The organism is Micromonospora sp. WMMD1120 (assembly GCF_029626235.1).
Lineage (GTDB): Bacteria > Actinomycetota > Actinomycetes > Mycobacteriales > Micromonosporaceae > Micromonospora.
The window spans coordinates 6,101,985-6,217,327 of sequence record NZ_JARUBO010000005.1; the positions used below are offsets into that span (position 1 = coordinate 6,101,985).

General features: G+C 72.2%; 97 protein-coding genes (2 of these 97 cut by a window edge). 47 read left to right on the forward strand and 50 right to left on the reverse strand.

Annotated elements, in window-relative coordinates; translation table 11 throughout:
• Positions 1-747, forward strand: partial view of an AraC family transcriptional regulator gene (locus O7634_RS28130; RefSeq protein ID WP_278153144.1) — the 3' portion only. 216 nt of this gene lie to the left of the window's left edge; 747 of the gene's 963 nt are visible here — the last part of the coding sequence; its start codon lies off the left edge, out of view; the stop codon is at positions 745-747.
• Between the two features lie 254 nt (positions 748-1,001).
• Positions 1,002-1,997, forward strand: a complete 996-nt coding sequence (locus O7634_RS28135; RefSeq protein ID WP_278153145.1) for a glycoside hydrolase family protein — start codon at positions 1,002-1,004, stop codon at positions 1,995-1,997.
• Between the two features lie 7 nt (positions 1,998-2,004).
• Here the strand turns inward: O7634_RS28135 and O7634_RS28140 are convergent, their stop codons facing one another.
• Positions 2,005-2,889, reverse strand: a complete 885-nt coding sequence (locus O7634_RS28140; protein ID WP_278153146.1) for an NAD(P)-dependent oxidoreductase — start codon at positions 2,887-2,889, stop codon at positions 2,005-2,007.
• 216 nt (positions 2,890-3,105) lie between these two features.
• On the opposite strand from O7634_RS28140, the gene O7634_RS28145 reads away from it, so the two are divergent.
• Entirely contained in the window at positions 3,106-3,525 is a 420-nt protein-coding gene (locus O7634_RS28145) for a PPOX class F420-dependent oxidoreductase (protein ID WP_278153147.1), read from the forward strand.
• Between the two features lie 56 nt (positions 3,526-3,581).
• Here O7634_RS28145 and O7634_RS28150 read toward each other — a convergent pair whose 3' ends face one another.
• Complete coding sequence (locus O7634_RS28150; protein WP_278153148.1) at positions 3,582-4,466, reverse strand: bile acid:sodium symporter family protein; 885 nt, start codon at positions 4,464-4,466, stop codon at positions 3,582-3,584.
• 145 nt (positions 4,467-4,611) lie between these two features.
• Here O7634_RS28150 and O7634_RS28155 point away from each other — a divergent pair, with 145 nt between their 5' ends.
• Positions 4,612-5,937 (forward strand): glycoside hydrolase family 18 protein, encoded by a 1,326-nt coding sequence (locus tag O7634_RS28155; protein WP_278153149.1) that lies wholly within the window; start codon positions 4,612-4,614, stop codon positions 5,935-5,937.
• 50 nt (positions 5,938-5,987) lie between these two features.
• On the opposite strand, the gene O7634_RS28160 is transcribed toward O7634_RS28155, so the two are convergent.
• A complete protein-coding gene (locus tag O7634_RS28160; protein ID WP_278153150.1) occupies positions 5,988-6,371 on the reverse strand; it encodes a hypothetical protein in 384 nt (127 codons plus the stop codon).
• Positions 6,372-6,535: 164 nt separating this feature from the next.
• Here O7634_RS28160 and O7634_RS28165 point away from each other — a divergent pair, with 164 nt between their 5' ends.
• A complete protein-coding gene (locus O7634_RS28165; protein ID WP_278153151.1) occupies positions 6,536-9,340 on the forward strand; it encodes a M14 family zinc carboxypeptidase in 2,805 nt (934 codons plus the stop codon).
• 229 nt (positions 9,341-9,569) lie between these two features.
• On the opposite strand, the gene O7634_RS28170 is transcribed toward O7634_RS28165, so the two are convergent.
• Both O7634_RS28170 and O7634_RS28175 read right to left on the reverse strand, forming a co-directional pair.
• Positions 9,570-9,761 carry a DUF397 domain-containing protein gene (locus tag O7634_RS28170; RefSeq protein ID WP_278153152.1) on the reverse strand — a complete coding sequence of 64 codons (192 nt, stop codon included), beginning with the start codon at positions 9,759-9,761 and terminating at the stop codon, positions 9,570-9,572.
• Complete coding sequence (locus tag O7634_RS28175) at positions 9,752-10,552, reverse strand: helix-turn-helix transcriptional regulator (RefSeq protein ID WP_278153153.1); 801 nt, start codon at positions 10,550-10,552, stop codon at positions 9,752-9,754. Before O7634_RS28175 ends, O7634_RS28170 begins: the two co-directional genes overlap by 10 nt.
• A 693-nt stretch (positions 10,553-11,245) precedes the next feature.
• Between O7634_RS28175 and O7634_RS28180 the strand changes: the two genes are divergently transcribed.
• The 4 genes from O7634_RS28180 (at position 11,246) to O7634_RS28195 (ending at position 16,779) form a co-directional block, all read left to right on the forward strand.
• Positions 11,246-12,220: a hypothetical protein gene (locus O7634_RS28180; protein ID WP_278153154.1), complete on the forward strand. Its 975-nt coding sequence runs from the start codon at positions 11,246-11,248 to the stop codon at positions 12,218-12,220.
• A 147-nt stretch (positions 12,221-12,367) separates the two neighbouring features.
• Positions 12,368-12,967 (forward strand): hypothetical protein, encoded by a 600-nt coding sequence (locus tag O7634_RS28185; protein ID WP_278153155.1) that lies wholly within the window; start codon positions 12,368-12,370, stop codon positions 12,965-12,967.
• Positions 12,964-15,318, forward strand: a complete 2,355-nt coding sequence (locus tag O7634_RS28190) for a VWD domain-containing protein (RefSeq protein WP_278153156.1) — start codon at positions 12,964-12,966, stop codon at positions 15,316-15,318. Before O7634_RS28185 ends, O7634_RS28190 begins: the two co-directional genes overlap by 4 nt.
• Positions 15,319-15,444: 126 nt before the next feature.
• Positions 15,445-16,779, forward strand: coding sequence for a PHB depolymerase family esterase (locus tag O7634_RS28195; protein WP_278153157.1), 1,335 nt, complete (start codon positions 15,445-15,447; stop codon positions 16,777-16,779).
• A 38-nt stretch (positions 16,780-16,817) separates the two neighbouring features.
• Here O7634_RS28195 and O7634_RS28200 read toward each other — a convergent pair whose 3' ends face one another.
• From O7634_RS28200 to O7634_RS28235, 8 genes are all read right to left on the reverse strand, one after another.
• Positions 16,818-18,110, reverse strand: coding sequence for a M50 family metallopeptidase (locus O7634_RS28200; protein WP_278153158.1), 1,293 nt, complete (start codon positions 18,108-18,110; stop codon positions 16,818-16,820).
• Positions 18,107-19,153 (reverse strand): thiopeptide-type bacteriocin biosynthesis protein, encoded by a 1,047-nt coding sequence (locus O7634_RS28205; RefSeq protein ID WP_278153159.1) that lies wholly within the window; start codon positions 19,151-19,153, stop codon positions 18,107-18,109. The genes O7634_RS28200 and O7634_RS28205 overlap by 4 nt, the downstream gene beginning before the upstream one ends.
• Positions 19,146-21,899 (reverse strand): lantibiotic dehydratase, encoded by a 2,754-nt coding sequence (locus tag O7634_RS28210; protein WP_278153160.1) that lies wholly within the window; start codon positions 21,897-21,899, stop codon positions 19,146-19,148. Before O7634_RS28210 ends, O7634_RS28205 begins: the two co-directional genes overlap by 8 nt.
• A gap of 29 nt (positions 21,900-21,928) precedes the next feature.
• Complete coding sequence (locus O7634_RS28215) at positions 21,929-23,605, reverse strand: nitroreductase family protein (RefSeq protein ID WP_278153161.1); 1,677 nt, start codon at positions 23,603-23,605, stop codon at positions 21,929-21,931.
• 11 nt (positions 23,606-23,616) lie between these two features.
• Positions 23,617-25,572 (reverse strand): TOMM precursor leader peptide-binding protein, encoded by a 1,956-nt coding sequence (locus O7634_RS28220; RefSeq protein ID WP_278153162.1) that lies wholly within the window; start codon positions 25,570-25,572, stop codon positions 23,617-23,619.
• A 92-nt stretch (positions 25,573-25,664) separates the two neighbouring features.
• Positions 25,665-25,850, reverse strand: coding sequence for a thiazolylpeptide-type bacteriocin (locus O7634_RS28225; protein ID WP_089021435.1), 186 nt, complete (start codon positions 25,848-25,850; stop codon positions 25,665-25,667).
• Positions 25,851-26,199: 349 nt separating this feature from the next.
• Entirely contained in the window at positions 26,200-26,382 is a 183-nt protein-coding gene (locus O7634_RS28230) for a hypothetical protein (RefSeq protein ID WP_278153163.1), read from the reverse strand.
• A gap of 54 nt (positions 26,383-26,436) precedes the next feature.
• Positions 26,437-28,575: a TOMM precursor leader peptide-binding protein gene (locus tag O7634_RS28235; protein WP_278153164.1), complete on the reverse strand. Its 2,139-nt coding sequence runs from the start codon at positions 28,573-28,575 to the stop codon at positions 26,437-26,439.
• Positions 28,576-29,037: 462 nt separating this feature from the next.
• Here O7634_RS28235 and O7634_RS28240 point away from each other — a divergent pair, with 462 nt between their 5' ends.
• The 3 genes from O7634_RS28240 to O7634_RS28250 are packed head-to-tail and all read left to right on the forward strand — an operon-like array spanning position 29,038 to position 31,003.
• On the forward strand, positions 29,038-29,925 hold the full coding sequence (locus tag O7634_RS28240) for an ABC transporter ATP-binding protein (RefSeq protein WP_278153165.1): 888 nt from the start codon (positions 29,038-29,040) through the stop codon (positions 29,923-29,925).
• Entirely contained in the window at positions 29,922-30,764 is an 843-nt protein-coding gene (locus O7634_RS28245) for an ABC transporter permease subunit (RefSeq protein ID WP_278153166.1), read from the forward strand. Before O7634_RS28240 ends, O7634_RS28245 begins: the two co-directional genes overlap by 4 nt.
• Before the next feature lie 17 nt (positions 30,765-30,781).
• The gene (locus O7634_RS28250) at positions 30,782-31,003 is read left to right on the forward strand and encodes a hypothetical protein (RefSeq protein WP_278153167.1); all 222 of its coding nucleotides are present in this window, start codon (positions 30,782-30,784) and stop codon (positions 31,001-31,003) included.
• Between the two features lie 71 nt (positions 31,004-31,074).
• Here the strand turns inward: O7634_RS28250 and O7634_RS28255 are convergent, their stop codons facing one another.
• Genes O7634_RS28255 through O7634_RS28270 form a run of 4 tightly spaced genes read right to left on the reverse strand, consistent with a single transcriptional unit; the run spans position 31,075 to position 35,326 of the window.
• Positions 31,075-32,094 carry a LacI family DNA-binding transcriptional regulator gene (locus tag O7634_RS28255; protein WP_278153168.1) on the reverse strand — a complete coding sequence of 340 codons (1,020 nt, stop codon included), beginning with the start codon at positions 32,092-32,094 and terminating at the stop codon, positions 31,075-31,077.
• A 52-nt stretch (positions 32,095-32,146) separates the two neighbouring features.
• Positions 32,147-32,983 carry a carbohydrate ABC transporter permease gene (locus tag O7634_RS28260; protein WP_278153169.1) on the reverse strand — a complete coding sequence of 279 codons (837 nt, stop codon included), beginning with the start codon at positions 32,981-32,983 and terminating at the stop codon, positions 32,147-32,149.
• Positions 32,980-33,978 (reverse strand): sugar ABC transporter permease, encoded by a 999-nt coding sequence (locus tag O7634_RS28265; protein WP_278153170.1) that lies wholly within the window; start codon positions 33,976-33,978, stop codon positions 32,980-32,982. Before O7634_RS28265 ends, O7634_RS28260 begins: the two co-directional genes overlap by 4 nt.
• A 52-nt stretch (positions 33,979-34,030) precedes the next feature.
• Positions 34,031-35,326 carry an extracellular solute-binding protein gene (locus O7634_RS28270; RefSeq protein ID WP_278153171.1) on the reverse strand — a complete coding sequence of 432 codons (1,296 nt, stop codon included), beginning with the start codon at positions 35,324-35,326 and terminating at the stop codon, positions 34,031-34,033.
• Positions 35,327-35,579: 253 nt separating this feature from the next.
• Here O7634_RS28270 and O7634_RS28275 point away from each other — a divergent pair, with 253 nt between their 5' ends.
• Together O7634_RS28275 and O7634_RS28280 are read left to right on the forward strand one after the other, a co-directional pair.
• Positions 35,580-37,205 (forward strand): glycoside hydrolase family 43 protein, encoded by a 1,626-nt coding sequence (locus tag O7634_RS28275; protein ID WP_278153172.1) that lies wholly within the window; start codon positions 35,580-35,582, stop codon positions 37,203-37,205.
• Between the two features lie 224 nt (positions 37,206-37,429).
• Positions 37,430-38,515: a chitosanase gene (locus O7634_RS28280; protein WP_278153173.1), complete on the forward strand. Its 1,086-nt coding sequence runs from the start codon at positions 37,430-37,432 to the stop codon at positions 38,513-38,515.
• A 140-nt stretch (positions 38,516-38,655) separates the two neighbouring features.
• On the opposite strand, the gene O7634_RS28285 is transcribed toward O7634_RS28280, so the two are convergent.
• Positions 38,656-39,066: an NUDIX domain-containing protein gene (locus O7634_RS28285; protein WP_278153174.1), complete on the reverse strand. Its 411-nt coding sequence runs from the start codon at positions 39,064-39,066 to the stop codon at positions 38,656-38,658.
• 809 nt (positions 39,067-39,875) lie between these two features.
• On the opposite strand from O7634_RS28285, the gene O7634_RS28295 reads away from it, so the two are divergent.
• Positions 39,876-41,768 carry an ABC transporter ATP-binding protein gene (locus O7634_RS28295; protein ID WP_278153175.1) on the forward strand — a complete coding sequence of 631 codons (1,893 nt, stop codon included), beginning with the start codon at positions 39,876-39,878 and terminating at the stop codon, positions 41,766-41,768.
• Positions 41,769-41,916: 148 nt separating this feature from the next.
• On the opposite strand, the gene O7634_RS28300 is transcribed toward O7634_RS28295, so the two are convergent.
• Positions 41,917-42,465: a PepSY domain-containing protein gene (locus O7634_RS28300; RefSeq protein ID WP_278153176.1), complete on the reverse strand. Its 549-nt coding sequence runs from the start codon at positions 42,463-42,465 to the stop codon at positions 41,917-41,919.
• Positions 42,466-42,603: 138 nt separating this feature from the next.
• On the reverse strand, positions 42,604-43,083 hold the full coding sequence (locus tag O7634_RS28305; RefSeq protein ID WP_347404293.1) for a GNAT family N-acetyltransferase: 480 nt from the start codon (positions 43,081-43,083) through the stop codon (positions 42,604-42,606).
• Positions 43,084-43,153: 70 nt separating this feature from the next.
• On the opposite strand from O7634_RS28305, the gene O7634_RS28310 reads away from it, so the two are divergent.
• On the forward strand, positions 43,154-44,035 hold the full coding sequence (locus O7634_RS28310) for a LysR substrate-binding domain-containing protein (protein WP_278153177.1): 882 nt from the start codon (positions 43,154-43,156) through the stop codon (positions 44,033-44,035).
• A 105-nt stretch (positions 44,036-44,140) separates the two neighbouring features.
• Here O7634_RS28310 and O7634_RS28315 read toward each other — a convergent pair whose 3' ends face one another.
• From O7634_RS28315 to O7634_RS28325, 3 genes are all read right to left on the reverse strand, one after another.
• Entirely contained in the window at positions 44,141-44,695 is a 555-nt protein-coding gene (locus O7634_RS28315; protein ID WP_278153178.1) for a DUF5872 domain-containing protein, read from the reverse strand.
• Positions 44,696-44,756: 61 nt separating this feature from the next.
• Positions 44,757-46,046, reverse strand: coding sequence for a HAMP domain-containing sensor histidine kinase (locus tag O7634_RS28320; protein WP_278153179.1), 1,290 nt, complete (start codon positions 46,044-46,046; stop codon positions 44,757-44,759).
• The gene (locus O7634_RS28325; RefSeq protein ID WP_278153180.1) at positions 46,043-46,738 is read right to left on the reverse strand and encodes a response regulator transcription factor; all 696 of its coding nucleotides are present in this window, start codon (positions 46,736-46,738) and stop codon (positions 46,043-46,045) included. The genes O7634_RS28320 and O7634_RS28325 overlap by 4 nt, the downstream gene beginning before the upstream one ends.
• Before the next feature lie 102 nt (positions 46,739-46,840).
• Here O7634_RS28325 and O7634_RS28330 point away from each other — a divergent pair, with 102 nt between their 5' ends.
• Complete coding sequence (locus O7634_RS28330) at positions 46,841-47,311, forward strand: septum formation initiator (protein WP_278153181.1); 471 nt, start codon at positions 46,841-46,843, stop codon at positions 47,309-47,311.
• Between the two features lie 96 nt (positions 47,312-47,407).
• Positions 47,408-47,818 carry a hypothetical protein gene (locus tag O7634_RS28335; RefSeq protein WP_278153182.1) on the forward strand — a complete coding sequence of 137 codons (411 nt, stop codon included), beginning with the start codon at positions 47,408-47,410 and terminating at the stop codon, positions 47,816-47,818.
• Between the two features lie 53 nt (positions 47,819-47,871).
• Here the strand turns inward: O7634_RS28335 and O7634_RS28340 are convergent, their stop codons facing one another.
• Positions 47,872-51,813 (reverse strand): ThuA domain-containing protein, encoded by a 3,942-nt coding sequence (locus O7634_RS28340; protein ID WP_278153183.1) that lies wholly within the window; start codon positions 51,811-51,813, stop codon positions 47,872-47,874.
• A gap of 329 nt (positions 51,814-52,142) precedes the next feature.
• Here O7634_RS28340 and O7634_RS28345 point away from each other — a divergent pair, with 329 nt between their 5' ends.
• On the forward strand, positions 52,143-52,433 hold the full coding sequence (locus tag O7634_RS28345; protein ID WP_278153184.1) for a DUF1540 domain-containing protein: 291 nt from the start codon (positions 52,143-52,145) through the stop codon (positions 52,431-52,433).
• A 42-nt stretch (positions 52,434-52,475) separates the two neighbouring features.
• Here O7634_RS28345 and O7634_RS28350 read toward each other — a convergent pair whose 3' ends face one another.
• From O7634_RS28350 to O7634_RS28360, 3 genes are all read right to left on the reverse strand, one after another.
• Complete coding sequence (locus O7634_RS28350; protein ID WP_278153185.1) at positions 52,476-53,936, reverse strand: hypothetical protein; 1,461 nt, start codon at positions 53,934-53,936, stop codon at positions 52,476-52,478.
• Entirely contained in the window at positions 53,933-55,783 is a 1,851-nt protein-coding gene (locus tag O7634_RS28355) for a dynamin family protein (RefSeq protein WP_278153186.1), read from the reverse strand. Before O7634_RS28355 ends, O7634_RS28350 begins: the two co-directional genes overlap by 4 nt.
• Before the next feature lie 115 nt (positions 55,784-55,898).
• Positions 55,899-56,789, reverse strand: coding sequence for an IniB N-terminal domain-containing protein (locus O7634_RS28360; RefSeq protein ID WP_278153187.1), 891 nt, complete (start codon positions 56,787-56,789; stop codon positions 55,899-55,901).
• Between the two features lie 291 nt (positions 56,790-57,080).
• Here O7634_RS28360 and O7634_RS28365 point away from each other — a divergent pair, with 291 nt between their 5' ends.
• The 9 genes from O7634_RS28365 to O7634_RS28405 all read left to right on the forward strand — a co-directional run bounded on the left by O7634_RS28365 (position 57,081) and on the right by O7634_RS28405 (position 69,989).
• Positions 57,081-58,346, forward strand: coding sequence for an Hsp70 family protein (locus O7634_RS28365; protein WP_278153188.1), 1,266 nt, complete (start codon positions 57,081-57,083; stop codon positions 58,344-58,346).
• A gap of 5 nt (positions 58,347-58,351) precedes the next feature.
• Positions 58,352-60,916 (forward strand): LuxR C-terminal-related transcriptional regulator, encoded by a 2,565-nt coding sequence (locus O7634_RS28370; protein ID WP_278153189.1) that lies wholly within the window; start codon positions 58,352-58,354, stop codon positions 60,914-60,916.
• Entirely contained in the window at positions 60,913-62,817 is a 1,905-nt protein-coding gene (locus O7634_RS28375) for a nitrate- and nitrite sensing domain-containing protein (protein ID WP_278153190.1), read from the forward strand. Before O7634_RS28370 ends, O7634_RS28375 begins: the two co-directional genes overlap by 4 nt.
• Positions 62,814-63,263: a roadblock/LC7 domain-containing protein gene (locus tag O7634_RS28380; protein ID WP_278153191.1), complete on the forward strand. Its 450-nt coding sequence runs from the start codon at positions 62,814-62,816 to the stop codon at positions 63,261-63,263. The genes O7634_RS28375 and O7634_RS28380 overlap by 4 nt, the downstream gene beginning before the upstream one ends.
• Complete coding sequence (locus O7634_RS28385; RefSeq protein ID WP_278153192.1) at positions 63,241-63,621, forward strand: DUF742 domain-containing protein; 381 nt, start codon at positions 63,241-63,243, stop codon at positions 63,619-63,621. Before O7634_RS28380 ends, O7634_RS28385 begins: the two co-directional genes overlap by 23 nt.
• Before the next feature lie 85 nt (positions 63,622-63,706).
• Positions 63,707-64,405 (forward strand): cellulose binding domain-containing protein, encoded by a 699-nt coding sequence (locus tag O7634_RS28390; protein WP_278153193.1) that lies wholly within the window; start codon positions 63,707-63,709, stop codon positions 64,403-64,405.
• A 49-nt stretch (positions 64,406-64,454) separates the two neighbouring features.
• Entirely contained in the window at positions 64,455-64,835 is a 381-nt protein-coding gene (locus tag O7634_RS28395; protein ID WP_278153194.1) for a YccF domain-containing protein, read from the forward strand.
• A gap of 162 nt (positions 64,836-64,997) precedes the next feature.
• Positions 64,998-67,142, forward strand: coding sequence for an RNA polymerase recycling motor ATPase HelR (gene helR / locus O7634_RS28400; RefSeq protein ID WP_278154102.1), 2,145 nt, complete (start codon positions 64,998-65,000; stop codon positions 67,140-67,142).
• A gap of 60 nt (positions 67,143-67,202) precedes the next feature.
• A complete protein-coding gene (locus O7634_RS28405) occupies positions 67,203-69,989 on the forward strand; it encodes a BTAD domain-containing putative transcriptional regulator (protein WP_278153195.1) in 2,787 nt (928 codons plus the stop codon).
• Positions 69,990-70,242: 253 nt separating this feature from the next.
• On the opposite strand, the gene O7634_RS28410 is transcribed toward O7634_RS28405, so the two are convergent.
• The gene (locus tag O7634_RS28410; RefSeq protein ID WP_278153196.1) at positions 70,243-70,971 is read right to left on the reverse strand and encodes a cellulose binding domain-containing protein; all 729 of its coding nucleotides are present in this window, start codon (positions 70,969-70,971) and stop codon (positions 70,243-70,245) included.
• A gap of 314 nt (positions 70,972-71,285) precedes the next feature.
• On the opposite strand from O7634_RS28410, the gene O7634_RS28415 reads away from it, so the two are divergent.
• The gene (locus O7634_RS28415) at positions 71,286-72,359 is read left to right on the forward strand and encodes a hypothetical protein (RefSeq protein WP_278153197.1); all 1,074 of its coding nucleotides are present in this window, start codon (positions 71,286-71,288) and stop codon (positions 72,357-72,359) included.
• A 36-nt stretch (positions 72,360-72,395) separates the two neighbouring features.
• Here the strand turns inward: O7634_RS28415 and O7634_RS28420 are convergent, their stop codons facing one another.
• Positions 72,396-73,193, reverse strand: a complete 798-nt coding sequence (locus O7634_RS28420) for a winged helix DNA-binding domain-containing protein (protein ID WP_278153198.1) — start codon at positions 73,191-73,193, stop codon at positions 72,396-72,398.
• A 217-nt stretch (positions 73,194-73,410) separates the two neighbouring features.
• Here O7634_RS28420 and O7634_RS28425 point away from each other — a divergent pair, with 217 nt between their 5' ends.
• Positions 73,411-78,876, forward strand: a complete 5,466-nt coding sequence (locus O7634_RS28425; protein ID WP_278153199.1) for a carboxyl transferase domain-containing protein — start codon at positions 73,411-73,413, stop codon at positions 78,874-78,876.
• A gap of 157 nt (positions 78,877-79,033) precedes the next feature.
• On the opposite strand, the gene O7634_RS28430 is transcribed toward O7634_RS28425, so the two are convergent.
• From O7634_RS28430 to O7634_RS28455, 6 genes are all read right to left on the reverse strand, one after another.
• Positions 79,034-79,612, reverse strand: a complete 579-nt coding sequence (locus tag O7634_RS28430) for a sigma-70 family RNA polymerase sigma factor (protein ID WP_278153200.1) — start codon at positions 79,610-79,612, stop codon at positions 79,034-79,036.
• 221 nt (positions 79,613-79,833) lie between these two features.
• Positions 79,834-81,063: a D-mannonate dehydratase ManD gene (manD, locus tag O7634_RS28435; RefSeq protein WP_278153201.1), complete on the reverse strand. Its 1,230-nt coding sequence runs from the start codon at positions 81,061-81,063 to the stop codon at positions 79,834-79,836.
• A 37-nt stretch (positions 81,064-81,100) separates the two neighbouring features.
• On the reverse strand, positions 81,101-82,240 hold the full coding sequence (dgoD, locus tag O7634_RS28440) for a galactonate dehydratase (protein WP_347404319.1): 1,140 nt from the start codon (positions 82,238-82,240) through the stop codon (positions 81,101-81,103).
• Between the two features lie 15 nt (positions 82,241-82,255).
• On the reverse strand, positions 82,256-83,071 hold the full coding sequence (locus O7634_RS28445) for a carbohydrate ABC transporter permease (protein ID WP_278153203.1): 816 nt from the start codon (positions 83,069-83,071) through the stop codon (positions 82,256-82,258).
• Complete coding sequence (locus tag O7634_RS28450; protein ID WP_278153204.1) at positions 83,068-84,018, reverse strand: sugar ABC transporter permease; 951 nt, start codon at positions 84,016-84,018, stop codon at positions 83,068-83,070. The genes O7634_RS28445 and O7634_RS28450 overlap by 4 nt, the downstream gene beginning before the upstream one ends.
• Positions 84,019-84,094: 76 nt before the next feature.
• A complete protein-coding gene (locus O7634_RS28455; RefSeq protein WP_278153205.1) occupies positions 84,095-85,333 on the reverse strand; it encodes a sugar ABC transporter substrate-binding protein in 1,239 nt (412 codons plus the stop codon).
• A gap of 183 nt (positions 85,334-85,516) precedes the next feature.
• On the opposite strand from O7634_RS28455, the gene O7634_RS28460 reads away from it, so the two are divergent.
• The gene (locus O7634_RS28460) at positions 85,517-86,278 is read left to right on the forward strand and encodes an FCD domain-containing protein (protein ID WP_278153206.1); all 762 of its coding nucleotides are present in this window, start codon (positions 85,517-85,519) and stop codon (positions 86,276-86,278) included.
• Between the two features lie 322 nt (positions 86,279-86,600).
• Positions 86,601-87,203 carry a hypothetical protein gene (locus tag O7634_RS28465; protein ID WP_278153207.1) on the forward strand — a complete coding sequence of 201 codons (603 nt, stop codon included), beginning with the start codon at positions 86,601-86,603 and terminating at the stop codon, positions 87,201-87,203.
• A 93-nt stretch (positions 87,204-87,296) separates the two neighbouring features.
• Here the strand turns inward: O7634_RS28465 and O7634_RS28470 are convergent, their stop codons facing one another.
• Both O7634_RS28470 and O7634_RS28475 read right to left on the reverse strand, forming a co-directional pair.
• Positions 87,297-88,907: a hypothetical protein gene (locus tag O7634_RS28470; RefSeq protein WP_278153208.1), complete on the reverse strand. Its 1,611-nt coding sequence runs from the start codon at positions 88,905-88,907 to the stop codon at positions 87,297-87,299.
• Between the two features lie 173 nt (positions 88,908-89,080).
• The gene (locus O7634_RS28475; RefSeq protein WP_278153209.1) at positions 89,081-89,533 is read right to left on the reverse strand and encodes an ArsI/CadI family heavy metal resistance metalloenzyme; all 453 of its coding nucleotides are present in this window, start codon (positions 89,531-89,533) and stop codon (positions 89,081-89,083) included.
• 97 nt (positions 89,534-89,630) lie between these two features.
• Here O7634_RS28475 and O7634_RS28480 point away from each other — a divergent pair, with 97 nt between their 5' ends.
• Genes O7634_RS28480 through O7634_RS28490 form a run of 3 tightly spaced genes read left to right on the forward strand, consistent with a single transcriptional unit; the run spans position 89,631 to position 91,164 of the window.
• Positions 89,631-90,002, forward strand: coding sequence for a metalloregulator ArsR/SmtB family transcription factor (locus O7634_RS28480; protein WP_278153210.1), 372 nt, complete (start codon positions 89,631-89,633; stop codon positions 90,000-90,002).
• Positions 89,999-90,736 (forward strand): MIP/aquaporin family protein, encoded by a 738-nt coding sequence (locus tag O7634_RS28485; RefSeq protein ID WP_278153211.1) that lies wholly within the window; start codon positions 89,999-90,001, stop codon positions 90,734-90,736. The genes O7634_RS28480 and O7634_RS28485 overlap by 4 nt, the downstream gene beginning before the upstream one ends.
• Entirely contained in the window at positions 90,733-91,164 is a 432-nt protein-coding gene (locus O7634_RS28490) for an arsenate reductase ArsC (protein WP_278153212.1), read from the forward strand. Before O7634_RS28485 ends, O7634_RS28490 begins: the two co-directional genes overlap by 4 nt.
• 56 nt (positions 91,165-91,220) lie before the next feature.
• Here O7634_RS28490 and O7634_RS28495 read toward each other — a convergent pair whose 3' ends face one another.
• Both O7634_RS28495 and O7634_RS28500 read right to left on the reverse strand, forming a co-directional pair.
• Positions 91,221-91,994 (reverse strand): SDR family oxidoreductase, encoded by a 774-nt coding sequence (locus O7634_RS28495; protein WP_278153213.1) that lies wholly within the window; start codon positions 91,992-91,994, stop codon positions 91,221-91,223.
• 30 nt (positions 91,995-92,024) lie between these two features.
• Positions 92,025-92,864, reverse strand: coding sequence for a fumarylacetoacetate hydrolase family protein (locus O7634_RS28500; protein ID WP_278153214.1), 840 nt, complete (start codon positions 92,862-92,864; stop codon positions 92,025-92,027).
• A gap of 107 nt (positions 92,865-92,971) precedes the next feature.
• Between O7634_RS28500 and O7634_RS28505 the strand changes: the two genes are divergently transcribed.
• The 4 genes from O7634_RS28505 to O7634_RS28520 are packed head-to-tail and all read left to right on the forward strand — an operon-like array spanning position 92,972 to position 96,465.
• Positions 92,972-93,685, forward strand: a complete 714-nt coding sequence (locus O7634_RS28505) for a GntR family transcriptional regulator (protein ID WP_278153215.1) — start codon at positions 92,972-92,974, stop codon at positions 93,683-93,685.
• A 28-nt stretch (positions 93,686-93,713) separates the two neighbouring features.
• Positions 93,714-94,421, forward strand: coding sequence for a (Fe-S)-binding protein (locus O7634_RS28510; RefSeq protein ID WP_278153216.1), 708 nt, complete (start codon positions 93,714-93,716; stop codon positions 94,419-94,421).
• Positions 94,421-95,866 (forward strand): LutB/LldF family L-lactate oxidation iron-sulfur protein, encoded by a 1,446-nt coding sequence (locus O7634_RS28515; protein ID WP_278153217.1) that lies wholly within the window; start codon positions 94,421-94,423, stop codon positions 95,864-95,866. Before O7634_RS28510 ends, O7634_RS28515 begins: the two co-directional genes overlap by 1 nt.
• Positions 95,863-96,465, forward strand: coding sequence for an LUD domain-containing protein (locus O7634_RS28520; RefSeq protein ID WP_278153218.1), 603 nt, complete (start codon positions 95,863-95,865; stop codon positions 96,463-96,465). The genes O7634_RS28515 and O7634_RS28520 overlap by 4 nt, the downstream gene beginning before the upstream one ends.
• On the opposite strand, the gene lspA is transcribed toward O7634_RS28520, so the two are convergent.
• A complete protein-coding gene (lspA, locus tag O7634_RS28525; protein ID WP_278153219.1) occupies positions 96,454-96,954 on the reverse strand; it encodes a signal peptidase II in 501 nt (166 codons plus the stop codon). The two genes, O7634_RS28520 and lspA, sit on opposite strands and share 12 nt — an antisense overlap.
• A gap of 165 nt (positions 96,955-97,119) precedes the next feature.
• Between lspA and O7634_RS28530 the strand changes: the two genes are divergently transcribed.
• From O7634_RS28530 to O7634_RS28550, 5 genes are read left to right on the forward strand one after another with little or no spacing between them, the layout of a single operon-like run.
• Positions 97,120-98,718 carry an ABC transporter substrate-binding protein gene (locus O7634_RS28530; protein ID WP_278153220.1) on the forward strand — a complete coding sequence of 533 codons (1,599 nt, stop codon included), beginning with the start codon at positions 97,120-97,122 and terminating at the stop codon, positions 98,716-98,718.
• Positions 98,688-99,707: an ABC transporter permease gene (locus O7634_RS28535; protein WP_278153221.1), complete on the forward strand. Its 1,020-nt coding sequence runs from the start codon at positions 98,688-98,690 to the stop codon at positions 99,705-99,707. The genes O7634_RS28530 and O7634_RS28535 overlap by 31 nt, the downstream gene beginning before the upstream one ends.
• Positions 99,700-100,584, forward strand: coding sequence for an ABC transporter permease (locus tag O7634_RS28540; protein ID WP_278153222.1), 885 nt, complete (start codon positions 99,700-99,702; stop codon positions 100,582-100,584). The genes O7634_RS28535 and O7634_RS28540 overlap by 8 nt, the downstream gene beginning before the upstream one ends.
• Positions 100,581-101,585 (forward strand): ABC transporter ATP-binding protein, encoded by a 1,005-nt coding sequence (locus tag O7634_RS28545; protein ID WP_278153223.1) that lies wholly within the window; start codon positions 100,581-100,583, stop codon positions 101,583-101,585. The genes O7634_RS28540 and O7634_RS28545 overlap by 4 nt, the downstream gene beginning before the upstream one ends.
• Complete coding sequence (locus tag O7634_RS28550) at positions 101,582-102,259, forward strand: ATP-binding cassette domain-containing protein (RefSeq protein ID WP_278153224.1); 678 nt, start codon at positions 101,582-101,584, stop codon at positions 102,257-102,259. Before O7634_RS28545 ends, O7634_RS28550 begins: the two co-directional genes overlap by 4 nt.
• 120 nt (positions 102,260-102,379) lie before the next feature.
• Here O7634_RS28550 and O7634_RS28555 read toward each other — a convergent pair whose 3' ends face one another.
• Positions 102,380-103,513 carry a cupin domain-containing protein gene (locus tag O7634_RS28555; RefSeq protein ID WP_278153225.1) on the reverse strand — a complete coding sequence of 378 codons (1,134 nt, stop codon included), beginning with the start codon at positions 103,511-103,513 and terminating at the stop codon, positions 102,380-102,382.
• 13 nt (positions 103,514-103,526) lie between these two features.
• The gene (locus O7634_RS28560) at positions 103,527-103,781 is read right to left on the reverse strand and encodes a hypothetical protein (protein WP_278153226.1); all 255 of its coding nucleotides are present in this window, start codon (positions 103,779-103,781) and stop codon (positions 103,527-103,529) included.
• Positions 103,782-103,980: 199 nt separating this feature from the next.
• Here O7634_RS28560 and O7634_RS28565 point away from each other — a divergent pair, with 199 nt between their 5' ends.
• Together O7634_RS28565 and O7634_RS28570 are read left to right on the forward strand one after the other, a co-directional pair.
• Positions 103,981-105,567 carry a helix-turn-helix transcriptional regulator gene (locus tag O7634_RS28565; protein WP_278153227.1) on the forward strand — a complete coding sequence of 529 codons (1,587 nt, stop codon included), beginning with the start codon at positions 103,981-103,983 and terminating at the stop codon, positions 105,565-105,567.
• Between the two features lie 7 nt (positions 105,568-105,574).
• On the forward strand, positions 105,575-106,402 hold the full coding sequence (locus O7634_RS28570; RefSeq protein WP_278153228.1) for a hypothetical protein: 828 nt from the start codon (positions 105,575-105,577) through the stop codon (positions 106,400-106,402).
• A gap of 16 nt (positions 106,403-106,418) precedes the next feature.
• On the opposite strand, the gene O7634_RS28575 is transcribed toward O7634_RS28570, so the two are convergent.
• The 3 genes from O7634_RS28575 to O7634_RS28585 form a co-directional block, all read right to left on the reverse strand.
• Entirely contained in the window at positions 106,419-107,045 is a 627-nt protein-coding gene (locus O7634_RS28575; protein WP_278153229.1) for a VOC family protein, read from the reverse strand.
• Between the two features lie 61 nt (positions 107,046-107,106).
• Complete coding sequence (locus O7634_RS28580; RefSeq protein WP_278153230.1) at positions 107,107-108,297, reverse strand: MFS transporter; 1,191 nt, start codon at positions 108,295-108,297, stop codon at positions 107,107-107,109.
• Positions 108,298-108,384: 87 nt separating this feature from the next.
• Positions 108,385-108,852, reverse strand: coding sequence for a MarR family transcriptional regulator (locus O7634_RS28585; protein ID WP_278153231.1), 468 nt, complete (start codon positions 108,850-108,852; stop codon positions 108,385-108,387).
• A gap of 98 nt (positions 108,853-108,950) precedes the next feature.
• Here O7634_RS28585 and O7634_RS28590 point away from each other — a divergent pair, with 98 nt between their 5' ends.
• Positions 108,951-109,796: an SDR family oxidoreductase gene (locus tag O7634_RS28590; protein WP_278153232.1), complete on the forward strand. Its 846-nt coding sequence runs from the start codon at positions 108,951-108,953 to the stop codon at positions 109,794-109,796.
• Positions 109,797-109,893: 97 nt separating this feature from the next.
• Here the strand turns inward: O7634_RS28590 and O7634_RS28595 are convergent, their stop codons facing one another.
• From O7634_RS28595 to O7634_RS28615, 5 genes are all read right to left on the reverse strand, one after another.
• Positions 109,894-110,433, reverse strand: a complete 540-nt coding sequence (locus O7634_RS28595; protein ID WP_278153233.1) for a hypothetical protein — start codon at positions 110,431-110,433, stop codon at positions 109,894-109,896.
• Positions 110,434-110,542: 109 nt separating this feature from the next.
• Complete coding sequence (locus O7634_RS28600; RefSeq protein WP_278153234.1) at positions 110,543-111,370, reverse strand: SAM-dependent methyltransferase; 828 nt, start codon at positions 111,368-111,370, stop codon at positions 110,543-110,545.
• Positions 111,371-111,592: 222 nt separating this feature from the next.
• Positions 111,593-112,612 (reverse strand): LacI family DNA-binding transcriptional regulator, encoded by a 1,020-nt coding sequence (locus O7634_RS28605; protein WP_278153235.1) that lies wholly within the window; start codon positions 112,610-112,612, stop codon positions 111,593-111,595.
• A gap of 74 nt (positions 112,613-112,686) precedes the next feature.
• A complete protein-coding gene (locus O7634_RS28610) occupies positions 112,687-114,414 on the reverse strand; it encodes an IlvD/Edd family dehydratase (RefSeq protein WP_278153236.1) in 1,728 nt (575 codons plus the stop codon).
• A gap of 81 nt (positions 114,415-114,495) precedes the next feature.
• Positions 114,496-115,343, reverse strand: the 3' portion of a protein-coding gene (locus O7634_RS28615; RefSeq protein ID WP_278153237.1) for a carbohydrate ABC transporter permease. Its footprint extends 37 nt past the window's final position; 848 of the gene's 885 nt are visible here — the last part of the coding sequence; its start codon lies off the right edge, out of view; it ends in the stop codon at positions 114,496-114,498.

Below are 115,343 nucleotides of genomic sequence, written 5' to 3' on the forward strand. Positions count from 1 at the left end.
CAGGTCCCCACCGCCGGCAGCACAGTGGTCCGGCACGCCGGTCAGACGGTGACCTCGACGCCCGACCTCGCCTCGGTGCTGTCCCCGTACGACTCCTCGGACATGCGGTGGTCGGCGGGGTCGCCGCACCGGATCTTCTACGCCGACCGGCGGGCCGTCGACCGGGAACTCGCCCGTCTCCTGGGCCGTCCGGTGGACGAGCCGGTCCGCCTCGACGTCGGCATGGTGACGACCACTCCCTCCGCTCGGGCGTGGGCGCGCGGGGTGGCGTTCCTCGCCGACGAGTTGTCGCAGCCGGCGGAGGCGTCCCTGTTCGACGATCCGCAGGTCGCCGACCGCCTCGCCCAGGGGCTCATCGGCCACCTGCTGCTCGCCCACCGGCACAGCCACTCCGACCTGCTCGTCGAGCCGGGCCACCAGCCCCACCCCGGGCGCCTCGTCCGCCGGGCCTGCGCCCTCATCTCCGACCACCACGGCGAGGCCCTGACGGTCGGCGACATCGCCGAGGCGCTGCGGGTGAGCGTACGCAGCCTGCAGGACTGCTTCCGCCGGGAGCTGCACACCACCCCGACGGCGTACCTGCGGGCCTGCCGCCTCGACGCGGCGCACCGGACGCTCCGCTCGGCCGCGCCGGGAACGTCGGTGACCACCGTCGCCCTCCAGCACGGTTTCCTGCACCTCGGCCGGTTCGCGACCGAGTACCGGAACCGCTTCGGCGAGGCGCCGTCGGCGACACTGCGTCGCTGACGAGCGCACCGACGCCCGCGGCACCGCCGGCGAAACTGTTATCCCGGCGGGGCCGGCGAGTCTCCTGAGGGGAGGCGGGTGACGGGGTTCGTCGGTCACCGCCGCAGGACGTAGCGATGTGACCACGCGAAGGAGTCGAGACGATGCGCGTAACCGGCCAGGGTCCAGCGGACACCGCGAGGGGAGCCCGGGGCCTCCACGCGGACCCCCGACGCGGGCTGCTCGGCCGCCTTCCGACGAGCGCGAAGCGTCTGTTGTGGCCCCTCGCCGTCGCGGCCCTGGTGGCCGTACTCGTGACCGGTGTGGTCGTCGTGATCCAGCCGACCGGGCCGACGCCCGCCCCGGCGGCGACGCAGGCGGTCGACGCGGCGCCGTCCGCGAGCCCGCTGCCCGGCACACCCGCCGCGACCGCACCCCCCACCGCCACGGCGGGCCCGACCGGGACGAGCCCGACGCCGACGCCGACGGCGAGGCCGACGAGCAGCCGTCCGGTGGCCCCGGCGGCCCCCGCCGTGACGTCCCGGCGTAAGGGTGTCGGCGTGTGGACGTTCGACGGCGTCAACCAGGCGCTGGCCAACTCCGGGGCGAGTTGGTACTACACCTGGGACGTGAAGCACCAGGGTGTCACCAGCCCGTCGGGCACCGAGTTCGTCCCGATGATCTGGGGGGCGAAGAGCGTCACCGCGAGCAACCTGCGAGAGGCCAGGCAGAACGGCCGCTACCTGCTCGGCTTCAACGAGCCGGACATGACCGGCCAGGCCGAGATGACGGTGGAGCAGGCGTTGGAGCTGTGGCCGCAGCTGGAGGCCACCGGCCTACCGCTGGGCAGCCCGGCGGTGGCCTGGGGCGGGGACCGGCCGGGCGAGTGGCTCGACCGTTTCATGAGCGGCGCGAAGCAGCGCGGCTACCGGGTCGACTTCATCGCCCTGCACTGGTACGGCGGCGACTTCACCACCGCCAACGCGGTCAACCAGCTCAGGTCGTACCTCCAGGCCGTGCACGACCGTTACCGGCTGCCGATCTGGCTCACCGAGTTCGCCCTGATCGACTTCTCCGACGGCGTGCGCTTCCCGACCCAGGCGCAGCAGGCCGCGTTCCTCACCGCGGCGACGAGGATGCTCGGCGGCCTGTCCTGGCTGCACCGCTACGCGTGGTTCGGCCTGCCCGCCACGGACAAGGACCAGACCGGGCTCTTCCGCACCGGCGGCACGGCGACCGCCGTCGGCCGCGCCTACCAGGCGGCCCGCTGACCACCGGCTACACGTGGTCCCGCCAGGAGTGACGTGGTGCGTAGCCGAGCAGCCGGCGCGCCTTGTCGATGCTCAGCAACGTCTCGTGCTCGCCCAACTCCCCGCGCACCTCGACACCCCGGTAGACCTCGGCCATCAGGCTGGCGCTGGACCTGCTCATCACGGTGTCGGCGTTGGCGATGATGAACACGTCGGCGCCGGGCCGGTCGTACGCGAGCGCGCGCTCGACCGCCTGGGCGCCGTCGCGGGCGTCGATGTAGCCCCACAGGTTCCACCGGCGCAGCATCGGGTCGGCGTCGAAGGACGGGAACGCGGCATAGTCCTCGACGTCCATCACGTTGGAGAAGCGCAGCCCCACCATGACCAGCTCCGGGTCCCAGCGGCAGAAGTGCCGCGCCATCTCCTCCTCCAGCGCCTTGTTCAACGAGTACGTCGACTCCGGCCGCGGCGCGTACTCCTCGTCCACCGGCGCGTACGGCGGTGGGGTGTCGAACGGCAGCCCGAGCACCGTCTCGCTGGACGCCCAGACGACCCGCTTGATGCCGGCCGCCCGCGCGGCGGCGAACACGTTGTACGTGGCGGCGGAGTTGTTGGCGAAGGTGGTCGCGTTGGACACCAGCCCGGGGGCGGGGATCGCCGCCAGGTGCACGACCGCCTCGACCCCGCCCGGGTGTTCGTCGACGCCCCCGGTGAACGCCTCCACCACCTGCCCGTAGTCGGTCAGGTCGGCCAGCAGGAACTCGCCGTCGACGTCGCGCGGATCGCGACCGCCCGCGCGGTCCACGGCCAGCACGTCGACCCCCACCGCGCGCAGGTGGGTGACCACGGCGCGGCCGAGCTTGCCGGTGGCACCGGTGACGACGACGCGCCTGGGCAGTGCGGAACTGGTCATGACCACATCTTCGCCGTCGGCGTTCGGAAACCCGTACGCGGGTCGGCCCTACCCCTAACCGGCAACCTGGTCCGCGTCCAGGAGCTTCGCTGAGCCGTCCGGTCCTCGACGTACGCCGGGACTGCTGACCGGGCGACGCACCCGCGCGTACCTCCGTGATCGGGCCCGCGGGTGCGTAACGTGCAGGGGCAAACGTTGTCGCGACGAGGAGACCTCATGTCCAAGCCACCGCTTCCCGACGCCGCGGTCGAGATGCTGCGCAAGCCGAACCCGGCCGTCATGACCACCCTTCGCAACGGTGGTCAGCCGGTCTCGGCCGCCACCTGGTACCTGTGGGAGGACGGCCGGATCCTGGTGAACATGGACGAGAGCCGCCGTCGGCTGGAGCACATCCGCAACGACCCCCGGGTGTCCCTCACCGTGCTCGACGAGGCGGGGTGGTACACGCACGTCAGCATCATCGGGCACGTCGCCGAGCTGCGCGTGGACGAGGGTCTGGCCGACATCGACCGGCTGTCGAAGCACTACACCGGCAACGCCTACCCCCGGCGGGAGCGCGGTCGGGTGAGCGCCCTTATCGAGATCGACAGGTGGCACGGCTGGGGTTCGCAGAAGGACAACAACCAGGTGGGTTGAGCGGCGGTCCGGTCGCCGGAGACGGCGGCCGGGCGCACCACCGCGTCGGCCGTGGGTCAGGGGGTCCGGGTCGCGGTCGAGCGGACGCCGACGCGGGTCACCAGGTAGCCGAAGGCCGCCGCGGTGAAGAACATGACGATGCCGTAGACGGCCCCCGGGATCGCCATCCGGGTGCTGTCCAGCAGCGCCGGGCTGAGCGCGATGGTGATGGCCAGGGTGCTGTTGTGGATGCCGATCTCGAACCCGGCGGCCGTCGCGGCGGCGCGGTCGACCCCGGCGAGGCGCGGCACCCCGTACCCGATGGCGAGGCTCAGCAGGTTGAAGGCGAGCACGGCCAGCCCGACCGAGACGAAGTAGTCGGCGAGGTTCTCCCGCTCGCCGAGCACGGCGCCGGCGATCACCGCGACGAGGACGACGACGGACAGCACCCGGACCGGGCGGCGCAACCGCTCGGCGACGTGCGGCAACCGGGCCCGGACCAGCATGCCGAGCGCGACCGGGACGAGCACGATGGCGAAGACCTGGAGCACCTTGTCGAACTGGAGGCCGATGCTCCTTCCGTCCGGCAGGAAGTACGCGGCCGACAGGTTCACCAGGATCGGCAGTGTGAACACGGCGAGCACCGAGTTGACGGCGGTCAACGTGATGTTCAGGGCCACGTGCCCGCCGAACAGGTGACTGTAGAGGTTGGCGGTCGTGCCGCCCGGTGAGGCGGCCAGCAGCATCATGCCGACGGCCAGCTCGGGCGCGAGGTCGAACGCGAGGACGAGGCAGAAGCAGAGCGCCGGCAGCAGGAGCACCTGGCACACCAGGGCGATGACGGCGGCTCGCGGGTGCTGGGCCACCCGGCGGAAGTCCGCCATGGTCAGTCCGAGACCCAGACCGAGCATGATGATGCCGAGGGCGATGGGCAGTCCGATCAGGGTGACGGCGGAGTCCATGGCACATGGTTACCGTCGGGTAATGCCGTCACCATCCCCCGTCTGGCTGATCGACTATTGACCCCGGACGGTGACCGCCTTAACTTCATCAATCAGATAAGTGTCTTTACTAATTCTGTTCTGATTGTCTCGTGGGAGTGTGCCGATGCGACCATTGCGCCACCGCCGACTCACCGCCGTCGTCGCCCTGACGACCCTGCTGATCACCGCCGCCCCTCCGACCGCCGCGAGCGCCGCCGACAACCAGCGTCGCGCCGGCTACCACCGGGTCGGCTACTTCACCCAGTGGGGCATCTACGGCCGGGCCTTCCCGGTCAAGAAGCTCGACACCTCCGGCGCGGCGAGCCGCCTCACCCACGTCAACTACGCCTTCGGCAACATCAGCGAGGACGGCCGCTGCTACGTCGACGGCGGGCCCGGTGAGGGCGACGCCTGGGCCGACTACCAGCGCCCGGTCCCCGCCGAGGAGAGCGTGGACGGCGTCGCGGACGCCCCGGGCCAGGCGCTCAACGGCAACTTCCACCAGCTCGCCAAGCTCAAGGCCAAGCACCCCGACCTGAAGGTGCTCATCTCGCTGGGCGGCTGGAGTTGGTCGACCTATTTCTCGAACGCGGCCCGCACCGACGCCTCCCGCAAGGCGTTCGTCGCGTCCTGCATCGACCTCTACCTGAAGGGCAACCTGCCGGGCAGCACGCCGGGCGCCGGCGCCGGGGTCTTCGACGGCATCGACCTCGACTGGGAGTGGCCCAACTCAGACGGTGAGCCGGGCAACGTGATCCGCCCGGAGGACCGGGAGAACTTCACCAAGCTGCTCGCCGAGTTCCGCCGGCAGCTCGACGCGTACGGACGCACGACCCGCGCGCACCACCCGCTGACCGCGTTCCTGCCGGCCAACCCGGCCGCCATGGACGCCGGCTACGAGGGTCGCAAGATATTCAGGTACCTCGACTTCGCCACCGTGCAGGGCTACGACTTCCACGGCGGCTGGGACGCGGTGGCCAACCAGCAGTCCGCGCTGCGGGTGCCGACCGGCTCGCCGGACAACCCGGACTTCTCGGTGGAGGTGGCCGTCGACGGCTGGATCGCCCGGGGCGCGCCGCGCGCCAAGCTCGTCCTCGGCATCCCCTACTACGGTCGCGGCTGGACCGGCATCACCGGCGGCGGAAACGGCCTCTTCCAACCGGCGACCGGGCCCGCGCCGGCCACCTTCGAGGCCGGCTACGAGGACTACAAGAAGCTCAAGACGCTGGCCGGCAACGGGTTCGCCGTGCACCGCGACCTGCGCGCCGGGCACGCCTGGCTGTTCGACGGCACGACCCTGTGGACGTACGACGACCCGGCGGTCGTGTTGCAGAAGACGCTCTACATCCGACGGGCCGGCCTCGGTGGCGCGATGATCTGGTCGCTCGACGGCGACGACGACAACGCCACGCTGACCAAGACCATCGGCCTCGGGCTCGGCACCCGGTAGCCGTACCGTACGGCCCGTCGCCGGTCGACAGTCGGCTGGCGGCGGGCCCGCTACGCGACCTCGCGCACCGCGGCGTCGATCAGCGCCGTCACCTGGTCCATGTCCCGGGCCTGGTGTACGTCGACCTCCGCCGACCAGCCCGGTCGGCGCAACCGCACCGTCACGTCCTCGCGGCGGTGGGTCAACCAGCCGGCGACCGACTGGACCAGCACCATGACAGCCCCGGCGTCGTCGACAGTCACCCGCAGCACGTCGTCGGCGTCGGCGTCGCCCGCCGGCGACCCGAACGCACCGTCGCCGGCCGGCGGTGCCGCGGATGTGCTGACCACCCCCTCGCGCAACCGGTCCTCGGCGCGCAGCCACGACGCCAGCGAGCGCCGGGCGTCGGCCGAGGAGGAATCGGGTTGGACCGACAGCGTGATCGTCTCCGGCATCGTCTCCACCTTCCTGGCATCGACAACGCTCTTCATCCTGCCAGCCCACCGCCGCGCCGGCATCCCAGGAAGTCGTCGATGTCGATCAGACCTTGACCGTGCTGACCACGGTTCATAGGCTCCGGCCACCGCGAGGCCTTCCCGGAGAAGGGAACCCGAGAACCATGGCCCGATCGTCGCGTCCGTTCTGGACCGTACCCACGAAGCGGCTGGCGAGCGCCACCACGGTAGCGCTCCTGCTCGGCCTGACTCCCCTGCTCAGCGGCACGTCGGCCGCGAACGCCGCCCGTCCGCCCGGCTGCGTCGACGACCCGAACGCACGGCTGGCCAGCGTGCCCACGCCGGAGAACGCGCTCGGCTTCCCCCTCGGCGTCGGGCAGGAGCGGGTCGTCACCAACGACGAGATCCGCTCCTACCTCTCGGCGGTGGACACCGCCTCCGACCGGGTCGTCACCGGCGTGCTGACCACCAGCGTGCTCGGCCAGCCCCTGCCGTACGCGGTGGTCTCCAACGAACGGCACGTGCGGCCGGCGGCGCTACGGGCCATCGCCGACGACGTCCGGGCGCTGCGCGACCCACGCCGCACCAGCGCCCGGACTGCCGCGCGTACCGCGAGGGACAGCCCGGCCATCGTCTGGGTCACCGCGAACGTGCACGGCGGTGAGAAGAGCGGCGCCGACGCGGCCCTCAAGACGCTGTACGAGCTGGCCGCCGGCCTGTCCTGCGATGTCGCACGACGCAACGACAACCTGGTCACCATCATCGTGCCCACCCAGAACCCGGACGGGCGCGACGCGACCCGGCGGCAGAACGAGTACGGCTTCGACCTGAACCGGGACTGGTTCGCCCGCACCCAGCAGGAGACCGACGGCAAGCTCGAACTGCTGCGCCGCTACCCGCCGCAGGTCTTCGTCGACGCGCACGAGATGGGCGGCCGGCAGTACTTCTTCCCGCCCAACGCCGACCCGATCCACCACGAGATCGCCGGCGAGGCGGTGGACTGGATCAACCGGATCGGCGAGGCCAACAAGGCCGGTTTCGGCTTCAACGGCGCCTGCGACGACACCGTCACCACCGAGTGCTACTTCAACTACGACACGTACGACATGTTCTTCATGGGCTACGGCGACACGGTGCCGACCACCGGCTTCGGCGCGGCCGGCATGACGTACGAGAAGGGCAGCGCCTCGGCCGTCGCCGACCGGGTCCAGCAGCAGTACCACACCCAGTGGGCGACGCTCGGCTGGGCCGCCGCCAACAAGCGCGAGGTGCTGGACGGCTACTTCGACATCTGGACCGACGCGCTCGCCCAGGGCCGGGCGGGCACGTTGGAGCCGAACGAGGTGGTGCAGCCCACGAACGAGGTCCAGTTCCCGGTGCCGGACCTCACCATCCGCTCGTACTTCCTGCTGCCCGACCGGCAGCTCGCCGACGTCCGCCAGCTCGTCGAGCGGCTGCGCCGGATGGACGTCGAGGTGTACGAGGTGCGCAGGCCGACCCGGGTGCCCACCGCGCGGGTCTTCGGCGGGCGCGCCGCCACGAACGTGACGGTGCCCAAGGGGGCGTACTGGATTCCGATGGACCAGCCGCAGAAGCACTGGATCCAGGCCGTCCTGGGCGAGGACCCGTACGTGCCGTTCCCGTACTTCTACGACGTGTCGTCCTGGAGCAACCCGCTGCTGATGGGCATCTCCGCCATCTACACCGGAGACGACGTCCGGCCCAGCGCCGACCTGGTCCGCAAGATCAGCGGTGGTCGCACCGGCCCGGCGTGGCCGTGGGGCTCCTACACCTACCCGCTGGACTCGGCCGCCGCCGCCGAGTTCACCTTCACCCTGCTCGACCGGGGCGTCCCCCTCGTCCGGGACCTGACCACCAGCCGGGTCGCGCTCCCGGCGACAGGCTTCAACCGCACCGTCGACGCGTTGGCCGGCCGGCTCGGGGTCACACTCACCCCCGGTGGGCGGCCCACCGGCACCCGACTCACGGTGCCCGACGTGGGGCTGTTCTCGGGCACCGGCATCTCCACCACCTCCGGCTCCCACGGCGAGGCGCGCTACGTGCTCGGCAAGCGGTGGGGGCTCGACCTGAAGCCGGTCACCACCGCCGACATCAACGACAACACCGAGGCGTTCACCGGGCGTACCGTCCTGCTGGTTCCCGACGGCAGCAGCGCGACCGGCGGTCTGACCGCCACCGGGCAGGCCAACCTGCGCGACTGGGTCGCCAGGGGCAACACCTACCTCGGGTTGCGCAACGAGGGCACCCGGCTCGCCCGCGCCGCCGGGCTGACCTCGACCACCGAGAAGACCAAGCCGGACGACTACCTGGTGATCGGCTCGCACCTGCGCGTCGACGTCGACACCGCCAGCCCGGTCGCGTCGGGTCGCCCGGCGGAGGACTTCGAGTTCAACAACAGCGACCCGATCCTCACCCCGAGCAGCACCGGGACGAACGTGCTCAGCTACCCGACGGACGACACGTTCTGGGCCAACGGCTACACCGTCGGCGCGGACATACTGAAGGGCACGGCCGCCGTCGTGGACGAGCCGACCGGCGCCGGTCGCGCGGTGCTGTTCGCGTTCAATCCGCTGTTCCGGGCGTACAACGAAAGTGGTCTGCACCTGGTGGCCAACACGCTGCTCTACCCGAGCACCGCGACCCCGCAGGCCCGGCGGACGCCGGCCGTGGACGCGGCGCGCGCCCGCGCCGCCGCCACGCCGACCCCGGCGGACCTGGGCGGCGGGTGGCGGCCGATCACCATCGAGGTCGCCGCCGGCGACCTGCCCCGCACGCGGGCCATCGTCGAACGCTTCACCACCGACGCCCGGACCGCCACGAAGAACACCTCGGGGTACGTCGTGATCCCGAACCCGCGGGGACTCCAGGCCGACGAACACCCGTTCGCGAGAGATCTGGTACGCGCGCTGACCGCCGCCAAGGTGCCGCTACGGTCGGTGGTGGCCTGACGACATCCGCCACGGCGAAACGCCCGTCCCCTGACCGGGGGCGGGCGCTTCGTCGCGTCGCTGGTCGGCGCGCGAACCGGCCGGGCGCCGGCGCACGGGCCGGACGCAGCGCACGGGCCGGACGCAGCGCACGGGCCGGACGCAGCGCACGGGCCGGACGCAGCGCACGGGCCGGACGCGGCGCACGGGCCGGACGCGGCGCACGGGCCGGACGCGGCCTTCTTGGCGGTCAGGGCTGCCGGGCGACCTTGGCGACGAACGCCCGCCAGGATGCCGGGGCGAAGACCAGCGCCGGCCCGGCCGGGTCCTTGGAGTCACGCACGCCGACGATGCCGGGCAGATTGTCGGCGACCTCGACGCAGTTGCCACCCCCGGAGCCGCTACGGGTGGACGTGCGCCAGACAGCGCCAGTCAGGTCCATGACGTCACCACTTCCCTCATCAGATCCAGTGACTGCCGGCGGGGCAGCGCCTCGCTACGAACCATCTCCCACCGCGACATCAGGGTATCCACGTCGTCGTCGCGGTCGACGACCACGCCGCCGAGCTGGTTCTCCATTTCCGCCACCCACTTGTGGTCGGGCAGTCGTGCCAGGCTGAACGGCCCGGTCAGGCCGACGTGCATGCTGACCTCGTCCGGAAGTATGTGGACACTGATGGTCGATTGCTCCGCCAGGGTGGTCAACTGCTTGATCTGGCCCGCCATGACGTCGCGAAAGTCCGCGACGGCGCGGCGCAGCACCGCCTCGGCGATGACGGCGACGACATGCGGGGCGGGCGTCTTGGTGAGGATCGCCTGCCGGTCGATCCGGTGGGCGAGCCGCTTCTCCACCTCGTCGTCGCTCAGTGTCTCGTTGCAGCGGATGACGGCTCGGGCGTAGCTCTCGGTTTGGAGCAGACCGGGAACCAGGGACGGCTGCCAGGACCGGAGCTGCGTCGCCGTGCGTTCGGCGTCGAGCCACGGCAGGAACCAGGCCGGCGCGCCGAGCTTCCCGACCATGCGCTCGAACAGCCCGCCGTTCTTGAACGCCCGGTCAGCGCCCTTGATGAAGTCCATCGTCAGCGCCCGCGCCTCGCTCTCCACGGCGCTGACGTGCGAGGCGCTGAAACCCGCGCCCCGACCGAATGCCTCCTGGGTCATCCCGGACACGCCTCGGGCGCGACGGATCTCGCCCACGATGAACGCGGCCAGCGGATGCGGCAGATCGGCCATGCCAATGCTCCCCACCGGACAGTCGACTCCTGACGCCGGCACCCGACGCCGATCGTGCCGCCGAATGAGCGAACACCCCCCGAGCGTAGCCATCTCCACAACAGACCGTCACGACCGGCACGGATTCCGAATCGCATTCCGCAACCGTCCGCAAAAACCCGCCCCCACCCTGCCTCCCCCAAGCCCCACCTCCCTCCCCCTCCCTCGCTGGCGATTCCGAGCAGATCTTGGACAGTTTCCGTTAGCGGTTAACGGAAACTCTCCAAGATCTCGTATAGGTATCCATGATCACGCGCGGCAGTGGGGAGTGGACGGTGCTGCGGAGGGACAAAGCAGTCATGCCGGGCGGCGGCCAGCCGCCAGACGAGCCGGAAGGCCAGGCCGGAAGGCCAGGCCGGGCGGGCGGACCGAACAGGCGGACCGGACGGGCAGCGAGCCGGCAGCCGGGCCAGGCCGGCGGCCAACCGGCAGCCGGGCCGGCGGGACCGGGCGGCGGGCAGCCGGGCCAGCGGGACGGGCGGCGGGCAGCCGGGCCAGCGGGACGGGCGGCGGGCAGCCGGGCCAGCGGGACGGGCGGCGGGCCGGCGGGCGGGCCGGCGGGCGGGCCGGCGGGCGGGCGGGCCGGCGGGCGGGCCGGCGGGAACTGTCCAAGATCTGGTGGTGTCTCGGCGGCCGAGGGTAGAGGGTTTCGGGATGCTTCCCGCGGATGACGCCGACGCGCTCGACTGGCTCGCCTTCGAGCAGGCGGGCGTTCTGACCACCAGGCAGGTGTCCGGGCTGCTCAGCGAGGGGACGGTGCGGGGCCGGGTCCGTTCGGGTCGGTGGCGGTCGATCTGCCGTGGCGTGCTGCTGACCGGCAACGGCCGGCTCACCCGCGACCAGCAGCTGTGGGTGGCGGTGCTGGCCACCGGGCCGGGTGCGCTGCTGGCCGGGGTGACCGCGGCGGCCGAGGCGGGGGTACGCGGGCTGCGGCGTGAGCCGTTGCACGTGCTGGTGCCGGCCGGCCGCCGGGCCGCCCGGACGACCCTGCGTAACCTCCCGATCGACATGCCCGCGGTGCTGGTGCATCGCACGTCGGTGTTACCGGACTCGCACCGGCAGCTCGCCCGCCCACCGCGCACGACGACGGCCAGGGCCCTCGTGGACGCGGCGGGATGGGCAACCGGCGTCGACGAGGCGCAGGGGGTGCTGGCGGCGGGTTGTCAGCAGCGTCGGGCGCTGCCCGGGGAGTTGCGGGCGGTGCTCGACGTCCTGCCGCGGGCACCGCGTCGGCGACTCATCGCGCAGGCGGTCGCCGACATCGCGGGCGGCGCGGAGGCCCTCTCCGAGATCGATTTCGTACGGCTGTGCCGACGGCATCGGCTCCCCGCCCCTGACCTTCAGCAGCGGCGGGTTGACGCGGCGGGCCGCAACCGCTGGCTGGACGCGTACTGGCGGGAGTGGCGGGTGCAGGTGGAGATCGACGGCGCGCACCACATGGACGCCCGGCAGTGGGCGGCCGACATGCGTCGACAGAACGACGTCTGGACCAGCGGCGATCGGATCCTGCGGTTTCCGGCCTGGCTGGTGCGTGCCCGCCCGGGGGAGGTCGCCGACACCGTCCGCCGTGCCCTCGTCGCCGCCGGCTGGACCCCCGCTCCGGTGGTGCGCCGACCGGCGCACCGGTGATGCGTCGGGGGCGGCGTGGTCGGTCACCGGTGCGACGTATCGGCTAGCGGACAGCGGCCGGGCCGGATCACGACAGCGGCCACGCCGCGCCAGGACGCAGGCTGACCGAGATCGTCGACGGTCAGATCCGGAGGAGGCGCGCTGTCGATGAACGTACCCAGTGGCCGGACGGCGCTCGCCGGCTGTCTCAGCGTGTTGCTGCTGGCCACGGTGGCCGGGTGTCGCCGGTCCCGACCGGCGCCCTCCCCCACCGGCGGCGCGGCGGCCGTCGGTCTCACCGTGCGTGCGGCGCAGCCGTCCTACCGGGTGGGTGAGCAGGTCGTCGTCCGGATGACGCTGACGAACAACGGCGACGCCGAGTGCCGGCTGAGTCGGGTGCCGGACGGGGCGTTGACGGTCCTGTCGCTGACCCGGGACGGCGCGGCGGTGGCGCCCGCGGTGGGTGACGCCGCCTGGTACCGGGACGTCAACACCTATCTGACGGAGAACCTGGTGCGGGTGCCGCCGCGCGGGTCGGTGGAGCTGACGGTGGGCAGCGACCCGGAGAGCCCGGTCGGGGCGGCGCTGACCACCTCCGCGCCGGACGGGCGCGGTGGCGCGACGGTGACCTGGTGGCCCGTCGACCAGCCGGGGGCGTACCGGCTGGTGCTGGGCTATCTGCGGGCGCCGCTGCGGGGCGTGCCGGCGGATGCCTGTGCCGCGACCGTCGAGCAGGGCGACGTCGAGTTCGAGGTGCGCGGCGGATGATCACGAAGCGCAGGGGCCTCCGGCTCCCTCTGGTGCTGGCGGCGGTGCTGGTGCTGCTCGCGCCGCAGGCCGCGTCCGCGACGGTGAGCGTCAACAGCGACCTGCAGTCGGTGTACGCCGGCTGCGTCACGGCGATCCGCAACTCCGGCAACGGGGCGGTGGTGGACGCGTTGGAGAGACACGCCAAGACCATCAAGGTCCGCAAACCCATCTTCGGTACGGAGAGCAGCACCACCACCTACGTGCCGGGCAGCGACGTGCAGATCAACTGGTGGCCGGACAACCACGGGCGGTCGTTGCCGGAGGAGGGCGCGGGCTTCACCGAGGACCGGTGCGCCACCCTGGTCCACGAGATGAACCACGCCCTCGACGCGGCGGACGACGTCGACCGGGGCCAGTTCTGCACCCAGCGGGGCCAGTACGCGAGCGGGGTGGACCCGGCCGAGGTGCACGCGACGGTGGCGGAGAACGCGTACCGGGCGGCGGTGGGTTTGCCGAAGCGCACGACGTACAGCGGTGGGAAGCTGCCGTCGAACGGCAAGGACTGCGACCCGCCCCGGCCGCGACGGCCCGGCGGTGGCGGTTGTTCGGTCTCGGTGGTCGGCAAGGGTTACCGCTGCGGAAACAGCAACGGCGATCCGCACCTGCTCACCTACGACGGGTTGCGGTACGACTTCCAGGCCGCCGGCGAGTTCGTGCTGACCCGTTCGACGCGCGACGACTTCGAGGTGCAGACCCGACAGACGATGTTCCCGAGCAGCTCGGTGGTGGCGGTCAACTCCGCCGTCGCGGCGCGGGTGGCCGGTGACCGGGTCGGCGTGTACGTCACGCCGGACGGCCCGGCGGTACGGGTGAACGGGGCCCCGCCGGCGTCCGCGCCGGACGGGCTCCGGCTGCCGCGCGGCGGCGCCGTCACCACCTGGGGCGACGGCGCTGTGACGATCGACTGGCCGGACGGGACGCAGCTGACCGCCGCGCCGATCGGGGTGTGGGGTCTGAGCGTCAGCGTCGGCGCGCCCACCGCTCGGGCCGGCACGCTGGAGGGGCTGCTCGGTGACCACGACGGTGACCCGGGCGACGACCTGACCGTCCGCGCCGGGAAGCGGCTGTCGCAGCCGCCGGGTTTCGAGGCGCTGTATCCGGATTTCGCCGACAGTTGGCGGGTCGAGGCGCGACTGTCGCTGTTCGACTACGAACCGGGGCAGGACACCGGCACGTTCACCGACCGGCGGTTCCCGGACCGGCCGCTCACCGTCGAGGACCTGCCCAACCGGGCCACCGCCGAACTCGTCTGCCGGCGGGCCGGTGTCACCGACCCCGAGGTGCTGGCCGGTTGTGTGCTCGACGTCGGCCTGACCGGGCAGGTGGCGTTCGCCGCGGACGCCGCCCGGGCGCAGCGCGACGCTCCCGCCGCCGGTGACGTCGACCTGGCGGTGACCCGGGCCGGTGCCACCGCCGAGCTGACGGTGCCCGGTCGGGTGGGCCAGAAGGTCTTCGTGGAGGTGCCCGCCGCCACCGTGCCGGACCGGTGCGGTGTGCTGCTGCTGCGCGACCCGCGGGGCCGTCAGGTGGCCAGCGGGTGCGTCATCGCCGGGGTCGGCTTCATCGACACGACGACGTTGGAGGCCGACGGCGACCACCGGGTGGTGCTCGACCCGTGGGACGCCGATGTCGGCCGGGCGACGGTACGGGTCGTCACGGTGACCGACGAGGAGCGGGCGCTCACGCTGGACGGGCCGGCGGTTCGGGCGACGCTCGCCCAGCCCGGGGCGGTGAGCCGCCTGGCGTTCGACGGGCGTGCCGGTCGGAAGGTGTTCCTCCAGGTCACCGGGGCCACCCTGCCGGACCGGTGTGGCCTGTTGCGGCTGGTCGACCCGGCCGGCACGCCGGTGGCGAGCGGCTGTGTGATCGGCGGGGAGGGCTTCGTCGACGGGTTCGTCCTGCCTGTCGACGGCCGGTACGTCCTGGAGGTCGACGGCACCGCGAACGACACCGGCTGGGGCGACGTGCGGCTGCGCGACGCCAGCGACGAGCAACGGGACACCGTCGCCGACGGGCGGGCGACCACGCTGTCGGTCGATCGCCCCGGCGCGGTGAGCCGCCTGCGCTTCCCCGCCGACGCCGGCAGGCGGCTCACCGTCGAGGTGACCTCAGCGAGCGTCCCGGACCGGTGCGGAATCCTGACCGTCAGCGGCCCCGGCGGTGACACGCTGGGCAGTGGGTGCGTCATCGGCGGCGTCGGCCGGTTCGAGGTGGGCCCGCTGCCCAGCGGCGGCGGGCACCTGTTGGTGCTCGATACCTGGGCGGACGAGACCGGGTCGGTCACCGTCACCATCCGCCAGACCGGCTGAGCGGACCGCCCCGTCCCACCCAGAGGAAGGTACGCACGTTACGGGTTGACGAACGGAATGTTATCGCTCACAGTCGATGCGAGGCGCGCCACCGATTCCACCACTCAGGACAAGAGGTTCCGTCCCATGAGACGAAGAATCGCAGTGTGGGCCGCCGCGTTGGCGACCGCCCTGGCCACGACGGCGGCCGTGGTCACGGCCGCCACCCCGGCGTCGGCCGCGACGCTCACCCCGGTGAGCGGCTTCGGCGCCAACCCCACCAACCTCCAGATGCACCTGTACGTGCCGGACCGGGTGGCGGCCCAGCCGGCGCTGCTGCTCGCGCTGCACTACTGCACCGGCAGTGGCCCTGCGGTGCACTCCAGCTTCGGGCTCAGCCAGCTCGCCGACCGCTACGGCTTCATCGTGATCTACCCGTCGGTGACCCGCAGCAGCAGGTGCTGGGACGTCTCTTCGCCGCAGGCGCTGCGGCGGGACGGCGGCAGCGACCCGATCGGGCTGAAGTCCATGGTCGACTACGTCCGGAGCCGCTACCCGGTCGACCCGGCCCGCATCGGCGTGGGCGGGTTCTCCTCCGGCGCGATGATGACGAACGTCATGCTCGGCCTCTACCCGGACCTGTTCCACGCCGGGTTCAGCTCGTCCGGGGTCCCGTTCGGCTGCTTCGCCACCACCAACGGCGCGGAGTGGAACAGCGAGTGCTCCGGCGGGCGGATCGTCAGGACCCCGCAGCAGTGGGGTGACCTGGTCCGCAGCGCCTACCCCGGCTACACCGGCACGCGTCCCCGGATGCAGACCTGGCACGGCACCACCGACACCACGCTCAGCTACGTCAACTTCGGCGAGCAGATCAAGCAGTGGACGAACGTCCTCGGCGTCTCGCAGACCCCGAGCTACACCGACTCGCCGCAGGCCAGCGCCACCCGCACCCGCTACGGCGGCACCGGCGGCACGGCGCCCGTCGAGGCGATCAGCTTCCAGGGGTACGGCCACTCGATCCCGTTCGACGCCGCGCAGGCGATCCGGTTCCTCGGCTTCGACACCACCGGCCCGACCACGCCGCCGCCCGGCGGCACGGCGACCCCGCTGCGCAACGCCGCCGCCGGCCGCTGCCTGGACGTCCCGTCCCGGTCGCAGACGAACGGCGTCCAGTTGACGCTCTGGGACTGCAACGGCGGTACCAACCAGCAGTGGACGCCGACCAGCGGCAAACAGCTCCAGGTGTACGGCAGCAAGTGCCTGGACGCCGAGGGCAACGGCACCGCGCCGGGCACCCGGGTGATCATCTGGACCTGCGGCGGTGGCGCCAACCAGCAGTGGAACCTGAACGCCGACGGCACGATCGCCGGTGTGCAGTCCGGCCTCTGCCTCTCGCCGAACGCCGCCGGCACCGCCAACGGCACGCCAGTGGTGCTGGCGAGCTGCACCGGCGCGAACGCGCAGAAGTGGACCCGCGGCTGAGACGGTGAGCGTCCGGGCCGCCGCCGCGGCCCGGGGGGTCAGGGGCGTGCGTCGTCCAGCGCCCGCGCCCCTGACCCGCCGTCGGCCGCCGTCGCGGCGTGGTCCTCGGCCGCCGTCGCGGCGCGGCGGCGGCGACGGAGCACGAACCCGGCCAGCGTCAGCACCACCACCGCCTCGGCGACCAGCACGGTGACCGCCCAGCCGGACCCGATCCAGCCGGTCAGCGACGTGTACCAAAACCGGACCACGAGGGTCAGCCAGGTCACCGCGAAGACCGCCGACGCGAGGCCGTACCCGATGTAGATCAGTCGTTCCCGACGGCGGTAGCCGGCGGTCGCGCCCCGACCGCCGCGCAGCAGCCGACCCCAGAACCGGTACGTGTCGGCCCGCAGGTCGGCGAGGTTGAGGGCGTGAGAGAGCATGTGGTAGCCGTCCAACCGCAGGAACGGCACCAGGTTGAGCGCGGCGGTCGCGGTGCCGAACAGCAGCATCGTCCCGGACAGGTCGTACAGCGCGCCCGGCCCGCCCCAGACCCGGAGCGCGGCGAACGGCACCAGCGCCAGCATGCTGACGAAGACGCCGGCGAACGCGGTGGCGACCCGCCGCCGGGGACTGAACAGCACGATGTCGTCGACCTTGCAGTACGGCGCGATCAGCGGAAACCGCCACATCACACCGATCTCGCTGACCCGGCCCCCGAAGTGCCGACAGGTCAGCCCGTGCGCGCACTCGTGCAGGAAGACGATCAGCCAGGTGATCACCACCGCGGCCAGGATCGCCGCGAGCGGGCGGTGCCCGCCGCCGACGCCGGCCACCAGATCCGGCAGGGTCGCCACCACGTACCCGGTCACGGCGAGCACGGCCAGCAGGGCCGGCGCCAGGAACCACCAGCTGAACAGCGGACCGAGCCACGGCAGCACCCGGGTGAAGAGCGCGGTCGGGTCGAAGAGGGGCCACCGGGCCGACAGCGGCCCACGCCGGGCCTTCGCCGCGCCCTCGGCGGCGGTCGCGGTCAACCGGGCGATCGTCTCCGGGTCGGTGGCGCCGTCGAGCAGTTGCCGCCGGTGCAGCATGCCGAAGAGCTGCTGCCAGTTCTCCGGCCCGAGCCGCCGCTGGTAGGTGACGGCGTACTCGGCGGCGATGTCGTCGACGGTGCGGGTGCCGTCCATCCGGGAGAGCAGGAAGTGCTCCCGTGGGCCGACCCGGTAGAACCAGCCGGTCTCGGCGTCCCGCACGTGGTGCACGAGCTTCTCGCCCCGCCACTGCCCCGGGCCGAGCGCCACCCCGTCACGCAGGCGGGGGCGGGTCCAGGTCGCGTCGACCGTGGTCATCGCGTACCGGCCGGTGTCGCGTCGAGCAGCGCGGCCCGCAGCAGGTACGACAGGTAGATCTCGTCCAGGATGCTCACCCCGAGCCGGTTGTTGGTCATGTGCACGTACGAGCTGAGCAGGATGGGCAGCGCGGCGTCGAGGTCCACGACCGGCGTCGGCTCGGCGTCGCCGCGTTGGAAGACCAGCTCACCGGAGCGGGCGAGGGCCACCGCCCGCTCGCGCAGCGCGGCGCAGTGCGTCAACCAGCGTCCCTCGACACCGCTGAGCCGGGCGGTCGAGCGGTCGCGGGCCGCGACGCGGATGTCGGCGAGCCGGCCGCGCAGCGCCGCGTCCATCCTGCGGTAGCTGGTGTCGAAGCTCGCGTGGTAGTCGTCGCTGGGCTCGGAGTAGGAGACCTCCCAGAACCTGCGGTACTCGTCGAGGAACCCGGCGATCCGCTCGTCGTCGTTTAGGAAAACGGCGCACATCATCATGGTGAGCTGGGCGGAGAGCCCGAGCAGCACCGGCCGCACGTGCACGTTCGTGGTGGCCAGCAGGTCCAGCACAACGTCGCTGGAGTGCTCGAAGTGCCACTCGGCGAGGTCGATCCCGGCCGGGCCGCCGTAGCGGCCGTACTCCCGCTCGTACGGGATGTGGTGGAAGCTGTTGTTCGCGCGCAGCGGCATGCTGCCGTCCGGGCCGTACTCCTCGTCCCACCGCCGCTGGCCGTACTCGGCGAGGTACATCTGCTTGTACAGGTCGCCGAGGCCGGCGCTGTCCACCTCGTAGAGGGCCGGTCGGCGGGCCAGGAACCCCGCGACGGCCGCGTCCACCCGGGCCCGGACCACCGCCGGGTCGACGCCGGGGGCGGGCAGCACCCGCAGGCGTACGTGTGGGCCCTCCATCCAGTACTTGATGAAGAAGTACCCGCTGATCAGGCCCTCGGCGCGCAGCTCGTCGACGAGGGGCCGGACGCCCTCGACGAGCATCGGGTTGGCGTTGCTGGCGTAGAAGACGTGCACGCTGAGCCAGCCGTGGTCGACCGGCGAGGGGTGGTCAGTCATCGTTCGCTCCGTCTCGGACACCGTTGAGTTCGACTGTCAGCTCGGTGACGTACGTGCCGGCGGCGCCGCGTGCCACCTGCTCGTCGCGGCCCGGCAGCATCTCGGTGAGCACGAGTCGACTGCCCGCGCCGCGCGCCATGGTGTCGAGCAGGTGCAGCGAGAAGTGACTGTCGAAGTCCACGTAGAGCGGCTTGTGGTCCGGCCGGCTCCCGGCGGCGGCGTCCCCGCCCTCCGGGGCGAGCCGGGCGCCCTCCGGGGTGGCGAAGACGCGTCGCGGCAGCCCGTTGTCGCGCCGCCACCGCTGCCAGGTGAGGAACCACTGCGCGTCACTCTGCCCGGGAGGGCGGGTCGGCAGGTGGTCGGGGTGCAGCTTCCACATCCGCCGTTGCAGCACCAGGTCGCGGTGCACGATGCGGGGATAGCCGGCGATCCCCCGGCCGGGCAGCGGCACCGTCGTGCCGGCCCACAGGTCGGGTTGGGCCATGCCGAGGTAGGCGAAGGTGAGCAGCACCTGCTGCACCTCGGGCAGGGCCATCGGCAGCAGGAACCCCAGATAGACCGGGATGACCTCGGCGTCGAGCCGCCGCGAGCGCAGCAGCAGCCGGTCACCGACGCTGTCGTGCTCGACGCTGAGGTCGTCCATGTCGATCTGCTCCGCCGCCGGCCGGTGGCTGATCTCCCCCGGGCACACCAGCTCGTACGGGGTGACGGCGGGGTGCAGGTTGAGGTTCGTGGCGTCGTAGCCGCCCTTGAGCTCGGCCAGCACCGCGCCGGGCGGCTGGAGGCGCTCCAGTTCGGCGCGCAGCGTCCCGGCGAGGTCCTGTTCGGCGAAGAGGTGCGCGAAGCGGGAGAAGAGCAGGGTCATGCCGGAGTAGACCCGGTTGACCACCACCCGGTGCCGGTCGCCCTGGTCGGCGAGTTGGAGGAAGAACGACCGGGGGTCGAGCGTGCCGAGCGTGTCGGGCACCAGGGCGGCGACGTCGGTCATGAAGGAGTCGTCGAGCACCAGTTCGTCGGCGTCGGCGGGCAGCCTGTCGTACGCCTCGTTCATCCGCCGGGCCACCTCCAGCCGGGCGTCGTCGAGGGCGGTGATCTCGTCCTGCCGGAACCAGTTCTCCTGCCGGACGTAGCGGTTGTCCTCGTCGAACGGGCGGCGGCGCAGCATCCGGCCGCTGTAGTGCTCGAAGAAGTCCTGCTGGAACTCGTGGGCGAAGGTGAGCAGGTCGTCGCAGCGTCCACCGTCGCCGTAGCGGGCCCGGAAGAAGCCCTTGGTGGCCAGCCGGCGCGGCAGGTTGATGTCGAACACCGGCATGATCTGGGCGAGCGCCCGCAGGCCGGGCAGGATCTCCCGCTGCCACCGGGCCCGGTCGGCGGTGACCGGGGTCGCGGCCTGCCGGGTGGCGTCCTCGTAGAGCAGGGTGCGCGGAGCCGGGACGTCCGGGCGGCCGAGGTCGGCGTGGGCGGCGACGAGTTCGGCACGGATGCCGGCCAGGGCCTGGCGGCGGCCCGGGACGTCCCGTCCCGGGTAACCGGTGGCCAGCCGGTTGGCCCGGCCCACCCGCTCGGCGAGCCGGTCGGACCAGTCCCGCCCGATCCCGCGCAGCGCGGCCCGGTAGCCCTCGACCGGGTCGTCGGCGTGGATGTCCAGTTGCAGGTTCGGCACCACCAGCAGGCCGACGCGCAGCAGGTGGTGCAGGTACTGGGCGATGTCGTCGGCCGGCCGCTCGTCGGCGCTCAGCTCGGTGACCAGGTCGGCCAGCCGGCGTACCCGACCGCCGTCGAGCGCGGCCAGGATGTCGTGCAGCACCCGGCCGGTGGGCAGCACGAACAGCGACTCGTGGATCGACTCCAGGGTGATGGCGGCCTCGCCGTCCTCCGAGCTGGTCCGGCGGCGGCGCAGGTAGCGCAGCCGGCCGTGGGCGATGCGCCAGCCGGTGGTCAGCGTCACCGGCAGGTCGGCGCGCAGCGTCTCGTCGGCGAGGACGATCGCCGACAGCCGGCCCAGCGCGGCGAGGTTGAGCCGGGCGCTGCCGCGCGTCGCCCCGGCGGCGCTGTCGCCGACCGACAGCAGCTCGCCGGGGCCGGTGTCGAAGGTGCCGACGGTGACGGTGGTGAGCCGACTGAACGGGCTGGTCTTGGTGGCGGTGCGGTAGGCGTACTCCAGCAGGGACCGCTCGATGCGGCGGGCCCGCTTGCCCAGCGGCCCGGTGCCGGTGACGTAGCCGGCGAGGTAGGAGTCCAGCGACGGCGAGGCGAGCAGGATGCCGCCGCGCAGGTCGGGGTCGTCGGCGAGGGCCCGGAGCACGGCCCGCCGGCTCTCCAGCTCGCCGTCGAACACCGCCGGCCCGGCGGCCAGCTCCGCCCGGTACGCGGCGAGGGTCTCCAGCCAACCGGTCAGCTCCCGGTGGGTGTCAGTGCCCAGCGCGGCGACCGGCCAGGCGGCCGGTTCGGACGGGCGGGGGGCCCGGAGGTTGAAGACGTCCCGGCGCAGCCGGATGAGCCGCTGGCGCAGCGCGTCGTCGGTGAGGTTGCGGCCCACCGCTGCCTGCAACGCGTCGGCCAGGTCCCGCCCGGTGCCGCGCAGGCGGTCCTCCAGGTCCAGCACCCGGCGGGCCCAGGCGGCGCTGTCGTCGAAGGCGAGCCGGTCGGCGGCCTCGATCGGCAGCCCGGCGGTACGCAGCATGAACACCCCGGGCATCCGCCAGGAGATCGGGGTCGCCGGTCGGGCGGGCAGGGACACCGTCACGGGTCTCTCCTTCGTCTTCGTCGGGGCGGTCACAGCCGGTACGTCACGTCGGCGCCGGCCCGCGGGTGCCGGCCGAGCAGGAGGAAGAGCACCGTCCGCTCGTCGGTGCCGTCCAGGCCGAGGGCGGTGTTCATGGCGACGTTGTCGAAGCCGAGGACCGCTCCGCAGCCGAGGTCCTGCGCGGCGGCCGCGCAGTAGGCCCGCTGCGCGACGGTGCCGACCTCGGCGTTGAGGATCCGGTAGCCGCGCGGCCCGAACACGTCGAGGACCGCGTCGGGGCGTCCGGAGATGGCCAGCACCGCGCCGACCTGACCCATCGTGTAGTTGGTCAGGAAGTACTGCTGTTGCAGGAACGCGGCCATCCCGCCGTCCGGCTCCGGACCGGCCGGCAGCACCGCGTGCCGCCGCTCGCAGTACGCGTAGCCGCCCGCCGGCAGCCCGTCCACGTGGTTGGCGAAGACCCACAGCCGGGTCAGCTCGGGCCCCCCGCCGGGCCGTTTCACGTCCGCCGGGTAGCGACGGCCGGCCGCGGCGACGGCGAGGGTCGTGCCGAGGTCGGCGACGGTCAGCTCGGGCGGGCGACGGAAGCGGCCGAAGCTGCTGGACCGCGCGGCGAACACCGTCGACAGGGGACGCGCGAGCCGGTCGAGCCGCACGGCGGGCAGGGCGACCGGTTCCCCGGGCAGGTCGCGGGGCGCGGCGTCGCCGACGGTGTCCGGGGCGGGCGCGGTGCGGGCCGCCGCCGCCCGGTGCACGGCGGTGACCGCCGGGAACTCCCGGACCCGCCGGGACCGCTCGAAGGCGGGATGCCGGGCCCGCACGTCGGCGGGCACCGCCGCCGGGCGGGCCGCGCCAGCACCGAAGTCCACGGGTACGACAGCGAAGACGCTCTCCGCGTCGCCGTCGAGGTCGAGCAGCCGGTCCAGCGGGGCCGGGTCGAAGCAGAGCAACCGCCGCAGGGGTACGCCGAGCGCCGGCGCCAGCAGGTCCCAGGAGCCGAGCAGCGCGCCGAGATCCTGGGTGACGACGTGATAGCAGAAGCTGTTGTACTTGAACGAGTTCTTCCAGAACCGGATGCTGGCCAGCAGGTAGCTGCCGCCGGTTTCGGGGCCGGCGGTGTCGCTGCCGCCCGTGTCGCTGCCGCCCGTGGCGCTGCCGGCGGTGTCGCTGCCGCCCGTGGCGCTGCCGGCGGTGTCGAGGGCGGCGCGGACGCCGCCGGTGACGTCACCGACGAGCAGCCGTTCCAGCACGTGCGCGCCGGTGTGGTAGTGGTAGACGCCCGGCAGCATCGGCGCGTCGGCCCCCGCCACCAGGTACAGCTCCACCGGGTACATCCCGCCACCGGACGCCGTGCCCCGGCCCCACACCGCGTGCTCGAAGTGCGCCCGCTTGGCGACGTCCTGGTTCCAGTTGACCGCCAGCCGCCGATCCAGCACCCCGTACGACAGGCGCAGCAGCGCGGCCAGCCGGGCCAGCGACCAGCCGGTCTCCGGCGGCAGCCGCACGCCGGTGTGCAGGTCGGCCAGGGTCGGCAGCTCGGGCAGCGCCACCGGCAGCGGCAGCCGGTGCGCGTCGGGGTAGCTCTTGTGCCGGGACGGCTGGTCGGCCCAGTCCACCTCGTAGTTGAGCGGTTCCATGGGGGTCCGGGCCCGGCGGAACACCGCCTCGGTGTACTCCCGGACGACCTCGATGGCCTCCTGCTGCATGACGCCGACTCCTACGGGAAGGGATGGGGGTGGGTGTTGCGGCCGGTGGCGCCGAGCCCGTCCGGGCCGTGCCGGCCACGGGCCACGAACCGGTCCAGGCGTTCGCTCCAGAGCACCCGTTGCCGCTGCCAGCCGAAGTCGATCGGGACCAGGGCCGGCGCCACGACCGCCATCGTGTGCACCCCGACGACCTGCTGCTCGGGGCAGGTCTGGTCGACCGCCACCACGTCGCCGCCGAGGTCGGCGATCAGATTCGCGAGGTACGTCATGTCGGCGCGCAGGTCGTCGTTCTCGGGCCGGACGGCGAGCCAGTCGCCGTACAGCTCGGACATGGACCGCAGCGGCGGGTCGTCGAACAGGAAGGCCGCGTGCCGCGCCATCTCCGGCAGCCCGTAGAGCAGCGCGTGGTGGCTCAGCTCGGTGACCCGGGTGTAGTCGCGGATCATCTCGCGCAGCTCGGGTTCACTGGCGGCCACCCGCTCGTCGAAACCGGGCACGTACGAGGCCGTCTCGCACAGCGCCGCGCGGACCGCGTCGTCCGGGTCGAGGCTGGCCCCGGCGGCGAAGCAGAGCTGCCCGAGCCCGTCGCCGCGCTTGACAGCCACCGCCGTGACCACCGGGACGGGCAGGTCCGCGCGGGTGTCGAAGAGCCGCACGTCGTAGCCGAGCAGGTCGACGCGGTCGAGCATGAAGTGCACCCGCTCGTCGCGGCAGGTCGCGGGGTCGATCTCGGCCAGCCGTGCCTTGCCGTACCAGGCGAGCAGGAACGCGTCCCGCTCCACGAGTTCGAGCATGCCGTGCAGCAACGCCTCCTCCGGGCAACTGCCGCTGGCGCAGCCGTTGGAGCACTCCTGGACGAACTTGCGCTGGTCGGTGCGGCGATCCAGGTAGTAGACGAGCTGTTCGGGGACGAGGCGGGGTTCCCCGTCGCGCAACGACCACCCCCACACCCAGTGCATCGGCTCGTCCGGGGCGTACTGCGCGTAGTAGTGCCCGTGCCCCTGGTAGAACGCCGGGTGGTAGCCCAGGCCGGACGGGTCCAGCGCCGCCGGGGCGAGGTTGGCGTAGCTGTCGAACACCTCGGTCCGCCGGCTGCGTGGGAACTGGCCGGCGTAGCGTTCCAGGCCCTCCAGCAGCGCGTACGTCTCGCTGCCGCCGTAGCTGTTGGCGTGCCCGCTCCACCACATCTCGTGCAGGTCGTAGCGGCTGCGGACCCGGAAGTAACCGGTCACCGGCGCGGTCGCCGTCGCATTGTACGCGCGCAGCGCGTTGCCGCCCAACGCGCCGACCACGGGGTTGGCCAGCGCGCCGACCGGCAGGTCGAGGGCGTCGGCCGCCCGCAGCCGGTAGGACGTCGGGTGGGGTTTCGGTCGACTGGTCAGCGCGGGCACCGCCGTCTCGGCGGTGTCCGGACCGGTGGTGGCACAGGCCGGGCACTCCGAGTCGGCCAGCGCATGCACCACAGTGGTCTCCAGGGTGTCCATCCGCAGTTGGTACAGCTCGGCGACGCCGGGGCGGGTGGCGCCGGCGCGGCAGGCCCGCCGGAACAGGTGCCACAGCGCGTCGACGGCGAACGGGGTCAGGTGCGGCAGCGGCGCCACCACCCCGACCGGCGCGGCGTGCTCCAGGGCGTGCCGCTCCTCCCGGAGCCGGATCGCCTGCCAGCGACGCTGTACGCAGAGCGGACAGGGGCCGGGCAGTCGCCCCGGTTCGCTGGCCCCGGTCCACCGGGGGCCGACCAGCGCGACCGCGCCGTGCAGCCAGATCGGCACCACGTCACCGGTGCGGTCCGCGCCGCTGTCGGCGTACGCGTCGGTGAGGCCCAGCGCGGCGATGCGGACGGTGATCCCGGCGGGCGGTGGCCCGTCCGGGCCGGCCCGCTCCTGGAGCCGTTCGTGGAACGCCTCGCCGAGCTGCTTGAGACTGCTGTCCCACCCGGTGGAAGTGGTCCGTACGTCGACGATCATGCGGTTCACCTGTCTGCGGTCGCTGCCTGCGGAAGTCGGGACCGGGGTTCCCCGCCGACGTGGCTCGCCGGCGGGGACACACCTCGCGGCGGCTATCCGCCGCCGCATCCGGTGCTCGTGCTGCTGCTGCAGCAGCTGGACGTGCTGCAACTGCAGCAGCTGGAGCAGGAACAGCTGGAGCTGGACCAGTCCATGACCATCGCGTCGATCGCGTCGACGTCCTCGATCTCGAACGTCTCCGTCTCCAACGCGCGGAGTTCCTCAGTCAGATCCGGCATTCCTCTACCTCCCCTCGGGCATGCGCGGGCCTCGACGCCGTCCGGCCGTCCGGAGCGGTCGGGTGGTGTCGAGGGTCAGCTGGTAGTGGGCAGGGCCGCGCAGCTCGCCGCGGACCGATTCGGGCAGAGCGGCGGCTACCAGGGGTCGGGTCACGGGCCTCTCCTCGTGCCGTGGACAGCGCCAGTCGTGGGTGGGTCTGCGTCCGCACCACCACGATGGAGCCGGCGGAGGCACGCAGGGGCTACTCGCCGGGTGTGGGCCGGCGGCGGTTGGTGCGTTCGGATGCGACGTCCCACCGGGGTGACTGGTTCGTGTCGGCGGTCGGGGTCAGGCCCCCGCTCACCCCGGTCAGCCGCAGCTGGAGGTGCTGGTGCTGGTGCTGCAGCAGCTCGACGTGCTACAGCTGCAGCAGCTCGAACAGGAGCAGCTGGAGCTGCTGGCGGCGAGCGCCTCGCCGCCGTCCGCCACCTCCTCGATCTCGAAGGTCTCGGTCTCCAGCTCACGGAGTTCGTCGTTGAGCGTGATCGGCATGTATCCACCTCCTTCCGGGTGCGTGCCTCGTCCGGACCACTGGTTGTGGTGGTTTCAGTCGGCCGTCCGGCCGTGGTGGCGCAGCAGCACCACGCCGCTGCGGAACGCCCCGTTGGCGCGTACGTCGCGGGTCGTGGTCTCGACCAGCAACGCGCTGGTCGACCGCGCGGCGAGCGCGGCCAGCACCGCGGCCCGGTCGGTGCCGGCGGCGGTCGCGCCCGTGGTGGTGGCGCGCCCGGTGAGGGTCGCCGGGTCGACGTCGGCGAGCAGCGGGTCCCCGAGGTCCGCGTCGGTCCCCTCGAAGTGCCGCACCTGAAGCCGGCCGACCAGGTCGCGTACCGCGGCGAGCCGGGCGGCGACGGCGTCGAAGCCGCCGGCGAGCCGCCAGTCGCGACCGGCCGGCGTGTCGGCGACGGCGAGCGCGGCGTGCGCCGGCGCGGCGCCGGGAAGGGCGTAGACGGCGAGCTGGCGGCCGAAGCGGTGGGCCGCCTTCACCACGAAGGCGGTGTCGTCGTCGGCCACCAACTCCTCCTCGGTGACCACGCTGGGCGCGACGCCGCCACGCAGCGCCGTGGTCAGCGCGTGGTACGCCAGGGCGTCGGCGAGCCCCTGGTCGATCACACCGTCGAGGCTGTCGGCCGCCACCGCTCCGGCGGTCGTCCGCTCGGCGAGGCCAGCGCCGTTCGCGCCGGAGGTGGGCAGCGCCAGCGCCGCGGGCACCCACACCGTCGCGGTGTCGCCCAACACCGTCGCCGGCAGCCAGCGCAGCGGCCGGCGCGGGTCGTCGTCCACCGCCGCGCTGGCGGTGTGCAGCTCGGTCCACGGCACCGGATGCTCGCCGCGCTCGCGCAGTTGCTCGGCGGTGGCGAGCAGGCCGGCGTGCGGGTCGGCGTAGCGGGCGGCGTGGTCGCGGACCGCCGTCCGGTACGCGGCCAGCCGCGCGCTCAACACCGTGTGCACGTCGAACGCTGTCACCTCGCGGGGTCCACGGCGTCCGGGCAGTCGTAGCCGGGCGGTCTTCAGCGGCGCCTGCTCCAGCGGGTCGTCCACGAACCGGGTGAACACCCCGGCGTTCGGCGACACCAGCGACTGGGCCCGCTGGTAGGTCTCGTCGTCCGAGCCGCCGGGCTGGTCCGGCCCGGCGACGTCCACGTCCCGGCAGACCGGGCAGGCCGGGTGCGGCAGCACCGCCTCCCGGGTGGATTCCAGTGTGGATCGGCGCAGCAGCAGCACGCCGTTCGCCGTGTCCGCCGGCAGCGCGCCGGTGAGCACCCGGAACAGCTCGAACGCGGCGGCGTTGCCGAGCATCCGCGCGGTCACCTCCGGCAGCGGCGCGGGCACGTCGACGTCGGCGCCGACGGCGAGGTGCCGCCAGAAGGTCGCGGCGTCGTCGGCCGGAGCGCCGGCGGTGAGCCGCAGGTGCGCGCAGAGCCAGCAGGGCGTCTGCCCCGGCGCGACCGTCGGGCCGACGACCGCCTGCTCGTCGTCGACGAGCACCGGCACCAGCAGCGGGCCGTCCCGGTGACAGGCGCGGGCCAACTCGGCCAGTCGGGGCAGGCCGCTCCGGTCGGCGCAGCACACCACCGCGTCGACGTCGGTCGTCCCGATCGGCCCGTCGTGGACGCGGACCTCGGCCGCCAGGCCGTCCGCGCGCAGCGCCGCCGCCTCGGCCCGCACCGCCTCGGCGTCGAACGCGGGATCGTCGTCCGGGTGCAGGTCGAGGTGCAGGCACCCGTTGCGCAACAGACCGCGGGCCGCGGCGACCAGCGTCTCTCCCCCACCGGCCAGCGCCACCCGGGCGGTGTGGAAACGCAGAAACCTGCCGGTCGGGTCGTCGGTGAAGTGGTCGATGAACTCGATCTGCGCGGCGAACCGGCGGGCCACCGGCTCGGCCAACAGCGTCCGCTCGCCGGCGTCCTTCGCGAAGCCACGGGCCAGCAGCGCGCGGACCAGCGTGAGCACCGTCTGCCGCTGCCCCTGGTCCAGCGTGGCGGTGATCTGCGCGAGGGTGTGCTCCCCGGTGAGGTACGGACCGACCGTGGTCAGCCAGCGGAACGCGGACCGCCCCTTGATCAGGAAGGCGGTGTCCGGACCGCGGAGATAGGCGCCGGCGGGCGCATCCAGGAAGACGACGTCGTGGCGCAGCTTGGGTCGCACTTCCAGGGTCTCCGCCGCATCGTGCGACACGCTCATCCGGGCTCCTATGCCAGCGATCATCATCGACTCGAAAGTGTCTACATGCTGCCCAAGGCCAATACGATCGTCAACATATTGTTGCGTGTCAGGAAGTGGTCGCAGTGAATTCAAGAATTTTCTGAAGACCGTCCGGCACGGGCTACCGGACCTGATCCACCTCCGCTAGTCTGTGGACGCCGTCGGGCCCCTTGCGCAGGTCAGAGGCAATCGGTCGAGGCAGGTGCGAGCGCTCCGACAGGTGTCAGTCCACGACGTTGACGATCCCCCGAAACCCGCTCCCACCTGCCTTAACGATCAGTTAATTGACGCGTGCACAATCAACCGAGCGTTACCGCGGGGAATGAGTAAGGACCGGCCAGATGAAGGTGCAGCGAAATCCTGGCGGTAGATTCCGCCACACCATCGGGCGATTGCGCCAGTCCGTTGGCTAATGACCGATTCGCCATTGACGTCCACGAGGTGACCAAGCGGTATCCCGGCGGCGTCACCGCCGTCGACGGGCTCACCCTGCGGGTCCCGTACGGGTCGGTCTTCGGCTTCCTCGGCCCCAACGGGGCCGGCAAGACCACCACCATGCGGATGCTGGTCGGCCTCGTCCGGCCCACCTCGGGCCGGATCCGGGTGTTGGGGCAACCCCCGGGTGCCCCCGACGGGCTACGCCGGGTGGGTGCCCTCATCGAGTCGCCCGCCTTCTATCCGCACCTGTCCGGTCTGGACAACCTGCGACTGGCCGCCCGTTACGCGGGGGCGGCGGACAGCGCGCCCGACCGGGTGCTCGCCGAGGTGGGCCTGAGCGAGCGCGCGCGTTCGGCGTTCCGGACGTACTCACTCGGCATGAAGCAACGTCTCGGCGTGGCCGCCGCGCTGCTGAAGGAGCCGAGCCTGCTGATCCTCGACGAACCGACGAACGGCCTCGATCCGGCCGGCGTGTCGGAGATCCGGGAGCTGCTCCGCTCGCTCGGGCAGCACGGGCGCACCGTGCTGCTCTCCAGTCACGTGCTCGGCGAGGTCGAGCAGGTCTGCGACCGGATCGCCGTGCTCGACAGGGGCCGGCTCGTCGCCGACGGCACCTCCGACGAGTTGCGCGCGGCGCTCGGCGGCGCGCAGCTGCTGATCGCGGCCGACCCGGTGGACAGGGCCGTGGCGTGCCTGCGCGACCACAGTGGCGTGCGGGCCGTCGAGACCGTCGACGACACCGTACGGATCAGCACCGACCCGGGGCTGGCCGCGGAGCTCAACCGCGCGCTCGTCGAGGCCGGCATCGACGTACGCGAACTGCGCCCGGTACGCCACTCGCTGGAGGAGGCGTTCCTGGAGCTGACAGGCACGACAGGGAGCAGCGAATGATCGCCTCGGTACGCGCCGCCTGGTTCGCGGACCGGAAACGGCCGGCCGTGTGGGCCGTCACCCTCACCTGGGTCGCGCTGGCGCTCGCCTTCGGCGTCGGCGTGCCGTACCTCGTGCACCTGGCGCTGGCCGGCGACCCGAAGCGGGCCGACGACGCGGCGTCGCTGTTGGACGCGGTCCTGCCCGGTCACCTCGTGCCCACCGGGATCGGTCTGTTCCCGCTCTTCGGCGGTGCGATAGTCGTGATTCTCGGCGCCGTCGTGGTCGGCAACGAGTACCGGTGGGGGACGCTCAACCTGATCTTCACCCAGCGTCCCCGGCGGGCTCAGGTGCTGGCCGGGCACGCCGTGGCGCTCAGCGCGCTGACACTGCTGCTCGTCGTCGTCACCTTCGCCGCGCTGGCCGCGGTGACCGCGCTGCTCGCCCTCGTGGAGGGACGCGGCCTGGACTGGCCGCCCGTCGGGGACCTGCTCGGCGCGGTCGCGGCGGCCTGGCTGATCTGCACCGCGCACGCCAGTCTCGGCTACCTTCTGGCCATCGCGTTCCGCAGCACCGCCACCGCCATCGCCGTCGGGCTCGTCTGGACACTCGTGCTGGAGAACGCGATCAGCGGCCTCGCCCTGGTCCTCAGCCCGCTCGAGGTCGTTGCGAAGCTGCTCCTCGCACCCAGCTCCGGCGCCCTCGCCGGGGCGCTGGGAGCACGCTCCCAGTTCGAGGGCGGCACCCCCGGGGTGCTCGACTCGGCCGGCGCCGCGCTACCCGTCGCCGTTCTCCTCGCCTACGTGGTGCTCATGTTCGGCTGGGGCACCTGGCTCGCCGTCCGGCGCGACGTCGGCTGACCGGAAAGGATGCCGCCATGGACTTCCTCCTCGCCTTCGTCATCACCGGGCTCGTCGCGTCCAGCGGCTGGATCGCCTGGGGCCTGTCCCGTGGCTGGTCGCGGGCCCGCGCCCGACGGCACGAGCTGCACCTCGCCCAGGCCCGGTCGGCGGCCGCGCTACGGCAGGCGGAGATTCGAGAGATCGAACTGGCGAACGAGACCTACCAGGACTTCGTCCGCCGGCACCCGGAGCCGTGAGGCCGCGCCGGCCCGGAGACGTGCGGCCGTGCCCTTCCGCGGCCGTGCGGCCGCGCCGACCGGGCGACCGGTCACGAGCGCGGTGGCGCGGCGCTGTCGCGGACGATCAGCTCGGTGGCGAGTTCGACCCGCGGGCTCTCGGTCCTCTCGCCGCCGGCGAGGCGCAGCACCGTCCGCGCGGCGAGCATGCCCATCTCGGCCAGGGGTTGCCGGACGGTGGTCAGCGGCGGCGAACACCACCGGACCTCCGGAAGGTCGTCGAACCCGACCACGCTGACGTCGTCGGGCACCCGTAGTCCGCGTTTGCGCACCGCCTCGTAGACGCCGAGCGCCATCTGGTCGCTGGACGCGAAGATGGCGGTGGGCGGGTCGGGCAGGGCCAGCAACTGGGTGCCGGCGCTGAACCCGGCCTCGTGGTAGAAGTTGCCGGGCCGGATCAGGTCGTCGTCGATGGGGATGTCGGCGGCCCCGAGGGCCGCCCGGTAACCGTCCATCCGGGCCCGACTGCACATCAGGTGCGGCGGACCGGCGATGAAACCGATCCGGCGGTGGCCGAGGCTGATCAGATACTGGTTCGCGCTGAGGCTGCCCGCCCAGTTGGTGGCGCCGATGGTCGGCGACTCCTGCGGGTCCACCCCGGCCGGGTCGATGATCACGACCGGCAGGTGCAGCCTGCGCAGCTCGGCCTGCAACGGCGGGTTCACCATCGAGGTCACGAAGATGACGCCCTCGGTGGAGCGCGTCCGCATGTTGTCGAGCCACTGTTTGGCCGAGGAGATGCGCCAGTGGATGGCGGAGACGACGGTGCCGACGCCGCTGGTCTGGCCGACGTCCTCCACCCCACGGATGATCTCCACGGCCCACGGGCTGTCCAGGTCGTTGAAGACCAGGTCGATGAGGGCCGCGTCGGTCCGTCGGGCCGGTGACCGGCGGCGGTAGCCGTGCCGGTTGAGCAGGGCCTCGACGCGCTCCCGGGTGTCCGGAGCGACGTCGGAGCGACCGTTGATGACCCGTGAGACAGTGGGCACGGAGACACCCGCCAACCGCGCGATCATGGCGATGGTGACGTTTCGGCCGTTCTCCGTGCCCACGGTCCCCCCTTCGTCGTACCGGTAACTCAGACAGGCTCGCGACGGCGCGGCGTCATCCCTTGACGCTGCCGGTCAGTCCGCCGATGAGCTGGCGTTCCGCCACCGCGTAGAAGCCCAGCGCCGGCAGCATGGAGAGCACGACGTAGGCGAGCACCCGCGCGGTGTCGTCGGCGTACTGCCCCTGGAACGCCTGGACGCCGACGGGGAGCGTCCACCAGCTCTGGTCGCTGAAGACGACGAGCGGGAGCATGAAGTTGTTCCAGCTCGTCACGATCGCCAGCACCGAGACGGTGGCCAGGGCGGGCCGGGCCATCGGCAGCAGGACCTTCCAGAAGAACCCGAAGGAGCCGCAGCCGTCGAGCACGGCGGCCTCCTCGACCTCGGCGGGGATGGTCCGGAAGAACTGCCGCAGGATGATGATGGTGATCGGCAGCCCGAAGGCGGCCTGGGGCAGGATGACGCCGAGCGGGTTGTCCAGCAGATCCATGCCGCGCAGCAGCACGAACAGCGGCAGGATCGCCACCGCGAACGGGAACATCAACCCGATCGCGAAGAGCGTCACCAGGAACTCGCGGCCCCGGAAGGCGTAGCGGGCGAACACGAACGCGGCCATCGCCGACGCCCCGACGACGATGACAGTGCTGGTCACCGCGATCAGCAGACTGTTGCCGAGCTGCCGCCAGAACACCCCGTTGCTCAGGATCTCCACGTAGTTGCCCACCCACGGGTCCGGCCAGCCCAGCGGGTTGGTGGACAACTGGCCGTTGTCCTTGAAACCGCCGAGCACGCCGAACCACACCGGCACGACGATGAGCGCGCCGATGGCGATGCAGACGAGATGCAGCAGGACGCTGCGGGTCCGCTGGGCGCGACTCGCCATGGCGGTCATCGCTGGCCTCCCTGGTTGGTGATCGCGCCCGCGGTGTCCCGCCGCAGAACGATGCGCTGGTAGAAGAGGGCGAAGACGAGGCTCAGCAGGAACATGACGATGCTGATCGCGCTCGCGTAGCCGACCTCGAAGCGGCGGAAGCCGAACTGGTACATCGTGACGGCCAGGGTCTCCGAGGAGTGGATCGGACCACCGCCGGTGAGCACCCAGACCATGTCGAACAGCTGGATGGTGCCGATGACCGACAGGAACACGCTGATCCGGATCGTCGGGCCCAGCAGGGGCAGGGTGACGTGCCGGAACGCCTGCCAGGAGGACGCTCCGTCGGTGACCGCGGCCTCGGACAGCTCCTTCGGGATGCCCTGCCGGGCCGCCAGGAAGAGCATCATGTAGAGGCCGAAGTACTTCCAGGACACCACGAGGAACACGGCGAACAGCACGGTGTCCGGGTCGGCGAAGACAGCGCCCGCGTCGGCGCCCAGCCACCGGGCGACGCCCTCGCCCAGCCCTCGGTTGGGTGAGAACACCAGGGTGAACAGCACGGCCGTGGTGACCTCGGAGAGCACGTACGGGGCGAAGAAGATCAGCCGGTAGACGGCCCGGCCCCGCAGTGGCTGGTTGAGGAGCATGGCCAGGGCCAGCGCGACGGGCAGCTGCACCACCAGGGAGAGCACCACCAGCACGAAGCCACGCCACAGGTCGCCCCGGAACGTCGGGTCGGCGAAGGCACGGGTGTAGTTGTCCAACCCGATGAAGTTCTCCGGCAGCCCGAAGCCGTTCCACTTGAACAGGCTGGCGTAACCGGCCACCACGATGGGAGCGAGGACGAGCAGCACGAACAGCGCCAGGGCGGGCGCCAGGAACACGGCGAGGACGCCGGCCCGGCCGGGCCGGGGCCGGCGACCACGCCTGCGCGTGGTGCCCGGCCCCGGTGCCGGCGGATCGGTCACCGGGTCGCCGCGCCTCAGCTGCGACACGGTCGATGGCCTGGTCATTCCTGCTCCACTCGGGTTCTACGGCCGGTTACGGATGGCTGGATTGTCACGATCAGACGGTCTTCGCCACCTGGGTGATGTCCTTGACGATCGCCGCCGGCGACTTCGTGCCGGCGATCAGCTCCGCGACGCTGTCGTTGATCTGCTGGCCGAGCGCGGGCGCGTACGCCTGGTCGAGGTAGAGCTGGAAGCCGGTGTTCTTGGCCAGGGCCTCCGCGACGGCCTTGTTGTTGGGGTCGGTGATGGCCGAGGTGGCCTCGGTGACCGTCGGGTTCACCGCGCCGGTCTGCGCGGAGCGCTTCTGGTTCTCGACGTTGAGCAGGAACTTCAGGAAGTCGACGGTGGCGGCCGGCGCGTCCTTGCCGACGGCGAAGCCGTTGCCACCGCCGAAGACCTCGGTCGCTGCGCCCTTGCCGCCGTCCACCGACGGGAACGGGAAGAAGCCCAGCTTGTCGCCGAGGCCCTTCTTGCTGGTGGAGCTGGACGCCTGCACGGCCGGCGCCCACTGCCCCATCAGCTCCATCCCGGCGTTGCCGTTGCCCATGGTGGCGGCCTGACCGTCGGGGGAGCCGAACTCCGCGCCGAGGAAGCCCTTCTGGAACGGCTGCAGGTCGACGAGCTCCTTGAGCCGCTCACCCGCGGCGACCAGGTCGGGGGTGTCGAAGTTCTTGCTGTCGACGGCCTTCTGCAGCGCGTCCACCCCGCCGATCCGCATCGCGAGGTACGACCAGTAGAAGTGCGCCGGCCACTTGTCCTTACCGGCCAGGGCGACCGGGGTGATGCCGGCGGCCTTGAGCTTGCGGACCGCGTCGAGCACGCCGTTCCAGGTGGTCGGGGTCTGCGTGATGCCGGCGCGGGAGAACAGCTCCTTGTTGTACCAGAACCCGACCATGCCGATGTCGAACGGAACGCCGTAGATCTTGCCGTCGATGGTGTACGGCTCCATGGCGGCCGGCAGGATGCCCTTGACCAGGTCCTTCACGTCGTCGGTGAGGTCCTTGACCAGACCCGCGTCGACCTGCTGCTTGAGCACGCCGCCGCCCCAGGACTGGAACAGGTCCGGCGGGTCGCCGGCCTGGGTGGCGGTGGTGAGCTTGGCCTTGAACGCCTCGTTCTCCAGCGGCTGGATGGTGAACGTGACGTTGCTGTGCGCGCTCTTGTACTCGTTCGACATCGCCGCCCAGACCGGGAGCATCGGCTCGGTGTTCTGGATGTGCCACCAGTTGATGGTCTGCGGAGCGTTCGGGTCGCTGGACGTGTCGTCGCCGCTACAGGCGCTCAACAGGTACGCGCCGGCGCCAGCGCCGGCGAGGCCGAGCAGCGAACGGCGGGAGAGGTGCGTGGTCATGATCCATCCCTTCGGGGACTCACGAAGTGCTCGGACGCCGGCCGGGCCGGCGGGGTGGGAACCTATGGATCTCCGGAACTTTCAAAGCTTCGCCGGTATTACCGGTCGATGGCCGGCACGCTACGAGCTGTTTCCGCAACGGTCAAGACCTCTGTCCTATTGCGAAAAGACCGGCTAGCGTAGGCAGGACTTCCAGCGATCCGGAGCCGCAAGTTTCCGGAAGTTCCAGCCAGCCCGTGCAGAGGAGCCCCCCGTGTCGACCGACCTCGCTAACGTGGCGACCGCTACCCGGTCGATCCGCAATCCCGTCCTCGCCGGCTTCCACCCGGACCCGTCGATTCTCCGGGTCGGCGATGACTACTACCTCGCCACCTCGACCTTCGAGTGGTATCCGGGCGTGCTCGTGCACCATTCGCGTGATCTCGTGAACTGGCGCAGCCTGGGCGGGATCATCACCGACCGGCGCCTGCTCGACCTGCGCGGCTGCGGCGACTCCAACGGCGTGTGGGCGCCCGACCTGACGTACCACGACGGCGTCTTCCACCTCGTCTACAGCGACGTCGCGAGCTTCGCCAGCGGCTACTGGGACCCACAGAACTTCCTGGTCACCGCCGAGCACATCACCGGCCCCTGGTCCGACCCCGTCAAGCTGCACGGACGCGGGTTCGACGCCGCGCTGTTCCACGACGACGACGGCACCACCTGGCTGCTGAGCATGAGCGCGGACTGGCGGCCCGGCCGGGACCGCTTCGGCGGCATCGAGATCCAGCAGTACGACCGCGGCAGCCGCCGGCTCGTCGGCAGCCCTCGCATCCTCTTCACCGGCACCTCCGTCGGGGTCACCGAGGGCCCGCACCTCTACCGGCACGACGGCTGGTACTGGCTGATCACCGCCGAGGGTGGCACCAGCTGGGAGCACCAGGTCACCGTGGCGCGCTCCCGGGAGCTGTTCGGCCCGTACGAGGTCGACCCGGACGGGCCGCTGCTCACCTCGTACAACAGGCCGGAGCTGAGGCTGCAGAAGGCGGGACACGGCAGCCTGGTGCGCACCCAGACCGGCGAGTGGTACCTGGCCCACCTGGTCGGGCGCCCCTACTCCCCGCTGGGCAGTTGCGTGCTGGGTCGGGAGACCGCGATCCAGCGGGTCGAGTGGTCGGAGGGCGGTTGGCCCCGGATCGCCGGAGGGGTGCCGGCGGACGAGGTGGTCGCGCCCGACCTGCCCGCGCACCCGTGGCCGGCCGAGCCCGAGACCGATCACTTCGACGCTCCCGTGCTCGGGCCGTGCTGGGCGACGCTGCGCAGGCCGGCCAGCCCCGACTGGATCGACCTGACGACCCGTCCGTCGTATCTGCGCGTTCACGGCGGGCAGTCGCCGGTCGGCCGGCAGGCGCCCAGCCTGGTCGCGCGACGCGTCGGCGCGATGCGCTGCTCCCTCGAGACGGTGGTGGAGTTCGACCCGGTCGACCACCGCCAGCTCGCCGGGATCGCCGCCTACTACAACACGCTCAACTGGCACCACCTCTACCTGACCCGCGACGACGACGGGCGGACGGTGTTGGAGCTGCTCAGCTCCGACAACGGGCGGCGCACCCCGTACCCCGAGCTGACCATCGACGTCAGCGGCGTCACCCGGGTCGGGCTGCGGGCCGTGTTCGACGGGCCGGTGGTGCGCTTCGACTACGACCTCGGCACCGGGTGGCAGCAGGTCCCGGTCGAGCTGGACGCCACCATCCTGTCCGACGAGCACGCCGCGCTGATCATCGACGGCGAGCCGGCGGCCTGGGGCTTCACCGGGTCGTTCCTCGGCCTGTGGGTGCAGGACCTCGGCGGTGACGGCGCGTACGCCGACTTCGACCTGGCCACCTACCGCGAGCAGTGACGCCACGCGGGCGGCGCCCCGTGGTGGGTGCCGCCCGCGCTGTCGTTGAGCCATCGGGGCGAACACGGGCGGTCACTGACGGTGGACGTCGATTGACGCGAATCCGACGTACTGATATCTGTTAATACAGTTTCCTGATGCCCGCGGTGCCCGGCCGAGGGCCGAACCGCCGTGCCGGGCCACTGATCGGCCGGCGGCGCGCCGCCCCTTCCCCGAGGACCCCCATGGTGCACAGAAGAGCAGCCGCCTACGTCGTGGGCACCCTGCTGGTCGGCGTCGCCGCCGTCGGCTACGGCCTGCCGTCGGCGAGCGCCGCCACCGCCGGCCCGATCGTCGGCCTCGCCGGCAAGTGTGTCGACGTCGCCGGCGCCAACCCGGCCAACGGCACCGCCGTCCAGCTCTACGACTGCAACGGCAGCGCGGCGCAGACGTGGACCGTCGGCAACACCGACAGCTCGATCCGCGCGCTCGGCAAGTGCCTCGACGTCACCGACCGCAGCACCGCGAACGGCGCCCGGTTGCAGATCTGGACCTGCGGTGGCACCAGCAACCAGCGGTGGACGCTGCCCGGCGGCGGCACCCCCACCACTCCCCCGCCCACCACCCCGAGCGGCACCAACCTCGACGACCCGACGAAGAAGGACGTCGCCATGCAGCTCGTCTCGGCGGCGGAGAACTCGTCGCTCGACTGGCGCGCGCAGTTCTCCTACATCGAGGACATCGGCGACGGGCGCGGCTACACCGCCGGCATCATCGGCTTCTGCTCCGGCACCGGCGACATGCTGGAACTGGTCCAGGCGTACACGAACACCAAGCCCGGCAACGTGCTGGCCGGCTACCTGCCGGCGCTGCGCGCGGTGAACGGCACCCCGTCGCACTCGGGCCTCGACCCGAACTTTCCCCGCGACTGGCGCACCGCCGCCAACGACTCGGTGTTCCGGGCCGCCCAGGAGGCCGAGCGGGACCGGGTCTACTTCAACCCGTCGGTCCGCGACGGCAAGAACGACGGGGTACGGGCGCTCGGCCAGTTCGCCTACTACGACGCGGCGGTCATGCACGGGTACGAGGGGATGCGTCAGATCCGCAGCCGCGCGCTCGCACGGGCCACGCCGCCGGCGCAGGGCGGCGACGAGCGGACCTGGCTCAACGCCTTCCTCGACGAGCGGGTCATCGAGATGAAGAAGGAAGCCGCCCACTCGGACACCTCCCGGGTCGACACGGCCCAACGGGTGTTCCTCAACAACGGCAACTTCAACCTAAACACGCCGCTGGTGTTCGCCGTCTACGGCGACCAGTTCCGCATCGGCTGAAACCCGGCCCCGCCGAACTGACCCGCGGTGATCGCTCCGCTGTCGCCCGAGCCGGATGGCGCTCGGGGCAGTGGAGTGATCACCAGGGTCTTGTGGAAGCTGCGGACGCCGCAGTCATCTGGCTTCCCGGCCGAGACGTGTCAGGTATTCCTGAGGTGCAGAGACAGGGCCAGGGCGGAGGAGACCGCCAGCTCGCGGTCGAGCAGCTCATCCCGAGGAACGAAGACCATGGCTCGTCCCTCGCCGACTACCACGTCCCGCTGCCGTGCCCTGGTGGTGCCACCGAACACGTGGACCGTCACCGCGTGGGGAAAGCCAGTCTCGTAGGGGCGTGGACCGCTCCACACGGGGTGCAGCTCACCCGCTGTCAGACCCGTCTCTTCCAGCAGTTCTCGGCGTGCCGCCTGTTCAGGTGACTCGCCGGGCTCGACATGGCCACCCGGCAGGCTCCACTGATTCGGCGAGGCGGCCACGTCCTCATCGCGGTGCTGTAGAAGCACCGCGCCCGAGGGGTCGGCAAGGAGCACGAGTGCGACGTGATAGGTGGCCATCACAAGATCCTGTCACGCGCGGTGAACAGGCAGAGGACCTCGCCGCACCACTACGCGACTCGGCAGCTTCATCGATCTTGATAAGTGGAAAGTGTCGTACCTCTGTTCTAATCTCGGGTCGTGGTCGAGAAGTTGGCGCAGGCAGACGACATGGTCGCTGCCTGCGCCGACGCGTCCGTCTGGGCCCTGACCGACGATGACCTGACCGCCGCACTCGACGCCGCGCACCGCCTCGAGCAGCGCCTCGCCGCGGTCAAGCTCGCCCTGATCCGCGAACTCGACGGTCGGGGCACCGCTGTCGCGCGGGGCGCGACCGCGGCGACTGGACCGTCCACCTCGGTGGCGACGGCCGTCCGGAGTTCATCCCACCCGCCTGGCTCGACCCCGACCAACTCCCCCGCCGCAACCACTACCACCTCAGGACGTAGACACAGCCTGCCGACAGCGACCACACATCGACCGGCCAACCAGCCGGGAGGGTCCTGCCGCCCCGACACGGCCCAACAGCGCCAACGCTGGCGGACAGGTGCCGCGGCCCCGACAGCATGACGCGGCCCGACAACACCGACGCCGTCCGACAACACCGACGCCGTCCGACAGCTTGCAAGTGTGCTCGCCGGGCACAGTGACGCGCGCCTGCCGCGCGGCAGCAGGTCGACCAGCACCTCCGCCATCCGTGGATGACGTGCGATCCGTGCGCGCCACAGACGGAACGGGGAGGGGACTTTCGCGCCGAGTTGGACCATCCGGCGCGGTGCGTTGACCTGAAGCTTGGATGAGGTCCTAACCTCCAACATCGGAGGTAATGCATGAGCATGGAAGTTACCGCGTGGACGTCCCTGCACCACGCGATGAACGCGAAGGACGAGCGTCCGCTGTCCCGCGCGACACTACGGCGCATCGCGCGCTTCGCCCGGCCGCACCGGGCTCTGATCGTCAGATTCCTGCTGTTGAGCGTGGTGACGGCGGCGCTCACCGTGGCGGCGCCCATTCTCGCCGGCCGCGTGGTCGACGCGATCGTCGACGGATCGGACAGCGGCGTCGTGATCCGGTTGGCGGTGTTGATCGCGCTGATCGCCCTCGCCGAGGCCGGTCTGGGGTTGGTGACCCGGTTCCTCTCCGCGAGCATCGGCGAGGGCCTGATCGTTCAACTGCGCACCGCGGTCTTCGACCACGTCCAGCGGATGCCGGTGGCGTTCTTCACCCGGACCCGCACCGGGGCGCTGGTCAGCCGGCTGAACAACGACGTGATCGGCGCGCAGCGGGCGTTCAGCGGCACCCTGTCGAGCGTGGTCGGCAACACCGTCACGCTGACCCTGACGTTGGCCGTGATGCTCACCTTCTCCTGGCAGATCACGGTGCTGGCGCTGGTCCTGCTGCCCATCTTCGTCCTCCCGGCGCGGCGGATGGGGTCACGCCTCGCCCAGTTGCAACGGGAGGCGGCCGAGCACAACGCGGCGATGAGCACCCGGATGACGGAACGCTTCTCGGCGCCCGGGGCCACCCTTGTCAAGCTGTACGGGCGGCCGGCCGAGGAGTCCGCCGAGTTCGCCGCGCGGGCACGGCGGGTACGGGACATCGGCGTCCGTTCCGCCATGCTCCAGTGGGTCTTCATCACCGCCCTCACCGTCGTCGGCTCGTTGGCGCTGGCCCTGGTCTACGGGTTGGGCGGCTACTACGCGCTGCGCGGGAGCCTGGACGCCGGAACCGTGGTGGCTCTCGCCCTGCTGCTGTCCCGGCTGTACGCGCCGTTGACGTCGCTGGCCAGCGCCCGGGTCGAGGTGATGAGCGCGCTGGTGAGCTTCGAGCGGGTGTTCGAGATCCTCGACCTCAAGCCGCTGATCCTGGACCGGCCCGACGCCCGCCCGCTGCCCGACGGGCCGGTCTCGGTCGAATTCGACGGGGTCCGGTTCGGCTACCCCTCGGCGGACAGGGTGTCGCTCGCATCCCTGGAGGACGTGGCGAAGCTCGACACACGCGGCGGTGAGGACGTGCTGCACGGGGTGTCGTTCCGGGCCGAGGCGGGGCAGATGGTCGCGCTCGTCGGCTCCTCCGGTGCGGGCAAATCGACGATCGCGCAGCTCGTGCCGCGCCTGTACGACGTGGAGGGCGGCGCGGTGAAGCTCGCCGACGTCGACGTACGTGACCTGTCGGCCGAGTCGATCCGCACGGCGTTGGGTGTGGTGACCCAGGACGGGCACCTGTTCCACGAGAGCATCCGCGCCAACCTGGCGTTCGCCCGGCCGGACGCGACCGAGGACGAGATGTGGGACGTGCTGCGGCGGGCCCGCCTCGACGGGCTCATCCGCTCGCTTCCCGACGGGCTCGACACCGTTGTCGGCGAGCGCGGCTACCGCCTGTCCGGTGGGGAGCGGCAACGGCTCACCATCGCGCGGCTGCTGTTGGCCCGTCCGCGCGTCGTCATCCTCGACGAGGCGACAGCGCACCTGGACTCCACCTCGGAGGCGGCGGTGCAGGACGCCCTCGCCGAGGCTCTGACCGGCCGTACGAGCGTGGTCATCGCGCACCGGCTCTCCACCATCCGGTCGGCCGACCAGATCCTCGTCGTCGAGGACGGGCGCATCGTCGAGCGCGGGCGGCACACCGACCTGCTCGCGGCGGGTGGCCGGTACCACGAGCTGTACCGCACCCAGTTCGCCCAGGACCAACTGGAGGTCCAGGAGCAACGCGTGCCGATCTAGAAGACGCGTCACCGTCGCAACCGGCACGCCGGCACCAAAACATCGGCACCAGGACGCCGGCACCAAAACATCGGCACCAGGACGCCGGCACCAGGACGTCACCGCCCACCCCGGGTCGATCCCCGCGGCGGGCGGCGACGTCCGGCGGTCAGTCGTCGTCGTCCTTGTCGTCGGCGTCGTCGTCCCTGTCGTCCGCGTCGTCGTCCTTGTCGTCGGCGTCGTCGTCGACCGGCTCCTGCTCGGCCTTGACCACCGAGCCGTTCTCCCGGTCCACGTCGACCTCGTGCTCGGTGTCACCGGCGACGATCTCGACGCTCCACACCTGGCGCCCGTTCTCCTGCTCGGCCTCGACCTCGACGATCTGGCCACCGCCGGCCTTGCCGAGCGCGATCTCCCCGGCACGCTTCTCGTCGACGGCGCCACCCGCCGGCGCGGTGCCGGTGGTCGGGGCGTCACTGGACGACGAGGCGCCGCTCGACGGCGTACCCGATGGGGTGTCGGCCGACGGCGTGCCGCTGGCCGACGGCGAAGCGCTGGCGCCGGGCGCGTCGGTGGGCGTCGGAGCGACGGTCGCCGCGGCCAGGGTCGTGCCGCCCGACCGCGGGTCGTTCGCGGCGGCGACGCCGAGCGTGACCCCGGCCGCCGCCAGCACCGCCGACCCGCCGACCGTCGCCAGCAGCAGATTGGTGCGCTTCATCGTGGTGTCCACCTTTCCTCGGTTGTCGACTTCGAGGATCGGTCGGACCGGGATAGCACCGCGCTGTCCGAACGCTAAGGCCGGGTTAAGCCGGCGCCGGTGTCGATGCGGGGAAACCGGAGGTCCGTTGTCGGTCGCTCAGAGCGTCATCCGCATGAAGACGTCGGCGCGCGCGTACGGCGCCAGCGGGATCTGTTCCGGATCGACGTGCTGGAAACCGGCGGTCTCGTAGAGGTGCACGGCATTCGGGAGCTTGGTGCTGCTGCCGAGGAACAGAGTCTTCGCGCCGAGCTGGCGGGCGCGCTCGATCGCCGCCTGGACGAGCTGGCGGCCGAGGCCCCGGCCACGCGCCGCCGGAGTCACCGCCATCTTCGACAGTTCGAAGACGTCCTCCGAGCTGCGGACCACCGCGACACAGCCGATGATGTGCCCACCGTCGCGGACGATCAGCACGTCGCCGCCCGGATCGACGATGGCGGCGAACGGGTCGCCGAGCGTCTTGCGGTCCGACTCCTCGATCGTGAAGAGCTGGGAGATCCACTCCTCGTTCAGTGCCCGGAAGGCCTCTGCCTCCTCGGGGGTCGTCATGGACGCGATGGTCGGCGTGCTCGTCTTCATGGTTCGATTCTCCGGTCGCCGCCATCCGAACGTCCAATATCTTGTTCAGGCTGATTAGTATCCTGCGTATATGGAACCCGAGTTGCGTCACCTGCGCTACTTCGTCGCCGTCGCCGAGGAGCTGCACTTCGGCCGGGCCGCGGTGCGGCTGCGGATGGCCCAGCCACCGTTGTCGCAGCAGATCCGCCAGCTCGAGGCGATGATCGGTACGCCGCTGTTCGCCCGTACCTCCCGGTCGGTGGCGCTGACGCCGGCGGGTGAGGCCTATCTGGTCCGGTGCCGACGCGTGCTGGCCGCCGTAGCCGACGACGTGCACGAGGCCGGCCGCATCGGGCGCGGGGAGCAGGGGCGCTTCGACATCGGCTTCGTCAGTTCGGCGATCCAGCTCGGGCTGGCCGGGCCGATCCGTCGTTTCCGGGAGGCCCACCCGGCCGTCCACCTCCGTCTGCACGAGGCGTACACGGCGCAGATCGTCGACCGGCTGCTGAACGGCGAGATCGACATCGGTGTGGTTCGTGACGCTGACGACCACGACGACCTGGTCGACACCACGTTCGCCACCGAGACCTTCGTCGCCGTCCTGCCGGCCGACCACCCGCACGCGGGAGACCCCACGATCGACGCCGCGCTGCTGCGCGACGACCCGTTCGTCTTCATCCCACGGGTGGCCGGCGAGCGGGCCTACCAGCGCAATCTCCGACCCTGTTTGGACGCCGGGTACACCCCGCGCGTCGTCCAGGTCGCCGGCACCTGGACCACCGTGGCGCACCTGGTCGCGGCCGGCCTCGGAGTGACGATCGCGCCGGCGAGCATCTCCGCCGTGGTGCCCCCACCGGTGGCGGTGCTGCCGTTGACCGGCACCGAGGCCATGACCGAGGTGCGCGTCCTGCGCCGCCGGGACGACGACCGGATCACCTCGAAGGGCTTCCCGGCACCGGGCCAGGCCCGCTGAGCCCACCGGGGCCAGGCCCTGAGAACCACCCGGGCGAGGCCCGCTGGACCACCCGGCTCGGGCGCAGCGGCACCAGCCGTACCGGCGGGAGCTGAACCGGCGCGGCTAACCCCGCCTGTTGAGCTCCGCCTCCAGCCGCTGGACCAACGTCTTACGGTCCTTGCTGGCCCGCTCGTTGCGCAGGGCGGTCCGCAGCTGTCGGGTGTCGAGGCCACGGACCAGCTTGCTCGCCTCCGCGACCGACATCTCCGGCATCCGGCCGGCGGTGGTGGCGTCACGGCGCGCCCGCTTGGCCGGCCCGGTGTTGGCGACGTACTGCCTACCGGTCCGGGACGCCTCCCGCTTCTTGGTGTCGGTCGCCCGCTTCTGGCTCTCCGACATCTCGTCCCAGGCCTTCTTGGGCAGGTACCGGCTCGTCGTGCCGTCCTTGCGGGCCCGGGTGTCACCCTCCTTGGTCTGCCACTTCTCGTTGCCCCAGCGTTGCAGTGACTTCTGCCGTTCGTCCTTCGGGCCGAGAAAGCCACCACCGCGCCGCTTGTACTCCTGAGTGACAAGCTGCGACTTGCGCGCCGACCACTGCCCCGGCCGGCCGCCCTTGTCGGAGGCCTGGATCTCCGCCTTGATCTGCTCTCTGAGCTCGGGTTTCGTATACCGCGCCATGACTGGCAGCTACCCGGCACCGCCGCGGCTATGCCTCCGGCCCCGACGCGCAGCGCCGTGGCTATGCCTCCGACCGCGACGCGCGTGGGCCGAGCCGGAGCACCACCTGCGCGCCGCCCGTCGGGCCGGTCCGCACCTCCAGGCGACCACCGCCGGCCTGCGCGGCGCGCCGGGCGATGTCCAGGCCGAGGCCGGTGGACCCGGCAGCGCTGGCGCCCCGCCGGACCGCTCCGACCGGCAACCCCGGGCCCTCGTCGGCGATGGTGAGAACCACCTCCCCCGCCTCGTCGGCGAGCCGGACGGCGAACGGCGTGCCGTCGGGCGTGTGCGCGAAGACGTTGCCGAGCAGCGCGTCCACCGCCGCCGCCAGGTTGTCGGCGGCCACACCGACCGGAAGCGGGCCGGGCGAGAGGTCGAGGGTGACGGCCCGGCCGGTGTCCTCGGCCAGCACCGACCAGAACGCGACCCGGTCGGCGACGATCGCCGCCGCGTCCGACGAGGCGGGTCGCCCCGCCGGTTCCCGCCGCCAGCGGGCCTGCCGGATCAGCCCGGTGACCGCGCGTTCCAGCCCGTCGGTCGCGGCGGTGATCCGCGCCGCGTCGTCCGGGTCCCGCAACGACTCCGCCTCCAGCCGCAACGCCGTCAGCGGGGTTCGCAACCGGTGGGAGAGGTCGGCGACCTGTTCGCGTTCCTGCACCAGGAGAACCTGGATGCGGGTGGCGAGGTGGTTGAGCGCGCCGGCCACCTCGCGCAGCTCCGGTGGGCCGGCCGGGGTGACCCGGGCGTCCAACTCGGCCCTGGCCAGCCGGTGCGAGACGGCCGAGAGGTCGCTGATCGGCCGGACCAGGGTGCGCGCCAACCGGTCGGCGACCGCCAGACCGATCAGCACGAGGATCACGCCGAGCAGCGCCAGCACCAGCCAGGCCCGGGTGACCCCGGCGGTCAGCTCGTGCCGCGGCACGAGAATCCGGATCACCCCGGTGCCGTCCGCCCGCCCCTGCACGGCGATGACCACCTCCCGGCCGGCCGCCGACTCCCCGGTCAGGCTCTGGCCGCGCGCGGCGAGGGCCACCGCCGGGGTACGGGGTGTCTGCGCCCCGAGCACCGTGCCGTCCGGGAGGAACACGCTCACCGACCGCCCCGACTCGGCGGCGAGCTGCTCGACGGTGAGCCGGATGGTCGCCGCGTCGGCGGTGCCGACCACCGGCACCAGGCTCTGCGCGTCGGCGGTGGCCCGCACCGTGGCGCGGTCCTCGGCCACGGTACGGACCAGCAACGCCAACGGCACCAGGAACGCGATCAGGGTGAGCACGCTGACGGCGGCGACCAGCAACGCCAGACGCGCCCTCACCGCTGCGCCGCCGGCGCTTCCAGACGCACCCCGACGCCCCGCACGGTGTGCAAATAGCGAGGCTGCTGCGCGTTCTCCCCCAGCTTGCGACGCAACCAGGACAGGTGCACGTCGACGGTCTTGTCCGCGCCGCCGTACGGGATCTGCCAGACCTCGGTGAGCAGCTCACGCTTGGTGACCACCTGGCCGGGCCGGCCGGCGAGGTGGTGCAGCAGGTCGAACTCGCGGGGCGTCAGCTCCACCGTGACCCCGTCCAGGGTGACCTGACGGGCGCGGGGGTCGACGCGGAGCCCACCGACGACCAGCGCCGCCTCCCGCGCGTCGGCGCCGGAGGGACCCCGCCGCAGCACCGCCCGGGCCCGCGCGTCGAGCTGCGCGGCGGTGAACGGCTTCACCACGTAGTCGTCGGCGCCCGCGTCGAGCACCCGGACGATCTCGGTCTCGTCGTCGCGCGCGGTGGCCACGATGACCGGCACCGAGCTGACCGCGCGGAGCATCCGCAGCAGCTCGCGCCCGTCCAGATCGGGCAGCCCCAGGTCGAGCACGACCAGGTCGGGCCGGTCCTCCAGTGCGTCGCGGAGCCCGGCCATCGCGGTCGAGGCCGCCGCCACCGCGTGGCCGCGTTCCCGCAACGCCCGGATCAACGGGGTACGGATGGTCAGGTCGTCCTCGATCAGCAGCAGGCGGGCCACAGCAGGCAGGCTAACCGCTGCGCGAGCCGACGCGACCCGCGTTAACCATGCCTTAGCCTCCGGATGTGCCGACGGCAAGGCGGGATCGGGGATAGTCGGGGGATGGGCAGTCGTTCGATCCTCGTCGCCGCCGGCTGGGTGGCCACCGTGGCCGTGGCGACGGTGATCGGGTTGGGCGCGATCCGGTTGGTGGGTGAGAGCATCACCGGCACTCCGGGTGGGGTGCGCAGCGCCGCCGAGATCGAGCGGGCGCTCGCCTCGCCGGAACCCGCGCCGACGTCCGGCGGCGCGACCGGCGCCGTGTCGACCTCCCCGGGCCCGTCCGGCGCCGCGCCGAGCGTCAGCTCCGGCGTCCGCCGGGGGTTCGCCACCGACGGGGGTACGGCGGTGGCCGAGTGCGGCCCCGGCGGCGTACGCCTCGTGTCGTGGGCGCCCGCGCAGGGCTACCGGGTCCGCGACGTGGACCGGGGCCCCGACGACGACGTCGAGGTCACCTTCGAGGGACCCACCCGGGAGTACGAGCTGAAGGTGCGCTGCATCGGCGCGGAGCCGGTGTCCGTCGCCGACGACTGACCGAACCACACCCGCAGAGGCACACTGATCACATCGACCAGGACCGCGGCGGGCATCCCGTTCACCCGAGCCGTGAAGATCGTCTAGTCTCCTGCCGTGATCCGCACCCTCATTGTCGCCACCCTTCTGCTGGCGGGTTGTTCCCCCGCCGATGCGCCCTCCCCCACGCCCCGCTCGACCACCCCCTCGGATGTCCGCGCCGCGTCCGCGTGCGACAGGGCGCTCCGCTCCACGACCGAGAAGGTCCCCGCCCTCAGCGACATCAGCGCGGCGTCGCAGGCCGTCGGATCGACCGATCCCGGCGTCCAGGAGGCCGGTCGGCTCTTGGGGCTGGCCGCCAAGGAGGCCGGTGACCTCTGGGTCGCGAACGACCCGACCGTCGACCAGGGGCCGGCCAACCTCCGCCTGACCGACGCGCGGCAGGGGCTGCTCACCGAGTGCACCCGGCTGTTCGGCACGCCGCCATGGCCGTTCACCAGGACCCCCGCGCCGACCCCCAGCCGCTGACGCCGGGCGTGGCCGGCACGGAGGACCGTGCCGGCCACGTCATCGGCGCCGGATCAGCTCGCGTACGCCTCCAACTCCCAGAGCGAGTGGCCGTACCCGGTGCCCCGGGCGGTGCCGTAGATCCGCAGGTAGCGGCCGTTGGCATTGAGGCCGGTGTGCTCGTCCACCCCGCCGTCGGCACCGGTCACCGTCTTCGCGGTGGTCCAGGTGGTGCCGTCGGTCGAGGTCTGGATCTGGTACGCGCTGCTGTACGCCGCCTCCCAACTCAGCTTGACCCGGCCGATCGCCGTGGCGCCGCCGAGGTCGACACGGATCCACTGCGGGTCGGAGAAGGTGCTCGACCAACGGGTGCCGAGGTTTCCGTCGACCGCCTGGGCGCCGGTGACGTCGGCCCCCTCGTTGCTGGACGTCGTCGTCGGCTTGTTCAGCAGCAGGTTGCTCCCGGGACCGGTCGGGCCGCCGGTGGCGCCGTACACCTCGAACTCGAACAGCGAGTAGCCCCACGCGGTCCCCCGACCGGTGCCGAGCAGCCGGACGTAGCGGCCGGAGCCGGTGAGCCCGGTCAGGTCGTCCACCCCGCCGTCGCCGCCGGTCACCGTCCGGATGGTGGTGAAGGTGACCCCGTCCGGTGAGGTCTGGATCTGGTACCCGCTGCCGTAGGCCGCCTCCCAGGTCAGCTTGACCCGCCCGATGGACTGCGTCGAACCCAGGTCCACGTCGATCCACTGCGGATCGCTGAACGCGCTGCTCCACCGGGTGCCGGCCACGCCGTCGAACGCGTTGGCCGCGACGAACGCGCCCTCGGAGCTGGACGCCCGCGCCGGCTTGCCCCGGGCCAGGTTGGCGCCCGGCTCGGGATCGGGATCGGGGTCCGGCCCCGGGCCGCCGGGGCTGGTGGAGAGGGTGAACTCGTCGATGTCGAAGTACGGGCCGGTGCCCTTGAAGACCAGGAACAGCGTGCGGGTGCCGGTCGGGGCGGTCACCCCGCCGGTGACGGTGGCGAAGTTGGCGTACCCACCGGTGGGTGTGACGGTGGCCGAGCCGACCAGCGGCCCGGTGGGCGAGTCGACACGCAGTTCCAGCGTGCCGCCGCCACCGGCGGGGGCGCCGACCCTGGCGCTGAACGACTGGACGCCGGTCAGGTTGTACGGGCGGAACGAGATCCAGTCGTTGTTGTCGACGTAGCCGACGGCCGCGCCACCGTGCCCGGCCGCCCCGCTGACGATCTGGACGCCGGACGAGTCACCGAAGTGCTCGGCCTGGCGGACCCGGGGTTGCAGAACCGCCTGGGTGTGCGTGGTCAACGGTGGCTGTCCACCGCCGCCCAGGTCGGTGTACTCGGCGTCGATGATGCCGAAGATGTTCGCCGCCGCGTCGTGCTCGCCGTCCTTCGAGGTCTGGATGACCCCGGAACAGCCCTGCACGCTGCCGAGCTGGTGGCCGTGCGAGTCGTGGCCGAGGACGTAGTTCACCTTGACCCGGGCGCAGTTCACCGCGCCGTCCTGGGCGTCGGTGACGGTGACGGTGAACGGGACCGCGTCGCCGAAGTTGAAGGTCTGCCCGTTCAACGGGGTGTTCACGGTGACCACCGGGGCGCTGTTGCCGACGGTGACGACGACGCTCGCGGTGGCCGTCTTGCCGGTGGTGTCCCGGACCGTCAACGTCGGGCTGCGGGTCCCGTTGGTGGTGTAGGTGAAGCTCGGGTTCGCCGCCGTCGAGTCGGTGCTGCCGTTGTTGTCGAAGTCCCAGGCGTAGGTGAACGGGTCACCGTCCGGGTCGAGCGTGCCGGCCGAGGAGAACGCCACCGTCAGCGGCGCGGTGCCGCTGGTCGGGGTCGCGGACACCTTCGCGATGGGCGCTCTGCCCTCGCGGGCGTACTCGATGCGGTAGAGCGCCGAGTTGGCGTCGCCGTTGAACCAGCCGGTGCCGTAGTCGAGGACGTAGAGCGCGCCGTCCGGCCCGAACTCCATGTCCATCACCTGCGTGCCGGTCCACGGGAACGGGTTGATCTTCAGTGGTTGGCCAGCCGGGTCGAGCTTGATGTTCTTGATCCAGCGGCGGCCGAACTCGCCGGCGAAGTAGGTGCCGTCGTAGTACTCCGGGAACGCCACCGGCGAGGGGTTGGCGCGGTCGTACCGGTAGACCGGGCCGCCCATCGGCGACAGGCCGCCGCCGGTGAACTCCGGCGGCGAGCCGGAGCCGCCGTACGGCAGCCAGGCCGGGATGGCCGGGGGTAGCTGGGTGATGCCGGTGTTGTTCGGCGAGTTGTTGACCGGTCCGCCCGCGCAGTCGAACTTCGGCCCGGACGGCCCGGACGGGAAGGTGTAGTCGTTGTACGCGTCGTTGCGGGCGGTGCAGTACGGCCAGCCGTAGAAGCCGGGCCGGTCGATCCGGGCGAACTCCACGTTGCCCGCCGGTCCCCGGTTCGGGTCGGCGGTGCCGGCGTCGGGGCCGTAGTCACCGAGGTAGACGATGCCGGTGGCCTTGTCCACGCTCATCCGGAACGGGTTGCGGAACCCCATCGCGTAGATCTCCGGACGGGTCCGGGCGGTGCCGGGGGCGAACATGTTGCCGGCCGGGATGGTGTAGCCGCCGGCCGCGCTCGGCTTGATCCGCAGGACCTTGCCGCGCAGGTCGTTGCTGTTGGCCGAGGTGCGCTGCGCGTCGAAGGCCGGGTTGCGGCCGGCCCGCTCGTCGATCGGGGTGAAGCCGGCCGAGTCGAACGGGTTGGTGTCGTCGCCGGTGGACAGGTAGAGGTTGCCGGCCGCGTCGAAGTCCATGTCGCCGCCGACGTGGCAGCACATGCCCCGGCTGGTCGGCACGTTCAGGACCAGCGTCTCGCTGGCCAGGTTGATGGTGTTGTCGGCGTTGACGGTGAAGCGCGCCAGCCGGTTGACGCCGTCCCAGACGGCGAAGTCGGCGGCGGTGCCGGTGGCGGGCGCGCCACCGCCCGGTGTGCTGAGCGGGGGCGCGTAGTAGGCGTACACCCAGCGGTTGGTGGCGAAGTTGGGGTCGGCCTTGATGCCCTGGAGTCCCTCCTCGTCACCGGTGTAGACCGGGATGGTGCCGGCGATCTTGGTGTTGCCGGCGGCGTCGGTGTGCCGGATCACGCCGTTGCGGGAGGTGTGCAGCACGCCCCGGTCCGGCAGCACGGTGAGGCTCATCGGCTCGCCGGTCTCGGCCGCGCCCTTGGCCAGCTCCACCTGCTGGAAGCTGCTGGTGACGGTCGGTCCGCAGTCGGCGTCGACGGCGCCGGCCGCCGTCTGGATGCCGCCGAGCAGGTGTTGCCGGAAGGCCGCCTCGGAGTACGACGCGTCGGTGTGACCCAGGCCGGTGTACCAGGCCCGACCGCCGGAGTAGTTCTGGCACCAGGAGATCGGGTGGTCGGCGCCCATGCTGCCGCCGGTGTAGGTGGTCTCGTCCAGGGTGGCCAGCACGTGCGCGTTGCCGCGGGGGTTGGTGCGGTAGTTGTACAGCTCGTCGAACCGGCTCCACCGCTGCGGCAGCGTCTTCGTGGACGGGTGCACCTGGTCGGCGACCTTGACCGTGACGGTCTGCTCGGCCGGGTGCGAGGCGAAGTACGCCCCGACCAACCCGCCGTACCAGGGCCAGTCGTACTCGGTGTCGGCGGCGGCGTGCACGCCCACGTATCCGCCACCGCCGGTGAGGTAGCGCTCGAAGGCGGCCTGTTGGGCGGCGTTGAGCACGTCGCCGGTGGTGGAGAGCCAGATCACCGCGGCGAACCGGTCCAGGTTGGCATCGGTGAACTGGGTGGCGTCCTCGGTGGCCTCGACGGTGAAGCCGTTGGCCGCGCCGAGCTGCTGGATGGCGGCGATGCCCGGGGTGATGGAGCCGTGCCGGAATCCGGCGGTCTTGCTGAACACCAGCACGGAGAACGGTGCGGCGCTGGCCGTGGGTGGCGAGGCGACGATGCCGCCCGCCACGAGGATCGCGCTCAGCGCGACGCCCAGCCACGATCTCAGGGATCTGCGCACGGTGGAGGTCCTTTCGCGGTGCGGGGGTTGGCGTGCGCCGATCACGCCGGGACGGTGGGACGAGACATCTGCATGCATCGTTGCGGGCCGATAACCGGCGCGTCAAGAACTTCCGCATCATCCGTGAGAGCGTTATCTCCGCAGGTCAGAGGCGACCACGCTGAGCAAGATCGAATAACGGTTTTCGGGCCGCGAACCTGCCGGAGACGTCGAGTCGGACGCCGGCTTAGGCAAGGCTGGCCTATGCAAAATATCCCGGGAAGGGATGAGTTGTCCGGTCGTAAGCGGGTACCTGACCAACCCGCACCACCGACGGAAGCGAGATCGTCATGACCGACATGCTGGAGATGCCGCGGGTACACGAGTGCACCGTCACCGACTGCGGCTACAACCACGACGGCTGCCACGCGTTCGCCATCACCATCGGGCAGCAGAACGCCAACTGCGCCACGTTCATCGACACCTCGGCGAAGGGCGGGCTGGACCGCGTCATCGCCCAGGTCGGTGCCTGCAAGCGCGCCGACTGCCAGCACAACGCCGAGTTGGAGTGCCACGCGCCGTCCATCCGGGTCGGCCCGGGGCAGGACATCGCCGACTGCCAGACGTACCAACCGCGCTGAGCGCTGCCGGTCGCGGCCCGCGCCGGCCGCGACCGGCGCCGCTCAACGGCCGCCCGCGGCCAGCTCGGCGATCATGCCCTCGCAACTGCGGACGACAACCTGCGCGCCGCGCCGCTGCGCCAGCGAGAGCAGGGGGTCCTCCGCCCGGTCCCGCCAGCGCCACTGCGCGTCCGAGGCGGCCTCCCAGAGCCGCTGCGCGGTCGCTTCGTGCTCGACACCGAGCCGGGCGGCCAGGCCCACCCCGTCGCCGCCGACCAGCCGCTGCGCCTCGGCGGCCAGCTCCGCGTCGAACCCGAGCCGGGTGTTGCGCAGCGCCACCAACAGGCGTAGCTCCCGGAACTCGTGCGCGCCGGTGAGGATCTGCTCGACAGCGCCGGCCAACTCGGCGGAGCCCCGGGTGGGCTCCGCGCGCACCAGCGCCTCCACGGCGGCCAGCGCGGCGCGGGCCTTGAGGGCGTCCCGGCGGTCGAGGAAACAGCGGGTGATCGACTCCCGCAGCTCGGTCAGGCCGCTACGCCGGATCAGCTCGGCGGAGAGCGTCACCCGGCTGTCGAACCCGCTGCGCACCAGCGTCGCCGCCAGGCGGACACCGAAGAGCCCGAGCCGGCCCAGCAGCGCGGCCCGCGCCTCGGCCTCCAGTCGCACCGGCAGCTCGCCGCGCAGGAATCGGTCGGCGGAGATCAGGTGGGCGTCCAGGTCCGGACGGGGCATCTGGGCCAGGGCCGCGAGCGCGGCGACGTCCGACTCACCGAGGGTCCGGCCAGCCAGGCCGATCATCGCGCTGCACGCCACCACGTTCACGCTGAGCGCGCTCACCCGCGGGTCGCGGTAGTGCCGCCGGGCGAGCTGCCGGGCGGTGAGCAGGCCGTCGATCCGGCCGCCGCCGGTCTCGTCCGCCCGGGACAGCACCATGATCACGTGAACCGGCGCGGACTGCCCGACCGCGCCGTCGTGCCCGGCCTCCAGCACCCGCAGGTCGCTGTCGCGACCGTCGCGGGTCAGGTACAGCACCGCGTCCGCGTCGGTCAGCACCCGCTCCAACACCGGCGACCGGTCCTGCTCGGCGCCGCCGGCGACCGCCGGGGTGTCGATAAGCGTGACCTGGCGCAGCGCCCGCGTCGGCCACCGCACCACGATGTCGCGGACGTCACCGGCGCCCCAGCCCAGATCCACCCGCAGCCCGTTCGCGGACTTGACCACCGCCAGGTCCTGCGGCGGCTGACCGACCGGGTAGGCGGTGGCGCGCGGGGCGGGCCCGTCCTCGTACCAGGTGAAGACGTCCTCGGCCCGCTCGACCGGCGCGACCTCCTCGCCCATCAACGCGTTGACCACTGTGGACTTGCCGGAGCGCCACGGGCCCACGACGGCGATCCGTAGCGGCTGCTCCAACCGGGCAACCTGATGCCGCAACTGCCGCACGACACGCGGATTGTCGTGGTACAGCTCGATGGCCTGGTGCAGCAACCCCCACGCCGCCTCGTCCAGGCGCAGCCCCACCGTCATGCCTGCGGCTCCAGCAGCAGCGGGGCGGCGCCGCCGCCGGTCAACTGCTGGGCCTGCTCGTAGACCGCCGCCAACCGGGTCATCTTCAGTCTGATCTCGCGCTGCCGCTGCTCCCGGGCCGAGGCGTCGGTGTCCGCCTCCTGCTTCGCGCTGCGGAACGACTGGACGATGGCCTCCTGCAACTCCTCGGTCAGCGCGGTGAAGTGGTCCCGCAGCATCCGCTGCACCTGCCGGGCGGCGTCGCGGCACTCGCGGATCGTCCGGACGAAGAAGTCGTCCACGTGCCGCTGGATGGCGGTCTTCACGGTGGCCTGCCGGCGACGGAGCAACTGCTTGCTCTCGTCGCGGATGCTCTTGCCGCCGAAGAGCGCGCCGATGCCGACCGAGACCGGGTTGATCATCGGCATGCCGGCCAGGGTGGTGGCCAGACCGAACATCAGCATGCCGCCGTAGGAGCCCTTCATGCCGGTGAACAGTTTCTGGCCGGTGGTGAACCTGTCGATCATCGGTCGTTGCAGCTCGGGCACCCGGTCGCCGATGTCCTCCGGCATCGTCATCGACCAGGGCGGCAGCACGTCGTAGCCGTACCTGTCGAAGTGGGCCGCGACCCGCCGGGCGATCCAGTCGCAGCGCTGGATCAACCACTCGTGGTTCGCCTGCGCCGCCTCCACCAGGCTCCTGGTCAGCCAGTCGTCGAAGGTGTCCCAGGCGACCAACGGGTCGGCGGTGTCGAACGCCTCGTCCACGGTCCGCAGGATCTCCCGGGTCCGGTCGCGCAGGTCGTGCTCGATGTCGGAGAGCAGGTCGGTGATCTCGTCGGTCAGCGTGTTCTGCCATCGGGTGGAGCAGCGGCGCAGCTCGTCGACCTCGCGCTGCGCCGCGTGCAGCCGGGAGATCGGGCCGGACTGCTCCTCGGCGTCCTGGGTGGCCAGCTCCGCGCGCAGCGGCGCGGCCAACTGCTCCACCACCGTCCGGGCCACCGTCTGCACCGCCGCGCGGGCCAGGTGGTCGGCCTTGCCGGCCCGGTCGCGTCGCAGCCGGGCGATCAGCGCGGGGAAGCCGGACTCGGCGTTGAGGTCACGATCGCCGTTCACGGCGGCGCGCAGCCGCAAGGTGGCCGACACCGGGATCAGCGTCGCCGGCACCCCCGCCTCGGCCAGGTGCTGCCGGTTGCGCTCGGCGACCGTACGCCAGTCGGCCGCCAGGTCGGTCTTGCTCTGCACCACGACCACGTTCGGCTGTGACCGCATCACGTGCAGCAGCATGTTCAACTCGGCGACCGACAGCTCCCGGGTCGAGTCGGACACCAGCAGCACGGTGTCCGCCCGCGCGGGCGCCGCCACCTCGACACCGCCGCCGAGACCCGCGACCTCGTCGGTGCCGGGAGTGTCCACCAGCACCAGCCCGCCGCCGAGCAGCGCCCGGGGCACCCCGATCTCGACGTACGCCGGGCCACCGCCGGGTCGACGCCCGACCAGTCCGGCCACGCTCGCCGCCACCTCGGTGAGGGCCACCGGCGTCCGTTCGACGGTCACCGGGGCGGCCGTGCCGGCGGGACGGCCTGACGCCGGCGCCTGCGCCACGAGCGCGGACGGCGTCTCGGCGTGCCGCACCACCGTCGGCAGGACCGTCGTACGACCGTCGCCGACCGGGCAGGCCGGGGCGTTGATGATCGCGTTGATCAGCTGGCTCTTGCCCTGGTTGGGTTCACCGATGACCAGGACACGCAGCGTCGGGTCCAGCAGTTGGGCGCGCTTCTGTCGCACCGTCTGGAGCAGATCGCCGCGACCGTGTGCACCGCACGTACGGGCGATCTCGTCCAGCACGTCCAACCAGATCCCGGCCATCACCGCACCAAGTGTGCGGATTTCGGCTCAATTAGCAAGAGGAGCCGACCGGGAAACCGGGAAGGGCCGGATCGCCCGAGACGATCCGGCCCTCCGCTCCGACCGGAGGCAATGGTCAGAGCAGACCCCCGGTGACGCCGCCCAGCAACCCGTGGTCGGACGTGGCGTGCGAGTCGTCACCCAGCACGCCGTCGGTGACACCGCCGGTCACGTCACCGACCGTGCCGGTGACACCGGGGAGGAGACCGTCCACCTGGTGCGTGACACCGCCCACGACGGACGGCACGTCGAGCGGCGGGACCACACCGCCCACCACGCCGCCCTGGTGGCCGAGGCCGAGTCCACCGAGGGTGTCGTTGACGCCGAGAGAGTCCACGACGCCTCCGAGGTGACCGGTGGTGCCGGGGAGGACACCACCGGTCAGGTCACCGCCGAGCAGACCCGAGTCGACGCCGTCGAGCACGCCGGTCGGGTTGCCCACGGTGCCGGTGACGTCGCCGACCACCGGGTCCGCGATCGCGTCCACCGGCTGCACCACGTCGGCGTCGAGGGTGTGCGCCACGTCGTTGACGCCGGTGAGGTCGGTGTCGAGGCCCTGCGGGCCGACGCCCAGCCCGATCCCCGGCAGCACTGTGACGCCGGCGGCGGCGGTCGACGGGTCGACGGCGATGGCGCCGAGCACACCGGCCTTGACGTCCACACCGGTGGGAGAGCTGGTGATGCTGATCTGCTGCGCCACGCTCTGCAACTGACCCACCACGTCGGTGGTGTCGGTGAGCAGCGGGTCCAACCCGAGCTGCCCGACCGGGGAGGCCAGCGGCGCGACGCCCGCGCCCGGCGCGTAGTCGACGACCAGCGGGACGACGTCCTGCACGTCCGCCGCCGTGATGTCGGTGAGCCCCGCCCCCCGCAGCGCGCCCTCGGGGTCGAGGTCGAAGGCCGACCGCGCGTCCGGGTTCGTCAGCAGGTCGAGCACGAAGTCGTGGAGGGTCTGGTGCGAGTCCATGTGCCGAGGTCTCCTCGTGTGGCGGGTGTCGTTCGTCGACGGTGACGCTATTGCCGGGGCCGCTCCCCGGGCATCGGGGTTGAGCCCGCATCCGGGCCGGTTGAACTAGGGGGTCGACCACCTCGTACGTTAGGGGGACAGGGGGATGCCGTCCCGCCGAGATTAGGGTCCCGACCAGGGGCGGATCTCTGGTACGAACGTAGGAGCCCCGCAGGTTTCGCCGGGGGTGGGTCGCCAGGCAGCCGACGCCATCGCCACCGATCGGCCAACTCACGGGGAGAGACAGAGACGATGCCGTACGTCCTGGGGATAGACATCGGGAGCACCAACACGGCCGCCGCCGTGGTGCGGCGACACGGCATGACCTGGACCCGACCCGAGGCCGTGGCGCTCAGCGCCGGCGCGCCGGTGGTGCCCTCCACACTGCGCCTCGGTGAGGATGGCGCGTTGCACGTCGGCGAGCCCAGCACCGACGACGGCAGCCGCGTCACGCGGGACTTCGTCCACCGGATCGGCGACGACGTTCCCGTGCTGCTCGGCGGCGAGCCCTGCGCGCCGCAGACGCTGACCGCCGAGCTGGCCGCCTGGGTGGTGGAGCGGGTGCACGCCCTGGAGGGTGAGCCGGCCGAGGCCATCGTGCTCAGTCACCCGGCCCGGTGGCGCCCCTACCGCCGGGAGGTGCTGCACCGGGCGTTGTCCGACCTCGGCCTGCGGCACGTCACGCTGCTGCCCCGCACGGTGACGGTGGCCGAGAGCCACGCGGCACGAGGGTTCGCGGGCAGCACGGCGGTGGTCTACGCCCTGGGAGGCAACAGCTTCGAGGCGGCCCTGGTGCGGCGCACCGCGCGCGGCACCTACGAGACGTTCGGCACCCCGCAGGGCCTGGACTCGGTCGGCGGCGCCGACTTCGACGAGGCGTTGGCCGAGCACACCCGTACCGTGCTGGCCAAGGAGCTCGCCACTGCCGCGCGGCGCGGCACCCAGGCCGCGCTGCGCGGGCTGCGCGCGGAGTGCGACCGGGTCAAGCGGGTGCTGACCGTCGACCTCGGCGCCGACGTGGTGCTGCCCCTGCCGAACGGTCCGGCCCGGATCCCGGTGAGCCGGGCGCAGTTCGAGGCCATGATCCGCCCGACCGTGCAGGCCACCGTCGACCTCCTCCTGCGGGCCGTGCGCAGCGCCGACCTGGACCCGGCGCAGCTCGACGCGGTGCTGCTCGCCGGCGGTTCCACCCGGGTCCCGCTGGTGACCGAGCTGATCGGCGCGGCGTTGCCGATCCCCGTCGAGGTGGAACCGGACTCCCAGCTGACCGCCGCCACCGGGGCGGCCATGGCCGCCTGCCAGGTGGTGTCGCCACGCCCCCGCCCGCCGGCGCCGGCCCGCGTTCCGGCACCGGTCAGCGGCGCCGGCCGGGCCACCATCCCGGCGACCCGCCGCCCCCCGCACGCCACCACCGTGCCGGGTGATCCGCCACCGCGGCCCCCGGTCCGGGTCCTCCCACTGGAACTGCCGAAGCCGCCCCGCCTGGCACTGGCCCGCGGTCGGGGACGCGAAGGATGACATTAATGATCATGAACGACCTCGCCGAGTCGAGGCTGACGCTGGACAAGGGGCTACAGGCCCTGCTGGCCGCTGCCGCGCAGGACCCGACCGGTCCACTCGTCGTCGGCGTCGCCGGCCCCGGGGGCCACGGCAAGACGACACTGCTGGCCGAGCTGGAGCGGGTCCACCAGCGGGCCGGGCGCGCCGTGCGCACCACCGCTCCGCAGCCGGGTGAGCCGGTCGAGGACGCCACGCTGGTGCTGGTCGACGACGCGCACCTGCTCGACGACGCGCGGGTGGCGGTGCTGCTGCGGATGGTCGCCGCCCGGCGACACCGGCTGGTCGTCGCGCACCGCCCGTGGCCGCGCTCGGCGGCGCTCAGCGAGCTGGTCGACGCGCTGCGGCGCGACGGGCAGGCGGTGCCGCTCACGCCGTTCACCAGGGAGCAGACCGCCGCCTACCTCGCCACCATGCCCGAGCTGGGTCGTGGCGGCGATCTGGTCGACTTCGTCCACACGCAGACCGCGGGCGTACCCCGGGACGTCGAGCGGCTGGCCCGCGGCCTGGCCTCGGCCGAGACCCGGGCCGGCGGCCCGCTCCAGCCGCCCCGGTCGGTCCTCCTCGAATTCGCTCCGGACCTTGAGGTCGAGCCGGTCGCGGTACGACGGCTGCTGCTCGCCGTCGCGGCGGGCGGCGCACTGCCGGTGAGCATGCTCGCGGCGCTCCTGGGCGTCGACCCGGCCGGGGTGGACGAGGTCATCGCCACGACCAGGGCGGCCGGGCTGCTCGGCGCGGACGGCCGGCTCGCGCCGATCGTCCGGCGGGCCGTGACGATGCTCAGCCCGAGCACCGACCGCACGGCGGTGTGGCGTCGCCTGACCGAGTTGCAGCTCGCCCGGGGTGGCGCGGTGCTGCCGCTGGTCCGCTCCCTGCTCGCGGTCGGCGCGCTCGGTGACTGCCCGGCCGCCACCCTGGCCGCCGCGGCGGACGAGGCCCTGCCCGACGAGCCGGCGTTCGCCGCCGAACTGTTCGCCGCCGCCACGGCGGCCGGGCAGCCGGTCAACGCCCGGCAGGCGCTCGCCACGGCGCTCGCCGGCGACCTCGACGGCGCCCTACGGTTGGCGGACCGCCTGCTGGCCAACGCCGCTCCCGCGGACCGGGCCGCCGCGGCCATGGTCGCGGCGACCGCGCTGGCCCACCGTGGTCACGTCGGGCGCAGCGTCGAGCTGTACCGCTGGTCGGGGTCCGCCTCGGCCGTCGCCTTCGCCACCGTCGGCGGACTGGCCAGCGGCGACCCGGCCGCCACCGCCGGGACGCCGGCCGCCGACCCGGCCGGCGAACCGCCCACGCTGCACGCCAGCGCCGCCCGGCTGATGGCCGACGGGGTACGCGAGAGCGTGACCGGCGCGCCGACCGCCGCGCTCTCCGCCCTGGTGCAGGCTGCCGCGTTGCTGGAGCCGGACGGGCGGGCGGCGCTCCTGCCGGACAGCCCGGCGGCGCTGGCCGCGTTGACGGCGGTGCACTGTGGCGAGCTGGAGATCGCCGAGCGGGTGCTGCACCGCGCCCTGAGCGCCGGGGTCGGCGGCCCGCTGATGGCCCGCCGTCACCAGCTGTTGCAGGCCTGGATCCTGATGGTCCGGGGCGACATCCACGCCGCGTCCGAGCGCCTCGCCACCGCGACGCTCGACGGGCGGCAGTTGGAGTCCCGCGACCAGCTCTTCGCCGCCGCGATCCGGATGGGCGTCGCCCGGCGCACCAGCGACCTCGGCGCGCTCAAGCGCGGGTGGGGGCAGGCCCTGGAGGCGGTGGTCCGACACCCGGTGGACCTGTTCACCCTGCTGCCGCTGGGTGAGTTGGCCATCGCCGGCGCGCGGTTGGGTGACCTCGCCCGCCTGGAGCCGTACCTGCTCCAGGGGCGGTCGCTGCTCGGCCGGCTCGGCGACCCACCACTGTGGAGCGTGCCGCTGCACTGGAGCGAGCTGCACGCCGCCATCCTGACCGGCGAGCCGACGGTCGCCGACGGGCACGTCGCCGCGCTGCTCGCCGCCGCCGGCCACAGCCGGTACGCGGCGCTGGTCGCCGCCGCCGGGGAGAGCTGGGTGGAGGTCCTGCGGGGTGTCGTCGACCCGGTGCGGGTGGAGTCCGCCGCCCGTGGGCTGCACGACACCGGGCTGCGCTGGGACGGCGCCCGCCTGGCCGGGCAGGCGGCGATCCGGACGGCGGACCGGCGGGCGATGACGACCCTGCTGGAGTGCGCCCGCGCGCTCCAGGGGCGCCCACCCACCGGTCCGGGCGGGCCGGCACCGTCCACCGGCGCGAACCCGGCGCGCGCCGACGGCGCTGTCCAGCAGGGGCTCAGCGACCGCGAGTACGAGGTCGCCGAGCTGGTGCTGGCCGGGATGACCTACCGCGAGATCGGTGACCGGCTCTTCATCTCGGCGAAGACCGTCGAGCACCACGTGGCGCGGATGCGCAACAGGCTGAACTGCGCCAACCGCACCGAGCTGCTGGCCCTGCTGCGCACCCTGGTCGCCGACCGGGCCAGCGACACGGCGGGGCAGCCCTGGCCGCGGCGGGAGGGCCGATGACCCCCGCCGAGCTGCGGCTGACCCGGATCAGGCTCGTCGTGCTCGCCGCCGTCCTGGTCACGCTCTGGTCGTTCGCGGCCTACCCGGCCAGCCGGGACGTCGTCGACCTGCTCCGCGTACGGGCCCTGGCGGACACGCTGGGTCAACCGATCGACCGTCTGATCCTCGGTCTGCAGACCGAGCGCCGGATCACCGCGGAGACGATAGCCGGAGACGGCCGGACGGCGACCGCGTTGGCCGGGGCGCGGGAGAGCACCGACCGGGCCGCCGCCGAGGTCCGCGCGTTCACCGAGGGCCGCGACCTCCGGTTGGTCAGCGCCGGCGCGGTCCGCGACCGGGCCGACGAGCTGGCCCGACGGCTCGACGGCCTGGCCGCCACCCGCTCGGCGGTGGACACCACGGGGCGCGAGCAGGCCACCGCGACCGACGGGTACGACGAGGTCATCGACCTCGCCTTCCGGGTGTACGGCCCGGAGTGGGGCGCGTACGAGAGCGAGCTGGCCGCCGACACCCGGTCGGTGATCGCGCTGGCCCGCGCCCGGGAGATGCTCGCCCGGGAGGACGCGGTGGTCAGCGCGGCGCTGACCGGTGGTCGGCTCGACGTCGAGGAGCGCGGCGAGCTGGCCACCCGGGTCGGCAACCAGCGCTACGCACGTGCCGAGGCGGCCGCCGGCCTGCCCGACGACGGACGCGACACCTACCAGCGGCTGGCCGCCGGCCCCGAGTTCGCGAACCTGGTCGCCCTGGAGGACCGGCTGCTCACCGCGGGCGGCGCGGACGCCGGTGTCACCGGCCAGCAGTGGCGGGCCGCCGCGGACGCCGCCCTCGGCGCGTTGCAGACCGTGGTGACGAGCACCGCCCGGAGCAGCGTCGAGCGGGCCGCGCCGGGCGCCGCCGCGCTCGTCGCGCGTACCGGCGCCGTGGGGCTCGGCCTCGTCGTCGTACTCGTGCTCCTGTGGAGCTGGGCGGGGACGGTGCGACGCCTCACCGAGCAACCGGCCGGGCCGGACGCCGACACGCCGGCCCCGCCGGCCCCCGAGGCGCCGACCCCGGCGGCCCGCACCGAGCGGGAGCTGTTCCTGCGGCTGACCCAACGCAACCAGGGTCTGCTGCGCGAGCAACTGACGGTGTTGGACGGCCTGCAACGCCGGGAGCGGTCCGCCGAGGAGGCCGACGAGCTGTTCCGACTCGACCACCTCACCACCCGGGTCCGCCGTAACGTGGAGAAACTGATCGCCCTGTCCGGCGCGGTCCCGGCGCGCCGGTGGCGACGGCCGGTGCCGCTGCTCGACGTCGCCCGTGGCGCGGTCGCCGAGGTGCCGGACTACCAACGGGTCCTGATCGCCCCGCACTGGCCGTGGTCGCTCACCGGCCCGGCCGTGCCGGACGTCATCCACCTGCTGGCCGAGCTGATCGAGAACGCCCTCGCCTTCTCCCCGGCGGACACCACCGTCCGGGTCGGCGGCGAGCACCGACCGCTGGGATGCGCCGTCCTGGTCGTCGACGACGGGCCGGGTCTGGACCCGGCAGCGCTGGCCGAGGCGAACCACCTGTTCTCCCACCCCCCGGTGGAGGTCCCCGACCTCGGCCCGACGGGCTGGTACACCGTCGCCGTGCTGGCCGGCCGCTGCGGCGCCCAGGTCTCGCTGCGGCCCAGCCAGCGCGGCGGGGTGACAGCGGTCGTGCTGCTGCCGGCCGACCTGGTCACCGTCACCGGAACCGGCCCGGACGGCGCCGACACCCCGCGCCCGCCGGTCCGCGCCGACGCTCCCGGGCGGAGCGGCGACGACGCGCTGCCGACGCGGGTCCGCCACGCCGGACCGACCGGCCCCGAACACGGCAGGACCAGTGTCGACACGATCGAGATACCGATCGCGAGAACAGCAAGGAGACCTCGATGACGTCTGCAGTGATGACCGACGACGGCCTGACCGGCGCCCTGGACCGCATGGTCGACCGGGTGCACGGGGCGGAGTTCGCCGTGTTGCTCTCTCCGGACGGGCTACCGCTCGGCGGTTCGCGGCGGGTGGAGGCCAAGCTGGCCGAACAGATCTCCGGCGTGGTCGCCGGCCTGATCGCGTTGGGGCTGGCTGCCACCCGCACCTGCGACTCGGGTCGGCTGCGTCAGGTCGTGGTGCAGATGTCGCGGGCGTTCCTGTTCATCGCCACCATCCCGAACGGAACGATCCTCACCGTGCGGATCGCCGGTGACGACGTCGAGGTCGGCGACATGGCGTACGAGGTGGCGCTCTTCGTGGGGCAGGCCGAGCGGCACCTGCCGATCACACTGGGGCCGGCCTCGTCAGCGACGATCGGGGACGCCGGTGCACTCCAGCGGCGTCGTTGACGAGGCGTGGTACGACGACGACGCGGGACCGGTCGCCCGGCCGTACACGATGACCGGTGGGCGTACGGCGCCCACCCGCGGTGAGTTCGACCTGATCTCCCTGGTCGTCGCCCGGCGCGGTGTCGCGCCCCGCACGCCGCTCTTCCCCGAACAGGCGCGGATCGTCGAGCTGTGTCACCATCCAGTGTCGGTGGCCGAGGTCGCCGCCGAGCTGGACCTCCCGTTGGGAACCGTCCGGGTGCTGCTCGGCGACCTGCTCACCGCCGGGCTGGTCGAGACGCACGAACCGCCGATGCTGTCCGAGCTGCCGACCGAGCACCTGCTCGAGGCGATACTCGTCGGGCTCCGCGCCCTGTGACGGCGCGGGGTGCCACAGGCGCGCCCGCGACGAACCGAAGGAGAGACAGGCAGTGCCGGCAACACCACCCCAGCAACGTCGTACCGTGGCGATCATCCTGCTCGACCGGGTCGTGGCCTTCGCCACCACCGTACGGCGGGTGCTCACCGGCCGGGAGGACGTCTCGCGAGCCGCCTGGGTGGCCGTGATCGCGGCGCTCGGGGTGCTGGTCGCGACGGTCATGTCCGTCGTCGGGGTGCTGCGGACTCCGGAGAAGCTGACCCCGGTGACCCTCGACCCGGCACCGTCCGTGGACCAGGTGGGCTCGTCACCAGACACACCCCGCGCGCAGGCCCGGCCGGCGCTCACCAGCCCGACGGAGCCCGTTCCCCCGCCCGCCCCGTCCGCCTCGGTCGCGCCCACCACCGGGGCCTCCACCCGACCCGCGCCGACCGGCACGACCGTCGCACCCACTCCGGCGGCCCTGCGCGCCGACTTCGCCGTCACTGACAACGCCCTGCTCAGCTACGGTGCCGCGGTGACGCTGAGCAATCCCGGGGAGGTCCCGGTGCCGCAGTGGACCCTGGTCGTGACGCTGCCCCGCGAGTCGTTGCGGATCACCGGGGTGCAGGGCGCGCAGGCCAGTCACGACGGTGCGGTGTGGACGTTCGTACCGGACGCCGCCCCGGTGCCGGCCAGCGCCTCGACCCGGGTCACGTTCCGGGTCAACGGCTCGCTGACCGGCGCGGCTCCCACCGGCTGCGCCATCGACGGGGCCGCCTGCGCCGGCCTGCCGGGTGCCTGACACCGGTGACGGGGACGGCCGGGTGGCGAGCATGTTTCATGCTTGAGTGGTGATTCGCTTCCTCCTGAACGTGCTGTGGCTCATCTTCGGTGGTGGCATCGTGCTGGCGTTCGGCTACGGCGTCGCCGCGCTGATCTGCTTCCTCCTGGTGGTGACCATCCCCTTCGGCGTGGCGTCGCTGCGCCTCGCCGTCTACTCGCTGTGGCCGTTCGGCCGCACCCTGGTCCCCAAGGCGGGCGCGGGTGTCGGCTCCGGCGCGGCGAACGTCCTCTGGGTGGTGCTGGCGGGCTGGTGGCTCGCGCTCTCGCACATCGTGGCGGGCATCGCGCTCTGCGTCACGGTCATCGGCATTCCGTTCGGCATCGCGAACTTCAAGCTCGTGCCCGCCGCCTTCTGGCCGCTGGGCCGCGAGGTCGTGGACGCGGCGTGAGAGACGCGGGCGAGGCCCGCTGATCGGGGAAGGGGGGACACGACACCCCCGCCACTCCTAACGTATAGCGCACTGGGGGGCTTGCGGCAAGACCCGGTATGTGCCGCAAAATCGTCGGCCGAGCCCAGAATCTGCCGAAATGGAAGTCTCCCTGTGCACTCTCTGCCGACCTCGGTGTTCGCCCTCCCCGCGCATCTCGCCCCCAAGGCCGACCCGGCGTTGATCGGCCGCGACGAACAGCACTTCGCCGCCATGGCGGCGGGTCTGGCGCAGCTCGGCGCCGAACTGTCCGACCGCCTGGAGTCGGCGCGGCGGGCCCCCGGCGGTAAGGGTCGGCAGGCGGTGGACCGGGACGACGAGGTCCGCCGCCTGACCGCCCGACTACGCGCGCTCAGCCGTTACGGGTTGGACCTGTGCCTCGGCCACGTGGTCGAGGCGGGCAACCCCGAACCCGTGTACATCGGGCGTCGCGGCCTCACCGACAGCGCCGGACGGCGGTTGCTGCTCGACTGGCGCTCCCCCGCCGCCGAGCCGTTCTTCGGCGCCACCCACGCCAACCCGATGGGACTAACGAGCCGCCGCCGCTACCGCTGGACCCGGGGCCGGATCACCGACTACTGGGACGAGGTCTTCACCGCTGACGGTCTCGTCGGGCACGCCGTCTCGCTCGACGACCAGTCCGCTTTCATCGCCAGCCTGGGCAGCGCCCGGTCGCCCCGGATGCGGGACGTGCTCAGCACGATCCAGGCGGACCAGGACGCCATCATCCGGGCGGGCTCGGCCGGCGCCCTCGTCGTCGACGGCGGCCCGGGCACCGGCAAGACCGTCGTCGCCCTGCACCGGACCGCCTACCTGCTCTACGCCGACCCACGCCTCGGTCACCGCCGGGGCGGCGTGCTCTTCGTGGGCCCGCACCAGCCGTACCTGTCCTACGTCGCCGACGTGCTGCCCAGCCTCGGCGAGGAGGACGTGCAGACCTGCACGCTGCGGGACCTGGTCCCCGAGGGGGCCACGGCGGGCCCGGAGACCGACCGGGACGTCGCCCTGGTGAAGTCGTCCGCACGGTGGGTCACCGCTATCGACGCCGCCGTGCGGTTCTACGAGGAGCCGCCGACCACAGCGATGACGATCACGACCGACGACGCCGAGATCCGGCTCGACCCCGACGACTGGACCGACGCGTTCCGGGCGCCCGGACCGGGCACCCCGCACAACGAGGCGCGGGACGAGGTCTGGGAGGAACTGCTCACGATCCTCGTCGACAGGTACGACGGCGACGAACCGGAGGACCACCTGCGGGCCTCGCTGTCACGGAACCGGGACCTGCGCACGGCGTTGCACCGCGCGTGGCCGCTGCTCGACGCGGCCGACGTCGTCGGCGACCTGTGGACGGTCCCCGCGTACCTGCGCCGGTGCGCGCCCTGGCTCAGCCCGGAGCAGATCCGCGCGGTGCAGCGCAGCGACCCGCGCGCCTGGACGGTGTCCGACCTGCCGCTGTTGGACGCGGCGCGACAGCGGATCGGCGACCCGGACCGGCCGGGGCGCGCCCGCCGGGGGGACCCCGACGCCGCCGTGCACCGTGAGCACCTGGCCCGGGTCGTCGACGAACTGCTCGCCGCCGACACCTACGACGACGGCGAGGGCCTGCTGACGATGCTGCGCCAACCGGACCTGCGGGACGTCCTGGCCGACGACGCCGGGGCCGCGGACACCGATCGGGACCTGCTGGCCGGGCCGTTCGCGCACATCGTCGTCGACGAGGCGCAGGAGCTGACCGACGCCCAGTGGCAGATGCTGCTGTCCCGCTGCCCGTCGCGCAGCCTCACCATCGTGGGCGACCGCGCCCAGGCCCGACACGGGTTCACCGAGTCGTGGCGGGAACGCCTCGGGCGGGTCGGGCTCGACCGGATCGCGCTGGCCTCGCTCACCGTCAACTACCGCACGCCGGAGGAGGTCATGACGGAGGCCGCGCCGGTCATCCGGGCCGCGCTCCCGGACGCCAACGTGCCGACCTCGATCCGGAGCACCGGGCTTCCCGTCACCCGGGGACCGGTCGCCGACCTGGACGCCGTCCTGGACAGCTGGCTCGCCGCGCACGACGAGGGGATCGCCTGCGTGATCGGCGACCCGACGTTCGCGCCGACGCCCCGGGTCCGGTCGCTGAGCCCGGAGCAGGCCAAGGGGCTCGAGTTCGACCTGGTCGTGCTCGTCGACCCGGAATCCTTCGGTACGGGGATCGAAGGGGCCGTCGACCGGTACGTCGCGATGACCCGGGCGACCCAGCAACTCGTGATCCTGACGAGCTGACGACCTGACCCCGACCACGCTCCCGCTTCACAGTTTTCGATACCGGATACGCTGCGCCCTGTGGAGTTCCAGGTGCTCGGGGATGTCGCGGCCAGCCACCAGGGCAACCCCGTTGAGCTGGGTCGACGGCAGGAGCGCTGCCTGTTGGGGTTGCTGCTGCTGGAACCCGGCCGGGTGCTGCGGACCGACCGTCTGATCGAGCTGCTGTGGAACGACGCCGACGCGACCGACCGGCGGGCGACGGTGCACACCTACGTGGCCCGCCTGCGGCGGCGACTCGCCCCGTACGGGGTCCGCATCGTGACCCGCGGCGGCGGCTACCTGATCGATGTGGACGCCGCGACCGTCGACCTGCACCGGTTCACCGCCGAGGTGGAGCGGACCCGGACCATCGCCGAGCCGGCGGTACGGGCGCAGGCGCTGGCGGCGGCCCTCGACCTGTGGCGTGGTCCGCTGCTGGCCGGGGTCGCGGACGAGACGGTGCGTCAACGCCTCGGACGTGACCTCGAGGAGCGGCGGCTCGTCGCGTTCGAGCAGCGGGTGGAGGCCGAACTCGCCGCCGGTGAGCACGTCCGGGTGGTCGGCCTGCTGGCCGACCTGGTGCGCGAGTTCCCCACCCGGGAGCGCGGGATCGAGCTGTTCATGCTGGCGCTCACCCGGGCCGGTCGGCGTACCGAGGCGCTCGAGGTGTTCCGCGACGCCCGCCGCACGCTCGTCGAGGAGTTCGGTGTCGAGCCCGGGACGGATCTGCGGCGCCTGCACCAGCGGATCCTCGCCGACGATCCCGGCCTCGCGCTGCCGACGCCCGGTGGCGCGGACGGCGCCTACGCCGCGCCGCGACACCTGCCGCGGGACGTCCCGGGATTCGTCGGCCGGACCGCTGACCTCCTGGCCCTGGACCACGCCCTCAACGGCGGCGGCGCGTCCCGTGGGGTCGCCGCGATCTACACGATCGGCGGCATCGGCGGGCTGGGCAAGACGGCGTTGGCGGTGCACTGGGCGCATCGGGTGGCGTCGCGTTACCCGGACGGTCAGGTGTTCGTCAACCTGCGTGGCCACGGCGCGGACGCGCCGACCCGGCCGATCGACGCGCTCGGCCAACTGCTGCGCGGGCTGAGCGTGCCACCGGGGCGGATTCCGGTCGACGTCGACGAGGCGTCGGCCCTGTACCGGTCCACCCTCGCGGACCGGCGGGTGTTGGTGGTGCTCGACAACGCCGCCTCGTCCGAGCAGGTGCGGCCCCTGCTGCCGGCCTCGGCGCAGTGCCTGACGATCATCACGAGCCGTAACCGTCTGGACGGGCTGGTCGCCCAGGAGGGAGCGCGGAGTCTGCGGCTGGGGCTGCTCAGCGACGACGAGGCGTACCAACTGGTGGTGACGATGATCGGCGCGGACCGCGCGGCGGCGGCGGGCCGTGACCAGATCGTCCGCCTGGTGGCGCTCTGTGGACACCTGCCGCTGGCGGTGCGCGTCGCCGCCGCGCGGGTCGTCGTGGACGAGCGGCTGACCGTCCCGGATCTGCTGGGTGAGCTGACGAACGCCCGGGAACGGTTGTCCGGGCTCGCCGTCGAGGGCGACGCCGCGGTACGCGGCGTCTTCGCGGTGTCCTACCAGGCGCTGTCGGCCGCCTCGGCGCGCGTGTTCCGGCTACTGGGCCTGGTGCCGAACACGGCGCTCTCGGCGGCGGCGGTGGCCGTCCTCGTCGGCGAGCCGGAGAGCCGGGTCCGGGACCGCATCGCGGACCTGGTCGACAGGCACCTCCTCGACGAGGCCGGCGCGGGCCGCTACCAGATGCACGACCTGCTCCGGCTGTACGCCGCCGAGCGGGTCGAGGCGGAGGACTCGGCCGACGACCGCCACGCGGCGGTGGGACGGCTGGCCGACGCGTACGTCCAGCAGGGGGTTGCCGCCCAGGCGGTGTTCCACCGGGTCCGCGCGACGGTGCCCATGCGCTTCGCGCATCCGCTCGCCGAGCCGCCGCGCTTCGACTCGATGGACGCCGCCACCGAGTGGTTCCAGCTGGAGGGCGCCAACCTGCTGGCGCTGGTCCGGATCTGCGACGGCCTCGGCCTGGCCCGGGAGACCTGGCAGCTCACCGACTGCCAGTACCCCTTCCTGGTACGCACGCACGCGCTGACGACGCTGCGCGAGACCCAGGAGCTGGGGGTGGCCGCCGCACGTCGCGACGACCGGCCGGACGCCGAACGACTGATGGCGAACGGACTCGGCGTCGCCTACGCGCTGAGCCGGGACTTCGAGCAGGCCATCCGGTGGATGAAGCACGCCGCGCAGGCCAACCTGGCGAACAGCTCGCCGCGCGACGAGATCGTCAGCCAGATGAGCATCGGCAACGCCTACGGGCAGAAGGGCGACTGGGCGGAGGCCGAGAGGCACCTGCGGCTGGCCATGGCGGGCGCCCGACGACTGGACGACACGTTCATCCTCTGCGTCTGCCTGAGCAACCTCGGTTGGCTCTACACCGAGCAGGGCCGGGCGCAGGAGTCGCTCGGCCTCCTCGAAGAGGCGTTGCGGATCGCCGTCGACAACGACATCACGCAGCAGATCCCTCCGCTGGAGGTGCACCTGGCGCACCAGAACGCGAACCTCTCCCGGTACGCGGAGACGGTCCGGCACGCCCGGACCGCTGTGGCACACCGGCACCTCGGAGACCGGCTCAGCACCGCCCGCGCCCTCTACTGGCTCGGGGTGGGTCTCGACGGCCTCGGCGGCACCGAGGAGGCCGTCGGCTACTGGCGCGAGTCGGCGGAGCTGATGACCGAGATCGGCAGCGGTGACGTCGAGTATCCGGTCGCCGCCCTCACGCGGGCCGGTCAGCACCGGAGCTGAGCCCGGCGACGACCGCCCCGTTGGTAAGGGTTTGGTCAGCGCGCCACGCCACCCTCTCAGGTGCGGTCCGCGCGGCTCACCATGCCGGCGGACCCCGGGGTGCTGCTCATCCGGGGGGATGCGCACGAATTGTCTCCGCAGGGCCAACACGGGGTGGCCCTGCGGAAACCGTTCGTCCGGCCAACTCCGGTCCTACTGGCCCAGCGTCACGCGCAGGGTCCGGGCACCCCACGCGCACCGGGGCGGACGGCGCCTACCGCGCGCAGGTCAGGGTCAGACCGTCGGGCGTCGCACCGGTCGCCACGAGCATTCCGAACGTGGTCACCCCGTCCAGCGCCAGCGCTCCGTTGTAGGAGGCGTTGCCGACCACGACGTCGGCACCGGTCGTCTCGGCCACCCCGCCCCAGACCGACTGGACGCGCTCGTCGCCGGACCACCGCCAGGAAACCCGCCACCGGTCCAGCGGCTCGACACCGGTGTTGCGGACCGTGACCGTGGCGACGAATCCGCTGCCCCAGCGGGCGTCGATCGTGGCCGTCGCCCGGCACGACGTCAGCGGAGCGGTCCGGGCGGCCGCGAACGCGTACGGGTCCCGTCGCCCGTCGGCGTCGGTGAACCGGTACCAGTACTCGGTGTCCGGGTTCAGCCGATCGAAGGTCACCGCGCCGTTGCGTTCCGGTCCGGTGACGACCTCGCCCACCGGCGAGCGCCACTGCTCGGCGTCCTCCCGACTGGCGTAGAGGGTGACAGTCATGGGCAGGTTGTAGCCACAGGGCGGGGCGAAGAACACCCAGTACGAGATGGTCAGGCTCGTGGTGGTCGCGCCGGTCACGGTGGCGGTGATCGGCAGCGCGGGCGGGCAGGCCGGCGTCGGCGTGGCGAGGGGGGTCACCTCGGCGGCGGTGGTCGCCCCGGCGGCGGTGGTCACCCCGGCCAGGGTTGCCAGCGCCAGGGTGGTGACGGCGAGGAGCTTGCGAAGCATCGGGTACCTCCGTGGTTGCCGGGCACCGGTGCCGAGTGGGTCGGTGCCGCGCTCGGGTGTCCGGTCGCCGACGGGGTTGCCCGGCACGGGGTGGCCCGGCCACCTCGCGCGCCCCGCGGACCGGAGGGAGATGCGGTACGCGCTGGCTCCCCGAGCACGACCGAAGCACAGCATGGCAGTCGACGAGGATCGATACAAGCAGGTCCCGAACCGGTCGAACGACGGCCGCCTCGTCTTCGCCGGAGGGTTACCGGCCGGGCCCCCGCGCCGAGAATGATTCAGGGCGGTCTATCCATCCGGAGACGGGAGCACACATGCTCGACGCAACCACAGCGGCCCGGCGACCCCGGCCGGTGCGGGCACTGATCGCGGCCGGCGCCGCAGCGGTGCTGGCCACCGCCACACTGACCATCCCGACCCCGGCCACCGCCGCCGTCAGCCGGGCGGAACTGGCGCTGCGCTGGGCGCCCATCCACTACCAGGATGTCGACGCCACCGGCAGCCACGCCCTCAGCGGCCGGTCGGACTACCTCACCCGTGTCGACTTCGACGGCGACCTGAACGGCCGCAACAACTGGGACCGGGCCGGGCAGACAGGGGTTTCCTTCGCCGCCCACGCGTACTACTCCGTCGTCGAGACGAACACCCACTGGTACATCACGTACCTCTTCTTCCACCCGCGCGACTGGACCGACCACCCGTTCTTTGAGACCGAGCACGAGAACGACGGCGAGGGCGCGCTGTTCGCGATCGAGCGCGACGGCTCGGCGTACGGCGTGCTGCGCTCGGCGGTCACCGTCGCGCACAGCGACTTCTTCTCGTACACGCCGGCCGGCAGCACCTGGACCAGCGGCGGGGAGAGCATCGACGGCACCCTGCGGTTCCAGGCGTCGCCGCACGACACGTTCACGCACCCGGTCACCGCGCAGGAGGCCCAGGGCCACGGCCTCAAGGCACACCCGCAGTACGACATCAACGGTGACGGCCTGGTCTACTACCCGTCGACGGTCGCCGAGACGCCGAGCGGCGGCAACGACCGTGACGTGCGGTACCAACTGATCGACATCTTCGCCGCCGACGGTCTCTGGGCCCAGCGCGCCAATCCGAGCCTCTTCGCCGGCCTGGGCACCTTCGCCGGCGACACCTCCGGTGATTGCGGCGTCGGCACCTGGAGCTGTTCGACCAACTCGGCCAACGCGCCCTGGGGTTGGGACGACGGCGACGACGCGCCCGCGCGCGGCGAGATCGCCAGCGACCCGGCGAAGTTGGCGGCGGCGTACTTCACGGTGCCCAGCGGCCTGGCCCGCACCTACAGCTACAACCCGTACGCCGGCGCGGCGGCGGCGCTCGCCGAGGCGGCGCGCACGGCCACCCCGACCGTGGACTGATCCCCGCGTCTCCCCGGGGGCGGGCCGTGCGGCCCGTCACCGGGGAGACGGGTCGACCCGCACCCGGTCGCTCTCCGCGTCGGACAGGAAGGACGACAGCGCGTGACCCTCCGCGACGACGGCGGCGTGCTCCACCCGGGTCAGCGCCCGCAGCGGGCGGACGGTCACCGTGCCGGACTCGACGCTCCAGGTGGCGGCCACCCGACCGTCGACGAGCAGCACGCGTTCGCCGGCCACCGAGAGGAGACGGTGCGCGTCGTCGATGATCCGGCTGCGGTCGTCGTAGCCCAGGATGGCGTTGTCGAACGCCGGCAGGAACCGCACCGGGGCGGGGGTCTCCGGGTCGGGGCGCGGCGCGTCGGCGAGGTCGAGCAGCTTGCGCCCGCGCTCGTCACGGAAGACGACCAGCTCGTCGCGCATCGCCGTCACCGCGGTCGGCAGACCGGCCAGACCGCACCAGGCGCGCAGGTCGGCGGTGGCGGCCGGGCCGAACGCGGCCAGGTAGCGGCGGACGAGCAACTGGCCGACCTCGTCCACACCCTCCGCCGTGGACGGTGCGATCCGCCGGCCCAGCCATGCCTCGAGCGGCGCGTAGCGCGCGCCCCCCTTCGCCCGCCACAGCCCTCGTGGCGGCAGCTGCGCCATCGGCACCAGCGCGACGGCCAGCTCACCCAACGCCTGCGGCGCGGACGACGGCCACCGCTCGGCGAGCGCCCGCCCGATCTCGGCCATGGAGCGGGGCGCGCCGTCCGCCAGCAGGGCGTGGGCGGCGGCGGTCAGGTCGGTCGAGGTGACGGTGGGTGGGTTGCCTCCGGCGGGTACCGTTCCCGGCACGCCGTGTCGACCGGCTGCCGGCCCGGTGAAAGCGGGCCGGGCCGGGCGAGGCAGCCCCCGGCGATACCAAAAACTTTTGTTAGGTTCCTACAACCGAGGGACTGCTGGTTCAGTGGTAGCGCCATAGCGCTGGCAGCCGGCAGGCGGAAAGGTGATCACTGCTGGGAGCCGTCGTGTCCCGGCGGGTAGTCCGAGGTCTAGCTAAGGGGTCAGTCGGGTGTTCAACCGTGTCGCCATCGTCAACCGTGGTGAAGCCGCCATGCGGCTCATCCACGCGGTCCGCGAGCTGGCCGCGGAGACCGGCAACCACATCGAGACGGTCGCTCTCTACACCGATGTCGACCGCACCGCCACGTTCGTGCGCGAAGCGGACATCGCCTACGATCTCGGCCCGGCGTCCGCCCGGCCGTACCTCAACCTGGCGCTGCTGGAACAGGCCCTGACCGAGACCGGGGCCGACGCGGCGTGGGTCGGCTGGGGGTTCGTCGCCGAGGACCCGGCGTTCGCGGAGCTGTGCGAGAAGATCGGCGTCACGTTCGTGGGGCCGAGCCCGGACGCCATGCGCCAGCTCGGCGACAAGATCGGCTCGAAGCTGATCGCCGAGAAGGTCGGCGTGCCTGTCGCACCGTGGAGCCGGGGCGCCGTCGAGACGCTGGCCGCCGCCCAGAGCGCCGCGGCCGAGATCGGCTACCCGCTGATGCTCAAGGCGACGGCCGGCGGCGGCGGGCGCGGCATCCGGGTGATCCGCAACGAGGCCGAGCTGGTCGACGCGTACGAGCGCACCAGCCAGGAGGCCGCACGGGCGTTCGGCAGCGGCATCGTGTTCCTGGAGCGCCTGGTCACCGGGGCCCGGCACGTCGAGGTGCAGGTGATCGCCGACGGGCAGGGCACCGCGTGGGCGCTGGGCGTACGCGACTGCTCGGTGCAGCGGCGCAACCAGAAGATCATCGAGGAGTCGGCGTCGCCGGTGCTCGAACCGACCCAGGCCGCCGAGCTGAAGACGGCGGCGGAGCGGCTGGCGGTGGCCGTCGGCTACCGCGGCGCGGCGACCGTCGAGTTCCTCTACCACCCCGGCGACCGGCTCTTCGCGTTCCTCGAGGTCAACACCCGTCTCCAGGTGGAGCACCCGATCACCGAGCTGACCACCGGGTTCGACCTGGTGAAGGCGCAACTGCACGTCGCCGCCGGCGGCCGGTTGGAGGGCGCGCCGCCGGCCGAGCGCGGGCACGCCATCGAGGCCCGGCTGAACGCTGAGGACCCGGACCGCGACTTCGCGCCGTCGCCGGGCCGCATCGCCCGGTTGGACCTGCCGAGCGGCCCCGGCGTCCGGGTCGACACCGGGGTCAGTGAGGGCGACACCATCCCGGCCGACTTCGACTCGATGATCGCGAAGATCATCGCGTACGGCCGGGATCGCGACGAGGCGCTCGGCAAGCTGCGCCGGGCGATGGCGAACACCACGGTGATCATCGAGGGCGGCGCGACGAACAAGAGTTTCGTGCTCGACCTGCTCGACCAGCCCGAGGTGATCGACGCCAGCGCCGACACCGGCTGGATCGACCGGGTCCGGGCCGAGGGCCGCCTCGTCACGCACCGCCACTCCGCGGTCGCCCTCGCCGCCGCCGCCATCGAGGCGTACGAGGAGGACGAGCGCGCCGAGCAGCACCGGCTGCTGTCCACGGCGGCCGGCGGTCGCCCGCAGGTGCAGCACGCCAGCGGCCGTCCGCTGGACCTGAAGCTGCGCGGGGTCGGTTACCGCACGCGCGTCGCGCGGGTCGGCGCGCACCGGTTCCGGGTCGGCATCGAGGTCGGCGCGGTGGTGCGCACCGCCGATGTCGAGCTGGACCGCTTCGACCGGCACACCGGGCAGATCGTCGTCAACGGCATCCGTTACCGCCTGCTCACCGGCTCCTACGGGCCGACCCACCTGGTCGAGGTGGACGGTGTGACGCACCGGGTCAGCCGGGACGAGGGCGGCGTGCTGCGCTCCCCCATGCCCGCGCTCGTCGTCGCCACGCCGCTGGAGGTCGGCGCCGAGGTCGAGGCGGGCGCGCCGGTGCTGGTGCTGGAAGCGATGAAGATGGAGACGGTGCTGCGGGCGCCGTTCCGGGCACGGCTGAAGGAGTGCGCCGTCGCGGTGGGCAGCCAGGTGGAGGCGGGCGCGCCGCTGCTGCGCCTGGAGCCGCTCGCCGACGACACCGCCGAGGCCACCGCCGACCCGGCCACCGACACCGTCGAACTGGACCTGCCGACCGCCACCGGGGGCGCGTCGGCGCTACAGCGCGCCACCCGCGGTCAGGAGGACCTGCGCGGCCTGCTGCTCGGTTTCGACGTGGACCCGCACGACGACCGGCGGGTGCTCGACGACTACCTCGTCGCCCGGAGGGCGGCCACCGAGGAGGGCCAGCGGCCACTGGCGGCCGAACTCGACCTCATCGAGGTGTTCGCCGACCTCGCCGAGCTGAGCCGCAACCGGCCGACGGGCGAGGACGGCGGCGGCGCCGCCCACGTGCACAGCGCCCGGGAGTACTTCCACACCTACCTGCAGAGCCTCGACGTCGAGCGGGCCGGGTTGCCGGATGCCTTCCAGAGCAGGCTCGCCAAGGCGCTCGGCCGGTACGGCGTCACCGACCTGGAGCGCTCCCCCGCCCTCGAAGCCGCCGTCTTCCGGATCTTCCTCGCCCAGCAACGGGCCGCCGCGGACGCCACCGTCGTCGCGGCGCTGCTGCGCGCCTGGCTGCGGGAGAACCCGCCGGCCCCGGCGTTGCGCGAGCCGGCCGGTCTCGCGTTGGAGCGACTGATCGCCGCGACGCAGGTCCGTTTCCCGGTGGTCGCCGACCTCGCCCGTGGCGTGGTGTTCGCCTGGTTCGCCCAGCCGCTGCTGCGTCTGAACCGGGCCCGTGTCTACGTCGACGTCCGTGGGCACCTGCGGCACCTGGACGCGCACCCGGACGCGGCGGACCGCGCCGAGCGCGTCGCCGAGATGGTCCGCAGCACCGAGCCGCTGGTCCGCCTGCTCGGCCGGCGACTCATCCGCGACGGCCTCGACAACGCGGTGATGTTGGAGGTGCTGACCCGGCGGTACTACGGCAACCGGGCGCTCACCAGCGTGCGTACCCAGCCGGTCGCGGGTTGCACGTTCGTTGTCGCCGAGCGCGCCGACTCCAGCGTGGTCTCCGCGGCGGTGCGCTTCGACGCGCTGGGTGACGCCCTGCGCGGCCTGGCCGAACTGGCCACCGGCGAGGGCTCGGTGGACGCCGACATCTACGTCGGGTGGGAGAACCAGCCGGCGGACTTCGACGCGATGGCGGCGGCGTTGACCGAGGTCATCGCGGCGCACCCGTTGCCGCCGCAGGTCACCCGCCTGACCACCACGGTGGCGGGTCGTCGTGGCGCGGTGATGCACCACCACTTCACCTTCCGCCCGTCCGGCGCCGGGCTGACCGAGGACCGGCTGATCCGCGGTCTGCACCCGTACATCGCGCAGCGGATGCAGATGGACCGGTTGCACAGGTTCGACCTGACCCGGCTCCCGTCGTCGGACGAGGAGATCTACCTCTTCCAGTGCGTCGCGCGGGAGAACCGCTCCGACGAGCGACTTGTCGCGTTCGCGCAGGTGCGCGACCTCACCGAGCTTCGGGAGCAGGACGGTCGGCTGGTCGCGCTGCCGACGACCGAGGGCGTCATCGCCGCCTGCCTCGACTCGATCCGCCGCGCCCAGTCGCTGCGCCCGTCCAAGACGCGCTTCAACACCAACCGGATCGTGGTGTACGTCTGGCCGCCGAGCGAGCTGACCCGCGAGGAGATGGAGATGATCGCCGGGCGGGTGCGCCCGACGACGGCGGGCGCCGGGCTGGAGGAGATCCTGTTCATCGCCCGGCAGCGCGACCGGCGGACCGGCGAGCTGACCAAGATCGCGGTACGGATCTCGTTCGACGCGGTGGGCAACGCCGAACTGGTCGTCGGGGAGCCGCCGGTCGAGCCGATCGAGCCGCTGGACGAGTACCGGCTGAAGGTGCTGCGCGCGAGCAGCCGCAACACCGTGTACCCGTACGAGCTGACCGCCCGGCTCGGTGACTTCGTCGAGCACGACCTCGACGACGCGCACGCGTTGACGCCGGTGGACCGGCCGAAGGGGCGCAACACCGCCGCCATCGTCGCCGGTGTGGTCACCACGCCCACCGAGCGCCACCCGCAGGGTGTCACCCGGGTGGTGCTGCTGGGCGACCCGACCAAGTCGCTGGGCGCGCTGTCCGAGCCGGAGTGCCGGCGGGTGATCGCCGCGCTGGACCTGGCCGAGCGGATGGGGGTGCCGCTGGAGTGGTGGGCGTTGTCCGCCGGGGCGCGGATCTCGATGACGTCCGGTACGGAGAACATGGACTGGGTGGCCGCGGCGCTCAAGCGGATCGTCGAGTTCACCCAGGCCGGCGGTGAGATCAACATCGTCGTCGCGGGCATCAACGTGGGCGCGCAGCCGTACTGGAACGCCGAGGCGACGATGCTCATGCACACCAAGGGCATCCTGGTGATGACGCCGGACTCGGCGATGGTGCTCACCGGTAAGCAGTCGCTGGACTTCTCCGGCGGGGTGTCCGCCGAGGACAACTTCGGCATCGGCGGTTACGACCGGGTGATGGGCCCGAACGGGCAGGCGCAGTACTGGGCGCCGACCCTGACCGCCGCGCGGGACGTGGTGATGGCGCACTACGACCACACCTACGTCGCGCCCGGCGAGGCCGCGCCCCGGCGGGCGGTCACCGACGACCCGGCGGACCGCGACATCTCCGACTTCCCGCACGACGTGGCCGGCAGCGCCTTCCGCACCGTCGGGGAGATCTTCTCCGCCGAGGCCAACCCGGACCGCAAGAAGCCCTTCGACATCCGTACGGTGATGCGGGCCCTCGCCGACCAGGACCACCCGGTGCTGGAGCGCTGGGCCGGCATGGCCGACGCGGACACCGCTGTGGTGCAGGACGTCCACCTCGGTGGCATCCCGGTGTGCCTGCTCGGCATCGAGTCCCGGTCGGTGCCGCGGCACGGCTTCCCGCCCACCGACGGTCCGGACACCTACACGGCGGGCACGCTGTTCCCGCGCTCGTCGAAGAAGGCCGCGCGGGCGATCAACGCGGCCAGCGGCAACCGACCGCTCGTGGTGCTGGCCAACCTGTCCGGCTTCGACGGCTCACCGGAGTCGATGCGCAAGCTGCAACTGGAGTACGGCGCCGAGATCGGCCGGGCGATCGTCAACTTCCGGGGACCGATCGTGTTCTGCGTGATCTCGCGCTACCACGGCGGGGCGTTCGTGGTGTTCTCCAAGGCGCTGAACCCGAACATGACGGTGCTGGCGTTGGAGGGCTCGTTCGCCTCGGTGCTCGGTGGCGCGCCCGCCGCCGCGGTGGTGTTCACCGCCGACGTCAACGCCCGTACGGCTGCCGACCCGCGGGTGCGGGACCTGGAGGCCCGCGCCGCAGCGGCGGCCGGCGCCGAGCGCGCCGCGCTGACGGCGGAACTCGACGAGCTGCGCGCGTCGGTGCGCACCGAGAAGCTGGGCGAGGTGGCGACCGAGTTCGACAGGGTGCACAACATCCAGCGCGCCGTCGAGGTCGGTTCGGTGGACGCGGTCATCCGGGCCGCCGAGCTGCGGCCCCGCATCATCGAGGTCATCGAAGCCCGCCTGGGGTGACCGGCGGTCGCTCCCGGTCACCTCGACGGGGAGCGGAGGCGATAGCGAGCGGTATACCTCAGCGGTATGAATATGCCTCTGAGGTATACCGCTCGACCACGTCCCAAGCGCCGGTCAGCGACCGCCGAGGCGCGGCGCGAGCGATCCGAGATGACCCTCAGCCTGTGCGCCGGGTCCCGATCTGGTCGCCGTCGGCCTGCCAGGCCGCGACGAGATCCTCACGGGCGCGGGCGACCCGGGAGCGGATCGTGCCGACGGGGCACTGGCAGACGTCGGCCGCCTCGGCGTAGGACAGGCCGAGCACCTGGGTGGCGACGAACGCCTCGCGGCGCTCCGGGGTCAGGCCGGCGATCAACTGGTGCAGTGCCACGCCCTCGTCGGCGCCGACGGTCACCGCTCCAGCGCACTCGGCCGCCTCCTGCCAGTCCGGCACCGATGCCGTCCTCGGCCGGACCACCGCCGAGCGGACGTGGTCCACGGCGACGCGCCGGGCGATGGTGAACACCCAGGTGCGGGCCGACGATCGGCCGGCGAAGCCGGGCAGGTTGCGCAACGCCCGCAGGAACGTCTCCTGGGTCAGGTCGTCGGCCTCGCCCGGCCCGGCGAGGTGCGACAGGAACCGCCACACCTGGTCCTGAAGGGCCCTGACGAACGCCGTGGCGGCCTGCCGGTCACCCCGGCCCGCCTCCCGCGCCCACCGGGTCACCTGGTCGTCGTCAACGACGCCGTTCCGCACAGACCACCGTCCTGTGTGCCACGGGCGCTCCCCCGTCGAGCCGCCATCGTCGGAACGCCGCCGGTCGGCCGCGCACTCTGGTGGTCGGCGGCCGGCCCGGAAAAGTTCCCGGTGTCGCCACTTTCGGCCGTTTCCTACCGGGGGGCGCGCCGGTCAGCCGGGGACGCGCTGGTCCGGGGAGGCCTCGGCGCAGGTGCCACCCCGGCGAATTCGCCACCGGTTCACCAGTCGTGGACGGTGCCGTCCTTGAGCCTGTTGAACGGCAGGTAGGCAGGCTCGTACGGGAAGCGGGCCGCCGCCGCCTCGTCGAGCTCCACCCCGAGCCCCGGCTGCTCGCCCGGGTGCAGGTAGCCGTCGGTGAAGGTGAACGACTGCCGGAACACCTCGTTGGCCAGCGGGGTGTGCTTCATGTACTCCTGGATGCCGAAGTTGTGGATGGCCAGGTCCAGGTGCAGCGCCGCGGCCATGCCCACCGGGGAGATGTCGGTGGGTCCGTGGATGCCCGACTTGATCTGGTACTGGGCGGCGAAGTCCAGCAGCTTGCGCATGGCGGTGATGCCGCCGGTGTGGGTGACCGCCGACCGCACGTAGTCGATCAACTGCTCCCGGATCAGGGTCTGGTAGTCCCAGACCGTGTTGAAGACCTCGCCGATGGCCAGCGGGGTGGTGGTGTGCTGACGGACCAGCCGCAGCGCCTCCTGGTTCTCGGCCGGGGTGCAGTCCTCCAGCCAGAACAGGTCGTACGGTTCGAGGGCCTTGCCGAGCTTGGCGGCCTGGATCGGGGTCATCCGGTGGTGGCCGTCGTGCAGCAGCGGCAGCTCCGGGCCGAACTCGGCGCGGACCGCCTCGAACACGGTGGGCAGGTGGCGCAGGTACGCCCGGGTGTCCCAGTCCTCCTCGGCGGGCAGCGGGGTGCGCTGCGCCGGTTCGTAGTCGTAGCGCTGGCCGGTGGCGCTGGGCTGCGCGGCGACGCCGTAGACGGCGTTGATGCCCGGCACCGAGGTCTGCACCCGGATCGACCGGAAGCCCTCGTCGAGGTGCCGGCGGATGGAGTCGAACAGCTCCGGGATGTCCCGCCCGGACGCGTGCCCGTACGCCACGATGCCGGTGCGCGACGCGCCGCCCAGCAGTTGGTAGAGCGGCATGCCGGCGGCCTTGGCCTTGATGTCCCAGAGCGCGACGTCCACCGCGGCGATGGCCGCCATGGTGACCGGACCGCGCCGCCAGTACGCCGAGCGGTACAGGAACTGCCAGGTGTCCTCGATCCGGTGCGCGTCGCGCCCCATCAGCAGGGGGGCGACATGGTCGCGCAGGTACGAGGCGACGGACAGCTCGCGACCGTTGAGCGTGGCGTCGCCCAGGCCGGTGAGCCCGTCGTCTGTGGTGATCTTGAGGGTGACGAAGTTCCGGTCGGGGCTGCACACGATGACGTCCGCTGCGACGATCTTCACGGGGGTGCCTTTCCGTTGGTGCCGGGCTGGGGGTGTCTCACCACTCCGCGTAGGAGCCGTCGGGGTGCCGCCAGGTCGGGCTGCGCCAGGCGTGGCCGCGCTTGTCGGCGGTCCGCACCGCGTGTTCGTCGATCTCGATACCGAGACCGGGCGCGGTGAGCCGCCGCACGTACCCGTCGACGAAGGTCAGCGGGGTCCGGTCGAGGCAGTAGTCGAGCACCTCGGCGCCCTGGTTGTAGTGGATGCCGATGCTCTGTTCCTGGATCAGGAAGTTGGGCGTGGCGAAACCGACCTGGAGGCAGGCGGCGAGGGCGATCGGCCCGAGCGGGCAGTGCGGGGCGAGTTGCACGTCGTACACCTCGGCCAGGGTGGCGATCTTGCGGACCTCGGTGATGCCACCGGCGTGCGCGAGGTCCGGTTGGGCCACGGCGATGCCGGCCTGCAACACCGGCAGGAACTCCTGCCTGCTGTAGAGCCGCTCCCCCGTCGACACCGGCGTCGTCGTGCAGCGCACCACGTCGCCGATCAGGTGCGAGTTCTCCGGCACCACAGGCTCTTCGAGGAAGAACGGCCGGTACGGCTCCAGCAGCGGGGCGACCCTGCGGACGTTGGCGACGGTGAACCGCCCGTGGAAGTCCACGGCGACGTCCCGGTCGTCGCCGAGGACCTCGCGGGCGACAGCCACCCGCCGCACCACCGCGTCGAGTGCGGCGACCGACGCGAGCGCACCCATCCGCCCGGAGGCGTTCATCTTCACGGCGGTCAGGCCCGCCTCGACCCGCGCGCTGATCTGGTCGCGGATCTCGGCGGGATCGTCGCCACCGACCCAGCCGTACACCCGGATCCGGTCGCGGACCGGCCCGCCGAGCAACTGGTGTACGGGGGCGCCGTAGTGCTTGCCGGCGATGTCCCACAGCGCCTGGTCCAGACCGGACACCGCGCTGGCCAGGATGGGGCCGCCCCGGTAGAAGGAACCTTTCGTCAGCACCTGCCAGTGGTCCTCGATGCGCAGCGCGTCACGGCCCACGAGCGCCTCGCTGAGCTGGTGCACGGCCGTGCGTACCGTCTCGGACCGGCCCTCGCAGGTGGCCTCGCCCCAGCCGACGATGCCGGAGTCGGTCTCCACCCGGACGAAGAGCCACCGCGGCGCGACCAGGAACGTCTCCACCCTCGCGATCGTCGGCACGGCGGGTCAGCCCTTGGTGGCGCCGGCGGTGAGGCCGGAGACGACGTACTTCTGCACGAACAGGGCGATCAGCATGATCGGCAGGGTGACCACCGTCGCCGCTGCCATCAGGCCGCCCCAGTCGATGCTGGCGTACCCGACGAAGTCGAAGATCGCGACGGGCAGCGTCTTCGTGTCGGAATCGGACAGCACCAGGGCGAACATGAAGTTGTTCCAGGAGAAGATGAACGAGAGGATGCCGGCGGTCGCGACGCCGGGCACCGACAGCGGCAGGGCGATCCGCCGGAACGCGCCGATGTGGGTCAGACCGTCGACGAGCGCCGCCTCCTCCAGCTCGGTCGGCAGCCCGTCGAAGTAGCCCATCATGATATAGACGATCAAGGGCAGCGACACGAACATGTGGCTCAGGATCAGCACGGAGAACCCGCCGACCAGCTTCAGGTTCGAGAAGACGTAGTACCAGGGCACCAGCAGCGAGACGCCCGGGATCACCCGGGCCATGAGCACGACGAGCGCGGACCTCTTCATGGTGAAACGGCTCATCGAGTACGCGGCGGGCACCCCGAGCAGCAGGGAGAGCACCGTCGCGGCGAACGCCACCCAGAGGCTGTTGCCGATGAACTGGAGATAGTTGGCCTGCTGGAGGACTGTCTCGTAGTTCTTCAGGCTGGGCGAGAAGGAGAACGCCTTGGCGGTGTCGTAGATGTCCACGTTGGTCTTGAACGACGCGGTGATCATCCAGAGCAGCGGCGCCATCAGCGTGAACACCACGAGGACCAGCGCCGACGTGCGGAACACCCGGTACGGCTTGCTCGGCGTCATCGGCCCAGCCCCTTCTTGCGGTAGGTCAGGGCCCACATCACCCCGATGATGATCAGGAAGAAGATGATGAGCACCGTCGACGAGACGCCGTAGTCGTTGTAGTCGAAGCTCAGGCCGTAGGCGTACACGTTGAGGGTCTCGACCTCGTGGAAGGACCCGCCGCCGCGGCCCTTGGTGGCGTAGAGGATGTCGAACGTCTTGAGCGCGTCGATGCCGCGCAGCAGGACGGCGACGATCACCGTGGGCATCAGCAACGGCAGGGTGACGTGCCGGAACCGCTGCCAGGTGCTCGCGCCGTCGATCCGGGCCGCCTCCTGCGGCTCGTCGGAGAGCGAGGTGAGCCCGGCGAGCAGGATGAGCACGACCATCGGGGTCCACTGCCAGACGTCGATGAACATCGTCGTCGGCAGGGCGGAGTGCTGGCCGGCGAGCCAGGGCTGCGGGCCGATCCCCACCCAGCCGAGGATCTGGTTGGCCATCCCGATGTTGGGGTCGAAGATCAGCCGCCACATCATGCCGACCGCGACCGGGGTCGCCACCAGCGGGAGGAGGATCGCGACGCGGACCCACCTCTCACCGCGGAAGGGCCGCCACAGCAGCAGGGCGATCGCCATGCCCAGGACGACCTCGACCGACAGCACCACGCCGGTGAAGAGGACGGTACGCCAGACCGCCGGCCAGAACCGGTCGGTGTCGGTGAGCACGTCGACGTAGTTCTGGAAGCCGATGAACTCGGACTCGGCGCGCACCGAACCCTCGGCGTCGGTCAGGCTCAGATACCCGGTCCACGCCACCGGGAAGACGATCAGCACGGCGACGAACGCCATGGCGGGTGCCGCGAAGAGCCACTTGCGGTGCGCGTTGGCCCACCGCGACCAGGCCGAGTCCTCCTGGAGTGCCGCGGGTGCCTCGGTCACGTCGGTGCGGGGGGTGGTGACGGCTGACATGGGAGATCTCCGGGGTCGGGGGCCAGATCCCGAGCGGGTGGCGGAGCCGGTAGACCCCGCCACCCGACGGTTGTGGTTACTTCGCCTCGTCGTCGAGGAACTTCTGGAACGCCGCGTTCGCGGCGTCCGCCGAGGCGGCGGCGTCCTTACCGGTGATCGCGTCGACGATCGGCTGGCCGACGATCTCCCGTGCCTGCGCGACCTTGACCACCAGGGGCCGGTCGTGCCCGACGCCGTTGGCGGTGCTCACCGTGTTGGCCTCGACGAGGTCCTTCGGGTACGAGGCGGTGGCCGCCGGGTTCGCCCAGACCGAGGAGCGGGCACCGGGAACGCCGGCGGTCTGCTGGGCCAGCGCCTGGTCCTTGCCGGCCGCCCACTGGATGAACTTCCAGGCGTTGTCCTTGTTCTCCGAGCTCTCGTTAACGCCGAGCGCCCAGGAGGGGATGTTGTACGGCTTGGAGCCGGCCGGGCCGGCCGGAAAGGCCGCGAAGCCGACGGTGTCGACCACCTTGGACTTGGTCGGGTCGGTGGCGTTCTTGTAGAGCGAGTTCGCCTCGGTGTAGAAGGCGGCCTTGCCCTGCGTGAAGATGGCCATCGCCTCGGACCAGCTCATGTCGGTGCTGATGTTGTCCGGCCCGTGGTCGCGCAGCAGTCCGCCGTAGTAGGCGTACGCCTGCTTGGCCTGGTCGGTGTTGACGGTGGCCTTGCCGTTGGCGTCGACGAAGTCTCCACCGAAGCTGAAGAGGAAGCTGGAGAACTGGGTGACGGCGGCGGCCTTGCCGGTGCGCGCGACGAAGCCGGCGACGCCGGGGTTGTCGGCCTCGACCTTGGCGGCCTGCGCCTTCAGCTCGTCGAGGGTCTTGGGCGGCGCGGTGAAGCCGGACTTCGTCAGCAGGTCCTTGCGGTAGTAGAGGACCTCCTGCTCGGTGATGATGGGCACGCCCACGACCTTGTCGTCGTAGGTCGTGGCCTGCACCGGCCCGGCCTGGAAGTCGCCGAACTCGAAGGCGCTGTCCGACCTGGTCTTCTCGGTGAGGTCGGCGAGATACTTGTTCTTGCCGAACTGCTTCCCCTCCTGCAGGGGCCGGTACATCATCACGTCGAGGTCGCTGGCCCCGGCGTTGAGCTTGACGTTGTACTGGTCGGAGAGCTGGTCCTCGCCGAGCTGGGTGACCTCGATCTTGAGGCCGGACTGCTTCTCGAAGTCCGGCAGGGCCTTCTTGATGTTCTCCGTCCAGACGTGGTTCACCAGCGTCACGCGAAGGGTGGTCGAGCCTTCGCCGCCGTCGTCGCCACCGCACGCGGTGAGGCTCATGGCGGTGACCACAGCCAGAGAAGTGCCGATTATCGATCGACGTCGCACGCGTGTCTCTCCTTCGGTCGTGGTCGCCGCCCCCGCAGGAGCCACTACCTCCGTGTTACATCCGCTTAACATCGGGATGCTAGGCCGATAAACCTGAGTATTTCAAGGGCTCGATCTGATTGATACGATCTTTTGGTGGAACCGTCCTCACCAGAGGTTGCAGCCGCCCGGCCCGCCCCCGCCGAGGCCGGGCTGCACGCCCGCGTCCTCGACAACCTCGGCACCGCCATCTGCGGCGGCGAGCTGCCGCCCGGGTCGGTTCTCAACATCGACGACCTCGTCGAGAGGTACGCGGTGTCCCGCTCGGTCATCCGCGAGGTGCTGCGGGTCCTGTCCTCGATGGGCTTCATCGAGGCACGCCGTCGGGTGGGGGTGATGATTCGGCCGGCGACGGCGTGGAACGTCTTCGACCCGCAGGTGATCCGCTGGCGGCTGGCATCGTCCGGCCGGATGGCCCAGCTACGCTCGATCACCGAACTCCGCACCGCCGTCGAGCCGCACGCCGCGCTCCTGGCCGCCGAGCGGATCGGCCACGACGAGGCGAGCGACCTCGTCGGACTGGCGGCGAAGATGTGGGCCGCCGGCAAGGCCGGTGACGACGAGCGCTTCCTGCACCTCGACATCGAGTTCCACAGGCGCGTCCTGGTGGCCTCCGGCAACGAGATGTTCGTCCAGCTTCAGGAGCTGGTCGCCGAGGTGCTCACCGGTCGGCACAAGCACCACCTCATGCCGCACCACCCGCACGAGCAGGCCCTCCAGATGCACGCGGACGTCGCGCAGGCGATCCAGCGGCGCGACGGCGAGGGCGCCCGACAGGCGATGGTGCGGCTCATGGAGCAGGCGTTCGGCGAGATGAAGTCGCTCTGGGCGCAGACCGGCGCCCCCGACAGCGCGTGATCGACTCGACTTGATCGACTCGGCTTTCAGGAAGTCGGGCTCTCAGACGGCTCCCGAGGCCCCGACTTCCTGAAAACCGAGTGGATCACCCGACGCGCACGAATACGATCACCGATCGACGGTCAGCGGGTATGGGCCGGCGAGGCATCAGCGGCGCTCCTCGGTGACGTACGCTTCTGCCGACCATCGCGGCAGGCTGCCATACCGGACGGTACACCGATCGGCAGCGGCATCGTCGTGCGTGTGATCATCGATCAACCGCGTGTCTCACCCGCCGGCAGGTGACATAGGGGATCGACATCACGGTGATCAAGGAGGCGCGGTGGAGATGGTCGAGCAGCTTGTTTCCCGGACGGATGCCGCCTACCAACGGTGGTTGGCGTCGACCACCGACGACGTCGTCGCCGATTGGGTGGGCATGTTCAGCCGGGAATCCCTGTTGGAGCGCCACACGACCTACGGGATCGGTGAGTGGCTCCCGGGCTACCTCATGGTCGGTCAAGAAGGCGATCGGGGTTACTTCCTCCGGTGCGACGGTGGCGGGGGCACCGTGTTCTGCGCCGACCTGGGCGGTCTCGGCGAAGCCGACCTCGTCGTTGTCGCCCCGGCGTTCGAGGTGTGGCGGAGTTCCGGTTTCGCCCCGCCCTCCGAACCGCAGTGGGACATGCCGACAATGGCCGACGTCTACGTGGACGGGGTGCCCGTCGATGCCGTTCAGCTACTGGCGCGGGCGAGGAAACTGCTGGGTGTGGACTGGCGGTTCGTGGATCTCCGGGGCCTGCTCGCCGTCCAACCGTTCCTGGCGGTGAGGTCCGCTCGTCTATGGGTGCTGCGTCGCGACCTGGAACATGCCCCCGAGCTGCGGCCATACCTGCTCTATGCCACCGACCACGGCCTGGAAGCGGTGTGGCCGACCGGCAGCTGAGCGCCACGCGTCCGGCCCCTCCGCGGTCCGATCTGATGATCGACTCGTGGAGGGGCCGGACGTTCTTCCTGATTCGTCCGACGGTCCGGATGGTCAGCCGAAGCAGTTCGGCACCGGAGGTGCGCTGGGTGTGCAGTTGGTGGGCCGGTTCTCGCTGATCACCGACTTCTCGTCCACGGTGACCTGACCGCCGTCGTTGAAGACTCCACCCGGCGCCAGGGCCGAGGTGTTCCGGGTGACCTTGGACTCGGTGAGGGTGAGCGTGGCGTTGTTGTAGATGCCGCCGGCGCGCGAGTTGGTGCCGACGGCCTTGTTCCGGTCGACGTGCACCTTGCGCAGCACCACCACGCCGCTGGTGTTGTAGACGCCCCCACCGTTCTCTATCGAACTTCCCGTGCTGGCGGCGTTCTGGCTGATCTCGCTCTCCTCGGCCACGACCTGACCGATCTGGTTGTAGATCCCGCCGCCGCGCTGGCCGGCGTCGTTGCGGCTGATCGTGCTGTGCGTCAGGTGGAAGATGCCGTCGTTGAAGATTCCACCACCCTCACTGCGGGTCGTGTTCTCGGTGACAGTGATGTTCTTCGCCGTGGTGGTGGCGTTGATGCCGCTGCGGATACCGCCGCCGCGGAAGGCCGCGTTGTTGTGGTGGACGCGGACGTTGTCGAGCGTGGCGACGCTGGAGTTCGACAGCCCGCCACCCGCGCCGAGCGGCACGACGATGACCGTACCGCTCGTGATGTTGTCGCTGATGGTGGTGTTCTTGACGCTGAGGTTGCCGTTGTTGTGGATGCCCCCACCGTCGAAGACCGAGCTGTTGTCGCTGACCCTGCTCTCGCCGTACTCTCGCTTGTCCCGGTCCTTGCCGTCGCGGCCCTTGCCCGCGTCGTGCTCGCCGCGGCCGACGATGCTGGTGTCGCCGAAGTTGGCGATCCCCCCGCCGGGGCCGTTGGTCTGGTTGTCGACCACCCTGGTGTCCTCGATGGTGGCCCGGCCGCCGACGTCGACCCGGATGCCACCACCACCGCCACCGAGCCCACTGGTGTCCTGGCCGCCCCTGACGGTGACGTCGCGCAGCTTCAGGTCGCCGCCCGCGCCGACCTCGAGGATGCGGAACGGTGTGGCGGTGGCGGCGCGGACGATGGTGGCGCCGTTGCCGTCGATGGCGACCCGCCCGGTGATGATCGGCAGGCCGACGGGACCGTGGGGTACGGGCGGCGGCGGCGCCGACCGGGTGAGCGTGTAGGTGCACTTCTCGGCCAGTCTGAGCGTCGCGCCGTCGTCGGCGTTCGCACGGACGATGGCGGCGATCAACTCGTCGGAGTTGCAGGGCACCTCCCGCGCGGCGTGCCCGCCGTCCCACCGGTCGCCCCGGTCCTGATCCTTGCCGTCCCGGCCGCCGGAGCGCTCCTTCTGGTCGGAGCGCCCCTTCTCGTCGGAGCGCTCCTTGTCGTCGGAGCGCTCCTTGTCGTCCGCGCGCCGGCCGGCGTCGCCGCCGTCCAGGCGGTTGCCCCCGGTCAGGACCCGCTCTCCGGCGGTCAGCAGGCCACCGTCGCCCAGCGCCGCCGGCCCGCCGACGGCGGCCAGGCCAGCCAGCCCGGTCAGCCCCGCCACTCCGGCGACGAGCCAGCGGGCCGGCCGCCGCTTCGGCGGGCGTGGTGGGTCCGCCGCCACGTCATCCACGTTCGGGTGTCGATGGTTGGACATCGAGCTACCTCGCTCTTCTCCGCGCCCCGTGTCTCTGCACGCCACAATCAGTGCAGAAAGCGACAAATCGGTTGTCGCCCCCAGAGGGAACGTAGTCGAGCGACACTCGCATTACCGGTGCTTATGCGAAGAAGTCCTACATTCGGTGCGGGATCTTCGTCGCGGGGAATCGTTCAGCAGCAGCGCGGTCCGGACCCGCCCTCGCCCGCGTCCGGTTCGCCGCAGCGACACTGCTCGACACCGACCCTGGTGAGGGTGTCGGCGTCGGCCTTGACCGTGTAGACCTCCCAGGGCTCGTCGCCCGGCCCACGCACCCAGACCTTGTCCTGAAGGGCGTAGCAGCACTCGGTGTCGTTCTCCTCCATGGTGACGAGGCCGGACTCGGCGAGACGCCGGGTGGCGGCGTCGACCTCGGCGGTGGAGAAGACCTCCACGCCCAGGTGGTCCATGACGGTGGGCTGACCGGCGTCGCCCTCGATGAGGACGAGCTTGAGCGGCGGGTTCTCCACCGCGAAGTTGGCGTAGCCCTGACGACGCTTGGCCGGCTCGACGCCGAACAGATTCGAGTAGAAGGCCACGGAGCCTTCGAGGTCGGACACGCGCAGGGCGAGCTGCACACGGGACATGGGGCACCTCCGGCTGGGATGATCAATCACTGTCTAGATGGATTTCGAATCAGCCACCACTGTTGCAGCTTGTTTTGACATCTGTCAAGGTAGAAAAATGTCAAAACAAGAGCTGCCGGTGGTGGACGTCCGGGCGGCGGCCTGCTGCCCCCCACTGTCGGTCCGCCCGATGGACGCCGCGCAGGCGGCGGTTGTCGCGCCGATGTTCAAGGCCCTCGGCGACCCGGTCCGGCTGCGGCTGATGTCGATGATCGCCTCGGTGCCGGAGATGTGCGTCTGCGACCTCACCCCGGCGTTCGACCTCTCCGGGCCGACCATCTCGCACCACCTCAAGGTGCTGCGCGAGGCCGGCCTCGTCGACTCCGAGCGCCGGGGCACCTGGGTGTGGTACAGGGTCCAACCCGAGGCGTTCCGCCAGCTCGGCGCGCTGCTCGACCTGTCCGCCACGTCCCGGCCGGCCGGCGCGTGAGGCTCGGCCTCGCCCGACGCGCCTCGGCCGAGTTCGTCGGCACGGCGCTGCTGGTCACCGCCGTGGTCGGCTCCGGCATCGCGGCGGCCCGCCTGTCACCCGGTGACGTCGGGCTCCAACTCCTGGAGAACGCGATCGCCACCGCGTTCGCGCTGGGCGCGCTGATCCTCGTGTTCGGACCGGTCTCCGGCGCCCACCTCAACCCCGTCGTGTCCGCCGTCGACTGGTGGCTCGGCCGGCGCGGCGGCACGGGCCTGCCCGGCAGGGACCTCGCCGCCTACAGCACCGCACAGGCGACCGGCGCGGTCGCCGGGGCCGTGCTGGCGAATCTCATGTACGACCTGCCGGCGGCCACCTGGTCGCGGACCGACCGCACCGGAGCGCACCTGTGGCTGGCCGAGGCCGTCGCCACCGCCGGTCTGGTCGTCCTGGTCTTCGCCCTCGCCCGCAGCGGACGCACGTCGACCGCGCCGGCCGCGGTGGGCGCCTACATCGGCGCGGCCTACTGGTTCACCTCGTCCACCTCGTTCGCCAACCCCGCGGTCACCATCGGCCGGACCGTCACCGACACCTTCGCCGGCATCGCCCCCGCGTCCCTACCCGGCTTCGTGATCGCCCAGCTCGTCGGCGGGCTGGTGGCCGTCTCCGCGCTCGCCGCCTGGTATCCCGGCGCCGAGCGCGCCGCCGACGCCGTCGTCCTGCCCCGACTCCCACAGGAATCCGATACGCGATGAGCGCCAAGCCCTCCGTCCTGTTCGTCTGTGTCCACAACGCCGGCCGCTCCCAGATGGCCGCCGGCTGGCTGCGGCACCTGGCGGGCGACACCGTCGAGGTGCGCTCCGCGGGCAGCGAACCCGCCGACCGCCTCAACCCCGCCGCCGTCGCCGCCATGCGGGAGGTCGGCATCGACATCACCGACCAGACTCCGGTACGCCTCAGCTGGGACGCCGCCGAGGCGAGCGACGTCATCGTCACCATGGGCTGCGGCGACACCTGCCCCGTGTTCCCCGGCAAGCGCTACGAGGACTGGGCCCTCACCGATCCGGCCGGGCAACCCCTCGACGTCGTCCGGCGCGTCCGCGACGACATCCGGGCCCGGGTCGAGACGCTCCTGGTCGATCTGGGCGGGCGACGGCCCGCCGGTGCCGCCCCGGACGCGTGATCACATGACGGGGAGTAGTTCAGGTCGGTCCGTGGGAGCTACTGTCCACCATCTGATCATGAAGGCCGCCGGTCGGCGGCGGGGGCGGGCAGCCGCAGACCGGACATGCCGCCGTCGACGGCCAGCGACGTGCCGGTCACCGACGCCGTGGCCGGCGACGCGAGGTAGAGGACGGCGGCGGCCACCTCGTCGGCGGTGACCAGTCGACCGGTCGGCTGCCGGGCGGCCAACTGCCGCTTCTCCGCCACCGGGTCGGCCGCTCCGGCGAGCAGGCGGGCGACCCAGGGAGTGTCCACTGTGCCCGGGGCGACGCAGTTGACCCGTACGCCCTCGGTCACCAGGTCGGCGGCCATGGCGAGGGTGAGCGCGTGCACGGCGCCCTTGGTGGCCGAGTAGAGCGCGCGTTTGGGCAGGCCGACGGTCGCCGCGATCGAGGAGATGTTGACGATCGCGGCGGACGACGACCGGCGCAGGTACGGCAGGGCGACGGCGCTCGTCCGGGCCACGCCGGTGACGTTGACGTCGAGCGCCCGGGTCCACTGCTCGTCGTCGTTCTCCTGCACGGTGCCGACCGACGAGATGGCGGCGTTGTTCACCAGGATGTCGACGCCACCGAACGTCTCCGCCACCGAGGTGACGGCCGCGTCGACCGAGGACCGGTCGGCCACGTCGGCAGCGACCGCGAGCAGCCGAGGGTCCCCGGGCAGACCGGAGACGTCCAGGTCCAACACCCCGACCCGGGCACCGGCGGCCAGGAACGCCCGCACGCAGGCGTTGCCTATCCCCGAGGCCCCGCCGGTCACCACCGCCACCAGGCCGTCACACCGCATCCCCGTCTCCTCTCCCGGCGCGCACGGCCATCAGGCGTTGCCGAGCACGGTGCGCTGCCGGCCGAGCCCGTCGATCTCGACCTCCATCACGTCACCGACACGCAGGTACGGGAAGCGGCCGGAGAGCGCCACCCCCTGCGGGGTGCCGGTGTTGACGACGTCGCCCGGGTCCAGGACGGTGAACTGGGACAGGTGCCAGACCAGGTACGCCACGTCGAAGACCATGTCGCTGGTGCGCGAGTCCTGCCGGGGCTCGCCGTTGACCCAGGACCGCAGCCCCAGCGCCTGCGGGTCGTCGACCTCGTCCGGGGTGACCAGCCACGGGCCGAGCGGTTGGAACGTCTCGCAGGACTTGCCCTTCGACCACTGGCCGCCGGACACGGCGAGCTGGAAGTCGCGCTCGGAGACGTCGTTGGACAGCACGTAACCGGCGATGTGCGCGAGCGCGTCGGCCGGCGATTCGAGGTAGCGGGCCCGCCGGCCGATCACCACCGCCAGCTCGACCTCCCAGTCGGTCCTGGTGGACCCGCGCGGGATCAGCACCTCGTCGTACGGGCCGACGACGGTGTTGGGCGCCTTGTAGAAGATGATCGGCGTGGTGGGCGGTTCGGCGCCCGACTCGGCGGCGTGCGCGGCGTAGTTCTGCCCGACGCAGAGCACCGCCCCGGGTCGGGCGATCGGCGCGCCGACCCGCTGGCCGGTGACGTCGACCTCCGGCAGGTCGGTGGCCTCCCGCACCCGCTGGAACCCGTCGCCGGCGAGGAAGTCGCCGTCGATGTCGGCGGTCAGCGACGAGAGGTCGACGTGCCGCCCGTCGACGTACAGCACGGGGCGTTCCCGCCCCACGGGCCCGACGCGCATGAACTTCACGAACCAACCTCCAGCGCTGGCGAATCCGCCTATTTCCTATAGGATGTTGCCTTGCTAGTGTGTACTCGGTCACACCGACACAGTCAAGGGGTTGCCGAGGAGACGACATGGCCCAGCAGGACGGCCGCGAGGGTCGACTCCGCCCCGCCCGTCGCCTCACCCTCGCCGAGGATGTCTACGAGTCGATAAAGACCCTCGTGATGGACCACATCCTGCCGCCCGGCGAACGGGTCAACATCGACGCCCTCGCCCGCGAGCTGGACGTCTCCCCCACCCCGGTCCGCGAAGCCCTCGCCCGGCTGGAGGCCGACGGCCTGGTCCGCAAGCGCCCGCTCTCCGGTTACAGCACCACGCCGTTGCTCACCCGCGCCGAGTTCGACGACCTGTTCGAGGTGCGTCACCTGCTGGAGGGCGAGACCGCCGCACGGGCCGCGACGCACGCGTCCGCCGAGGCCCGGCAGCGCATCAGCGCCGAGGCGGCGGCCAGCATCGACGTGGAAGCCGGCGACGGCTACCGCCGGCACGCCGCGTTCACCGCGCTGGACGCGCGGTTCCACGACCTGATCGCCGACGCCGCCGGCAGTCCGCTGCTGCGCGACAGCATCACCCGGCTGCACGCACACCTGCACCTGCACCGGCTGTACTTCCCGGTGTCCGGCGCGTCGGACACCCACACCGAGCACCAGCGCGTCGCCGCCGCCATCGTCGCCGGTGACGCGGCGACCGCCACCGAGGCGATGCACGCCCACCTCAGCGCCGCCCGGGAGCGCCATCTGCCCGCGTTCGACCGGCCCGGCGACCCGCCCCGCGACTCGGCGTGACCCGCCCCGACCCGTCCGAGGAGCCGCCGTGCGCATCGCCCTCTTCATCACCTGCGTCAACGACCTCGCCTACCCGGCGACCGGCATCGCCGTCACCCGCATCCTGCGCCGGCTCGGCCACACCGTCGACTTCCCCACCGCCCAGACCTGCTGTGGGCAGATGCACGCCAACACCGGCTACCGGGCCGAGGCGCTGCCGATGGTCCGCGGCTACGTCGACGTCTTCGACGGCTTCGACGCGATCGTCGCGCCCTCCGGGTCGTGCACCGCGATGATCCGCGAGCAGTACCCCCGCCTGCACGCGCCGGCCGCGTCGGTGGCCGCCCGCACGTACGAGCTGTCCGAACTGCTCGTCGACGTCCTCGGGGTCACCGACGTCGGCGCGGAGTTCCGGGAGACGGTCACCTACCACCCCACCTGCCACGGTCTGCGGATGCTGCGCCTCGGCGACCGGCCGCTGAGTCTGCTGCGCCAGGTGCGCGGGATCGAGCTGGTCGAGCTGGGCGACGCCACCGAGTGCTGCGGCTTCGGCGGCACGTTCGCGCTGAAGAACACCGCCGTCTCCACCGCGATGCTCAGCGACAAGTGCGCCCGGGTGCGCGAGACCGGCGCCCGGGTGCTCGCCGCCGCCGACAACTCCTGCCTGGCGCACATCGGCGGCGGCCTGGACCGCCACCGGTCGGGCGTGCGGGCCGTGCACTACGCCGAGATCCTCGCCGAGACGGGAGCCCGCTGATGAACCGTCCGGTCACCCCCACCACCGGGAGCGGGCGCATCCGTACGCCGCTGCCCTTTCCGACCGCGGCCCGGCCGGCGGTCGCCGACACCCAGCTACGCGCGAACCTGCACCGGGCCACCAGGACCATCCGCGACAAGCGCGCCCGGGTCGTCGACGAGGTGCCCGACTGGGAGGCGCTGCGCGACGCCGGCGCCGCGATCAAGGCGGACGTGCAGCGCCGGCTGCCGGAGTTGCTGGAGCAGTTCGAGGCCTCCGTCACCGCCGCCGGCGCCACTGTGCACTGGGCGCGCGACGCGGCCGAGGCGTGCCGAATCGTCGTCGACCTGACCCGGGCCGCCGGGGCGGACGAGGTCGTGAAGGTCAAGTCGATGGCGACCCAGGAGATCGAGCTCAACGAGGCGCTGGAGGCGGCCGGGATCGCCGCGTACGAGACCGACCTGGCCGAGCTGATCGTGCAGCTCGGCGAGGACACCCCCTCGCACATCCTGGTGCCGGCGATCCACTACAACCGGGCGCAGATCCGGGACGTCTTCCAGCGGCGGATGGCGGACGCGCCGGCCGACCTGACCGACGAGCCGGCCGCCCTGGCCGAGGCGGCCCGCGCCCACCTGCGGCGGCGGTTCCTCTCGGCCCGGGTCGCCGTCTCCGGCGCCAACTTCGCCATCGCCGACACCGGCACCCTGGTGGTCGTCGAGTCCGAGGGCAACGGGCGGATGTGCCTGACCCTCCCGCAGACGCTGATCAGTGTCGTCGGCGTGGAGAAGCTGCTGCCCACCTTCGGTGACCTGGAGGTCTTCCTGCAACTGCTGCCCCGGTCCTCGACCGGGGAGCGGATGAACCCGTACACCTCGATGTGGACCGGCGTCACAGCGGGCGACGGCCCGCAGTCGGTGCACGTGGTGCTCGTCGACAACGGCCGGTCCGCGGTGCTCGCCGACCCGGTCGGACGGCCGGCGCTGTCCTGCATCCGCTGCTCCGCCTGCCTCAACGTCTGCCCGGTGTACGAGCGCGCCGGCGGGCACGCGTACGGCTCGGTGTACCCGGGGCCGATCGGGGCGATCCTGTCCCCGCAGCTCACCGGCGTGGCCGACAACGCCTCGCTGCCGTACGCGTCGACGCTCTGCGGCGCCTGCTACGACGTCTGCCCAGTGAAGATCAACATTCCGGAGATCCTGGTCCACCTCCGCCAGGAGGCGCCGCACCCGCCCGTCGAACGGGCCACCATGCGCGCGCTGTCCTGGGTCATGCGCAGTCCTCGACGCTGGGCGGCCGCCCTGCGCCTGACCCGGCTCGGCGCGGGCCCGCTCGGGGCGTACCGCCAGCGGCGCACCGGCAGACGTACGCTGCGCCGGTTGCCCTGGCCGGCCTCGGCCTGGACCCGGTCGCGGGACCTCCCGCTGCCCGCGCCGCAGACCTTCCGCGACTGGTGGGGGAAGCAGTGACCGCACGCGACGAGATCCTGGCCCGGCTCCGCGCGGCCCTGGCCGACAGTCCACCGGCGGTGCCGGCGCAGCGGCGTTACCGTCGCGTCGACGACCGGCCCGACCTGGTCGAGGTCCTGGTCGACCGCCTGACGGACTACCGGGCGGTCGTCCATCACGGCCTCGACGCCCTACCCGGGCTGTTGGCCGACGTCTACCGGCTCGCCGTCCCCACCGACGTCCCCGCCGGGTGGCTGAGCGGCTACGCCGGGCAGGTTCATCGCGACGCGCCCCCGCTGTCCCCGGCCGACCTCGACGGCATGGACGCCGTCCTGACCGGCTGCGCGGTGGCGATCGCCGACACCGGCACCATCGTGCTCGACGCCGGCCCGACCCAGGGTCGACGTGCGCTCAGCCTGGTGCCGGACCGGCACCTGTGTGTGGTCCGCACCGACCAGGTGGTCGGTCTACTGCCGGAGGCGCTGACCCGGCTCGACCCACGCGCGCCGCTGACCTGGATCTCCGGGCCGTCCGCGACGAGCGACATCGAGCTGGACCGGGTCGAGGGCGTGCACGGGCCGCGCCGGCTGGAGGTCGTGCTGGTCGACTCAGGAGTCTGACGGCACCTGCTCGCGGGGCTCGCCCGCCCTCGCCCGCAGCGGGACGCCGCGCAGGTTGAGCAGCATGACCACCCCCACGCCGAGCACCAGCGCGATGTCCGCCACGTTGCCGACGAAGAAGCCGGCGTAGTCGATGAAGTCCACCACGTGCCCGCGCGCGAACCCCGGCTCGCGGAAGAGGCGGTCCAGCAGGTGCGTCGCCGCGCCGCCGAGCACCAGGCCCAACGCCACCGCCCAGGCCCGCGACGTGACCCGGCGGGCCACCACCGTCACCGCGACCACGGCCGCCGCCGCGAAGACCGCGAAGATCCAGGTGTACGCCGAGCCGATCGAGAAGGCCGCGCCGGGGTTGTAGACCAGCCGCAGTCGCAGCACGTCACCGATGAGGGAGATGACCTGCCCGTCGGAGAGCGCGGACTCGGCCCAGTACTTCGTGGCCTGGTCGGTGGCGAGCACCACGGCGGCGATCAACAGGGCGGCGCGGAACATCCCGGAACAGTAGCCGGTCGGCCGCGACCGTGTCGACCATGATGCAGACAACTGGCAATTGCCAATAGATGGCAACTGTGCCACCGTGATCATCCACGGGAGCGGCAGCGGGTGCCGCGTCCGCATCCACCCATGGTCCACTCCCCCACACCGCAGGAGCCCGCTGTGATCCGGTTGCGACCGACCCTCCGACGCCTCGTCGCGTCGACGGCGGCGACGGGGATGCTCGTCCTCGTCGGCTGCTCGGCCCCGACCAACCCGGACAGCTCGGCCGGCCGCGCGACCCTCGTCGTGGCCACCTCCGACGAACCGGACGCGCTGAACCCCGTCCTCAACTACGGCGTCGACGGGGCTTCGCTGATCTTCGACGGGCTGGTCAGCCGGGACGGCGACAACCAGCTCGTCCCCGGTCTGGCCGAGGCGCTGCCGACGCAATCGGCGGACGGGCGCACGGTGACCGCGAGGCTCCGCACCGACGTGCGGTTCCACGACGGCAGCACACTGAGCGCGCAGGACGTCGTCTTCACCTACCGGTCGGTGCTGGACCCGGCTGTCGACTCGACGCTCCGCTCCGACCTGGACATGGTGGAGTCGGTGACCGCCCCCGACGCGTCCACAGTCGTCTTCCGCCTGCGCTACCCGTACGCGCCGTTCCTGCAGCGACTCACCCTCGGCATCGTGCCGGCGAAGCTGCTCGACGGGCAGGACATCAACACCACAGCGTTCAACCGCAAGCCCGTCGGCACCGGACCGTACCGGGTGGAGTCGTGGACCCCCGGCGAGCGGTTGGTGCTCACCGCCAACGACAGCTACTTCGGCGGTCGGCCGGCGAACGACCGGGTGGTGGTGGCGTTCGTCGCCGACGACAACGTGCGCGCCCAGCGGATGCGTGCCGGCGAGTTCGACGCCGCCGAACTGCCGCCGAAGCTCGCCTCCGGTTTCGACGCCGACACCGCGTACCGGGTGCAGCCGGTGCCGACCGCCGACTACCGCGGCGTGATGCTGCCGATGGGCAACCCGATCCTCGCCGATCCGGCGGTCCGGCGGGCGCTGCACCTGGCCGTCGACCGGGCCGCGATGGTGACCGGCATCCTCGGCGGCGCCGGTGAGCCGGCGTTCGGACCGATCCCGCCGACCTCCGAGTTCGCCGAGCCGTCGGTGGTCGGGAAGCCGACCGCCGACCCGGGCGCGGCGGCGGTGCTGCTCGCCGCCGCCGGTTGGACGCCCGGCGCGGGCGGGGTACGCGTCAAGGACGGCCGGCCGGCCCGGTTCACGCTGATGTACCCGGCGAGCGACACGCTGCGCAAGGACCTGGCCCTCGCCGTGACCGCCGACGCGAAGAAGATCGGCATCGAGGTGACCCCGGCCGGGCTGACCTGGGACGCCATCGACCCGCGGATGAAGTCCGACGCCCTGCTGATGGGCTACGGCACGCCGTACGACCCGGACTTCGTCTCGTACAAGCTCTTCGGCTCCCGGTTCGCCGGACAGGGCTACTTCAACCCCGGTTCGTACCGCTCGGAGGTGACCGACCGGGCCCTCCAGGAGGGGCGCGACCAGGTCGACCCGACCCGCCGCAAGGCCGCGTACGGGCGGTTCCAGAAGCAGCTCGCCGCCGACGTGCCGTGGCTGTTCCTCACCTATCTGCGGCACACCTACGTGCTGAAGTCCACGGTGCGGGGCGTCACCCCCCGGGTGGAGGCGCACGAGCACGGGGTGGCGAACAGCCTCTGGTGGAACATCGACACCTGGACGCGCTCGTGACCCGCCCCCGCCGACTGGCCGGGGCGGGAGCGGTGGTGCGACGCCGGTTGCTGGTGGCCGTACCGGTGCTCGCCGCGACCAGCGTCGGGATGTTCGCCCTCGGCGCGGCGTCGCCGGTCGATCCCGCCAAGCAGTACGCGGGCGCGGCGGCCTTCACCGCCAGCGAGGAGAACCTGGCGCAGATCCGCGCCAACTGGGGCCTCGACGACCCGCTGCCGGTGCAGTACCTGCGCTGGATCGGCAACCTGCTCCAGGGCGACCTGGGCTGGTCGACCACCCGCCACGAGCCGGTCGCCTCGGTGCTCGCCGCCCGAGCCGGCTGGACCCTGCTGCTGATCGGGGTGACCCTGGCCCTGGTGCTGGTCGCGAGCCTGCTGCTGGGCGCGCTGGCCGCGTACCGCAGGGGCGGTCTCTTCGACCGCGCCCTGCGCACAGCCGCCTACACCGTCGAGTCGATGCCGGTCTTCTGGCTGGGTCTGGCCGCGATCGCCGTGTTCGCGTTGGCGCTGGGCTGGCTGCCGGCCGGTGGGCTGACCGACGTCACGGCGACCAGCACCTCCTGGTCCGATGTGGCCCATCACCTGGTCCTGCCGGTCGCGGTGCTGGCCGTGTCCCAGGCGCCGTGGTTCGTGCTGTTCGTGCGGGACGCGGTCGCGGACAGCCTGCGCGACGACCACGTGCTGGCGGCGCGGGCCCGTGGCCTGCCGGGACGCACCGTGCTGTTCGGGCACGCGCTGCGCACCGCGCTGCTGCCGTTCCTCACCCTGGTCGGCACCCACCTGCCCGAGCTGGTCGGCGGGGCGGTGCTGGTCGAGACGGTCTTCTCGCTACCGGGCCTCGGCGCGGTCACCGTCGCCGCCGCGCTGGGCGGCGACTTCCCACTGCTGGCGGCGATCACGCTGGTCACCACGGCGGTGGTGCTTGCCGCGAACCTGGTGACCGACCTCGCCTACGCCGCCGCCGACCCGAGGGTACGACTCGATGACTGACCTCGCGGCCCGAGCGCCGCTGCCGCGGACCACCCGGCTCCGAGCACGGCTGCGGCCCGGCCAGGCGGGGGCCGTCACCGCCGGGCTCGTCCTGCTGGTCGCCGTCGTCGGCGCGCTGCTCGCGCCGCTCGTCTGGCCGCTCGACCAGAGCGCGGTGGCGCTGGAGCGGACCCGGCTGGCACCATCCTGGACGCACCTCGCCGGCACCGACGACCTGGGCCGGGACGTCGCCCACCGGGCCGTCTACGGGCTGCGGGTCTCGCTGCTCGTCGGCGTTGTCGCCGCGCTCGTCGCCACAGTCCTCGGCGGGGTGGTCGGCGGGATAGCCGGCACGCTCGGCGGCCGGGTGGACAGGATGCTGATGCGGGTCGTGGACACCATCGCCGCGATGCCGCACCTGCTGCTGGGCATCTTCATCGTCGCCATGCTGCGGCCCAGCCTCGGCGCGGTGATCGCCTCCGTCGGGCTCACCCACTGGCTCTCCACCGCCCGCATCGTCCGGTCCGAACTGCTCAGCCTGCGCACCCGGCCGTTCGTGGACGCGGCCATCAGCGGCGGCGCCGGGCGGCTGCGGGTGCTCACCCGCCACCTGCTGCCCCACGTTCTGCCCCGGCTGGCGCTGGCCACCACCCTGATGATCCCGCACGCGGTGTGGCACGAGACCGCCCTGTCCTTCCTCGGTCTCGGTCTGCCACCGCACCTCGCCTCATTGGGCAACATGATCAATGACGGTCAGGGTTCGCTGCTCACCGGCGCCTGGTGGGCCAGCCTGGCGCCGGGCGCGGTCATCGTCGTCGTCACCCTCGCCATCGCGGTCCTCGCCGCCCGCTGGCGCGACCGTCTCGATCCCCGGGTCCGAGCGGAGCTGCACCTGTGACCACCACCGACCGTGCCGCCACCGCCACGCCGGCCCGCGTCGGCGGCACCCGACCGCTGCTCGCCGTGGACGACCTCGGCGTCCAGTTCCGGCTCCGGGACGCAACGGTACGCGCCGTCGGCGACCTCAGCCTCACCGTACGGGCCGGCGAACTGGTGGCCGTCGTCGGCGAGTCCGGCTGCGGCAAGTCCGTCCTGGCCCACGCCCTGCTCGGCCTGTTGCCGCGCAACGCCACGATCACCGGGCACGCGGTGCTGCACCACCCGGGCACCGAGCCGGTCGACCTGATCACCTGCGGTCAACGGGAGCTGGCGCGGACGGTACGCGGTCAGCGGGTCGGGCTGGTGCCGCAGAGCCCGGCCACCGCGCTCAACCCGGTCCGTACCGGTCGGCGGCTGCTCGCCGAGACGCTGCGGGCGCACGGCCGGGACCGCGCGGAGGCCGACCGGCTCGCCGTCGACGTCGGGCTCGACCCGGCCGACCTGGACCGCTACCCGCACGAGCTGTCCGGCGGGATGGCGCAGCGTCTGGTCACCGCGCTCGCGCTGGCGCCGGACCCGTCGCTACTCATCGCCGACGAGCCGACCACCGGACTGGACCGGCCGCTGGTCGACCACACCCTCGACCTGCTGCGTCGCCGGTGCGACGCCGGCGCGGCCGTCGTGCTCATCACGCACGACCTGGCCGCCGCGCGGCGGGTCGCCGACAGCGTCGCCGTCATGTACGCCAGCCGGATCGTGGAGCACCGGGAGGCCGACACGCTCTACACCGCACCGGCCCACCCGTACGCGTCTGCGTTGCTCGACGCCCTCCCCGACCGGGCCTTCCGGCCGGTGCCGGGCGACCCACCGATGCTCACCGCGCTGCCCGCCGGCTGCGCCTTCGCGCCCCGCTGCCCCCGTCGTACCGACCGCTGCGCCGACCGGCCGTCGCCCACGCCCGTCGCCGACGGCGGCACCGTGGCCTGCCACCATCCGATCCACGCCGGAGCCGCCCCGTGACCGACAAGCACCTGCGCGCCGACGAGGTGAGCGTCGGGTACGGGCGTCAGCTCGTGCTCGACACCGTCACCGTGCGCATCGGTCGGGGCGAGACGGTCGGGTTACGCGGGCCGTCCGGCTGCGGGAAGTCCACACTGGTCCGCGTGCTGGCCCTGCTGCACCGGCCCGACCGCGGGCGGGTCAGCATCGACGGCACCCCGGTCACCGGCGCCCGGTACGCCGTGCCGGCGGCGCTACGGACCCGTGTCGCCGCCCTCTTGCAGAGCCCGCGCGCCGCCGCCGACCCCCGGTTGAGCCTCACCGACCTGATCGCCGAGCCGCTGCGCGCCACCCGGACGCCCGAGCCGACCGTCCGCGAGCGGGTGGCCGAACTCGCCGACCTCGTCGGCCTCACCGCCGACCTGCGCGATCGTCGTCCGCACGCGGTCTCCGACGGTCAACTGCAACGCGCCTGCCTCGCCCGGGCGCTCGCGCACCGCCCCGACTACCTGCTGTGCGACGAGGCCACCGCGATGCTCGACGCCTCCACCCAGGCGCACGTCGCCGCGGTCATCCGCGACTACCAGCGCGCGCGGGGGGCCGGGGTCCTCGTGATCAGCCACGACCAGACCCTGCTGGACCGCTGGGCCGACCGAATCGTCGACCTGGCCGGTGCCGCTGTCGCACGGCCCTGAGCCTCGGCCCGGCAACCCGATGGCGAGCCTCGTCGGGTGGGCCACCTCCTCTTAAGCTGACTCCGCTCGACTCGGGCTCGGGGTCGGTGTTGGCCTCGTTCAGCGGCTCACGCGGTGGGCTCAGAGCACCGTCTGCTTGGTGTTCGGCAGCGCGTCGACAATCGACTTCCGCACGTTGATCGTGTCTGAGATGATCTCGTGCGGCGTGTTCGCCAGCCACTGCACCACCGAGATGTCCTCGAACCGGGGATACCGGAACATCTCCAGGAACACCAGCGGCTCGTCGCCGGTGTTCTGAATGTAGTGGCCGTACGCGAACGGGACGTAGCCCACGTCGCCGGCCTGGAAGTCGAAGGTCCGAGCGGCGGCCTGGGACGCGAAGACGCCCATCCGTCCGGTGCCGGAGATGTAGTACTGCCACTCGTCGGTGGTGGGATGCCAGTGCAGCTCGCGCATCCCGCCGGGCTCGACCTCGACCAGGGCCGCCGCGGTGGTCGTCGACGCGGCGAAGTTGGTCGAGTCGGTGATCCGGACCGTGCCACCACGGAAGCGTTGCGGGGTCTGCGCGGTCATCCGGTGCTTGAAACTGCGCGGGACGTCCCCGGTCGGGCTGACCACCCGGTCCTGTTGCAGCGGTGGGGGGACGTCGCCCTGGAAGATGTACTTCTCCCGCTCGGGCAGGTTCTCCATCTGCTCCATCGTCCAGCCGAAGTTCTTCGCCAGGACGTCTTTCGGGGTGTGCGCGAAGAAGTCACTGAGCAGGAACGTGTTGTTCTCGGAGAACGCGCCGTCGTCGAAGACGAGCAGGAACTGTGCGCCGTCCTCCAGGGCCTGGATGTTGTGCGGCACCCCCTGCGGGAAGAACCACAGGTCACCCTGCTTGACGTCCTCGATGAAGTTGCGTCCTTCCTGGTCGACGGCGCTGATCCGGCAACTGCCGGCCAGCATGTACGCCCACTCCGACTGCTGGTGCCAGTGGATCTCCCGGTACGCGCCCGGCTCCAGACCGAACTGAACGCCGGCCATCTGGGTGGCGATCGGCAGGTCGCGGCTGGTGACCTCGCGGGTCCAGCCGCCCTTCTCCACCCGGGTGTGGGCCTGCGAGAACGAGAACTTGAGGTTGGGCACCAGCCGGCTGTCGGTCGTCGGCGGCACGAGAAGGTCCGGGTTCTGCCGCTCGAGTTCGACGTTCCGACCAGGGAGGGGCGGCGCCCCCTGGTCGCCGCGGCGCGGCTGGGGATCGCTGTTCGCCATGATCGCTCTCTCCTCACTCGGATCGGATCGGGTTGGGCACTGTGCCGGCCCCGGGGCGCGACCCCAGGCGTGACGGCAGCCCCAGCAGCGCGCGTACCCCGGCGCGACCGTGCTGGACCGCGATCGCCACCGGGACCGCCGCAGCGGTCGCCACCAGCACCAGTCGGGCCCACAGCGGGGCGTCGCCGCCGGTGCCGGCGACGAGGACGAACATCAGCAGGACGACCCGGAGCCGAAGCAGACCGGGCAGTGCGGTTGAGTGGTCCATACCGGAAATGGTCGCTGCCGATCAGGGGTCATCACATCACGTGATCACGCGATTACCGCGTAGCGGAATCGGGACCTGGCGGGGCATTCGACGCAGTCGCCCCGGTTCGTCGATCCGGGCGTCGCCAGCTGCCGAGCTGGTTAGGCTCGGACACAGGACGGCATGTCGACGCGCCGGGTAAACACCGGGGAGAACGCCATTGTCCGAATCACCCCTCGACGCCGGGGCGCTCCCGGTCCACGACACCGATGCCGAGCACCGGCGGCAGCGACTGTTCGCCGCGACGGAACAGCTCCGGCTCGCCGGGCGCGGCATGGAGGCGCTGCACGTCCTGGCGACGGAGATCGCCGCCAGCTCCGGCGACGAGCGCCACCGGGTCGACCTGCTGGGTCGCCTCGCGCAGGTGGCGACACTGGAGCCGCCGGCAGTCGCCCTCGCCGGTCTGCGACACGCGGCGGGCCAGCGGCTGGACGAACCCAGCCGTGGCACGGTGCTCGCCCTGCTCGCCACGATCGCGGCCCGCACCGGCCATCCGGACACCGACGCCCTGTTGCGCGAGGCCGGCACCGCGCACGCCGCGTCGGGCGACCACTCGTCGGCTCGTCACCTCGCCCTCGGTCGGGCCGCCCGGTCGCTGTCGCACGGGGACCTGCCGGGCGCCCGCGCCGTGCTGGCCGCCCTGGACCCGGATGCCTGGGTGGCCCGACGGGACGCCGCGTCGATCCGCGCCGAACGCGTCCTCGTGCACCTCGGCCTGGGCCGGTACCAGGATGCCGCCACCGCGATCCGGCAGGCGCCCGCCGAGACGGCGTCGCCGCACCTCCCGCTCGACGGCCTGTCGACAGCGTTGGACTGCCTGCGCATGATCGCGGTCGGAGAGCTGCCCGAGGCGGCCGCGCTGGCGGTCACGATGCTCGGCTCGGATTCGGCGGAGTTGAGTCGCGAGGTACGCGCCCTGCTGGTGGCGGTGATCGGCGAGGTGCGGTACCGCCGGGGCGAACACGACGACGCCCGCGCCATCCTCCGCCCCTGCCTGACCACGGAGAAGTGGCCGGACCGTACGATCTGGACGACCACGTTCTGCGTCGCGGTCCGCGACCCGGTCCTCAGCACGCCGACGCACCTGCTCACCAGGGTCGTCAGCGACCTGCACCGATCGGTCCGGGCGTTCCTGCCGGTGCCGTACCTCGGCCCCCGGCTGGTCCGCGCGGCGGTGGCAGCCGGTGACGCCCGCGCGGCCGGCCGCATCACCGAACTGCTCCAGCAGGTGGCCACGCGTACTCCCGTGCCGCTGTGGCGCGCCCTGGCCGACCAGGCCCGGGGTCTGCGCGACCGCGACCCCGACGCTCTCCGGTCGGCGGTCGACGGGCTGCGCACGACCGCCGCGTGGCCGGCTCTGGCCGACGCGCTGCTCGACCTGGCGTGCGACACGGGGACCCGGTCCACCGAGGCGCGCGACGCCGCACACGAGGCGGCCGCCCTGTACGCGAGGATCGGCGCCCCCGGCGACCAGGCGACGGCCGACCGACGCTACGCCGAACTCACCGCCGCCCCTCCCGACCGGCCGGTGGTCGACGCGCCGACGCGTACCGGCATCGAGGCGCTCACCCCGGCGGAGGAGCGGGTCGCCGCGATGCTCGCCGGCGGCGCCACGAAGAGGGAGGCGGCCGCCACCCTCTTCGTCTCGTTCCACACGGTGGACACCCAACTCCGCTCCATATACCACAAGCTGGGCATCAACAACCGGATGGAGCTGGCCCGGGCCTGGGACCGGACCCGGCGATAATGGCCCGATGACCGCGCCATCCGACCTGACCCCGCTCGCCGAAACCGTGGAGTGCGAGTTCATGCACTCCTACGAGTCCCGGACGCCGCCGCCCGCGTACACCGATCTCGGGATCGCGACCACGCGCGTCGGCGGCGGCGTCGCCCTGGCGATGCGCAATGACCCCTCGGGCGGTTACTGGAACAAGGCGCTCGGGTTCGGCACCACCGAGCCGTTCACCGTCGAGATCCTGGATCGCGTCCTCGACTTCTACCGGGACCAGGGCGTCGACCAGGCGGTCCTCCAGCTCGTCCCGGCGGCGCTGCCCGCCGGCTTCGACGAGATCGCCGCCGCCCGGGGGCTCGAACCGGGCAGCACCTGGGTCAAGCTCGCGGCTCGTCCGGACGAGGTCGTCGCCGCGCCGACCCGCCTGCGCGTCGGCCCGGTGCCGGGCGCCGAGGCCCGGCGCTGGGCCGACGTGGTGCTCGCCGGCTTCGGCATGCCGAGCGGCGGGCTCACCACGATGCTGGCCGCGACCGTCGGAGCGCCCGCGTGGCGACCGTACGCCGCGTGGGACGGCGACGACGTCGTGGCGGGCGGCAACCTGTTCCTGCACGGCGAGGCGGCCTCGCTGAACGCCGCCGCGACGGCCCCCGGGCACCGTGGCCTCGGCGCGCAGTCGGCGCTGATCGCCGCCCGCGCCCGCGCCGCCGCCGAGGCGGGTTGCCGGTGGGTGTTCGTCGAGACCGGGCAGCCCGCGCCCGACCAGCGGAATCCGTCACTCGACAACCTGCGGCGGGCCGGGTTCACGCCGCTCTACGAGCGCCGCAACTGGGTCTGGCGGTCGGCCGGCTGAGCCGGTGGTCACCCGTTCACTCGGGTGGCGCGGCCCCGGACTGCTCGCTGACCATGTACTCCGCGTACCAGTCGGGCCAGTTGTCGTCCCGCTGGCCGGTGCGCTCCTCGTGCCGGCCGTGGGCGTCGGCCGCGCGCCGCAGGGCGCCCGCCAGGTCGCTCGCGGAGCCGAACGACGTCAGACCGCCCTCGACGCGCCCGGGAAGCCGTGTGGTGATCTCCTGCATCAGCCAGGTGTTGCCGTCCGGGTCGCGCAGCGTGGCGCGGGAGACGTAGCTGCGTCGCTCGGGGTCCACCCCGTCGACCGGGCCGTCCGGGGTGACGTGGAAGACGTCGCCGACCTCGACACCGGCGGAGACGAGGGTGTCGCGGGCCGCCTCGATGTCGGAGACGATCAGGTACGCCACGGCCGGGCCGGACGGCGTCGGGGTGAGCCCCGGGCCGAACTGCACGGAACACCCGGAGCCGGGCGGCGTCAACTGGACGATGCCGGGCGGCGTCTGGTCGAGCCGCCAGCCGAGGCGCCGGTAGAACGCCGTCGCGCGGTCGACGTCCGACACCGCGATGATGATCGCCTCGAGTTTCTGGTCGAGGCTCTCGACTCGCGACGTGGCACCCGCGTCGCCCTGGGTCTTCGGGCTCATCGCCGTTCCCCTTCCTGATCAGCACGCTACTGGTGACGCCCCTGCCCGGCGCCTGCCTGCATCAGCCCGTCGACGTCCTCGTGCTCCGGCGTACCCCGAGCAGGGCGGCCAGGGCGAGGAGGATGACGGCGACGGAGTACTCGTCGGCGGTCCGCGGCAGGCCGCCGGCGTAGACCACGAGGAATCCGGCGATCACCGTGGGCAGGCCGAAGCCGACATAGCAGACGATGTAGAGCAGCGACAGCACGCTGGCGCGTTCGTGTGCGGCGACCAGCGGCATGACCGTCTTGAGGCTGCCCTGGAAGCCGCTGCCGAAGCCGACGCCGCCGAGCGCGAGACCGACGAAGAAGCCCGGGGTCGACTCCGCCATGACCGACAGCAGCGTGACGATCATGCCCAGGACCAGCGCGCCGATCCCGGTCAGCAGCACCGTGCGCGCGGCGGTGTTGCGCTGCACCACCACGGCGATCGACCCGAAGACGGCGAAGACGAAGAGGACCAGCCCGGCGACCACGATCGACGTGTCCATCAGGCTGCGGACGAGCGCCGGGCCGAGCGCGCCGAAGAAGCCGGCCAGCGCCCAGACCGCGAACAGCACCGGGGCGACGACGAGCACCGGTCGACGTACGCCGCGGGGCAGTGTGATGTCCGGTCGGAGGCTGCGTCGCGCGCCGGCCATCTTCGTTACCGTCTCCGGCATCAGCGCGATGCCGACCAACTGGATCAGCAGGACCGCGAGGAGGACGACGTACACCAGTCGCGTCGGGGCGGGGAGGAACTGGATGAGCAGCGCCGAGAGCAGCGCGCCACTGCCGGTGCCGATCCCCGGCGCGATCGAGTTGGCCAGCGTGCCCCGGGCCCTGTCGATGTCGAGCATGGCGGCGCCCACCGCCCCGGTGGCCGCGCCGGCCGCCAGGCCCTGCACGAGACGGGCGACGAGAAGCGTGGGTACGCCGTTGGCGAAGACGAAGACGACGAGCGCGAGCATCTGCACCGCGACGGCCACGGCCAGCACCGGCCGCCGGCCGACGTGGTCCGACAGTTTGCCGAAGGTGAGCAGCGACGCCAGCACCGCGAGCGCGTAGACGGCGAACACGACAGTGGTGGTGACCGGCGAGAAGTGCCACCGCTCCTGGTAGAGGCCGTAGAGCGGGGTGGGCGCCGCCGACGCGGCCAGGAACGACACGAGGATCGACGCCAGCAGCACCAGGGAGGCCCCTGGCGAGAGTCGGGCGCGAACCACTGTCGGCATGTCGCGGCGTACCCGGCGTACACGGTTGCATGCCGGCGGGGCTCCGGCGGTGCGGCGTCCGCCGGGCCCGGCGCCCGGCGGACCGGTTCAGCCCTCGGGGTCGTGAGCGGTCGCCGGCAGGCTCGCCACCGTGCCGCCGAGCGCCGCACGGAAGGTCCGGTACCGATCCGGGCCGAGGGTGTCGGCGAGCGTGCGTTCGATGGCCCGCACGGCCTCGTCGGAGACCTCCAGGAAGCGGAGGCCCCGGTCCGTCGGCACGATCAGCTTCGCGCGGCGGTCGGCCGGATCGGGTGTACGCCGGACGTAGCCCAGCCGCTCCAACTCGTCGAGGATCGCGCCCATCGTCTGCTTGTTGCGGCCGGCCAGCCGGGCGAGCTCGCCCGGTCGGGTGCCCTCCGGGTCCAGGTACGCGAGCACCGCGCCGTGGCGGGGCCGGACGTCGTCGAACCCCTGCTCGGCGGACCGGCGGAAGATCTCGCGCTGGACCCGCGCGGAGAGTTGCACGGCCAGGATCCCGAGGTCGGGGTCCCGCTCCTTCAGTGTGCTGCGCTTCATATTTTGGTCCAATCATTGGACTGTACAAGTTTTGGACTATAACGTTCCTGGCGACGACCGGCGGCGCGACCTCCGGTGTGACCCGAGAGAGGACGACCATGACCATTCTGATCACCGGGGCGAACGGCACCGTGTCGAGGGAGGTGCTGCGCCACCTCGCCGGCAGGGAGCCGGTACGCGCCCTCGTGCGGGACACCTCGCGCACCACCCCGATCGACGGCGTCGAGTACGTCGTCGGCGACCTGGACCGCCCCACCACGCTGACCCCGGCGTTCGAGGGCGTCACCAGGCTGTGGCTGCTGATGCCGATGGGCCCGCTCGCCCCGAGCCAGAGCATGAACGCGGTGTGGGCCGCCCGGCAGGCCGGCGTGGAGCACATCGTCCGGCTGTCCGCGATCGGCGCGGCGCACGACGCACCCACCCGCAACGGCCGGTTGCACGCCCTCTCCGACGCGGAACTCCAGCAGTCCGGCATCCCCTGGACCATCCTGCGACCCAGTCACTTCATGCAGAACCTGCTCGCCGCGAAGTCCGGCGAGCACCTGTACGGGCTGCTCGGCGACTCGCGCGCCGGCGTGGTGGACGCCCGGGACATCGCCGCCGCGGGCGTCGCGATCCTCACCGCGCCCCGGCAGCACGAGAACATGATCTACACACCCACCGGCCCGGAGAGCATCAGCCTGGACCAGATCGCCGACGAGATCGCCCGCGCCACCGGACAGCCGGTCCGGCACGTACGGCAGAGCCCCGAGCAGGCGCTCGACGGTCTACTGAAGGCCGGCCTCGACCAGTGGTCGGCAGAGGTCCTCGCGGAGTACCGGATCGCCTACGGCTCAGGGTGGGGCGACTTCACCAACGACCACCTCGCCCGCATCACCGGCCGGCAGCCGCGCACCTTCGCCGAGTTCGTCGGCGACCACCGCGAGCACTTCGCCAACGCGTGATCCCGGTGTGGCGCCCTCCGGCGCGGCTGAGCGGAGGGCGCCGCGGCGCGGGCGGAGAACCTCGCGGCCTGAGCGGAGGGCGTGGCGGCGTGGGACGTCAGCGCGCTGCCGCCCGTGCCGCGCCGCGCGACAGCGGACCGACGTCCGAGTGGCGACCCGGACGCAGCGCGGCGTGCCGCTGCCCGGGCCCGGCGCCGTCGCGAGCGGCCAACGCATCGGCGACCGCTCCGGCGGCGAACGCGTAGATGGACTTGTGCAGCACGTCGATCACGAGTTCCCGGCGTGGCCAGGTCTGCGGCGGCGCCCCCACCCCGGTGGCGTTCTCCAGGATCTGGTCGTTGCTCAACCGCAACACCGTGAACATGCCCGACGCCAGGGGGCCCCGCAGCCCGGCCTGCGCCATGACACCACGCAGCACGCCGACCAGCGCGCCCTGACCGTAGTGCATCGCCAGGTTCTGCCACCGCGGTTGCTGGCCCCGGGATTCCGGCAGGTTGGCAAGGCGCGCCAGAACGCGGGCCGGCACGTAGGAATCGGGGCGACCGGTCACCCGCTGCTCCACCTTCTCGGCGGCCGTCATCACCGCCGCCCCGGCCAGACCCGCCGCCAGCCCCTGCCACACCGCTCTCTTCAGCATGCCGAAGCCCTACCCACCGCTGGAGCGCCCACACCCGTGAGGTGCCCGCTCGTGGACCATCCCGATCGGTACGACCGCGTCCGGGCCGGCCCGGTGCCGGCGGTCGGCGTCAGGGTTTGCGCGCCACCCCGCCGAACGCGTCGATGTCGGCGGGCGTGTCGACCGCGTCGTCCGGCCGCCACTGCGGGCACGGCACGACGCCGGGCTCCACCAGCTCCAGTCCGTCGAAGAAACCGGCGATCTGCTCGGGCGAGCGCAGCGTGTACGGGGTCGCGCCGGTGTCGTTGTAGTCGTCCTGCGCCTTCTGCATCTCGGCGCTGATCAGGCTCGTGCCGTCGTTGAGCGAGAGGTAGCTGCCGCTCGGCAGCGGCGCCAGCAACTGCCGCGCGATCGACCGGGCCGCCTCGTAGTCGGGCACGTGGCCCAGCACGCCACTGAGGATCAGACCGACCGGCCGCTCGAAGTCGAGCGTCTTGGCGGCCTCGGCGATGACCTCCGCCGGGCGGTGCAGGTCGCCGTCGATGTAGGCGGTCCTACCCTCCGCGGTGCCCACCAGCAGCGCGCGGGCGTGCGCCAGCACCAACGGGTCGCTGTCGACGTAGACGATGCGGGCGTCCGGGGCGATCCGCTGCGCCACCTCGTGGGTGTTGTTGGCGGTCGGCAGGCCGGTGCCGACGTCCAGGAACTGGCGGATGCCCGCCTCGGCGGCCAGAAACCGGATGGAGCGGACCAGGAACTGCCGGGAGGCACGGGCCACGTCGACGACACCGGGGAAGACCTGCCGGTACTGGTCGCCCGCCGCACGGTCGACAGCGAAGTTGTCCTTGCCGCCGAGCCAGTAGTTCCAGATCCGCGCCGAGTGCGGCACCGACGTGTCGATCTTCTGCGGGGCACCGGCCTCGCCGGCCTCGGGTTGCCCGGTCGTCGGCGATTCCATGGTCACGGCGAACCCCCATCTCGATCGTGTGCGTGACGCCGTCGCGGGACCGCCGGTCGAGGAAGTAGCCTCCCGTGACCGTGCCACGGTATAGAAGGCCGAAAATCGACGCCACCCCGGGGAGACACCATGCGTGAGCCGACCGGAACCGCCACCGTCCGGTGTGGTCTCGGGGTCGGGATGGTGGCGGGGCCTCCCTCGGGTGGGGCGTCCGCTTTCTGCTCAGGTGCCGGTCGGGCTCGGCGGCGCGGTGCTCCGACGCACCACGAGCGTCGGGACCACCAACGGCAGGGGCTGCGGTCTGCTGTCGTCGATGGCCTGGGTGACGGCGGTGATGGCCCGCTGGCCGACGGCGGCGAAGTCCTGCTGGATGGTGGTCAGTGGCGGGATGAGGTAGGCCGCCTCGGGAACGTCGTCGAATCCGACGACCGAGATGTCCTGCGGCACCCGCCGCCCGCGCTCGTGCAACGCCCGCAGCACACCGATGGTCATCTGGTCGTTGGCGGCGAAGACGGCCGTGGCCCCCGGCATGTCGCAGATCCGCAAACCGGCGGCGTAGCCACTGTGGGCGTGCCAGTCACCGGGGACGGGCTCGGGCGGGCGGATCCCCGCGGCGGCCATCGCCTGCCGCCAACCGTCCAGGCGGGCGCGGGCCTCCGCCCAGTTGAGCGGGCCGCTCACGTGCACGATCTCGCGGTGCCCGAGATCGAGGAGGTGCTCGGTGGCCATCCGGGCGCCGAGCACCTGGTCCACCCCGACGGTGAGGCTGGCCCGGGACAGGTCGCCTTCCACCACCACGAAGGGCACGCTGGAGCGGGTCATCCGCACCACCTCGAGCGCCTCGTCGTTGCCGGCGATCATCACGACGCCCTCTACACCGACGCGCATGAGGTGTTCGGTGGCGTCGCTGAGCGCCCGGACCGTCACCTCGGAGAGGCTCACCGAGGTGGCGAAGTAGCCGGCCGCGCGGGCGGCGTCCTCGACGCTGCGGTGGATGCTGGTCGGACCGAACAGCGTCCGGGCCGTGCCGATGATGCCGATCATCCCGGAACGCCCCCGGACCAGCGCGCGGGCGGCGGTGTTGGGTCGGTAGTCGAGCCGCCGGATGGCTTCCAGGACCCGCTCGCGGGTCTCCCGCCTGATGCTGGGCGCCCCGTTGATGACCCGGGACACCGTCTGGTGGGACACGCCCGCCAGCCGGGCGACGTCGGCCATGACCGGTGGCCGGTGGGCGGCTGTCACCGCTGTCTCCGCGTGAACTCGCACTGGTGGCCCGTCCGTTCTCCCATGGGGTCAGTTTCTCGTCGTCGGCGGGCTCAGTGTGAGTGCCGGGGCACCGCGCTGCCGCTGCCCCCCACCAGGAAATCGAGGTCCGCGCCGGCGTCGGCCTGGAGGACGTGCTCGCTGTAGAGCCGCACCCACCCCCGGTCGGCCACGGGTTTCGGCGGCTGCCAGGCGGACCGGCGGACCGCGAGTTCCGCGTCGTCGACCAGCAGGTCGAGCCGGCGCGTCGGCACGTCGACGCGGACCAGGTCGCCGGTGCGGACCAGGGCGAGCGGCCCGCCCACGGACGCCTCCGGCGCGACATGGAGCACGCAGGTGCCGTAGCCGGTGCCGCTCATCCGGGCGTCGGAGATCCGCACCATGTCGGTGATGCCGTCGGCGAGCAACCGGCGGGGCATGGGCACGTTGCCCACCTCGGGGAAGCCGGGGTAGCCACGTGGCCCGGCATTACGGACCACGATCACGGTCTCCGGGGTGACGTCCAGGTCCGGATCGTCGGCGGCGACCACGTACTCCTCGATCCGGTCGAAGACGAGCGCCGGACCGGTGTGGCTGAGCAGGTGCGCGGAGGCGGCGGAGACCTTCAGCACCGCACCGGAGGGCGCGAGCGATCCGCGCAGCACCACGGTGCCGGAGCCGGCGGGCTGGAACGGCTCCTCCAGCGTGCCGATCACCTCGCGGTTCCAGCACTGCGCGCCCGCCACGTTCTCGGCCACGCTCGTCCCGCTGACGGTGACGTGGTCCATGTGCAGCAGCGGGGCGATCTCCTTCATCAGCGCCGGAAGGCCACCCGCGTAGGCGAAGTCCTCCATCAGGTACGTCCCGGACGGCATGAGGTTGACGAGCATCGGCACGGCGGCGGTGAGGGTGTCGAAGTCCTCCAGCGTCAGGGGGACGCCGAGGCGACCGGCGATGGCGAGCAGGTGCACGACGGCGTTCGTGGAACCACCGATGGCGGCGTTGACCCGGATGGCGTTCTCGAACGCCTCCCTGGTCAATACCGAGGACAGCCGCTGGTCCTCCGCGACCATGGCGACGATCCGCCGCCCGGCGGCCTGCGCGAGCGCGTACCGCCGGGAGTCCACCGCCGGCACCGCGGCGGACCCGGGCAGTTGCACGCCCAGCGCCTCGGTGACGCAGGCCATCGTGGAGGCGGTGCCCATGGTCATGCAGTGTCCCCGGCTGCGGGACATGCCGACCTCCGCCTCGGCGCAGTCGGCGGCGGTCATCCGGCCGGCCCGCATCTCCTCGGTGAAGCGCCAGACGACGGTGCCCGAGCCGATGTCCTGGCCGCGGAACTTGCCGTTGAGCATCGGACCACCGGTCAGCATCAGCGTCGGCAGGTCGACGCTCGCCGCCCCCATCAGCAGACCGGGCGTCGTCTTGTCGCAGCCGGAGAGCAGGACCACCCCGTCGAGGGGGTTGGCCCGCACCGACTCCTCCAACTCCATCGCCAGCAGGTTGCGGTAGAGCATCGTGGTGGGTCGCATCAGCGGCTCACCCAGGCTCATCGCCGGGAACTCCAGCGGCAGGCCGCCGCTCTCCCACACCCCCCGCTTCACCGACTCGGCCAGGTCACGCAGGTGGGCGTTGCAGGGGGTCAACTCCGACCAGGTGGTGGCGATCCCGATCACCGGACGGCCGTCGAAGACGTCGTCGGCGAATCCCTGGTTACGCATCCAGGACCGGTGGATGAACCCGTTGCGGCCCTCCGCGCCGAACCACTCCCCGCTGCGCAGCGGTCGATTCGTAGTCGACATCAACACACCTCTCTCGTCATCCGTGCGGCCGCGCGCGGCGCCGCGACGCGGGTGGGGTGGGGCTGGTGGCGCCGGCCTGACCTACCGGAGACCTCCGACGGACAACCCGCCGCGCCAGTGACGTTGCAGGCTGAAGAACGCGATGATCAGCGGGATCACCGACACCAGCGAGCCCAGGATGATCAGGCTCCACAGTGAGGTGCCGCCCGAGTTGTTCGCGGAGGCGATGCCCTGCCAGAGACCGAGGCCGACGGTGACCGGGAAGAGCCGGTTGTCGGAGAGCATGGCCAGCGGCAGGAAGTAGTTGTTCCAGGACGCCACGGCCGACAGCAACAGCACCGTCACCACCGCGGGGCGCATCAGCGGGAGCGCGATCTGCAGGAACGTGCGCACCTCCCCCGCGCCGTCGACCCGGGCGGCGTCGAGCAGTTCGTCGGGGACCGCGTCGCGGGCGTAGACGTGCATCAGGTAGACGCCGAACGGGTTGAGCAGCGACGGGAGGATCACCGCCCAGACCGTGTTGGTCAGGCCGAGCCGGGAGAACATGATGAAGGTCGGGATGACCAGGGCGGTGGCGGGCACCATCAACGCGCCGAGCACGACGGCGAAGCTGAAGCGCCGGGCGGCGAACCGGTACTTGGCGAACCCGTAACCGGCCATCACCGACAGGACGGTGGCGCCGATCCCGCCGGCGATGGCGTACAGCGTGGAGTTGAGGATCCACCGCCCGTAGATTCCGCCGTCGTAGGTGAACAGCAGTTTGAGGTTGCCCAGGTAGTCGATCTGGTCGCTGAACCACAGCGTGTTGCCGCCGCCGAACAGGCCCGGCGCGTCCTTGGAACTGTTGACGATGACCCACCAGAACGGGACCAGGAAATAGATCACCAGGAAGCCGAGGAGGATCTGGAGCGGGAGGTGGCGTTGCGGCC

Coding starts and splice junctions, on each gene's coding strand:
- O7634_RS28140 (WP_278153146.1), bottom strand. CDS start 2,889: ATGACCAGTTCCGCACTGCCCAGGCGCGTCGTCGTCACCGGTGCCACC.
- O7634_RS28145 (WP_278153147.1), top strand. CDS start 3,106: ATGTCCAAGCCACCGCTTCCCGACGCCGCGGTCGAGATGCTGCGCAAG.
- O7634_RS28150 (WP_278153148.1), bottom strand. CDS start 4,466: ATGGACTCCGCCGTCACCCTGATCGGACTGCCCATCGCCCTCGGCATC.
- O7634_RS28155 (WP_278153149.1), top strand. CDS start 4,612: ATGCGACCATTGCGCCACCGCCGACTCACCGCCGTCGTCGCCCTGACG.
- O7634_RS28160 (WP_278153150.1), bottom strand. CDS start 6,371: ATGCCGGAGACGATCACGCTGTCGGTCCAACCCGATTCCTCCTCGGCC.
- O7634_RS28165 (WP_278153151.1), top strand. CDS start 6,536: ATGGCCCGATCGTCGCGTCCGTTCTGGACCGTACCCACGAAGCGGCTG.
- O7634_RS28170 (WP_278153152.1), bottom strand. CDS start 9,761: ATGGACCTGACTGGCGCTGTCTGGCGCACGTCCACCCGTAGCGGCTCC.
- O7634_RS28175 (WP_278153153.1), bottom strand. CDS start 10,552: ATGGCCGATCTGCCGCATCCGCTGGCCGCGTTCATCGTGGGCGAGATC.
- O7634_RS28180 (WP_278153154.1), top strand. CDS start 11,246: ATGCTTCCCGCGGATGACGCCGACGCGCTCGACTGGCTCGCCTTCGAG.
- O7634_RS28185 (WP_278153155.1), top strand. CDS start 12,368: ATGAACGTACCCAGTGGCCGGACGGCGCTCGCCGGCTGTCTCAGCGTG.
- O7634_RS28190 (WP_278153156.1), top strand. CDS start 12,964: ATGATCACGAAGCGCAGGGGCCTCCGGCTCCCTCTGGTGCTGGCGGCG.
- O7634_RS28195 (WP_278153157.1), top strand. CDS start 15,445: ATGAGACGAAGAATCGCAGTGTGGGCCGCCGCGTTGGCGACCGCCCTG.
- O7634_RS28200 (WP_278153158.1), bottom strand. CDS start 18,110: ATGACCACGGTCGACGCGACCTGGACCCGCCCCCGCCTGCGTGACGGG.
- O7634_RS28205 (WP_278153159.1), bottom strand. CDS start 19,153: ATGACTGACCACCCCTCGCCGGTCGACCACGGCTGGCTCAGCGTGCAC.
- O7634_RS28215 (WP_278153161.1), bottom strand. CDS start 23,605: ATGCAGCAGGAGGCCATCGAGGTCGTCCGGGAGTACACCGAGGCGGTG.
- O7634_RS28220 (WP_278153162.1), bottom strand. CDS start 25,572: ATGATCGTCGACGTACGGACCACTTCCACCGGGTGGGACAGCAGTCTC.
- O7634_RS28225 (WP_089021435.1), bottom strand. CDS start 25,850: ATGCCGGATCTGACTGAGGAACTCCGCGCGTTGGAGACGGAGACGTTC.
- O7634_RS28230 (WP_278153163.1), bottom strand. CDS start 26,382: ATGCCGATCACGCTCAACGACGAACTCCGTGAGCTGGAGACCGAGACC.
- O7634_RS28235 (WP_278153164.1), bottom strand. CDS start 28,575: ATGAGCGTGTCGCACGATGCGGCGGAGACCCTGGAAGTGCGACCCAAG.
- O7634_RS28245 (WP_278153166.1), top strand. CDS start 29,922: ATGATCGCCTCGGTACGCGCCGCCTGGTTCGCGGACCGGAAACGGCCG.
- O7634_RS28250 (WP_278153167.1), top strand. CDS start 30,782: ATGGACTTCCTCCTCGCCTTCGTCATCACCGGGCTCGTCGCGTCCAGC.
- O7634_RS28260 (WP_278153169.1), bottom strand. CDS start 32,983: ATGACCGCCATGGCGAGTCGCGCCCAGCGGACCCGCAGCGTCCTGCTG.
- O7634_RS28265 (WP_278153170.1), bottom strand. CDS start 33,978: ATGACCAGGCCATCGACCGTGTCGCAGCTGAGGCGCGGCGACCCGGTG.
- O7634_RS28270 (WP_278153171.1), bottom strand. CDS start 35,326: ATGACCACGCACCTCTCCCGCCGTTCGCTGCTCGGCCTCGCCGGCGCT.
- O7634_RS28280 (WP_278153173.1), top strand. CDS start 37,430: ATGGTGCACAGAAGAGCAGCCGCCTACGTCGTGGGCACCCTGCTGGTC.
- O7634_RS28285 (WP_278153174.1), bottom strand. CDS start 39,066: ATGGCCACCTATCACGTCGCACTCGTGCTCCTTGCCGACCCCTCGGGC.
- O7634_RS28295 (WP_278153175.1), top strand. CDS start 39,876: ATGAGCATGGAAGTTACCGCGTGGACGTCCCTGCACCACGCGATGAAC.
- O7634_RS28300 (WP_278153176.1), bottom strand. CDS start 42,465: ATGAAGCGCACCAATCTGCTGCTGGCGACGGTCGGCGGGTCGGCGGTG.
- O7634_RS28305 (WP_347404293.1), bottom strand. CDS start 43,083: ATGAAGACGAGCACGCCGACCATCGCGTCCATGACGACCCCCGAGGAG.
- O7634_RS28310 (WP_278153177.1), top strand. CDS start 43,154: ATGGAACCCGAGTTGCGTCACCTGCGCTACTTCGTCGCCGTCGCCGAG.
- O7634_RS28315 (WP_278153178.1), bottom strand. CDS start 44,695: ATGGCGCGGTATACGAAACCCGAGCTCAGAGAGCAGATCAAGGCGGAG.
- O7634_RS28330 (WP_278153181.1), top strand. CDS start 46,841: ATGGGCAGTCGTTCGATCCTCGTCGCCGCCGGCTGGGTGGCCACCGTG.
- O7634_RS28345 (WP_278153184.1), top strand. CDS start 52,143: ATGACCGACATGCTGGAGATGCCGCGGGTACACGAGTGCACCGTCACC.
- O7634_RS28350 (WP_278153185.1), bottom strand. CDS start 53,936: ATGACGGTGGGGCTGCGCCTGGACGAGGCGGCGTGGGGGTTGCTGCAC.
- O7634_RS28355 (WP_278153186.1), bottom strand. CDS start 55,783: ATGGCCGGGATCTGGTTGGACGTGCTGGACGAGATCGCCCGTACGTGC.
- O7634_RS28360 (WP_278153187.1), bottom strand. CDS start 56,789: ATGGACTCGCACCAGACCCTCCACGACTTCGTGCTCGACCTGCTGACG.
- O7634_RS28365 (WP_278153188.1), top strand. CDS start 57,081: ATGCCGTACGTCCTGGGGATAGACATCGGGAGCACCAACACGGCCGCC.
- O7634_RS28370 (WP_278153189.1), top strand. CDS start 58,352: ATGATCATGAACGACCTCGCCGAGTCGAGGCTGACGCTGGACAAGGGG.
- O7634_RS28375 (WP_278153190.1), top strand. CDS start 60,913: ATGACCCCCGCCGAGCTGCGGCTGACCCGGATCAGGCTCGTCGTGCTC.
- O7634_RS28380 (WP_278153191.1), top strand. CDS start 62,814: ATGACGTCTGCAGTGATGACCGACGACGGCCTGACCGGCGCCCTGGAC.
- O7634_RS28410 (WP_278153196.1), bottom strand. CDS start 70,971: ATGCTTCGCAAGCTCCTCGCCGTCACCACCCTGGCGCTGGCAACCCTG.
- O7634_RS28415 (WP_278153197.1), top strand. CDS start 71,286: ATGCTCGACGCAACCACAGCGGCCCGGCGACCCCGGCCGGTGCGGGCA.
- O7634_RS28445 (WP_278153203.1), bottom strand. CDS start 83,071: ATGACGCCGAGCAAGCCGTACCGGGTGTTCCGCACGTCGGCGCTGGTC.
- O7634_RS28450 (WP_278153204.1), bottom strand. CDS start 84,018: ATGTCAGCCGTCACCACCCCCCGCACCGACGTGACCGAGGCACCCGCG.
- O7634_RS28455 (WP_278153205.1), bottom strand. CDS start 85,333: ATGAGCCTCACCGCGTGCGGTGGCGACGACGGCGGCGAAGGCTCGACC.
- O7634_RS28470 (WP_278153208.1), bottom strand. CDS start 88,907: ATGTCCAACCATCGACACCCGAACGTGGATGACGTGGCGGCGGACCCA.
- O7634_RS28475 (WP_278153209.1), bottom strand. CDS start 89,533: ATGTCCCGTGTGCAGCTCGCCCTGCGCGTGTCCGACCTCGAAGGCTCC.
- O7634_RS28480 (WP_278153210.1), top strand. CDS start 89,631: ATGTCAAAACAAGAGCTGCCGGTGGTGGACGTCCGGGCGGCGGCCTGC.
- O7634_RS28490 (WP_278153212.1), top strand. CDS start 90,733: ATGAGCGCCAAGCCCTCCGTCCTGTTCGTCTGTGTCCACAACGCCGGC.
- O7634_RS28495 (WP_278153213.1), bottom strand. CDS start 91,994: ATGCGGTGTGACGGCCTGGTGGCGGTGGTGACCGGCGGGGCCTCGGGG.
- O7634_RS28505 (WP_278153215.1), top strand. CDS start 92,972: ATGGCCCAGCAGGACGGCCGCGAGGGTCGACTCCGCCCCGCCCGTCGC.
- O7634_RS28515 (WP_278153217.1), top strand. CDS start 94,421: ATGAACCGTCCGGTCACCCCCACCACCGGGAGCGGGCGCATCCGTACG.
- lspA (WP_278153219.1), bottom strand. CDS start 96,954: ATGTTCCGCGCCGCCCTGTTGATCGCCGCCGTGGTGCTCGCCACCGAC.
- O7634_RS28540 (WP_278153222.1), top strand. CDS start 99,700: ATGACTGACCTCGCGGCCCGAGCGCCGCTGCCGCGGACCACCCGGCTC.
- O7634_RS28555 (WP_278153225.1), bottom strand. CDS start 103,513: ATGGCGAACAGCGATCCCCAGCCGCGCCGCGGCGACCAGGGGGCGCCG.
- O7634_RS28560 (WP_278153226.1), bottom strand. CDS start 103,781: ATGGACCACTCAACCGCACTGCCCGGTCTGCTTCGGCTCCGGGTCGTC.
- O7634_RS28570 (WP_278153228.1), top strand. CDS start 105,575: ATGACCGCGCCATCCGACCTGACCCCGCTCGCCGAAACCGTGGAGTGC.
- O7634_RS28575 (WP_278153229.1), bottom strand. CDS start 107,045: ATGAGCCCGAAGACCCAGGGCGACGCGGGTGCCACGTCGCGAGTCGAG.
- O7634_RS28580 (WP_278153230.1), bottom strand. CDS start 108,297: ATGCCGACAGTGGTTCGCGCCCGACTCTCGCCAGGGGCCTCCCTGGTG.
- O7634_RS28585 (WP_278153231.1), bottom strand. CDS start 108,852: ATGAAGCGCAGCACACTGAAGGAGCGGGACCCCGACCTCGGGATCCTG.
- O7634_RS28590 (WP_278153232.1), top strand. CDS start 108,951: ATGACCATTCTGATCACCGGGGCGAACGGCACCGTGTCGAGGGAGGTG.
- O7634_RS28595 (WP_278153233.1), bottom strand. CDS start 110,433: ATGCTGAAGAGAGCGGTGTGGCAGGGGCTGGCGGCGGGTCTGGCCGGG.
- O7634_RS28600 (WP_278153234.1), bottom strand. CDS start 111,370: ATGGAATCGCCGACGACCGGGCAACCCGAGGCCGGCGAGGCCGGTGCC.
- O7634_RS28610 (WP_278153236.1), bottom strand. CDS start 114,414: ATGTCGACTACGAATCGACCGCTGCGCAGCGGGGAGTGGTTCGGCGCG.